General features: G+C 70.3%; 111 protein-coding genes, 1 tRNA gene and 2 pseudogenes. 63 read left to right on the top strand and 51 right to left on the bottom strand.

Going from position 1 to position 110480, the window contains the following annotated elements; all coding sequences use genetic code 11:
- Positions 1-10 precede the first annotated feature (10 nt).
- The gene (gene glpX, locus ASG59_RS13510; RefSeq protein WP_055888086.1) at positions 11-994 is read right to left on the bottom strand and encodes a class II fructose-bisphosphatase; all 984 of its coding nucleotides are present in this window, start codon (positions 992-994) and stop codon (positions 11-13) included.
- Positions 995-1111: 117 nt separating this feature from the next.
- Positions 1112-2434 carry a homoserine dehydrogenase gene (locus ASG59_RS13505; protein ID WP_056409327.1) on the bottom strand — a complete coding sequence of 441 codons (1323 nt, stop codon included), beginning with the start codon at positions 2432-2434 and terminating at the stop codon, positions 1112-1114.
- Between the two features lie 242 nt (positions 2435-2676).
- On the opposite strand from ASG59_RS13505, the gene ASG59_RS13500 reads away from it, so the two are divergent.
- From ASG59_RS13500 to ASG59_RS13480, 6 genes and pseudogenes are all read left to right on the top strand, one after another.
- Positions 2677-3726 carry a metalloregulator ArsR/SmtB family transcription factor gene (locus ASG59_RS13500; protein ID WP_056282930.1) on the top strand — a complete coding sequence of 350 codons (1050 nt, stop codon included), beginning with the start codon at positions 2677-2679 and terminating at the stop codon, positions 3724-3726.
- Between the two features lie 55 nt (positions 3727-3781).
- Positions 3782-4705: a methylenetetrahydrofolate reductase [NAD(P)H] gene (gene metF, locus ASG59_RS13495; RefSeq protein ID WP_055887715.1), complete on the top strand. Its 924-nt coding sequence runs from the start codon at positions 3782-3784 to the stop codon at positions 4703-4705.
- A gap of 86 nt (positions 4706-4791) precedes the next feature.
- Complete coding sequence (gene metH / locus ASG59_RS13490; protein ID WP_056409325.1) at positions 4792-8544, top strand: methionine synthase; 3753 nt, start codon at positions 4792-4794, stop codon at positions 8542-8544.
- Between the two features lie 59 nt (positions 8545-8603).
- Positions 8604-8723, top strand: a pseudogene (locus ASG59_RS20655) (AbrB/MazE/SpoVT family DNA-binding domain-containing protein); the annotation flags it as partial.
- 52 nt (positions 8724-8775) lie between these two features.
- Entirely contained in the window at positions 8776-9252 is a 477-nt protein-coding gene (locus tag ASG59_RS20010; protein WP_244475705.1) for a PIN domain-containing protein, read from the top strand.
- 64 nt (positions 9253-9316) lie between these two features.
- Positions 9317-9766 (top strand): hypothetical protein, encoded by a 450-nt coding sequence (locus tag ASG59_RS13480; RefSeq protein WP_055887722.1) that lies wholly within the window; start codon positions 9317-9319, stop codon positions 9764-9766.
- Between the two features lie 6 nt (positions 9767-9772).
- On the opposite strand, the gene ASG59_RS13475 is transcribed toward ASG59_RS13480, so the two are convergent.
- Positions 9773-9991, bottom strand: coding sequence for a hypothetical protein (locus tag ASG59_RS13475; RefSeq protein WP_055887732.1), 219 nt, complete (start codon positions 9989-9991; stop codon positions 9773-9775).
- Between the two features lie 171 nt (positions 9992-10162).
- Here ASG59_RS13475 and fae point away from each other — a divergent pair, with 171 nt between their 5' ends.
- Entirely contained in the window at positions 10163-10702 is a 540-nt protein-coding gene (gene fae, locus ASG59_RS13470; protein ID WP_055887735.1) for a formaldehyde-activating enzyme, read from the top strand.
- Positions 10703-10862: 160 nt separating this feature from the next.
- On the opposite strand, the gene ASG59_RS13465 is transcribed toward fae, so the two are convergent.
- Positions 10863-11234: a hypothetical protein gene (locus tag ASG59_RS13465; RefSeq protein WP_056282917.1), complete on the bottom strand. Its 372-nt coding sequence runs from the start codon at positions 11232-11234 to the stop codon at positions 10863-10865.
- A 453-nt stretch (positions 11235-11687) separates the two neighbouring features.
- On the opposite strand from ASG59_RS13465, the gene ASG59_RS13460 reads away from it, so the two are divergent.
- Positions 11688-12668: a TorF family putative porin gene (locus ASG59_RS13460; RefSeq protein WP_082528751.1), complete on the top strand. Its 981-nt coding sequence runs from the start codon at positions 11688-11690 to the stop codon at positions 12666-12668.
- Between the two features lie 97 nt (positions 12669-12765).
- Here ASG59_RS13460 and ASG59_RS13455 read toward each other — a convergent pair whose 3' ends face one another.
- Positions 12766-13470 (bottom strand): DUF429 domain-containing protein, encoded by a 705-nt coding sequence (locus ASG59_RS13455; protein WP_056409323.1) that lies wholly within the window; start codon positions 13468-13470, stop codon positions 12766-12768.
- Between the two features lie 3 nt (positions 13471-13473).
- Positions 13474-14634, bottom strand: a complete 1161-nt coding sequence (locus ASG59_RS13450) for an aminotransferase class I/II-fold pyridoxal phosphate-dependent enzyme (protein WP_056409321.1) — start codon at positions 14632-14634, stop codon at positions 13474-13476.
- Between the two features lie 200 nt (positions 14635-14834).
- On the opposite strand from ASG59_RS13450, the gene ASG59_RS13445 reads away from it, so the two are divergent.
- The 6 genes from ASG59_RS13445 to ASG59_RS13420 all read left to right on the top strand — a co-directional run bounded on the left by ASG59_RS13445 (position 14835) and on the right by ASG59_RS13420 (position 19093).
- Positions 14835-15626: a DsbA family protein gene (locus tag ASG59_RS13445; RefSeq protein ID WP_055887746.1), complete on the top strand. Its 792-nt coding sequence runs from the start codon at positions 14835-14837 to the stop codon at positions 15624-15626.
- 118 nt (positions 15627-15744) lie between these two features.
- Positions 15745-16209: a type II 3-dehydroquinate dehydratase gene (gene aroQ / locus ASG59_RS13440; protein ID WP_055887748.1), complete on the top strand. Its 465-nt coding sequence runs from the start codon at positions 15745-15747 to the stop codon at positions 16207-16209.
- A 16-nt stretch (positions 16210-16225) separates the two neighbouring features.
- Positions 16226-16699, top strand: coding sequence for an acetyl-CoA carboxylase biotin carboxyl carrier protein (accB, locus tag ASG59_RS13435; protein WP_056409319.1), 474 nt, complete (start codon positions 16226-16228; stop codon positions 16697-16699).
- Between the two features lie 11 nt (positions 16700-16710).
- Entirely contained in the window at positions 16711-18075 is a 1365-nt protein-coding gene (gene accC / locus ASG59_RS13430) for an acetyl-CoA carboxylase biotin carboxylase subunit (protein ID WP_056409318.1), read from the top strand.
- Between the two features lie 272 nt (positions 18076-18347).
- Positions 18348-18647 (top strand): hypothetical protein, encoded by a 300-nt coding sequence (locus tag ASG59_RS13425; protein WP_055887757.1) that lies wholly within the window; start codon positions 18348-18350, stop codon positions 18645-18647.
- 227 nt (positions 18648-18874) lie between these two features.
- Positions 18875-19093 carry a hypothetical protein gene (locus ASG59_RS13420; RefSeq protein ID WP_056409316.1) on the top strand — a complete coding sequence of 73 codons (219 nt, stop codon included), beginning with the start codon at positions 18875-18877 and terminating at the stop codon, positions 19091-19093.
- Between the two features lie 7 nt (positions 19094-19100).
- On the opposite strand, the gene ASG59_RS13415 is transcribed toward ASG59_RS13420, so the two are convergent.
- Positions 19101-19490: a hypothetical protein gene (locus ASG59_RS13415; protein ID WP_055887760.1), complete on the bottom strand. Its 390-nt coding sequence runs from the start codon at positions 19488-19490 to the stop codon at positions 19101-19103.
- Positions 19491-19779: 289 nt separating this feature from the next.
- On the opposite strand from ASG59_RS13415, the gene ASG59_RS13410 reads away from it, so the two are divergent.
- Positions 19780-19989 (top strand): cold-shock protein, encoded by a 210-nt coding sequence (locus ASG59_RS13410; protein ID WP_055887763.1) that lies wholly within the window; start codon positions 19780-19782, stop codon positions 19987-19989.
- A 194-nt stretch (positions 19990-20183) separates the two neighbouring features.
- On the top strand, positions 20184-20435 hold the full coding sequence (locus ASG59_RS13405; protein ID WP_055887766.1) for a hypothetical protein: 252 nt from the start codon (positions 20184-20186) through the stop codon (positions 20433-20435).
- Positions 20436-20574: 139 nt separating this feature from the next.
- On the opposite strand, the gene ASG59_RS13400 is transcribed toward ASG59_RS13405, so the two are convergent.
- Positions 20575-21405, bottom strand: coding sequence for a 3'(2'),5'-bisphosphate nucleotidase CysQ (locus tag ASG59_RS13400; protein WP_082524105.1), 831 nt, complete (start codon positions 21403-21405; stop codon positions 20575-20577).
- Between the two features lie 416 nt (positions 21406-21821).
- Between ASG59_RS13400 and ASG59_RS13395 the strand changes: the two genes are divergently transcribed.
- Positions 21822-22235, top strand: a complete 414-nt coding sequence (locus tag ASG59_RS13395) for a DUF6101 family protein (RefSeq protein ID WP_156387765.1) — start codon at positions 21822-21824, stop codon at positions 22233-22235.
- A 13-nt stretch (positions 22236-22248) separates the two neighbouring features.
- On the opposite strand, the gene ubiA is transcribed toward ASG59_RS13395, so the two are convergent.
- Together ubiA and ASG59_RS13385 are read right to left on the bottom strand one after the other, a co-directional pair.
- A complete protein-coding gene (gene ubiA, locus ASG59_RS13390; RefSeq protein WP_056409314.1) occupies positions 22249-23196 on the bottom strand; it encodes a 4-hydroxybenzoate octaprenyltransferase in 948 nt (315 codons plus the stop codon).
- A 10-nt stretch (positions 23197-23206) separates the two neighbouring features.
- Positions 23207-23665 carry a hypothetical protein gene (locus tag ASG59_RS13385; protein ID WP_244472354.1) on the bottom strand — a complete coding sequence of 153 codons (459 nt, stop codon included), beginning with the start codon at positions 23663-23665 and terminating at the stop codon, positions 23207-23209.
- A 297-nt stretch (positions 23666-23962) separates the two neighbouring features.
- Between ASG59_RS13385 and ASG59_RS13380 the strand changes: the two genes are divergently transcribed.
- From ASG59_RS13380 to ASG59_RS13360, 5 genes are all read left to right on the top strand, one after another.
- Positions 23963-24715, top strand: coding sequence for a 16S rRNA (uracil(1498)-N(3))-methyltransferase (locus ASG59_RS13380; RefSeq protein WP_056409312.1), 753 nt, complete (start codon positions 23963-23965; stop codon positions 24713-24715).
- A gap of 143 nt (positions 24716-24858) precedes the next feature.
- Positions 24859-26226, top strand: coding sequence for a glutamate--cysteine ligase (locus ASG59_RS13375; protein ID WP_056409310.1), 1368 nt, complete (start codon positions 24859-24861; stop codon positions 26224-26226).
- Positions 26227-26415: 189 nt separating this feature from the next.
- A complete protein-coding gene (locus tag ASG59_RS13370) occupies positions 26416-26850 on the top strand; it encodes a hypothetical protein (protein ID WP_056283504.1) in 435 nt (144 codons plus the stop codon).
- An 86-nt stretch (positions 26851-26936) separates the two neighbouring features.
- Positions 26937-27188, top strand: a complete 252-nt coding sequence (locus ASG59_RS13365) for a sulfurtransferase TusA family protein (RefSeq protein ID WP_055887781.1) — start codon at positions 26937-26939, stop codon at positions 27186-27188.
- A 132-nt stretch (positions 27189-27320) separates the two neighbouring features.
- Entirely contained in the window at positions 27321-27890 is a 570-nt protein-coding gene (locus ASG59_RS13360; RefSeq protein WP_055887784.1) for an NUDIX hydrolase, read from the top strand.
- Between the two features lie 12 nt (positions 27891-27902).
- Here ASG59_RS13360 and ASG59_RS13355 read toward each other — a convergent pair whose 3' ends face one another.
- From ASG59_RS13355 to ASG59_RS13295, 13 genes are all read right to left on the bottom strand, one after another.
- Positions 27903-28700 carry a WecB/TagA/CpsF family glycosyltransferase gene (locus ASG59_RS13355; protein ID WP_082528750.1) on the bottom strand — a complete coding sequence of 266 codons (798 nt, stop codon included), beginning with the start codon at positions 28698-28700 and terminating at the stop codon, positions 27903-27905.
- A gap of 164 nt (positions 28701-28864) precedes the next feature.
- The gene (locus tag ASG59_RS13350) at positions 28865-30334 is read right to left on the bottom strand and encodes a GumC family protein (protein ID WP_055887787.1); all 1470 of its coding nucleotides are present in this window, start codon (positions 30332-30334) and stop codon (positions 28865-28867) included.
- Between the two features lie 280 nt (positions 30335-30614).
- On the bottom strand, positions 30615-31703 hold the full coding sequence (locus ASG59_RS13345; protein ID WP_055887789.1) for a glycosyltransferase: 1089 nt from the start codon (positions 31701-31703) through the stop codon (positions 30615-30617).
- Positions 31700-33763: a glycosyltransferase gene (locus tag ASG59_RS13340; protein ID WP_244475704.1), complete on the bottom strand. Its 2064-nt coding sequence runs from the start codon at positions 33761-33763 to the stop codon at positions 31700-31702. Before ASG59_RS13340 ends, ASG59_RS13345 begins: the two co-directional genes overlap by 4 nt.
- 87 nt (positions 33764-33850) lie before the next feature.
- Positions 33851-33927 (bottom strand) — tRNA-Pro (locus ASG59_RS13335).
- A gap of 97 nt (positions 33928-34024) precedes the next feature.
- Positions 34025-34732 carry a 4'-phosphopantetheinyl transferase superfamily protein gene (locus ASG59_RS13330; RefSeq protein WP_244475703.1) on the bottom strand — a complete coding sequence of 236 codons (708 nt, stop codon included), beginning with the start codon at positions 34730-34732 and terminating at the stop codon, positions 34025-34027.
- A 497-nt stretch (positions 34733-35229) separates the two neighbouring features.
- Positions 35230-36102 carry an RNA polymerase factor sigma-32 gene (locus tag ASG59_RS13325; RefSeq protein WP_055887801.1) on the bottom strand — a complete coding sequence of 291 codons (873 nt, stop codon included), beginning with the start codon at positions 36100-36102 and terminating at the stop codon, positions 35230-35232.
- A 281-nt stretch (positions 36103-36383) separates the two neighbouring features.
- Positions 36384-36959, bottom strand: coding sequence for a CarD family transcriptional regulator (locus ASG59_RS13320; RefSeq protein WP_055887804.1), 576 nt, complete (start codon positions 36957-36959; stop codon positions 36384-36386).
- A 495-nt stretch (positions 36960-37454) separates the two neighbouring features.
- The gene (fdxA, locus tag ASG59_RS13315; RefSeq protein WP_055887807.1) at positions 37455-37793 is read right to left on the bottom strand and encodes a ferredoxin FdxA; all 339 of its coding nucleotides are present in this window, start codon (positions 37791-37793) and stop codon (positions 37455-37457) included.
- Positions 37794-38017: 224 nt separating this feature from the next.
- Positions 38018-38311 (bottom strand): RNA-binding S4 domain-containing protein, encoded by a 294-nt coding sequence (locus tag ASG59_RS13310; RefSeq protein ID WP_055887810.1) that lies wholly within the window; start codon positions 38309-38311, stop codon positions 38018-38020.
- Between the two features lie 17 nt (positions 38312-38328).
- Positions 38329-41760, bottom strand: coding sequence for a helicase-related protein (locus ASG59_RS13305; protein ID WP_056409308.1), 3432 nt, complete (start codon positions 41758-41760; stop codon positions 38329-38331).
- Positions 41761-41836: 76 nt separating this feature from the next.
- The gene (locus ASG59_RS13300) at positions 41837-42217 is read right to left on the bottom strand and encodes a hypothetical protein (protein ID WP_056409306.1); all 381 of its coding nucleotides are present in this window, start codon (positions 42215-42217) and stop codon (positions 41837-41839) included.
- A 5-nt stretch (positions 42218-42222) separates the two neighbouring features.
- Complete coding sequence (locus ASG59_RS13295; protein ID WP_056282883.1) at positions 42223-43086, bottom strand: DUF3108 domain-containing protein; 864 nt, start codon at positions 43084-43086, stop codon at positions 42223-42225.
- A 505-nt stretch (positions 43087-43591) separates the two neighbouring features.
- Here ASG59_RS13295 and rpmB point away from each other — a divergent pair.
- Both rpmB and ASG59_RS13285 read left to right on the top strand, forming a co-directional pair.
- Entirely contained in the window at positions 43592-43897 is a 306-nt protein-coding gene (gene rpmB, locus ASG59_RS13290; protein WP_056282880.1) for a 50S ribosomal protein L28, read from the top strand.
- Positions 43898-44047: 150 nt separating this feature from the next.
- Entirely contained in the window at positions 44048-44980 is a 933-nt protein-coding gene (locus ASG59_RS13285; RefSeq protein WP_055887825.1) for an AEC family transporter, read from the top strand.
- Between the two features lie 5 nt (positions 44981-44985).
- On the opposite strand, the gene cobT is transcribed toward ASG59_RS13285, so the two are convergent.
- From cobT to ASG59_RS13265, 4 genes are all read right to left on the bottom strand, one after another.
- Complete coding sequence (gene cobT, locus ASG59_RS13280) at positions 44986-46887, bottom strand: cobaltochelatase subunit CobT (RefSeq protein WP_056409304.1); 1902 nt, start codon at positions 46885-46887, stop codon at positions 44986-44988.
- A 27-nt stretch (positions 46888-46914) separates the two neighbouring features.
- On the bottom strand, positions 46915-47409 hold the full coding sequence (locus ASG59_RS13275) for a DUF29 domain-containing protein (RefSeq protein WP_056409302.1): 495 nt from the start codon (positions 47407-47409) through the stop codon (positions 46915-46917).
- 18 nt (positions 47410-47427) lie between these two features.
- A complete protein-coding gene (gene cobS, locus ASG59_RS13270; protein ID WP_055887835.1) occupies positions 47428-48411 on the bottom strand; it encodes a cobaltochelatase subunit CobS in 984 nt (327 codons plus the stop codon).
- A 239-nt stretch (positions 48412-48650) separates the two neighbouring features.
- Positions 48651-49277 (bottom strand): DnaJ domain-containing protein, encoded by a 627-nt coding sequence (locus tag ASG59_RS13265; protein ID WP_056409301.1) that lies wholly within the window; start codon positions 49275-49277, stop codon positions 48651-48653.
- Between the two features lie 117 nt (positions 49278-49394).
- Here ASG59_RS13265 and ASG59_RS13260 point away from each other — a divergent pair, with 117 nt between their 5' ends.
- On the top strand, positions 49395-49679 hold the full coding sequence (locus tag ASG59_RS13260) for a BolA family protein (RefSeq protein WP_055887842.1): 285 nt from the start codon (positions 49395-49397) through the stop codon (positions 49677-49679).
- 18 nt (positions 49680-49697) lie between these two features.
- Complete coding sequence (gene arfB / locus ASG59_RS13255; RefSeq protein WP_055887845.1) at positions 49698-50120, top strand: alternative ribosome rescue aminoacyl-tRNA hydrolase ArfB; 423 nt, start codon at positions 49698-49700, stop codon at positions 50118-50120.
- Between the two features lie 8 nt (positions 50121-50128).
- Here the strand turns inward: arfB and ASG59_RS13250 are convergent, their stop codons facing one another.
- Positions 50129-50929, bottom strand: a complete 801-nt coding sequence (locus tag ASG59_RS13250; RefSeq protein WP_156387759.1) for a YoaK family protein — start codon at positions 50927-50929, stop codon at positions 50129-50131.
- A gap of 548 nt (positions 50930-51477) precedes the next feature.
- Between ASG59_RS13250 and ASG59_RS13245 the strand changes: the two genes are divergently transcribed.
- The gene (locus tag ASG59_RS13245; RefSeq protein ID WP_162245455.1) at positions 51478-54798 is read left to right on the top strand and encodes a PAS domain S-box protein; all 3321 of its coding nucleotides are present in this window, start codon (positions 51478-51480) and stop codon (positions 54796-54798) included.
- Here ASG59_RS13245 and ASG59_RS13240 read toward each other — a convergent pair.
- Entirely contained in the window at positions 54787-55746 is a 960-nt protein-coding gene (locus ASG59_RS13240) for a methyltransferase domain-containing protein (protein WP_056409297.1), read from the bottom strand. The genes ASG59_RS13245 and ASG59_RS13240 overlap by 12 nt on opposite strands.
- A gap of 63 nt (positions 55747-55809) precedes the next feature.
- Here ASG59_RS13240 and ASG59_RS13235 point away from each other — a divergent pair, with 63 nt between their 5' ends.
- Genes ASG59_RS13235 through ASG59_RS13225 form a run of 3 tightly spaced genes read left to right on the top strand, consistent with a single transcriptional unit; the run spans position 55810 to position 59128 of the window.
- Complete coding sequence (locus ASG59_RS13235; RefSeq protein WP_056409296.1) at positions 55810-56847, top strand: ligase-associated DNA damage response exonuclease; 1038 nt, start codon at positions 55810-55812, stop codon at positions 56845-56847.
- On the top strand, positions 56844-58661 hold the full coding sequence (locus ASG59_RS13230) for a cisplatin damage response ATP-dependent DNA ligase (protein ID WP_056282856.1): 1818 nt from the start codon (positions 56844-56846) through the stop codon (positions 58659-58661). The genes ASG59_RS13235 and ASG59_RS13230 overlap by 4 nt, the downstream gene beginning before the upstream one ends.
- A complete protein-coding gene (locus ASG59_RS13225; RefSeq protein ID WP_056409294.1) occupies positions 58658-59128 on the top strand; it encodes a secondary thiamine-phosphate synthase enzyme YjbQ in 471 nt (156 codons plus the stop codon). Before ASG59_RS13230 ends, ASG59_RS13225 begins: the two co-directional genes overlap by 4 nt.
- A 10-nt stretch (positions 59129-59138) precedes the next feature.
- Here ASG59_RS13225 and queC read toward each other — a convergent pair whose 3' ends face one another.
- Genes queC through queE form a run of 3 tightly spaced genes read right to left on the bottom strand, consistent with a single transcriptional unit; the run spans position 59139 to position 60887 of the window.
- Entirely contained in the window at positions 59139-59843 is a 705-nt protein-coding gene (gene queC / locus ASG59_RS13220) for a 7-cyano-7-deazaguanine synthase QueC (protein WP_056409292.1), read from the bottom strand.
- Positions 59844-59847: 4 nt separating this feature from the next.
- Positions 59848-60204: a 6-carboxytetrahydropterin synthase QueD gene (gene queD / locus ASG59_RS13215; protein WP_055887867.1), complete on the bottom strand. Its 357-nt coding sequence runs from the start codon at positions 60202-60204 to the stop codon at positions 59848-59850.
- 50 nt (positions 60205-60254) lie between these two features.
- On the bottom strand, positions 60255-60887 hold the full coding sequence (gene queE, locus ASG59_RS13210; RefSeq protein WP_056409289.1) for a 7-carboxy-7-deazaguanine synthase: 633 nt from the start codon (positions 60885-60887) through the stop codon (positions 60255-60257).
- Between the two features lie 299 nt (positions 60888-61186).
- On the opposite strand from queE, the gene ASG59_RS13205 reads away from it, so the two are divergent.
- From ASG59_RS13205 to ASG59_RS13195, 3 genes are all read left to right on the top strand, one after another.
- Positions 61187-62701: a D-alanyl-D-alanine carboxypeptidase family protein gene (locus tag ASG59_RS13205; RefSeq protein ID WP_056409287.1), complete on the top strand. Its 1515-nt coding sequence runs from the start codon at positions 61187-61189 to the stop codon at positions 62699-62701.
- 51 nt (positions 62702-62752) lie between these two features.
- Positions 62753-63838 carry a GTP-binding protein gene (locus ASG59_RS13200; RefSeq protein ID WP_056409285.1) on the top strand — a complete coding sequence of 362 codons (1086 nt, stop codon included), beginning with the start codon at positions 62753-62755 and terminating at the stop codon, positions 63836-63838.
- 262 nt (positions 63839-64100) lie between these two features.
- Entirely contained in the window at positions 64101-64907 is an 807-nt protein-coding gene (locus ASG59_RS13195; RefSeq protein WP_156399235.1) for a hypothetical protein, read from the top strand.
- A gap of 14 nt (positions 64908-64921) precedes the next feature.
- On the opposite strand, the gene ASG59_RS13190 is transcribed toward ASG59_RS13195, so the two are convergent.
- The 5 genes from ASG59_RS13190 to ASG59_RS13170 form a co-directional block, all read right to left on the bottom strand.
- Positions 64922-65245, bottom strand: a complete 324-nt coding sequence (locus tag ASG59_RS13190; protein WP_055887880.1) for an HPr family phosphocarrier protein — start codon at positions 65243-65245, stop codon at positions 64922-64924.
- A gap of 94 nt (positions 65246-65339) precedes the next feature.
- Positions 65340-65741 (bottom strand): PTS sugar transporter subunit IIA, encoded by a 402-nt coding sequence (locus ASG59_RS13185; protein ID WP_055887883.1) that lies wholly within the window; start codon positions 65739-65741, stop codon positions 65340-65342.
- A gap of 125 nt (positions 65742-65866) precedes the next feature.
- Complete coding sequence (locus ASG59_RS13180; RefSeq protein WP_056409280.1) at positions 65867-66391, bottom strand: hypothetical protein; 525 nt, start codon at positions 66389-66391, stop codon at positions 65867-65869.
- A 9-nt stretch (positions 66392-66400) separates the two neighbouring features.
- Positions 66401-68161, bottom strand: coding sequence for a sensor histidine kinase (locus ASG59_RS13175; RefSeq protein WP_055888099.1), 1761 nt, complete (start codon positions 68159-68161; stop codon positions 66401-66403).
- 39 nt (positions 68162-68200) lie between these two features.
- Positions 68201-68911, bottom strand: a complete 711-nt coding sequence (locus tag ASG59_RS13170) for a response regulator transcription factor (protein ID WP_055887887.1) — start codon at positions 68909-68911, stop codon at positions 68201-68203.
- Positions 68912-69239: 328 nt separating this feature from the next.
- On the opposite strand from ASG59_RS13170, the gene ASG59_RS13165 reads away from it, so the two are divergent.
- The 4 genes from ASG59_RS13165 to ASG59_RS13150 all read left to right on the top strand — a co-directional run bounded on the left by ASG59_RS13165 (position 69240) and on the right by ASG59_RS13150 (position 75835).
- Positions 69240-70031 (top strand): DUF2470 domain-containing protein, encoded by a 792-nt coding sequence (locus ASG59_RS13165; protein ID WP_056409278.1) that lies wholly within the window; start codon positions 69240-69242, stop codon positions 70029-70031.
- A gap of 106 nt (positions 70032-70137) precedes the next feature.
- The gene (locus ASG59_RS13160; RefSeq protein WP_056409276.1) at positions 70138-72237 is read left to right on the top strand and encodes a PAS domain-containing hybrid sensor histidine kinase/response regulator; all 2100 of its coding nucleotides are present in this window, start codon (positions 70138-70140) and stop codon (positions 72235-72237) included.
- A 138-nt stretch (positions 72238-72375) separates the two neighbouring features.
- Positions 72376-74181 carry a translation elongation factor 4 gene (lepA, locus tag ASG59_RS13155; RefSeq protein WP_055887894.1) on the top strand — a complete coding sequence of 602 codons (1806 nt, stop codon included), beginning with the start codon at positions 72376-72378 and terminating at the stop codon, positions 74179-74181.
- Positions 74182-74359: 178 nt separating this feature from the next.
- The gene (locus ASG59_RS13150; RefSeq protein ID WP_055887896.1) at positions 74360-75835 is read left to right on the top strand and encodes a PAS domain-containing methyl-accepting chemotaxis protein; all 1476 of its coding nucleotides are present in this window, start codon (positions 74360-74362) and stop codon (positions 75833-75835) included.
- Positions 75836-76002: 167 nt separating this feature from the next.
- On the opposite strand, the gene ASG59_RS13145 is transcribed toward ASG59_RS13150, so the two are convergent.
- The 4 genes from ASG59_RS13145 to ASG59_RS13130 all read right to left on the bottom strand — a co-directional run bounded on the left by ASG59_RS13145 (position 76003) and on the right by ASG59_RS13130 (position 79769).
- Positions 76003-76431 carry a hypothetical protein gene (locus ASG59_RS13145; protein WP_055887899.1) on the bottom strand — a complete coding sequence of 143 codons (429 nt, stop codon included), beginning with the start codon at positions 76429-76431 and terminating at the stop codon, positions 76003-76005.
- Between the two features lie 133 nt (positions 76432-76564).
- Positions 76565-76945, bottom strand: a complete 381-nt coding sequence (locus ASG59_RS13140) for a hypothetical protein (RefSeq protein ID WP_055888101.1) — start codon at positions 76943-76945, stop codon at positions 76565-76567.
- Positions 76946-77017: 72 nt separating this feature from the next.
- Complete coding sequence (locus ASG59_RS13135; RefSeq protein WP_056409274.1) at positions 77018-78850, bottom strand: methylmalonyl-CoA mutase subunit beta; 1833 nt, start codon at positions 78848-78850, stop codon at positions 77018-77020.
- A 115-nt stretch (positions 78851-78965) separates the two neighbouring features.
- The gene (locus tag ASG59_RS13130; RefSeq protein WP_056283492.1) at positions 78966-79769 is read right to left on the bottom strand and encodes an undecaprenyl-diphosphate phosphatase; all 804 of its coding nucleotides are present in this window, start codon (positions 79767-79769) and stop codon (positions 78966-78968) included.
- A 230-nt stretch (positions 79770-79999) separates the two neighbouring features.
- On the opposite strand from ASG59_RS13130, the gene ASG59_RS13125 reads away from it, so the two are divergent.
- The 3 genes from ASG59_RS13125 (at position 80000) to ASG59_RS13115 (ending at position 82855) form a co-directional block, all read left to right on the top strand.
- Positions 80000-80692, top strand: coding sequence for a glutathione S-transferase family protein (locus ASG59_RS13125; RefSeq protein ID WP_055887906.1), 693 nt, complete (start codon positions 80000-80002; stop codon positions 80690-80692).
- 103 nt (positions 80693-80795) lie between these two features.
- Complete coding sequence (gene queG, locus ASG59_RS13120) at positions 80796-81968, top strand: tRNA epoxyqueuosine(34) reductase QueG (protein ID WP_082528763.1); 1173 nt, start codon at positions 80796-80798, stop codon at positions 81966-81968.
- 17 nt (positions 81969-81985) lie between these two features.
- Positions 81986-82855, top strand: a complete 870-nt coding sequence (locus tag ASG59_RS13115) for an SDR family oxidoreductase (protein WP_056409389.1) — start codon at positions 81986-81988, stop codon at positions 82853-82855.
- On the opposite strand, the gene ASG59_RS13110 is transcribed toward ASG59_RS13115, so the two are convergent.
- The 4 genes from ASG59_RS13110 to ASG59_RS13095 form a co-directional block, all read right to left on the bottom strand.
- Positions 82810-83958 carry an acyltransferase gene (locus ASG59_RS13110; protein WP_056409272.1) on the bottom strand — a complete coding sequence of 383 codons (1149 nt, stop codon included), beginning with the start codon at positions 83956-83958 and terminating at the stop codon, positions 82810-82812. The two genes, ASG59_RS13115 and ASG59_RS13110, sit on opposite strands and share 46 nt — an antisense overlap.
- Positions 83959-84076: 118 nt before the next feature.
- The gene (locus ASG59_RS13105; protein ID WP_056409270.1) at positions 84077-85096 is read right to left on the bottom strand and encodes a GNAT family N-acetyltransferase; all 1020 of its coding nucleotides are present in this window, start codon (positions 85094-85096) and stop codon (positions 84077-84079) included.
- A 197-nt stretch (positions 85097-85293) separates the two neighbouring features.
- Entirely contained in the window at positions 85294-85683 is a 390-nt protein-coding gene (locus ASG59_RS13100; protein ID WP_056282816.1) for a hypothetical protein, read from the bottom strand.
- 181 nt (positions 85684-85864) lie between these two features.
- The gene (locus ASG59_RS13095; RefSeq protein ID WP_200938188.1) at positions 85865-86227 is read right to left on the bottom strand and encodes a hypothetical protein; all 363 of its coding nucleotides are present in this window, start codon (positions 86225-86227) and stop codon (positions 85865-85867) included.
- Between the two features lie 227 nt (positions 86228-86454).
- On the opposite strand from ASG59_RS13095, the gene ASG59_RS13090 reads away from it, so the two are divergent.
- The 16 genes and pseudogenes from ASG59_RS13090 to ASG59_RS13015 all read left to right on the top strand — a co-directional run bounded on the left by ASG59_RS13090 (position 86455) and on the right by ASG59_RS13015 (position 100654).
- Positions 86455-88005: a helicase HerA-like domain-containing protein gene (locus tag ASG59_RS13090; RefSeq protein ID WP_056409268.1), complete on the top strand. Its 1551-nt coding sequence runs from the start codon at positions 86455-86457 to the stop codon at positions 88003-88005.
- A gap of 491 nt (positions 88006-88496) precedes the next feature.
- Positions 88497-88808, top strand: a pseudogene (rplU, locus tag ASG59_RS13085) (50S ribosomal protein L21); the annotation flags it as partial.
- 126 nt (positions 88809-88934) lie between these two features.
- Positions 88935-89201: a 50S ribosomal protein L27 gene (gene rpmA / locus ASG59_RS13080; RefSeq protein WP_055887924.1), complete on the top strand. Its 267-nt coding sequence runs from the start codon at positions 88935-88937 to the stop codon at positions 89199-89201.
- Between the two features lie 150 nt (positions 89202-89351).
- Complete coding sequence (gene obgE, locus ASG59_RS13075; protein WP_055887928.1) at positions 89352-90386, top strand: GTPase ObgE; 1035 nt, start codon at positions 89352-89354, stop codon at positions 90384-90386.
- 62 nt (positions 90387-90448) lie between these two features.
- A complete protein-coding gene (locus ASG59_RS13070) occupies positions 90449-90712 on the top strand; it encodes a type II toxin-antitoxin system VapB family antitoxin (protein WP_056409266.1) in 264 nt (87 codons plus the stop codon).
- Positions 90709-91113, top strand: coding sequence for a type II toxin-antitoxin system VapC family toxin (locus tag ASG59_RS13065; RefSeq protein ID WP_056409264.1), 405 nt, complete (start codon positions 90709-90711; stop codon positions 91111-91113). Before ASG59_RS13070 ends, ASG59_RS13065 begins: the two co-directional genes overlap by 4 nt.
- On the top strand, positions 91110-92231 hold the full coding sequence (proB, locus tag ASG59_RS13060; RefSeq protein ID WP_056409263.1) for a glutamate 5-kinase: 1122 nt from the start codon (positions 91110-91112) through the stop codon (positions 92229-92231). The genes ASG59_RS13065 and proB overlap by 4 nt, the downstream gene beginning before the upstream one ends.
- A gap of 91 nt (positions 92232-92322) precedes the next feature.
- On the top strand, positions 92323-93621 hold the full coding sequence (locus ASG59_RS13055) for a glutamate-5-semialdehyde dehydrogenase (RefSeq protein ID WP_056283483.1): 1299 nt from the start codon (positions 92323-92325) through the stop codon (positions 93619-93621).
- A gap of 105 nt (positions 93622-93726) precedes the next feature.
- Entirely contained in the window at positions 93727-94347 is a 621-nt protein-coding gene (locus tag ASG59_RS13050; RefSeq protein ID WP_082494480.1) for a nicotinate-nucleotide adenylyltransferase, read from the top strand.
- Between the two features lie 2 nt (positions 94348-94349).
- Complete coding sequence (gene rsfS, locus ASG59_RS13045) at positions 94350-94787, top strand: ribosome silencing factor (RefSeq protein ID WP_082494447.1); 438 nt, start codon at positions 94350-94352, stop codon at positions 94785-94787.
- Positions 94788-94826: 39 nt separating this feature from the next.
- Complete coding sequence (gene rlmH, locus ASG59_RS13040; protein WP_056409261.1) at positions 94827-95327, top strand: 23S rRNA (pseudouridine(1915)-N(3))-methyltransferase RlmH; 501 nt, start codon at positions 94827-94829, stop codon at positions 95325-95327.
- A 62-nt stretch (positions 95328-95389) separates the two neighbouring features.
- A complete protein-coding gene (locus ASG59_RS13035) occupies positions 95390-96700 on the top strand; it encodes a peptidoglycan DD-metalloendopeptidase family protein (RefSeq protein WP_244472324.1) in 1311 nt (436 codons plus the stop codon).
- Positions 96700-98022: a S41 family peptidase gene (locus tag ASG59_RS13030; protein ID WP_055887946.1), complete on the top strand. Its 1323-nt coding sequence runs from the start codon at positions 96700-96702 to the stop codon at positions 98020-98022. Before ASG59_RS13035 ends, ASG59_RS13030 begins: the two co-directional genes overlap by 1 nt.
- A 148-nt stretch (positions 98023-98170) precedes the next feature.
- Positions 98171-99376, top strand: coding sequence for a divergent polysaccharide deacetylase family protein (locus ASG59_RS13025; protein WP_055887949.1), 1206 nt, complete (start codon positions 98171-98173; stop codon positions 99374-99376).
- Positions 99377-99431: 55 nt separating this feature from the next.
- Complete coding sequence (locus ASG59_RS13020) at positions 99432-99986, top strand: RNA pyrophosphohydrolase (RefSeq protein ID WP_056409258.1); 555 nt, start codon at positions 99432-99434, stop codon at positions 99984-99986.
- A gap of 23 nt (positions 99987-100009) precedes the next feature.
- Positions 100010-100654 carry a DUF2939 domain-containing protein gene (locus ASG59_RS13015; RefSeq protein WP_056409256.1) on the top strand — a complete coding sequence of 215 codons (645 nt, stop codon included), beginning with the start codon at positions 100010-100012 and terminating at the stop codon, positions 100652-100654.
- 46 nt (positions 100655-100700) lie between these two features.
- On the opposite strand, the gene ASG59_RS13010 is transcribed toward ASG59_RS13015, so the two are convergent.
- The 3 genes from ASG59_RS13010 to ASG59_RS13000 all read right to left on the bottom strand — a co-directional run bounded on the left by ASG59_RS13010 (position 100701) and on the right by ASG59_RS13000 (position 102837).
- The gene (locus ASG59_RS13010; RefSeq protein ID WP_055887959.1) at positions 100701-101780 is read right to left on the bottom strand and encodes an ROK family protein; all 1080 of its coding nucleotides are present in this window, start codon (positions 101778-101780) and stop codon (positions 100701-100703) included.
- A gap of 100 nt (positions 101781-101880) precedes the next feature.
- Positions 101881-102258 carry a hypothetical protein gene (locus tag ASG59_RS13005; RefSeq protein ID WP_055888113.1) on the bottom strand — a complete coding sequence of 126 codons (378 nt, stop codon included), beginning with the start codon at positions 102256-102258 and terminating at the stop codon, positions 101881-101883.
- 153 nt (positions 102259-102411) lie between these two features.
- On the bottom strand, positions 102412-102837 hold the full coding sequence (locus ASG59_RS13000; protein WP_056409254.1) for a response regulator: 426 nt from the start codon (positions 102835-102837) through the stop codon (positions 102412-102414).
- Between the two features lie 159 nt (positions 102838-102996).
- Between ASG59_RS13000 and ASG59_RS12995 the strand changes: the two genes are divergently transcribed.
- The 5 genes from ASG59_RS12995 (at position 102997) to ASG59_RS12975 (ending at position 106950) form a co-directional block, all read left to right on the top strand.
- Positions 102997-103683 (top strand): YoaK family protein, encoded by a 687-nt coding sequence (locus ASG59_RS12995; RefSeq protein WP_056409252.1) that lies wholly within the window; start codon positions 102997-102999, stop codon positions 103681-103683.
- Positions 103680-104687: a WD40 repeat domain-containing protein gene (locus ASG59_RS12990; protein WP_056282797.1), complete on the top strand. Its 1008-nt coding sequence runs from the start codon at positions 103680-103682 to the stop codon at positions 104685-104687. Before ASG59_RS12995 ends, ASG59_RS12990 begins: the two co-directional genes overlap by 4 nt.
- A gap of 5 nt (positions 104688-104692) precedes the next feature.
- Positions 104693-104962, top strand: coding sequence for a hypothetical protein (locus ASG59_RS12985; RefSeq protein WP_056282794.1), 270 nt, complete (start codon positions 104693-104695; stop codon positions 104960-104962).
- Positions 104963-105030: 68 nt separating this feature from the next.
- Positions 105031-105552, top strand: a complete 522-nt coding sequence (locus tag ASG59_RS12980) for a DUF2937 family protein (protein ID WP_056409250.1) — start codon at positions 105031-105033, stop codon at positions 105550-105552.
- A gap of 156 nt (positions 105553-105708) precedes the next feature.
- On the top strand, positions 105709-106950 hold the full coding sequence (locus tag ASG59_RS12975) for a hypothetical protein (RefSeq protein ID WP_056282787.1): 1242 nt from the start codon (positions 105709-105711) through the stop codon (positions 106948-106950).
- Positions 106951-106976: 26 nt separating this feature from the next.
- Here ASG59_RS12975 and ASG59_RS12970 read toward each other — a convergent pair whose 3' ends face one another.
- Both ASG59_RS12970 and argB read right to left on the bottom strand, forming a co-directional pair.
- Entirely contained in the window at positions 106977-107708 is a 732-nt protein-coding gene (locus ASG59_RS12970; protein WP_055887980.1) for a pyrimidine 5'-nucleotidase, read from the bottom strand.
- Between the two features lie 139 nt (positions 107709-107847).
- Positions 107848-108744: an acetylglutamate kinase gene (gene argB / locus ASG59_RS12965; RefSeq protein ID WP_055887982.1), complete on the bottom strand. Its 897-nt coding sequence runs from the start codon at positions 108742-108744 to the stop codon at positions 107848-107850.
- A 151-nt stretch (positions 108745-108895) separates the two neighbouring features.
- On the opposite strand from argB, the gene ASG59_RS12960 reads away from it, so the two are divergent.
- Both ASG59_RS12960 and ASG59_RS12955 read left to right on the top strand, forming a co-directional pair.
- Positions 108896-109105, top strand: a complete 210-nt coding sequence (locus tag ASG59_RS12960) for a hypothetical protein (protein ID WP_055887985.1) — start codon at positions 108896-108898, stop codon at positions 109103-109105.
- Between the two features lie 265 nt (positions 109106-109370).
- Positions 109371-109646, top strand: coding sequence for a hypothetical protein (locus ASG59_RS12955; protein WP_055887987.1), 276 nt, complete (start codon positions 109371-109373; stop codon positions 109644-109646).
- Between the two features lie 30 nt (positions 109647-109676).
- Here the strand turns inward: ASG59_RS12955 and ASG59_RS12950 are convergent, their stop codons facing one another.
- Entirely contained in the window at positions 109677-110465 is a 789-nt protein-coding gene (locus tag ASG59_RS12950) for an MOSC N-terminal beta barrel domain-containing protein (protein ID WP_056409249.1), read from the bottom strand.
- Positions 110466-110480 lie beyond the last annotated feature (15 nt).

Below are 110480 nucleotides of genomic sequence, written 5' to 3'. Positions count from 1 at the left end.
CATTGGTCTCCTAACCCCTGGCCGGCGGCCTGCGGTGGCCGCACAGGATGCGGCGTACGGTGCCGGTGGCCGAGCGGTAGACCACGGTCTCGGTCTCGATCAGCCCCGGCTTGAAGCGCACGCCCTTGAGGAGCGCCCCGTCGGTGACGCCGGTGGCCGCCACGATGACGTCGCCCCGGGCCATGTCGACGAGCTCGTACTTCCGGTTGGGGTCGGTGATGCCCATCGCGGCGGCGCGCTCGCGCTTGTCGTGGCTGTCGAGGATCAGCCGCCCCTGCATGTGGCCGCCGATGCAGCGCAGGGCGCCGGCCGCGATGACGCCCTCGGGTGCGGCGCCGGTGCCGAGGTAGATGTCGACGCCGGTCTCCTCCGGGCTCGTCGTGAAGATGATGCCGGCGATGTCGCCGTCCGAGATCAGGCGGATGCCGGCTCCGGTCTCGCGGACCGCGGCGACCAGGGCGGCGTGGCGCGGCCGGTCGAGGATGATCGCCGTGATCTGCGAGGGATCGACGCCCTTGGCTCTGGCCAGGGCCGCGATGTTGTCGGCGGGCGAGGCGTCGAGGTCGACGGTGCCGGCCGGATAGCCGGGGCCGATGGCGATCTTCTGCATGTAGACGTCGGGGGCGGCCAGCAGCGACCCCGCCTCGGCCATGGCCATCACGGCGATGGCGCCGGGCATGTCCTTGGCGCACAGGGTCGTGCCCTCGAGGGGGTCGACCGCGATGTCGACCTTCGGCCCGACGCCGGTCCCGAGGCGCTCGCCGATGAACAGCATCGGGGCCTCGTCGCGCTCGCCCTCGCCGATCACCACGGTGCCGTCGATGGGCAGGGCGTTGAGCTCGTCGCGCATGGCGTCGACGGCGGCCTGGTCGGCCTCCTTCTCCTTGCCCTGGCCGCGCAAACGGGCGGCCGCGATGGCGGCCCGCTCGGTCACGCGGGCGAGTTCGAGGGTCAGGGTGCGCGCCACCGGCATGGCTGCCGTCGCGTCGTTCATCGTGGTCATGGCAGCTCGTGCCCCTCGCTCGCCGGGACAGGGCCCGGGCGCTCCGTCGCGGAGCCCTATAGCTGCGCTATCCTGCAGGGCGCCATAGCATCCGGCAAAATAATGGATCTATTCCCGCTCGATCCGGATCAACTGCGGCGTCTCCGCCAGGAGACCGTCGGCGGCGATGGCATCCAGCGCCGCGCGGATGGTGCCCTCGGTGGCCGCGTAGGTGATCAGCACCAGCGGCACCGGCTGGCCCGAGCGCCCGTGCGGGTCGGTGAGCGCCGCGCTCGGCGAGCGCCGCTGCAGGATGCTCTCGATCGAGATGTCGCGCTCGGCCATCCGGGTGGCGACGCCCGCGGCCACGCCGGGGCGGTCGTGGACCGTGAGCCGGATGTAGTAGCCGCCCTCGTGGCGCTGCATCGCCACCCGCGGCGAGGCCGGCAGCGTTGTGGCGGCCCGCCCGAAGGTGGGGCGGCGGGTGCCCGCGGCGATGTCGGCGATGTCGGCGACGACCGCCGAGGCGGTGGCCTCGCCGCCGGCGCCGGGACCGATCAGGGTGAGTTCGCCCACCGCGTCCGCGTCGATGGTGACGGCGTTGGTGACGCCCATGACCTGCGCGATGGCGGAGGACTTCGGCACCATGGTCGGATGGACCCGCTGCTCGATGCCGCCGTCCGCGGCCTGCGCGACGCCCAGGAGCTTGATGCGGTAGCCGAGTTCCTCGGCCATGCGCAGGTCGAGGGGCTGGATCGCCGAGATGCCTTCCACCGACACGGCGTCCGCGTCGATCTCGATGCCGAAGGCGAGGCTGGCGAGGATGGCGAGCTTGTGGGCGGTGTCGAAGCCCTCGACGTCGAAGGTCGGGTCGGCCTCGGCGTAACCGAGCGCCTGGGCGTCGGCGAGGCAGGCGTCGAAGGTCAGCCCCTCCCGTTCCATCCGGGTGAGGATGTAGTTGCAGGTGCCGTTCATGATTCCGTACAGGCGGCTGACCCGGTTGCCGGCCAGGCCCTCGCGCAGGGCCTTGATCACCGGGATGCCGCCGGCCACCGACGCCTCGTAGGCCAGCACCACGCCCTTGGCCTCCGCCGCCTTGGCCAGCGCCGCGCCGTGGCGGGCCAGCAGCGCCTTGTTGGCGGTGACGACGTCGTGACCGGCCGCGATGGCCGCCTCGACGGTGGCCCGGGCCGGCCCCTCGGCGCCGCCGATGAGTTCGACCACGCAATCGACCGCGTCGGATTGCGCAAGATGCACCGGATCGTCGAACCAGGTCACCCCGGACAGGTCGAGGCCGCGGTCGCGGGCCCGGTCGCGGGAGGAGACGGCGGTGACGCGGATGCTGCGGCCGGTGGCGGCCTCCAGCGCCTCGGCCCGGCGCGAGACCATGCGGACCACCGCGGCACCGACCGTGCCGAGACCGGCGACGCCGAGGCGAAGGCTCTGAGACATGGTGGCAATCCTGGGGCTCGATCGGTGGGACTCGTTTGCGCGAGACCCGGCCCGGCAGGCGGGCGATCCGTCGTGCGTGACGACGCTGCTCTCGGCGCCCGGGTCTTCTGCAACGAAACGCGGGGGTCCGCAAGAAACGCGGGGCGCCGGGGAAAACGAACGGGGTGCCCGAGAAAACCACCCCGCCGACGATCCTCGGAACGCCCTTGCACCCGGCTCATAACTAACATAAAGATATCTTTATGTCTGATGAGAGCCCGAGCATGGCCGGAACGATCCGGTTCGCCGATGCCCTCGGCGCCCTCCGGGCGGCCGCGGAGGAAACGCGGCTGCGCATCGTCGCCCTGCTGACCGGGGGGGAGCTTTCAGTGACGGATCTCACCGACATCCTCGGCCAGTCGCAGCCGCGGATCTCGCGCCATCTCAAGCTCCTGGTGGAATCCGGCCTCGTCGAGCGCCACAAGGAGGGGGCCTGGGCGTTCTTTCGTCTGGCCGAGGACCGTGCCGGCCTGATCGAGCCGTTGATCTCCGGCCTCGACCGGGCGAGCCCGCCGCTGTCGGAGGACAAGGCGCGCCTCGATGCGGTGCGCGCCCAGCGCGCCGAGGCCGCCCAGAGCTTCTTCGCCCGCCTCGCGCCCAAATGGGACCGCCTGCGCTCGCTCCATGTGGCGGAAGCGGTGGTGGAGGCAGCCGTCCTCGATGTGCTGGGGCCGCGTCCGATCCACAGCCTCATCGACCTCGGCACCGGCACGGGCCGCATGCTGTCGCTGCTGGGGGCGCGCGCCAAGCGCGCCACGGGCCTCGATTCCAGCCATGCCATGCTGTCCGTCGCCCGCGCCAACCTCGAGCGTGCCGGCCTGTCGCGGGTCGACCTGCGTCAGGGCGACATCCACGCCCCGCCCTTCGGCCGCGGTAGCTTCGACCTCGTGCTGGTGCATCAGGTGTTGCACTACCTCGACGACCCGACCCGCGCCCTGCGCGAGGCGGCACGGCTGGTGGCGCCGGGGGGGCGCCTCCTCGTGGTGGACTTCGCGTCCCACGACCACGAGTTCCTGCGCGAGACGCAGGCCCACCGCCGCCTCGGTTTTGCCGCCGAACAGGTATCGGGTTGGCTGGCCGACGCCGGGCTCGGATCGGTGGCGATTCGCCACCTCGTTCCCTCGGGTGAGGCCGGCGATCTCCTGACGGTGACCCTCTGGCTGGCCGCCGAGTCCCGATCCGCCATTTCGCCCGACGACATCTTGGCCAAAGACATTCTGCCCGAAGACCAGCTGGCCCTGACCGCGGCCTGATTTTTTCAAGCGACGCCGACGGCCCCGACCGACGATCGACGAAGAGGACGAACCGATGCCCAACGCCTCACAGCACCGCGCCAGCCGCGACGGCTACCTGCCGATCCGCGTCTCGATCGAGTTCTTCCCCCCGAAGACCGACGAGATGGAGAAGATCCTGTGGTCGTCGATCGAGCGCCTCGCTCCGCTGCAGCCGAAGTTCGTCTCGGTGACCTACGGCGCGGGCGGCTCCACCCGTGAGCGCACCCACAACACGGTGGCGCGCATGGTGAAGGAGACGGGCCTGAAGCCCGCCGCCCATCTCACCTGCGTCGACGCCAGCCGCGAGGAGATCGACGCCGTCGTGCAATCCTATTGGGATGCCGGCGTGCGCCACATCGTGGCCCTGCGCGGCGACCCGCAGGACGGCATCGGCACCGCCTACCGGCCGCATCCGGGCGGCTATGCGCAGACCTCCGACCTCGTCGCCGGCATCAAGCGCATCGGCGACTTCAAGGTCTCGGTCTCGGCCTACCCCGAGAAGCACCCCGAGGCTTCGTCGCTGGACGCCGACATCGACGCGTTGAAGGCCAAGGTCGATGCCGGCGCCGACCAGGCGATCACCCAGTTCTTCTTCGAGAACGACATCTACCTGCGCTATGTCGACAAGGTGCGCGCGGCCGGCATCGACATCCCGATCATCCCCGGCATCCTGCCGGTGCAGAATTTCAAGCAGTCGGCCAACTTCGCCCGCCGCACCGGCGCCTCGGTGCCGTATTGGCTGGCGGCCCGCTTCGAGGGCCTGGAGGACGACGTCGAGACGCGCCGCCTCGTGGCGGCCGCGGTGGCGGCCGAGCAGGTGCTCGACCTCGTCGACCGCGGCGTGAGCGACTTCCACTTCTATTCGATGAACCGTTCCGACCTCGTCTACGCCATCTGCCACCTGCTCGGCCTGCGTTCGCAGGGACCGAAGGTGGCGGTGCAGAAGGCGGCCGCCTAAAGTCGCGTGAGACCCGAGTTCGACGAACAAGGCGCATCTCCTCCCCACACGGGGGAGGGGAGATCCCACGACATCCGAGAGACCCCATGACCGATCTGCGCCCCGTCGACGGCACCGAAATCGAAGCGGCCCTGCGCCAGCGGGCGGCCGAGAAGATCCTCGTCCTCGACGGGGCGATGGGCACCGTGATCCAGCGTCTCGGCTACGGCGAGGCGGATTTTCGCGGGTCGCGCTTCCTCGACCATTCCCACGACCAGAAGGGCAACAACGACCTCCTGATCCTGACACAGCCCGACGCGATCCGGCAGATCCACCTCGATTACTTCCTCGCCGGCGCCGACATGTGCGAGACGAACACGTTCTCGGGCACCACCATCGCCCAGGCCGACTACGGCATGGAATCGATCGTCCACGAGCTGAACCGGGACGGCGCGCGCCTCGCCCGCGAGGCCGCGGCCTTGGCCGAAGCTCAGGACGGCCGCCGCCGCTTCGTGGCCGGCGCCATCGGCCCGACCAACCGCACCCTGTCGATCTCGCCGGACGTGAACAATCCCGGCTACCGGGCCGTGACCTTCGACGAGGTCAAGACCGCCTATGCCGAACAGGTCCGCGGCCTGATCGAGGGCGGCGCCGAGCTCATCCTGATCGAGACGATCTTCGACACCCTCAACGCCAAGGCCGCCGTGGCGGCCACCTGGCAGGTGTTCGACGAACTCGGGCTCAAGCTCCCGATCATGATCTCGGGGACGATCACCGATCTTTCCGGCCGCACCCTGTCAGGCCAGACGCCGGAGGCGTTCTGGAACGCCCTGCGCCACTCGGCTCCGCTCACCATCGGCCTCAACTGCGCCCTCGGCGCGCGCGAGATGCGCGGCCACATCAGCGAATTGTCGCGCATCGCCGACACGCTGGTCTGCGCCTATCCGAACGCCGGCCTGCCCAACGAGTTCGGCCTCTACGACGAGAGCCCGGAGGCGATGGCCAAGCTCGTGGCCGAGTTCGCCGAGGGCGGCATCGTCAACATGGTCGGCGGCTGCTGCGGCACCACGCCGGACCACATCCGCGCCATCGCCCAGGCCGTGGCCGACAAGGCCCCGCGCAAGATCCCGCAGATCGCGCCGCTGATGCGCCTGTCGGGCCTGGAGCCGTTCACGCTGACGAAGGAGATCCCCTTCGTGAACGTCGGCGAGCGCACCAACGTCACCGGCTCGGCCAAGTTCAGGAAGCTCGTCACCGCCGGCGACTACGCCGCGGCGCTCGATGTCGCCCGCGACCAGGTGGCGGCGGGGGCCAGCATCATCGACATCAACATGGACGAGGGCCTGCTCGACTCCGAGAAGGCGATGGTCGAGTTCCTCAACCTCGTGGCGGCCGAGCCCGACATCGCCCGCGTGCCGGTGATGATCGATTCCTCGAAGTTCAACGTCATCGAAGCCGGGCTCAAGTGCGTCCAGGGCAAGGCGATCGTAAACTCGATCTCCATGAAGGAGGGGATCGAGAAGTTCGTCGCCGACGCCAAGATCTGCCGTTCCTACGGCGCGGCGGTCGTGGTGATGGCCTTCGACGAGCAGGGCCAGGCCGATACGCTGGAGCGCAAGGTCGAGATCTGCACCAAGGCCTACAAGGTGCTGACCGAGGAGATCGGCTTCCCGCCGGAAGACATCATCTTCGATCCCAACGTGTTCGCGGTCGCCACCGGCATCGAGGAGCACAACGGCTACGGCGTCGCCTTCATCGAGGCGACCCGGATCATCCGCCAGACGTTGCCCCACGCCCATATCTCGGGCGGCATCTCGAACCTGTCCTTCGCCTTCCGCGGCAACGAGCCCGTGCGCGAGGCGATGCACGCGGTGTTCCTCTACCACGCCATCCAGGCCGGCATGGACATGGGCATCGTGAACGCGGGCCAGCTCGCGATCTACGACGAGCTGCCGGCCGAACTGCGCGAGCTCTGCGAGGACGTGGTCCTCGACCGCCGTGACGATTCGACCGACCGCCTGCTCGATGCGGCGGCGCGCTTCAAGTCCGGCGGCGGCGTCCAGGCGAAGACCGCCGACCTGTCGTGGCGCGAGGCGCCGGTGGAGAAGCGGCTGGAGCACGCGCTGGTCAACGGCATCACCGAATACGTGGTCGCCGATACGGAAGAAGCGCGGCTCGGCGTGGCGCGCCCGCTCCACGTCATCGAGGGCCCGCTCATGGCCGGCATGAACGTGGTCGGCGACCTGTTCGGGTCCGGCAAGATGTTCCTGCCGCAGGTGGTGAAGTCCGCCCGTGTGATGAAGCAGGCCGTGGCCTATCTCGAACCGTTCATGGAGGCGGAGAAGCTCGCCAACGGCGGTGACGGCAAGCGCCAGGCCGCCGGCAAGATCCTGATGGCGACGGTGAAGGGCGACGTCCACGACATCGGCAAGAACATCGTCGGCGTCGTGCTCGCCTGCAACAACTACGAGATCATCGATCTCGGCGTGATGGTGCCGGCGGCCAAGATCCTCGACGTCGCCCGTAAGGAGAACGTCGACATCATCGGTTTGTCGGGCCTGATCACGCCTTCGCTCGACGAGATGGTGCATGTGGCCGCCGAGATGGAGCGCGAGGGCTTCGACGTGCCGCTCCTCATCGGCGGGGCCACCACCAGCCGCGTCCATACCGCGGTGAAGATCCACCCGTCCTACGCCCGCGGCCAGACCGTCTACGTCACCGACGCCAGCCGCGCCGTCGGCGTGGTGTCGAGCCTGCTGTCGAAGGAGACACGGGACGCCACCATCGAGAAGACCCGGGCCGAGTACAAGAAGGTCGCCGACGCCCACGCGCGCTCCGAGCTCGACAAGCAGCGCCTGTCGCTCGCCAAGGCCCGCGCCAACCCGTTCAAGATCGACTGGTCCGGCTACGCGCCGGTGCGCCCGAGCTTTACCGGCACGCGGGTGTTCCGCACCTACGAGGTCGCCGACCTCGTACCCTACATCGACTGGACGCCGTTCCTGCAGACCTACGAGTTCAAGGGCCGCTATCCGGCGATCTTCGAGGACCCGAACCAGGGCCCGGCCGCCAAGGCCCTGTTCGACGACGCTCAAGGCATGCTCAAGCAGATCGTCGCGGAGCGCTGGTTCAACCCGAAGGCGATCCTCGGCTTCTGGCCGGCGAATGCCGTCGGTGACGACATCAGGCTCTACACCGGCGACAGCCGCAGCGAGACGCTCGCCACCTTCCACGGCCTTCGCCAGCAGCTGTCGAAGCGCGACGGGCGCGCCAACACCTGCCTCTCGGATTTCGTCGCGCCGCAGGGCTCGGGCGTGGCCGACTACGTCGGTGGCTTCGTCGTCACCGCCGGTCTCGAGGAGGTCCGCATCGCGGAGCGGTTCGAGCGGGCCAACGACGATTACCGCTCGATCCTGGTGAAGGCGCTCGCCGACCGCATCGCCGAGGCGCTCGCCGAGCGCATGCACGAACGGGTGCGCAAGGAGTTCTGGGGCTACGCGCCGCACGAAGCCTATGCGCCGGAAGACCTCTCGAAGGAGGAATACGACGGCATCCGCCCGGCGCCCGGCTATCCCTCGCAGCCCGACCATACGGAGAAGGTCACCCTGTTCGACCTCCTGCAGGCCGAGCCGCGTATCGGCGTAAAGCTCACCGAGAGCTACGCCATGTGGCCGGGCTCGTCGGTGTCGGGCCTCTACATCGCGCATCCGGAGGCGCATTACTTCGGCGTCGCCAAGGTCGAGCGCGACCAGGTCGAGGATTACGCGGCCCGCAAGGGCATGGACCTCGTCGCTGTGGAGCGCTGGCTCGGCCCGATCCTCAACTACGATCCGGCGCGCTACCTCGCCGTCGCCGCCGAGTAGGGCGGGACGGCCCGAGCCTCTCCTGCCATGTCTCTGGCGAGACATGGCAGGAGGCGCCCATGGGCGATATCGCGAAGGTCTTCTGGTCCGGCCGCTCCCAGGCGGTGCGGCTGCCCAAGGAATTCCGCTTCGACGCCGCCGCGGTGCGGATTCGGCGCGAGGGCGACGCCGTCATCCTCTAGCCGCTCGTCGAGGACGAATGGGCGTGGTTGAAAACCATCGGGCCGATCGATGACGATGTCATTGCGGCGATCGAGGAAGCCGTCCCGCAACAGGAGCGCCCGGAACTCGACACGGCGTTCGAGTGTAGGACCTCGTCGACACCAATGTCGTCATCGCTCTCCTGAAACCGCATCCGCGCGTCTCCGAGACGGTCCGGGGGATCGATCCCCGCGCGACATCTGTCTATCGGTCATCGTCGCGCATGAGCTTTTCTATGGGGCCTATCGCGCCGTCCGTACCGAGCGGGCGATCGAGCAGTTCGAACGCCTTCGCTTTCCGATCCTGGACCTCACGTCGGCCGACGCCAAGCGAGCCGCGGAAATCCGCGCCGCGCTCGCCGCCTCCGGGACGCCCATCGGCCCTTGCGAGGTCCTGATCGCCGGCCAGGCCCTGCAGCGTGGCTTGGTGGTGGTCACGCGCAACACCCGCGAATTCTCGCGCGTCCCGGATCTTCCGGTGGAGAATTGCGAAGACGAAGCGGGGTAAGGTCCACCCGCTCGGGCTTGACCGGGGAAGCACGGCCGTTCCAATGCGGCGGGGATCGCGTGTGATGAGGCGGGTGTCGGTGATGGGGAAGCGGCTGGCGGTTCCGCTCGTCCTGGTGCTCGGTTCGGCGGTGAGCGGCTGCACCGGCTTCGCCTACATCTCGAAGACCTACGTCAGCCTGACGCCGCAGGTGGTGACGATCGGCTGCAACGACCCCTACGAGGTCTACGACCAGCGCCGGGCCCGGCGCATGCTGATCGTCTCCAACGGGCCGCGCGAGATCGCCGGCTGCGGCCTCGACGGCGAGTCGCCGGAGGCGAGCCGTCCCAAGCGGTTCCGGGCGGCGGCGCGGGCCTACCTCGACGAGACCGTGCGCGAGCAGTGCCGCATCACCGGCGAAATCGTCTTCACCGACCTCCAGACCGAGTTCGCCTACGCCTGCGCCGAGCCGATCGAGCCGCGCGGCACCACCGTGCCGCGCCTGCCCGGCCGCAGCCAGGTCGGCGTCCGGTAGCGGCGCTCAGTCCATCGTCGGCGGGCGGGGAAACGTCCGTTCCGCGGCGTCGCCGGCCGCGGCGAGGAGGGCGCGGGCGAGGTGGCGGGCCTCGACGGGGTCGAGCGACAGGATCGCCGTGAACGGCTGGCCGCCGAGATCCTTCAGGTCGAGGGCCAGTCGCACCCCATCCGCCGACGGCGCCACCGACAGGCTCCAGTCGCGTTCCGTCTGTGGCCCGGTCATGACGCCTCCCGCCCCGGCTCATCCCGCCCGAAGCCGGACCTGAATGGACGATCCGGGCGGTTCTGTCGATCATCGCCCTTGCACGGTCCCTGCGCGATTGACCTCGGGTGCGTCGGCGGTGTTTGTGCGCCCGCGCGTGCCGCCGTCGCGGACGTTGAGGAGTGGCTGACGATGTCCGAGATCTGGTTCCGCACCGGCGAGGCGACGGTGCTCGCCGCCGAGGGTCAATTCACCGACGCGATGCCGGAGGTGCTGATCGGCTCCACCCGCGGGCCCGTCGGACACGCCTTCGCCGGCATGCTCGGACAGGTCCAGGGCCACACCCGCATGTTCGTGGTGCGCGACCTCAACCAGCTCGTGCGCCCGTCCACGATGATGACCACCAAGGTCACGATCCACACCGCCGAATACGCCGAGCTTCTCGGCGGCGTGGTTCAGGCGGCCACGGGCGACGCGATCGTCGACTGCGTGATCGAGGGCGTCCTGCCCAAGGACGGCCTCGACGAGTTGTGCATGATCATCACGATCTGGCTCGACGAGCGTTGCGGCAGCGACGAGAACCTCGACCGCAAGGATCTCTATCGCACCAACTACGAGGCGACGAAGCTCGCCATCGCCCGGGCGATGAAGGGCGAGCCGACGATCGACGAGCTGATCGCCAACCGCAAGACCGTGAAGCACTACGCCCTGGAAGACGTGATCGAGTACTGATCGCTCCGTCCCGCCCCGGCACCCTCGCGACGGTCCGTTTCGGGTCGGGGAGCGAAGCCGAGCCGGTGTCGCAAGAGTGGTCGTCGGTTTTGCGTCGACGACCCGCGACAGACCATGGACCCGAGCAGGGTGAAGCGTTGGCCTGCCAGCCCGAACCGGCTCAGTTCGCCGGTGCGAGACGCTGGCCGGCCGTGCCGTAGCCTGCCGCCGCCGCCTTGCGGTTGACGACGCCCCGGCTCAGCGTCACCCGCTCGAGACTGTCGATGGCATCCAGGAGCTTGCGCAGCATCGGGTGCATCTCGTCGCCGTCCTCCGGATCCGACTCGGCGAGGTCGACGGCGGCGACGAGCACGCCGTCCCGCTCGTCCTCGATCCCCGGATCGCGCTCGACATGGCCGCGCACGCTGTCGTCGAAGGCTTTCGTCACCGCCCAGGGGAGGTCGTCCCCGCTGGTCGATCCGGGAAAGCCCATGGCCCGTCGGCGCGCATCCGCCGCCGCCTGCCTGACCATCCGCGCGAGTTCAGCCTCCATCCCGGTCCCGTCCCTGTTGCCGGCCGTGCCCACGCACGCTCCGGGCGTCCAACGCGTCGGATGCGACGCGCGATCCGCCGATGTCCATTCGGCCTGTCGTCCCTCGGACCCGTCCGCGCCCAGAATCGGCTAGCGGTGCCCGAATCACGAACATCGACGAGTTCGCCTAGACCTCCTGCCACCCTGGAGGCACGACGATCGATGCGGCATTGCGGCAACAGTGCTTTTCATTCTCTGGCCGGCGGAACGACTTGGCGGTTTGCTGGGCGGATTGCATTGAATTTCACCAGATGTGTCCGCCCGTCGGGTTTGTCGCTTAAGAACCCACGGATACGCTGATCCCTCATCAGGAGATCGCACGACATCGCGTTCCGGCTTCGGCGGGTTCGCGGGAGACGGCGACGCCCTGCCGACAACGGCCCGGCGACCAACGCGGGCGAGGGGATCTTGGGTATGCGCACCGTCACGAAACTGTCCCTGGCCGCCCTCTGCGGGCTCGGCCTTTCGCTCCCGGCGGTGGCCGCCGATCTCGCCGCCCCCAAGGTGATGCCGGTGGAGGCCAAGGCGCCCGACCCGCTGATCGGCTTCTCGTTCGGCTCGCGCTACCAGACCGACTATAATTTCCGCGGCGTGTCGCAGTCGAACCTGCAGGGCAGCTACCAGACCTTCTTCGAGGCGCAGTTCCTCAACAACTTCGCCTACGCCGGTTTCGCCACCTACCAGACCCGCCTGCCGACCAGGCCGGACATGGAGTTCGATCTCGTCGCCGGTATTCGGCCGACGTTCGGCAAGCTCGCCTTCGATCTCGGTATCCTGTATTACTTCTATCCGAACGAGACGCGCCTGTTCAACGCCGACGGGATCACGCCGTTCACCACCGCGAACACCGATTATTACGAGGCCGCCGGCAAGGTGCTCTACACGGCCACGGATGCGTTGACGCTGGGCGCCAACGTGTTCTTTTCGCCCAACTTCCTCGGCACCCACGCCAACAGCACCTACGCCTCCGGCACCGCCGCCTACCTGCTGCCGGCCACCCTGTTCCCGTTCCTGCCCGAGGCCTATGCCGGCGGCTTCTCGCTCTCCAGCGAAGTCGGCTATTTCTTCCTCGGCAGCGCCAAGAGTTCCGCCACCGGTGCCTTCGGCAGCACCGCGCCGGGCCGTTTCCCGTCGTTCAACCTGCCGAGCTACCTCTACGGCAACGTCGGCCTGTCCTACACCTACAAGAACATCACCCTCGACGTGCGCTACCACGACACCGACCTCGACAAGCGCCAGTGCGCGGCGCTCACGGGCGACTTCCGCCAGTTGACCAACGGCGGCACCTCGAAGTGGTGCGGCGAGGCGGTGATCGGCTCGATCACCTTCCAGACCTCCACCGCCGCGCCCGGCATCTACGCCGAGCCCGGCGGCCTTCTGAACCTGTTCCGGTAAGCCGATCGCATCGGACCGGAAGGTGGTTGCCGGCTTTCGCAGACATCCGATGCGCGAAGGAAGGGGTCGGCGGATCGCGTGAGCGGACGCCGGCTCTTCAGAACCAGATCGCCTGATCGAGACCGCGCGCGTCGCGGTCCTCCGCCGCCGGCAGGCGTTCGGCGCTGCCGGCGGCGATCCGGCGGCCGCTCCACAGGGCGGCACAGGCATCCAGGAAATCGTCCGGGCCGATGCGTGGCCTCGCGCTGGGCGCACGACGCACGAAGGCTTCGGGAAAGCCCGATGCTCCGAGCGCATCCGTCCGTGCGAGGGCGCCTGCCGCCGACTTCTTGCCGTCAGCCATCGGCGTGCGACCGTTCATCGCCCAGAACGAGAGTTCGGGATGGACCTCCCGGACCGTGTCCTGGCGTTCCGGCGTCATCGCCGCATCGGCCTGCCTGAGCTTGTCGGCGAGGCCCCAGGCCTGGGCGCCGACGCCGATCCCACCGTGCGCCCGGTTCAAGGCATCGGCCCCGGCCCGGTTCGCGCCCGCCAGGGCGATGCGTCCGACAGCGGAGAACACGCTGGCGCCTCTGCGGCCGAGCAGCCGCCGCGCGGCCGCATCGCAGGCCCGGCCGCCGGCAAGCGTGACCTCCGGCAGGCCGATGGGGATATCGACGGCGACGACCGAGGGGCGCTCGGCCAGATCGAGCAAGCCGGCGAAGGTCGGCACGATACGGACGCGCAGTTCACCGGTGTCGAGATCCTGCAGCACCACGCACCACCGGCTCTTGAACCCGTCCGCGCCCGCGATCCACGCCATCGTTCAGGCCAGCCAGGCCCGCAGCCGGCGCACCGCTTCCTCGCAATCGTCCCGCGACCCGGCGAACGAGAAGCGGACGTGATGCCCGCCCTCGACGGGGTCGAAATCGAGGCCCGGCGTCGCCGCCACGCCGGCCTCCGCCAGCATGCGCCGGCAGAAGGCGGAGGCGTCGTCGGCCAGCGGCGACACGTCGGCGTACAGGTAGAAGGCGCCGTCGGCCGGATGGATGCGGCCGAGGCCGAGCCCCGGCAGGGCGTCGAGGAGCAGGCTGCGGTTGGCCGCGTAGCCGGCCCGGGTCGCCTCGACCTCCTCGTGCGCGTCGAAGGCGGCCGTTGCCGCCACCTGCGACAGGTAGGGCGGCGAGATGAAGAGGTTCTGCGCCAGACGCTCGACCGGCCGGACCAGCGCCTCGGGCACCACCATCCAGCCGATGCGCCAGCCGGTCATCGACCAGGTCTTCGAGAACGAGTTGATGATCACCGCGTCCGGTTCGCTCCGCAGCGCGGTGTCGGTGGGAAGGCCGTAGGACAGGCCGTGGTAGATCTCGTCGGAGATGAAGGGGATGCCGAGGTCCCGCGCGGTCCGGCCGAGTTCGGCCAGCCTGTCGGGGGCGATCACCGTGCCGGTCGGGTTGGCCGGGCTCATCACCAGGAGTCCCGAGAGCACGCCCGTCGCGTGGAACGCGCGCACGTCGGCACCGGTGGGCGCGAAGCGGTTCTCGGCGCGCAGGCGCAACGGCACCGGGTCGATGTCCAGCGCGCGCAGGATGTTGCGATAGGCCGGATAGCCGGGCTCGGGCACCGCCACCCGTGCGCCGGCGTCGAACAGGGCGAGAAAGGCGAGGACGAAGCCCGCCGAGGATCCCGTCGTCACTACGACGCGCCCGGGCGCCACCGTCACGCCGTGGGTGTCGCGGTAATGCCGGGCGATGCGCTCGCGCAGGGCCGGCAGGCCGAGGGCCTCGGTGTAGGGCAGTTGCCCCCTCTCGAGGGCCCCGCGGGCGGCGGCGATCACCGCCCGCGGGGCCGGTCCCGAGGGCTGGCCGACCTCCATGTGGACGACGTGCGCGCCCGACCGTTCCCGTGCGGCGGCGGCGCTCATGACGTCCATGGCGAGGAACGGCGCCACGGTGGCGGCGCGGCGGGAGAGGTGGGATACCGTCATCGCGCAGCTATCGCGCCATTCGCGCGACGATCCAAGCACCCGTGGTGCATCCCGCGCCTTTCGCGCGGACCTGCGATGGCCGGTCGCGCGGACGGTAAGGTGATTTGACCGGGCGCCGCGAAAACGCCTAACCCCGGCACTACCGACGCATCCAAAGGCGGGGCGCCACGCCACCTGCCGCGACCAGAAGCCGAGGACACATGACGCTGCCCCGTTCCCTCATCGCCGCCTTCGTCGCCGGCCCGCTCGTCCTCGCCGCCTCCGCGGCATCGGCCCAGACGACGCCGCAGGCCGGGACGAGCGTCTTCAACGACGGCCAGCGCCAGGCCATCGAGGCGATCATCAAGGACTACCTCGTCAAGAATCCGGACGTGCTGCAGGAGGCCATCGCCGAGGGCGAGCGTCGCGCCCAGGAGACCCAGAAGCTCGCGCAGGGCGCGGCTCTCAAGGAGTCCCGCGAAGCCCTCGTCAATTCTCCCCACAGCGTCGTGGCCGGCAATCCCAACGGCGACGTCACCCTGGTGGAGTTCTTCGACTACAACTGCGGCTATTGCCGCAAGGCGCTGACCGACATCCAGGCGCTGATCAAGTCGGACCCCAAGCTGCGCGTCGTCCTCAAGGACTTCCCCGTGCTTGGCGCCGAATCGCTGGAGGCGAGCAAGATCTCGCTGGCCGCCAAGCAGCAGCTGAAGGGCGACAAGCTGTTCGAGTTCCACACCAAGCTCCTGGAGAGCAAGGGCCGGGTGACCGCCGAGAAAGCGATGGCGGTGGCCAAGGAGATGGGCCTCGACGTCGCCCGTCTCGCGAAGGACGCGCAAGGGGCCGAGGTGAAGGCCGCGCTCGCCGAGAACGTGGGCCTGGGCGACAAGCTCGGCCTCTCGGGCACGCCCGCCTTCGTCATCGGCGACGAGATCATCCCCGGCGCCGTCGGCATCGAGCCGATCCGCAAGACCATCGCCGACGTGCGCCAGTGCGGCCACGCGAGCTGCTGATCCCCGCTCGCTCCGCGGCGGGGCCGGCCTTTCCGGCCCGCGCCCGCCTCACCGATCCACGCCGGGACCGCCCGGCGTGGCGGCGCCAGTCCGCCCGACCGCTCCTGGACGCGACGTCATGATCCCGATCCACGTCCTCAACGGACCCAACCTCAACCTGCTCGGCACGCGCGAGCCCGGGATCTACGGCAGCGCTACCCTCGCCGACATCGAGCGCGACCTGCGCCTGCGCGCCGACGCGCTCGGGGTCGCGCTCGGCTTCCACCAGACCAACTGCGAGGGCGATCTCGTCGGCCTGGTCCAGGCCGCCGGCCGGGCCGGCGCCGGGGTTCTCATCAACGCGGCCGCCTACACCCACACGTCGATCGCCCTTCGCGACGCCATCGCCGGCAGCGGCGTCGTCGCCGTCGAGGTGCATCTCTCCAACGTCCACGCCCGCGAGGCCTTCCGGCACGTCTCGCTGATCGCCCCCGTCTGCGCCGGGGTGATCTGCGGGTTCGGCCCCCATAGCTATGCGCTGGGCCTCGACGCCCTGGCGCACATCATCGCGGCGCGCGCCGCCGCCTCCCCCACTCTCGCCTGAGTCCAAGACCGACCCGATGTCCAAGAACGATCCCTTCGACCCCGAGCTCGTGCGCGTGCTCGCCCATCTCGTCACCGAGACCGACCTCACCGAGATCGAGATCGAGAAAGGCGACCTGCGCATCCGCGTGGTCCGCCGGATCGAGCCGGTCCAGGTCCAGGTCGCCGCGCCGGCACCCGTGGCCCTCGCCCCCGCACCGCCCCCGCCGCCCCTGGCGGGTCCGGGTGCCGAGCGCTCCAAGCCGGCGGCCGTGCATCCGGGTGCGCTCCCGTCGCCGATGGTCGGCACCGCCTATCGGCGGCCGTCGCCGGACGCCAAGGCCTTCGTCGACGTCGGCTCGGTGGTCGCCGCGGGCGAGAAGCTGCTGCTCATCGAAGCGATGAAGACCTTCAACGAGATCGTCGCGCCGCGCGCCGGCACCGTCACCGCGATCTTCGTCGAGGACGGCCAGCCGGTCGAGTTCGGCGAGCCGCTCCTCGTGATCGAGTGACGGGCGCCCACATGTTCGAGAAAATCCTGATCGCCAACCGGGGCGAGATCGCCCTGCGGATCCTGAGGGCGGCCAAGGAGCTCGGTATCGCCACGGTGGCCGTGCATTCCACCGCCGATGCCGATGCCATGCATGTGCGCCTGGCCGACGAGAGCGTCTGCATCGGGCCGCCGTCCGCCCGCGACAGCTACCTCAACATCCCCTCCATCATCGCGGCCTGCGAGATCACCGGGGCGGACGCGGTCCATCCGGGCTACGGCTTCCTCTCCGAGAACGCGCGCTTCGCCGAGGTGCTGGCCCACCACGGCATCGGCTTCATCGGGCCGAAGGCCGAGCATATCCGCATCATGGGTGACAAGATCGAGGCCAAGCGCACGGCCAAGCGCCTCGGCATCCCCTGCGTGCCGGGTTCCGAGGGCGGTATCACCGACACCGACGAGGCCAAGCGTGTCGCCGCCGAGATCGGCTATCCCGTCCTCGTCAAGGCGGCCTCCGGCGGCGGCGGTCGCGGCATGAAGGTGGCGCAATCGGAGGCCGAACTCGAGGAGGCCCTGAACCTCGCCCGCACCGAGGCCAAGGCCGCCTTCGGCGACGACGCGGTCTACCTCGAGAAGTATCTGACGACGCCGCGCCACATCGAGGTGCAGGTGCTGGGCGACGGGCAGGGCAATGCCGTGCATCTGGCCGAGCGCGACTGCTCCTTGCAGCGCCGCCATCAGAAGGTCTGGGAGGAGGGCGGCTCGCCCGTGATCGACGCGGGCGTGCGCAAAGAGATCGGCGGCATCTGCGCCCGCGCGATGCAGGAACTGCGCTACCTCGGCGCCGGCACCGTCGAGTTCCTCTACGAGGACGGGCGCTTCTACTTCATCGAGATGAACACCCGCATCCAGGTCGAGCATCCGGTGACCGAGATGATCACCGGCATCGATCTCGTCAACGAACAGATCCGGGTGGCGGCCGGCCTGCCGCTCTCGGTGACGCAGGACGACATCTCGGTCTCCGGCCACGCCATCGAATGCCGGATCAACGCCGAGCACCCGGCCACCTTCCGGCCCTCGCCCGGCCTGATCACCTATTTCCATCCTCCGGGCGGCCTCGGGGTCAGGGTCGATTCGGCGGTGTTCCAGGGCTACCGCATCCCACCGCACTACGATTCGCTCATCGGCAAGCTCATCGTCCATGGGCGGAACCGCAACGAGTGCCTGATGCGCCTGCGCCGGGCGCTGGACGAGTTCGTGGTGGACGGGGTCGATACCACGCTGCCCCTGTTCCGCACCCTCGTGCGCAATGCCGAGGTGCAGGCCGGGGCCTACGACATCCACTGGCTCGAGCGTTTCCTGGAAGAAGGCGGCCTCGACGCGCAGACGGCCGGCTGATCGGCTCGGGGCGCGGCCGATCCAAGGTCAGGCCCCTGGGTCGTCAAGGCTTTCCGTGCCCGGGAACTCCACGCGGGACGATGCAATCAGGTCTCCGGCGAGTTTCGCACTTCGTGGGGTCTTTCAGGCGGAGCGCGATCTTGACGCCGACGCCCGATGTTCTGTCACGGGGGGAACAACGGCCCTGCCGGGATCGTTCTTGCCGCGATGCCACAGGGGAAACGCTGTCGTGCGTTTCAGGGTGGCCCGTTCGACCGTTAAGGACCCTACCGATGCGTCTGACTTCTTTCGTGATCGCTTCTGCCCTCGTTGCGGCGACCCCGGTCCTCGCCCAGTCGCCCTCGGGCAACGTGAGCCAGCCTGAGCGGGCGGTTCCGCAGGCCGGCAGCACCACCCGCGGTCCGATCGACAATCCCTCGACCCGTGGCATGGCCCCCAATCCGGACGCGGCGCCTGTCGCTCCCGGTGCGGCAGGCATGGGTGCCGCCGATTCCGCCAAGGGCGGCAACGCCGACCAGAACAACCGCACCGTCCCCAACACCGGCAACACCTCGGGCGGCCCGGCTCGCTGAGCCGAATCGCTCTCGATCATCGACGGGTGAAGGGCCGGCTCCGAGAGGGGCCGGCCCTTTCGCGTTCCGGCGTCTGGTGCAGACCGAGCCCTGGTCCGGAGCCCGATCCGCGGTCGGGCGAGGAGACTGGCGGGTCGGGGCGCCGGCGCTCGCGAGCCGCGAATCGGGAACCCCTGCGGCGGGCATCGGTTGACCCCGCACAACCCCGGATCGAGAGGAGGTAATCCATGGCCAACCCAGGCCTACCGATCCCAGAGCCCCTGCCCGGCGGCATCCCCGGCGACCTGCCGATGCCACCGCCCCCCGACCAGGACCCCGACATCGGGCCGACCGGCCCCCGGTCTCCCTACCCGGTGGACGACCCCGGCATCGGCGAACCCGGCGGCCCCGGTTCCGAGCCGGACTACCTGCCCGGCGGTCCGACAGATCCCGGCGTGAGAATGTAGGCGCCCGTCAATGGTCCCCGTGCGAGGCGCGAACGTCGCGCGGGGCACTCAGAATTTCCGAGAGGCTCGTCGCGACGTGACGGGCCTCTTCGTCCGTCAGGCGCAGTTGAAAAGGCGGCAGCGCACCCGCCTGCAGGGCGACGACGGCTTGGCCCTTGTCGTCGGTCCCCACCTCGATCACCGACGAGGTCACCTCGAGCATGGCGATGTCCTCGTCGCTCAGGTCCTCGATCGTGTCGGCGTCGTCCGGTTCGTCGATGGCGGTGAGGAGATGGCCGACCGCCCGCACCAGGGCGCGGGCCGCCCGCGCGTCCATCACGACGGCGGTCGATTGCTCGTCCTTCTGGAAGGAGAGCTGGATGTTCGCGCCTTCGAGGGAAACCGAAATACCCGCCATGGATCGCCTAACTGCCTGGGGCCGAACTCTTATATGCACAGCCGGGTGCGAAGAACACAGGGGCCGGTTGCGGGGTTTCAGGGGGCTGCGGCAGCGGATGCAGGCGAAACGCCTTGTTGCCGCCGCATCCTCAGCCTAAGTAGTGGGTAGCGGGCCGAGGTCGAGCGGTCGCCTGTCTCAGCCGGCGTGCGAGACCTTAGCTGTACCCGCAGGACTGAAAATACCCTGGCGTGCGACGCTCAGCGATGAGCCACCACGGTGGGGACGTGAACGATACGAGGTTTTATTCGTGAATACCGGCACTGTTAAGTGGTTCAACGAGACCAAGGGCTACGGCTTCATTCAGCCGGATGACGGCGGCAAGGATGTGTTCGTTCACATCTCCGCAGTCGAGCGGGCTGGCATGCGCAACCTCGTCGAGGGCCAGAAGATCTCCTACGAGATCCAGACGGACAAGCGCAGCGGCAAGGATTCGGCTGGAAACCTCCAGGCGGCCTGAGGCCCCTCTGACGTCGTGCCCATCGGGCTGGCGTCACCACGCCGGATGATAAGACCGGTCTCCGCTTTCCGACGACCTTCTCCCGTGGGAGATCGTTGCCGGATGGCACATACGACAGACTATATCCAAGCAAATCTGGAGCGAGTCGCCCGAGGGCGACCTCCTAGGACACCTGAAAGCCAACACACAACAACATGCTGTTCGAATACACCCGCCAGCGCGGAGCGCGTTCGCCCGTGACCGATGCGGTTACCTTCAAAGTGGCCCGCCTGAAACAGGCGCGGACCGGTGACGTGAAAAGCCTGAACGATGGCGCCGTCGACCTCACCGATCGGATCGATCGGTCCTACAACTATCATTCGCCTCGTGAACTGCGGTGGCATCTGGCCGAGCGTTTCGGGCTCGCCCCTTCCGCGATCGCCCTGCGCGAAAGCGTCCGGGCCTGATCGACGGGACGCCCGACGGACGGTGATGTCACCGTCCGTGCAGGCTCGGCCCTAAAAGCCTAGCCCGACGCGTAGCGACCGATCCTTCACGATACGATAGCAACGACCATCGCCGCCGCACCGCAAAGTGTGGCGGTTTTCATATGCGCCGGCCGAAGGCGTCAACCACGGCGTGACGCAGGCCGCCGCAGACCGCGACCAGCTCGCCGTGGACGGGATCCGGGCGGTTGTAGGCGGTCGGGGTGCCGCCGGGGTCCGTGACAGCGCCACCCGCCTCGGTGAGAAGCAGATCGGCGGCCGCCAGGTCCCAATCACGGGCATCCGACGAGACAAGCCCGACGTCGATCGAGCCTTCCGCGACCCGCGCGATGCGCAGCGCCAGCGACGGCACGCGGTCGACCTGCACCATCGGCGGCTTCACGCCGTCCCGTGTCCCGCCCCGTGCCAGCCGCTCGATCATCGGCTTGGGTCCGGTGACCCGGGCGCCGGCGAGGTCCGCCTGCGCCGAGGCCGCGATCGGAGTGCCGTTGCAGGTGGCGCCACCCCCCGCCACCGCTTCGTAGAACCGGTCCGGTACCGGCGCGTGGACGAAGCCCAGCACCGGTACGCCGCCGGCCAGGAGCGCCACGGCGATCGACCAGTCGGGATGGCCGGACAGGAAGGCCCGGGTGCCGTCGATGGGATCGACAATCCAGACCAGATCGCTGCCGAGGCGCACGGCATCGTCGGCGGTCTCCTCGGAAAGCCAGGCCGCCTCCGGCAGCAGGCCGCTCAGCCTGATCTTGAGGAAGGTGTCCACGGCGACATCGGCCTCCGTCACCGGCGATCCCCCGGCTTTCGACCAGATCCGTGCCCGTGTCTGGCCGCCCGCCTGGAAGAACGGCAGGGCGAGATCGGCTGCCTCGCGGATCGTCTCGCGCAGCGCCGGCAGCAAGGCCCGAGCGGCGTCGGGGGACATCGAGGCGGACATGCGGCTCCGGGGACTGATCGGGGTGGGGCTGAAGGGCTTTTCGTGAACGGCCGAAGACCGGTCACGACGTGACTCGGGGCGGCTACCGTCGCGTTGTAGGGCGGCGCCAGGGACGCCACAAGGATCGCAGGCGCCGCGGGTGCCTTCCCGTTTCGCGGATCGAGGCAAGGAACCGTTGAGCATTCCGGCCGCTTTCACCCCGGCCACGATCGCTTAACCGTCGCTCTTAAGGAGGACAGAGGAGTTGCGAGGCCAATGTTCTTGTCATGACGCACAGCCCGACTGTGCCCGGCACGAGCTAGAAGGCAATACTCGCGATGAAGACTTTCGCAACCATCTCCGCCGGCGCCCAGGCCGGAATCGTCCAGGACGATGTGGCGCCGCTCGCCCACGATGCGGTGGTCTCGCGGCTGCCGATGTTCGGGCGGATCTGCGGTGGCGCCACGCCCGCCGGCATCGCCCTCAGCTTCGCCGCGGGCGATGCCGAGACCTGCGGCGAGGATCGCTTCGCCCTGCTGATCGTCGATGCCGCCGGCGCCACTCTCAGCCGCCTCGGCCCGTTCGACGAGGACGACGTGGTGGCGCTGTGGCGCGACGTGTCGGCGAAATCGGGCCTGCCGCGGATGATCGTCCGCGAGGACGGCGAACTCGCCACGGTGTCGCGCCAGATCGGCCCGGTCGCCCTCGGGGCCACCAAGGCGCGTCGCCGCCACGGGTTCCTCACCAACCGGCGCCCCCGCTTCCTCGTGCGGCGCAAGACCGGCCAGCTTCCCGTGCGCCCGCTCATCCACCGCGGCGAATCGGAGATCGTCGGCGGCGCGCTGTCTTGAGGTCGGGTGAAGGTTAGAGAAGACCCTGCCAGGCCGCATCGGCGGCGAGGCCGGCAAACAGGATCAGGCCGGCATCGCGGTTGGATCGGAAGAGGCCCAGGGCTCCGTGCCCGTCGCGTGCGCGCAGACGCCGGACCTGCCATCCGAGATGGGCGGCGAACAGGCCGACGCCCAGCGCCCCGACCATGCCCATGCCCGCCTGCCAGCCGGCGGCGAAGACGAGGGCCGCAGCCGCGCCGTAGCACAGGCCCACGGCCAGCCTGACCCGCTCGCCGAAGAACCGCGCCGAAGACCGGATGCCGGCGATCTCGTCGTCCTCGATGTCCTGCAGGGCGTAGATCGTGTCGTAGCCGATCACCCAGGCGACGGTGCCGCCGTAGAGCAGGAGCGCGGGGGCCTGGAGCCCACCGAACAGGGCGACCCAGCCCATCAGCGCGCCCCAGGAGAACGCCAGCCCGAGGACGAGCTGCGGCATCGGCATGACGCGCTTCATGAACGGATAGATCGCCACCGGGACCAGCGAGGCCACGCCCACCGCGATGGCGACGGCGTTGAACTGCACCAGCACGGCGAGGCCGACGAGGGCCTGCACCACCAGGAAGACGGCGGCCTGTCGCGCCCGGACCTGCCCGGAGGGGAGAGGGCGGTTGCGGGTGCGCGCAACCTGCGCGTCGAGGTCGCGGTCGGCGATGTCGTTGTAGGTGGATCCGGCCCCGCGCATGGCGATGGCACCCACGAGGAACAGGACAAGGTGCCAGGGATCGGGCAGGGCACGCCCCGCTGCGATCGCCGCGAGCGCCGAGGACCACCAGCACGGCAGCAGCAGCAGCCACCAGCCGATCGGCCGGTCGATCCGCGCCAGGCGCAGGTAGGGCCGCGCCGGGCGTGGTGCCCGGCGATCGACCCAATGCCCGCTCACCGCATCGGCGACGCGGTCTTCGACGACCGGCGGGGCTGTCACGCCGGCAGGCTCAGAGGGCGCCCTGCGGCATCTTGAGGCTGCCGGTGAGGCCGGGGCCGCCGAGCAGGCCGCCACCGCCGCCGCCGTTCTGGGCCTGGGCGCGGGCCTGGGCCTCCATCTTGGTGGCCTGGGCGGCGACGTTGCACACCTTGGTGCGGATGCCGACGACCTTGGTGTGGTCGGCCTTGAAGCCCTCGGCGAACGAATCGGGGATCGAGCACCACTCCTTGTTGGCGGAGATCCACTTCAGGCCCTCGGTGCCGTTGGACTGGAGCTTGCCGAACAGGGCGCAGGCGGCCTGCGGCGTCATCTTCACCTTGGCCGACGAGGCCACGTTGGCCTTGGCCACGAGGTCCTTGCGGGCCTGCAGCGTCTTCTGGATCTCGCCGCACTCGGCGCTCTGGGCCAGGGCGGGACCGGCGGCCGCGAGACCGCCGAGCAGTGCCGTCATCGCCACGGCGATACGCATGAAAGACATTTCAAGACCTCCCTCTCCTCGCCCGGCTCGAGGGCGACATGCCCGAGCCCGAGCGACCTCGCCGTCGCGACACCATGGGTCGCGGGCGGCTCGTCCGCTGCGACGACCTCGATCGGCAGCCGTTTCCGCATAGGAATGTGGCGTCTTTCGAGCCGCAAACGATCGCAGCGTCCGACGTGTGGGCAAAGACGCGAAAACCGGTTGGTGTTGTATTTATGCAATGCCGCGTCCTGCGCCGCGCCGCACGGCCGTTGACAGCGCTCGGGCAACCGCGCGACCAAGCGCGCCATGGCCGCCTACGACTTCACCGCGCCCCGCCTCTACATCGACCGGCCGCTGTCGGCGGATGCGGTTCTGCCCCTGGACAGGGCGCAGGCGAACTATCTCCTCACCGTCATGCGCCGGGTGCCGACGGACCCGGTGCTGGTGTTCAACGGCCGCGACGGCGAGTGGCGCGCCGAGATCGCACAGACCGGCCGCAAGAGCGCCGACCTGCACCTGCGCGAGCGGTTGCGGCCGCAGCCGGCGGCCGCGGACCTGCATTACCTGTTCGCGCCCCTCAAGACGGCGAGGCTCGACTACCTCGCCCAGAAGGCCGTGGAGATGGGGGCCGGCACCATCCGCCCGGTCTTCACCCGCCATACCCAGGGCGAGACCATCAACGCCGACCGCCTGCGCGCCAACGCCATCGAGGCCGCCGAGCAATGCGGCATCCTCGCCATTCCCGACCTGCCGCCGGCGGTGCGCCTGCCCGCGGCCCTCGCCGACCTCGCCCCGGACCGGCTCCTGGTGTTCTGCGACGAGGACGCGCCGGTCGCCGATCCCATCGCCGCCCTGAGGGCGGCGGCCGATCCCGCCGCGCCGCCGCCGCTGGCGGTGCTGATCGGCCCCGAGGGCGGCTTCTCGCGGGAGGAGCGCGACCTCGTCTCGGCGCGGCCCAACACCGTGGCCCTGTCACTGGGGCCGCGTATCCTGCGGGCCGATACCGCCGCCGTGGTGGCACTCGCGCTGGTGCAGTCGGTGCTCGGCGACACACGCTGATGCCACGGCGCGTTGTCCGCCCTTGCCCGCTGGACTAAGGAGCCCACATCGGCCGTGGCGGTTCCGCCCCGATCCGGCGCGCCTTCCTGCAAGGGGACGGTCCGTCCTCTTTTTTCCGCCGTACTTTTTTCGTGAGGCAGCGCATGGCGCGCGATACGTCCGACACCACGCCGCTCACCACGCGTGACGAACTCGTCGCGTGGTTTGCGGCCGGCGAGAAGCCGCGTTCGCAGTTCGCCATCGGCACCGAACACGAGAAGATCCCCTTCTACCGCGCCCACAACCGCCCGGTGCCCTACGAGGGGACACGCGGCATCCGCGCCCTCCTCGAGGGCGTCGCCCGTCGCACGGGCTGGGAGGCGATCGAGGATGCCGGCCATCTCATCGGCCTGGCCGGCGCGGAGGGCGGCGCGATCTCGCTGGAGCCCGGCGGCCAGTTCGAGCTGTCGGGCGCACCGCTGCCCGACGTTCACGGCACCATGGCCGAACTCGGCGCCCATCTCGACGCCGTGGCCGCGGTGGCCGAGCCCATGGGAATCGGCTTCCTCGACCTCGGCATGAGCCCGAAGTGGACGCGGGCCGAGACGCCGGTGATGCCCAAGAGCCGCTACCGCATCATGGCCGCCTACATGCCCAAGGTCGGCACGCTCGGCCTCGACATGATGCTGCGCACCGCCACCGTGCAGGTGAACCTCGATTTCTCGTCCGAGGCCGACATGGCCACCAAGATGCGGGTAGCCCTCGCCCTGCAGCCAGTGGCGACGGCGCTGTTTGCCAATTCACCGTTCGCCGACGGGCGGCCCAACGGTTTCCTCTCCCGCCGCTCCGAGATCTGGCGCCATACCGATGGCGACCGCACCGGCATGCTGCCGCGCGCCTTCGAGGCGGGCTTCGGTTACGACGCCTACGTCGAGTGGTTGCTCGACATGCCGATGTATTTCGTCAAGCGCGGCGAGACCTATCACGACGTCTCGGGCGCCTCCTTCCGCGACCTGATGGCGGGGCGGCTCGCCACCCTTCCGGGCGAATACGCCACGGTATCGGACTGGGCCAACCACGCCTCCACGGCCTTCCCGGAGGTGCGGCTGAAGCGCTTCATCGAGATGCGCGGGGCGGACGTCGGCGGTCCGGCGATGATCGCCGCGCAGGCGGCCTTCTGGGCCGGTCTGCTCTACGACGCCGACGCCCTCGCCGACGCATGGGAGCTGGTGCGGGAGTGGACGTCGGCGGAGCGCGATTCCCTGCGCGCCACCGTGCCGCGCCTCGGGCTCGCGGCCACCGTGGGCGGCCGCAGCGTCGGTGCGGTCGCCGCCGAAGCGCTGGCCATCGCACGGCGCGGGCTGTCGGCGCGCGGTCGCCGCGACGGTACCGGCCGCGACGAGTGCGTCTATCTGCGCCCCCTGGAGGAGATCGTCGCAGCCGGGCGATCCCTCGCCGAAGAGCGCCTGGCCCTCTTCGAGGGCGAATGGCAGCGGTCCGTCGAACCCGCCTTCCGAACCTGCACGTTCTGAGCGCCGCCTGCCCGGGGCCTCCCGGGCAAGCCGCGCGCATTTCTCGGGCGAGCCGCGCGCGTTTCTCGGGCAAGCCGCGCGCATCCGATGACGGCGTGTCCACACGCACGCATGGAACTCATCCGTTCGGCTATGGTTCATCTTGCCTGTTGCAGAAACAGCATACTTCAAGAGATGGAGATTTTCCGCATGTCGCGCATCATGTCTCTCGCCCTCGCCGGAACGACCGCCGTCGCCATGACCGCCGGGTCCTTCACCCCGTCGCAGGCCGCGCCGTTGGCCGCAGTGAACGCCAACCAGATCGCCGGTCAGCCGGCCCATGTGGAGGAGGTCCGCTATCGCGGCGGCGGCTACTACGGCGGTGGCTACGGTCGCGGGTACGGCCGTCGCGGTGTCGGCGTCGGCGGTGCCCTGGCGGCCGGTGCCGCCCTCGGCATCATCGGTGGCGCCCTCGCCGCCAGCGCCGCTCCCCGTTACGGCTACTACGACCGCGGTTACGGCTACGGCGGTGGTTACGGTGGCGGCTACGGCTACGGCGGTGGTTACGGCTATGCCCGCCCGGTCTACGGCTACGGCTACGCCCGTCCGGTCTACGGCTACCCGGCCTACGGCTACGGCTACTGACCGTAACGACCGACCCTCGAGACAAGCCCCGCCGGCGCGACCGCCCGGCGGGGCTTTTTCATGAGATGACCAGTGTTCGGGTGACAATGTCGGACGATCTCGTCGAACTCGATCTCACCGGCCTGAAGTGCCCGCTGCCGGTGCTCCAGACCCGCCGTGCCCTGCGCCGGCTGTCCCCCGGACGAACCCTCGCCGTCGTCTGCACCGATCCGCTGGCGGCGATCGATATTCCCCACCTCGTGCGGGAGGAGGGTGACGTCCTCGAAGGTCAGGGCCGGCACGGCGAGGCCATCCGCTTCACGATCCGCCGGGGAACGCGGGTTTTCGCGCCCGAGTGACGGCCGTTCGCCCTACGCCGGTGCACCGAACCGGTACGCCTGCCTCAATCGTGCTCCATCTCGTCTGGTACCCGGCCTTTGGAGCCGGGAGCGTCGCCGCGGGCGACGGTCGTCCGGCCGGGAAAGGACAGCATGGCACCGGTGATCCGCGGCACCCGTATTCTGCACGATGGCTGGAGCCGGTTCCTCGTGGCCGAGATCACCCTCGAGGACGGAAGCCGGATCAAGCGCGAGATCGAAGACCACGGTCGTGCCGTCGCCGTGCTGCCCTACGATCCGGTGCGCCGGGTCGCCCTGCTCGCGGAACAGTTCAGGCCGGCCGCCTTCTTCGCCGCCGGAATTCCCTCCCTCCTCGAGGTGCCCGCCGGTCTCCTCGACGAGCCCGACCCGGAGGAGGGCGCGCGGCGGGAGGCGAGCGAGGAGGTCGGCGTCACGCTGCGCGACCTCGAGCACGTCACCTGCGGCTGGAGCATGCCGGGGATCTCCACCGAACAGATGGACTTCTACCTCGCTCCCTACGGTGCCGCCGACCGGCACGGGGAGGGCGGCGGCCTCTCCGAGGAGCAGGAGACGATCACCGTCCACGAGATCGCCCTGTCGACCCTGGCGGCGATGAGCGACCGGGGCGAACTCACCGACCTCAAGACCCTGATGCTGGTCCTGACCCTGCGGGTACGCCATCCCGACCTGTTCGCCGCCTGACGCGGGCCGCGATCACAGGTTCGAGGAGACGCGGTCCGCCTTGGGTCGCATCGGTCCCGGAGGATCGCTTCGTCCGTCGGAGAACTCCGTTCCGATCAGCGCCAGGAAACGCCAGGAGCGGACGAAGTACCGGTGGAACAGGCGCCGGGGATCGTGGGCGAACCGGTACAGCCATTCGAGCCCGTTGCGCTGCATGAAGACCGGCGCCCGGGTCTGCAGCCCCGCCGCGACGCTCAAGGCGTCGCCCACCGCGACGACCAGGGGAGCCCCGAGCGCCGTCCCGTGCTGGTCGACCCAGATCTCGGAACGCGGCGCGCCCACCGCCATCACGAGGAGCGTGGTGCCATGGGCCTTCACGCGCTGGGCGAGATCGGCTCCGTAGACGGCGTCCCGCTCGAAGCCGGTCGGCGGGACCGCCACGGCCACGGCGTCCGGCGTGCCGCCATCCCTCAGGATCCTGGCCCTGGCGGCGTCGGCCACCCGCTCGCTGGCACAGACGACGAAGACCCGGCGCTGCGGCGTCCAGGGTTCGCCCAGGGCCTCGGCGAGGATGTCGTGGCCGGTGACGCGGCGGGCGTCTCGCTGCCCCCGCAGGAGCGCCAGCCAAACGAGCGGCATCCCGTCGAGGGTCCGCGCCGCGGCGCCGTCATAGGCGCGGCGGAAGGCGGCGTTCTCGGACAAGCTGATGATGTGGTCCATGTTGGCGGTCACGACGAGGCGCGGCCGGCCGTGGTCGGCAGCCGCGGCGGCGGCGAGCACCTCCCGCGCGCTCCCCTTCGTGAAGTCGAGACCGAACAGTTTCAGGCCCATTCATTCGATCCTACCGCGCCGCACGCATCCGCCGTCGACGTTGCGGGGCGCGCGCCCAGCCATACCGACTTCCATCCAGGGCCCCAACACCATCGACGCCGCCGGGAATACGGAATGCCCGTTGCGAACATCGGGCCACTGCGGCGCGTCGCCCCGGCCACGGGTCAGGCGTCGACGGCGCGAAAGCTACGGCCCGGGATCACCACGTCCGGTTCCCGGCGCTTGCGGTCGCGACCCGCGCCCAGGAACAGCGCGATGAGGGCGCCGAGCAACACGCCGACCCCGAGGGCGAGGGGCAGGACCACCTTGGGGGAGGGCGGCCAGCTGCGCACCCGCGCCGGCGTCGCCGACGAGATGATGCGCACGTTCGCGTTGTTGAGCCGCTCCTGTTCGTTGGTCTCGCGCGAGCGCCGCAGGAAGGTTTCGTAGACCGCCTTGCGCGCGTCGAGCTCACGCTCCAGTTCGCGCAGGCCCACGTTGGCGCGGTCGTTGGCGGCGGTCTCGGCCTTGGCGCCCTCCAGGCTCTTGCGGATGGCGGCCTCGCTCGCCGCGGAGCGGTCGTAGTCCTTCTTGGACGTGTCGATGATCCGTTCCTTCTCGCGCTGGATCAGGCGCTGGAGGTCGCGCTGCTGGGCGTATTGCTCGGCCATGGCCGGGTGGCGCTCGCCGAGTCGGGTCGCGAGCTCGGCGGTGGTGCGCGAGAGCGTCGCGTATTGCTGGCGCAGGTTCTGCATTTCGGTGGATTGCAGCATCTCGGGCAGGGCGGTCCCGGCCTCGCCAGCCCGCATCCGCTTGGCCTGGTCAAGGCGCTCGCGGGCCTCGGCGGTGCGGATCGAGGCGGTGACGAGCTGCTGGTTGAGGTCGCCGAGCTGCTGGTCGCTCAGCAGCCGGCCGCTGGTGCTGACGAGCTTGTTGTCCTGGCGATAGCGCACGACCTTGCGCTCGGCCTCCTCCACCGCCTGGCGCAGGGCGGCGAGCCGGCCGGTGAGCGATTCCGAGGCGCGCCGGGCGATGTCGGTGCGCGCGGCGGCTTCCTCCGCGAAGAAGGCGTCGCCCATGGCGTTGGCGATCCGGGCAGACTTTTCGGGCTCCTGCGTCTCGACGATGACGTCGATGACGAAGGTCCGTTCGGGCCGGCGCACGGTGGTCTTCAGCCGAAGGGAATCGAGGGCGATGTTGACCGGATCGCTGCCGCCCGGCGGCGGCTCCATGCCGAGCACCTGCTTGACGCTGTTGACCAGCGGGCTGGTGGAGGGCGGCCGTAGGAACTCGTCGTCGGAGGCCAGGTCGAGCTTGCGCACGACGCGCAGCAGGACGTTGTCCGACTGGATCACCCGCACCTGACTCTCGGCGAGCGAGACGCCGCTGTCGGCCTGTGGCGTGCGGTTGCTGATGTCGTTGTCGAGCACCCGCAGGTCCGCGGGGTCCACCAGGATCTGGATGCCGGAGGCGTAGCGGGGCGCCAGCATCGTCAGGGCGGCCACCGCCACGGCGACCATGAACAAGGCCGTCAGCACGATGAAGCCGAAACCCTGGCGCAGGCGCCGCAGGATCGCCCGGCCGTCGAGGCCGGGCTCGGCCGGCGCCGCCATGGTCACCGGTTCGCCCCTGACGTCGTTTCCGAAATCGAACATCTGCCGTGGTCCCCGAACGCTACGCCGCCACTCTCCACAAGACGCAGGATCGTGCCGTTTCGGCACGATCGGCCCTGCCGACGCCAGTTGCACACGAAAATTCGCATCGGGCGTGCCATGGTTTTCGTGCCGGCCTTCCGCTCTCGCCCCGTCGGACAGGAGCGGCGACAATCGCCGGCCGGTCAACGCGTGCGTCTACCGAGATCGCGATCCCCGGTGCATGACCGGCGGCGGACCCGCCGCAGGGCCGTCGCGGGATGCGGCTGCGGCCTTTTCACGATCAGGGCCCGACCACCGCCTCCGGATCGTCCGCGTAGGCCTCGACGCCGCGAACCAGGAAGGCCCGGAAGCGTTCGGCGTCGGCGCCGGCTAGGGCGTTCCAGCGGGCGACGTTGGGTCTGGCGCGGGCCGCCAGCTCGCCGAGCCGCCCTGTCCGGACCGCCTCGATCAGGGTCGCGGCCGCCTTGCCCGGATCGTCCGGAGCGATGAAGAGGCCGGAGGAACCCAGCACCTCGGCGAAGACCTCGCCCTCGGGCGCCACCACCGGCATGCCGCCATGCTGGAGTTCGAGCAGCGGCAGGCCGAGACCTTCGGCGCGTGACGTCGAGATCAGGAGGTGGCAGCGCCCGGCCAGCGCCTTCAACCCGGCATCGTCGAGATAGCCGTGCAGGGTGAGGAAGGGAGGCGGATCGGCGAGGAAGGCATGCTGCCCCCAACCGGTCCGGCCGACGACGTGAAGCTCGGCCGGCATGCCGGCGGCGTTGAGGGCGGCGACGATGGCGATGGCCGCCGGGTAGTCCTTGCGTGGTTCGATGGTTCCCACCGCCAGCAGGCGCAGGGGATCACCGGGCCGATGGACCGCCGGGCCGCTCATGTCGGCGAGGCCGAAGACATCGCGCACCGGCGGCCGCAGCAGGGCGACCAGGGCATCGTCCCGGCAGAAGGCGCGCAGGGCGGCGCCGGTGGTACGCGAGATGACGAGGAACCGCTGCCCGAAGCGCGCCGCGAAGCGGAAGCTCGGCGCCATGTAGACGCGGCTCTTCCAGTTCAATTCCTGCGGCCGCGTGATGAGAAAGGTGTCGTAGACGTAGGTGATGCACCGTTCGCCGAGGAGCACGCTGAGGGGGCCGGGCGGGAAGCCGGGGAAGACGAAGAGCGCCGACCGGTCGGCGAGGCCCAGGGCCGGCAGCCCGACCTGCTGCCAGGCGACGAGGCTGGCGAGCCCGCTGCTCCTGATCTCGCGCACCTCGTGCGGCGCCAGGGTCTGCGAGGACACGAGCTCCATCGCCACCCGCTCGATGCCGGTGACGTGGCCGCGCAGGTGGGTCTGGTCGACATAGATCCGCCTGCGATCGGATGCGCTGGTCATCGGGACGTCCCGTTCAGGCGGCGCCGGGCGAGGCTGGCCAGGTGGAGGAAGCGCCGGAGCCACGGCGGCATTCCCCGCCCCAATACGGCGTGCTTGGCCCGGCGCAGGTATCGCGTGGCAGCACCCCTGTCGGCGGGCACCGTTCCCGTCTCCCCCGGATGGCGGCGCGCGGCGAAGGCGTAATACCCCAGGAGATCAGGCGACAGCCGGACGCGGCCGCCGAGGGCGCTCGAGGCCGCGAAACCCTCCCGGCGGGTCACGTCGTCGAAGCGCAGGGCCGCCGCCGCGTAGCTGTTGCGGTTCTCCAGCGCGATGCGGCCCCAGGCGCCGAGATCGCGGCGCAGGCCGGCATCGTCGATCAGCCGCGCGAGCAGGGCCGCGAGCGCCATCGGGTCGGTGGGGGCGAGGAGGCCCGAGACGCCGTCGATGACGGCGGTGGTGAGGCCGCAGGAGCGGTAGGCGACCGTCGGCGTTCCGCACAGCCCGGCTTCGATCGGCGTCTGGCCGAGGGTCTCGGTCTGGCTGGCGGTGAGGTAGACGTCGCAGGCGCGGTACCAATCGGCCAGCACCGCCTCGTCGCCGATCGGCCCGGTGCTGATGAGATCGGGCAGGCCGAACACGGACGGATCGTCGAGCCGCCCGGCCGCCACGAAGCGGATGCCCGGCCTCGCCACGCGACGGAAAATCGCCACCAGATCGGCAAAGCCCTTGCCCGGTGCATCCACGATCACCGCCCCGAACATCACGATGACGTCGTCCGGCGGCAGGCCGAGCCGGCGCCGCAGGTCGGCGCGGTCGCCGGGGCGAAAGACGCCCGTGGGGAAGGCGAGGTCGATCTGGGCGATCCGTGTCGAGGCCGGCGCGAGATCGCGCGCCGCCTCTCGCGTCCAGGCGGAATTGGCCAGGAGCAGGGGCGCGCCGGCCTCCACCAGCACGTCACGCTTGTCGCCATGCGCACGCGCGATCCGGCTCGGGGCCAACTGGGGATAATAGTCCGGTGACGGGCAGGCGGCGCTGCAGCCGTTCGCGATGATCGCGCACCCCTTGGGGAAGGCGCAGCGGCCGGTGAGTGGAAACAGGTCGTGCAGGACGGCGACGACCGGCAGGTGCTTCCCCAGGCGGGCGAGGACGCGGGTGCTGCGGGTGGTGCCGTGGAGGTTGCCGGCGAGGACGAGGTCGTGGCCGCCCGCGAGGATCGCTTGTTCCGAGCGTGGAAAGGCGTCCGTCCATTCGGCGGCGGCCGGCGGCGATTCGTCGGCTAGCCTGACGTGGGCGATGCGGTGGCCCGCCAGGCCCAGCGCCTCCGCGAGGCGGCGATGTGCGATGCCGGCGCCGGCCGTGTAGCCGATGTCGGTGAGCGAGACGATCGACAGGCCGGCGGCCGGCGGGTGCGCCCCATGGGCCTCGGTGTCGACCCGCTGCAGCACCACCGGCCTGCCGACCCGCGCGAGGCGGGCGCCGTTAGCAGCCATGCGCCGCCAGAGGTCCGTCATCGGCTGCGTGCCGGACAGGTCGAGGCCGCCGGCTCGTTCAATGGCGCGCCGGTCGAGGAGCCATTCTCCGAAGCCGGGTGGGGCGGCGTCCTGTATCGCCAGGGCGGTCGCGCCGATTCGGCCGGGGGGATGGGCGACGACGTCGATGGCGAGGACCGCACGGTCGTAAAGGACCCGCAGGCCGGTCACCACCTGCGCACCCGTCATGGCCGCTTCGAACGCCATCGCCGCCACGGCATCCGGTGCGAGGAGGTCGCCCGCGCGCAGCACGATCACCGCATCGGCATCACGGCCCGCGACCGAGCGTTCGAATGTCGAAGGGCTCGCCGCGGCGATCCGATGGTCGAGTGCCGGGTAGGTCTGGCGGTGGATCGCGGCCAGTGTCGCCGCAAGGCCGGTGGCGTCGCCCCCTTCCAGGACGATGACCGTGACCGAAGGCCAGGGACTACCGTCGGGAAGGGCAAGGGGCAGAGGCGGGGAGGGTTCGGCGTCGAACGGCCACCCGGCGACGCCGTGCGCCGCCTCACCGAACCGCGCCGTTCCAGGGTCCGGGACCGTCGCCAGCACGTATCCCGCCAAACGGCCGATTGCCTCAGAACCGTGTCCGGCTCGCCCAAGGCATTCGGCGACGATGGAAACGGTATGCGGGAAAATTGGTCGGAGTGATAGGATTCGAACCTACGACCCCCACGTCCCGAACGTGGTGCGCTACCAGACTGCGCTACACTCCGACAGCCGGCGTTGCCGCCGACGCCCGGAGCTATAGCGACCCCGGTCGGTCGCCGCAAGCGGATCGTTGCGGTCGTCCCGACTGTCGTCGCCGCGGCCTCACCAGCGCGCCCGCGCCCAACCGGGCTCCAGATGCAGCACCTCGCAGGCGGTATCGGGCGCCGCGATGGCGACGGCGCCGACATGGCCGGGAGCCGGTGCGAGGCGGTGCAGGCTCCAGGTCCGCCCCGCCGTCGCATCCCCATCGATGGAGACGACCCGTGCCGGTGCGGGAGGGATCGTCACGGCGAACCGGTCGAGTCGCATCGACAGACCGGCGCCGGTGGCCTTCACGAAGGCTTCCTTGCACGTCCAGCATGCGAAGAAGGCGCCGGGAAGGGCCTCCGATGTGCAGCCTTCGAGGGTCTGGATTTCGCTCGGCGCGAAATGAGCGTGCGCGACGCGCAAGGTGTCCGCGATCGGGCGTGCGACTTCGACGTCGACGCCGATGGCGCCCTGGCGCGAGACGCCGATCAGCGCAAAATCGCCGGAGTGCGACAGGTTAAAGTCGAGCCGGTCCCGTCCACAGGGCTTCAGCTCCGGCTTTCCGTTCGGCCCGGCCGCGAAGTCCAGGTCAGCGGGATCGATGCCCAGGGCGCGCCCGAGAACGAGCCGCACCGCGAGATGACTGCCGAGGAAGCGGCGGCGGTCGGCCGGCCTCAGGAAGCGGTCGGCCCGCGCGATCTCGTCCGGCGACAGGATGGCGTTGACGGCCGCAGGCCCCAGGTGCTCACGGGCGAGGTCGACGACCCAGACGCCGCTTGCCACGTCGTCCGCCGTCTTCGCGACCCGCATCTCAGGGCAAGGCCGGACCTGCCGAGGTCCCGACCTTCCGGTGGCCACGATCGAATGGCGCGGGCGCCCGGTCCGGTCGCCGTCGCATCAAGTGTGCGTGTGCCAATCCGATTGCCGCCAAGCCGCTTGCGCCGACGACGACCGTCCGAGGAAGAGCCACGCCAGATACGCGCATTCGGATGCTGCCACGACGCCGTAAACCAAGCCGCAGAAAGCCGGCCACCCCATGTCGCAAGGGACCGACACGGCGACGACCATGGGGGCCAGGACGGTGCCGACGATCAAGAGGATCGGCGTCCAGGAAGGGGAGTGATCGGTCATGGCGAACCCGCGTCGAAGGGCCCCCAGGTTTCACGGGTCCGTCGCAGGCGTACACCCCACGGCGTCCGCTAAATTCGATTTTCATGAAACGCGGACGGCGCTGTCATAAAATTGCAACGCGGCGTTCCGGTGTAGAGCGCTGCCCGACGTCAGCCGTAGACGTTGCCGCCCGTCTGCGGAAAACGCTCCGCTAGAGCGCGGCGCAGCTTCTCCAACGCGCGGTTCTCGATCTGCCGAACCCGCTCCTTGGAGATGCCGAGGCGCTGGCCCAGGGCCTCGAGCGTCGCCTGGTCTTCCGCGAGCCGGCGCTCCCGAAGGATGCGCAGTTCGCGCTCCGACAGGACGGCGAGGGCTTCGTTCAGCCACGTCAGGCGCCGTTCGCCGTCGACGGATTCGGAGACGGTCTGGTCGGGCAAGTCGGCCCCGTCGACGAGGAAGTCCATCCGTTCGGAGGAGGTCTCACCCTCGTCGCCGATGGGGGCGTTCAACGACATGTCAGGACCGGACAGCCTCGCGTCCATCAGGGCCACGTCCTCGCGGGACACGCCGATGGCGGTGGCGATGCGCCGGTGGATCTCGTCGCCCACATGCTCCTCGGTGGACTGCATGAGACGGGCACGCAGGCGTCGCAGGTTGAAGAACAGGGCCTTCTGCGCCGAACTCGTGCCGCCGCGGACGATCGACCAGTTGCGCAGGATGTAATCCTGGATCGATGCACGGATCCACCATGTGGCATAGGTGGAGAACCGTACCTCGCGCTCCGGCTCGAACCGGGCGGCGGCCTCCATCAACCCAACATGACCTTCCTGGACGAGGTCGGCCATCGGCAATCCGTAGTGGCGGAAGCGGCCGGCGATGGCGATGACGAGCCGCATGTGGGCGGAGATGAGGCGGTGCAGGGCCTGTTCGTTGCGGCTGTCCTTCCACGCGACGGCGAGGCCGCGTTCCTCGTCGCGGGCGAGGAAGGGGGCCTCCATCGCGGTACGAATGAACTGCCGACGTATCCCAGCGATATCCGCCATGCCCGCCTCCGCGTTTCCTGCATCGAGCGCGTCTGTCGCGGCCACCGGGGTTTCCCGGGCGAACAGACGACGACCTTCAGACCTTTGTCAGGCCTGCGACAACCTAGGGCGGGAGCCATGGTTCCGGGCGTCTCGCCGACGGGGCATGATGACGCGGGACCGTGCGATGAAAAAAGCCCGATGCTCGCGCACCGGGCTGTGTCGAATTCGAACCGTCGGACGACGGGGGGATGCCGGGATTTCCAGACCCGTCGTTCACCCGGTGCTCGCCGGGGGGACCCTCAGGCGGCTTCTTCCTGGACGTCTTCCTCGGGCTCGGCCTCACCCTTGGCGCGACGGGGTGATTTCGCCAGGCTTTGCTCGATCAGCTTGAGGGCCTCGGTCTCGGTGACCCGGTTCACGGCCGAAATCTCCCGCACGATCCGGTCGAGGGCCGCCTCGTAGAGCTGCCTCTCGCTGTAGGATTGCTCGGGCTGAGCCTCGGACCGGAACAGGTCGCGCACGACCTCGGTCACCGACAGGAGATCGCCGGAATTGATCTTGGCCTCGTACTCCTGGGCGCGGCGCGACCACATCGTCCGCTTGATCCGGGCGCGGCCCGTCAGCACGTCGAGGGCCTTCTTCACCAGTTCCGGCTCGGCCAGCTTGCGCATGCCGACGCTGTTGGCCTTGGCGGTGGGGACGCGCAGGACCATCTTGTCCTTCTCGAAGGAGACCACGAACAGCTCGAGCTTGTATCCGGCGATCTCCTGCTCCTCGATCGCCGTGATGCGACCGACACCGTGAGCCGGATAAACCACCGCTTCTCCCGTCTTGAAGCCTTGGCGGCCAGCCGTCGTCTTCTTAGCTGTGGTCATGCGAGAAGCGCCTCCAGAACATCACGCGGTATGAAAAACCCGCGCTGCAACGTGTCGCCCGGGGTGGGTCACCCGGTCTGAGCCCCTACCCGCCGGCCCTCTGCGAGTCTCGCAGGAGGCCACCGGGTTTCCCTGGGCTTGCCGTCGATCGGACTTCACGAATGAAGGACCGTGAGAGGCGCCGGGGCGATCCTCACAGTCGATCGCATGCGATATCCGTTTCCCAACACGACGTTGGAAGCCACCAGGAGCGGTCGGAGAAAGCACGTCAGGCGCGAACGACGGCAGGCACACCGTGTACCACAAACGGCATGGCAAATCAAAGGATTGCCGGAGCGTGTTCAGGCGGGGCGGTGGGAAACGGGCAGGATTTCGCGCTTCGGTCCTGCACGCACCCGCAGCATCACCGGCCGCCATCCGCGAGCGCGCGAGGGCCGGCAGCGCGGTCGACGGATCGTCATCGCGGTCGCCAACAGGGCGAGCGCGAGGGTTGCCTCAATCGCCCGTGCCGGGATTGGCGGAGAAATGCGCGTCGAACTTGCCGGCGATGCCGTCCCACTCCTTGGCGTCGCCCGGAGCGTCCTTCTTCTGGGTGATGTTGGGCCAGCTCTTGGCGTAGTCGGCGTTGACCTTCAGCCAACTCTCAAGGCTCGGTTCCGTGTCGGGCTTGATCGCCTCGGCGGGACATTCCGGCTCGCAGACGCCGCAATCGATGCATTCGTCCGGATGAATGACGAGCATGTTCTCGCCTTCATAGAAGCAATCGACCGGACAGACCTCGACGCAGTCCATGTACTTGCACTTGATGCAGTTCTCGGTGACGACGTAGGTCATTGAGCCTTCAGTCCTCGATCCGGTGGCCCGGAGCCCTCAAGTCGCCTCGGACTTGGTCACGGGATGGTGCGTCAGCGATCTTGCATGACGGTTAACGGGTTCGGCCGAGGGATGCCCGTTTTCGGCTTTCCTTCGGCAGCCAGGGCTCTAGACGCTGCCAAACGACGTGACAAGCGCCGGGTCGGCGCAGGTCCCGGTCCGTACGCTCCCTCGGTACTCCCACATCACGCGTTGGTCGCCGGATCGGAGGCGCCTGCGGACAGGTCGTCGTAGAGGAGGCGCGCCTCCGGGGCCGGCCCGCGCCGGTCCCCGAGATCGCGGATCCTGACCGTCGCGGTGGCATGGGCGGCCGCCACGGTGAGGACGTCGCCACAAGCCACGGCCCGCGACGTGCTCTGCGCCCGTACGCCGTTGACCCGGACGAAGCCGTCGGTGACGAGGCGTGCGGCCAAGGCGCGGGACTTGGCGAACCGCGCGAACCAGAGCCACTTGTCGAGCCGCTGCCGGTCGGCCTTCATCGCCCGCCGCGATCGCCCTAACGCTTGCCGCCGTCTCCCGCCTCAAGCTGCGCCTTGAGGGCGGCGAGCTTGGCGAAGGGCGAATCCGGGTCCGGGGCCCGCTCGCGCCGGGCCGGCCGCTGGTCCTCGCGCGGGGGTGCGTTTCGCGGCTCGTCGCGGCGCTCGGGGCGGGTGCGGCCCGGCTCGAAACGCTCGCGGCGCTGCGGCCGGCCGCCCTCGGGCCGGGCTTCGCGGCCTTCCGCGCCGGGGCGGGGTGCCTCGCCCGAGCGGTTGCGCCGGTTGTCGGGAGCGCCGGCCGCGCCGGGGCGGCGATCCTGCTGGCCGCGGTCGTCCTGACGGCCAGCCCCTGGGCCGCGACCGGCCGAGGCCGGCGCATCGCGTCCGCCACGGGGCCGGTTCTGGCGCGGGTTGGGATTGCGCTGCTGGCGCTGGAGACGCCAGACCTCGGTCACCACGCCTTCCGCAGCGGGCTCTTCCGCTTCGGCGGGAGCCTCGACCGATTCCGACGAGGCATCCCCGGCGACCACGTCGACATCGCCGGCAATCGCAGCCGCATCGGCTACCGGCTCGGGCGTCTCCTGCTCGGCCGCCGCATCGTCCGATGCGACTTCGGCGCTTGTCTCGGCGACGGCCTCTTCGACCGCGGCCGGCGTCTCGTCGGGCAGGACGGAATCGGGAGTCGAGCCCGGAACGACCTGCGAGCCGGCCTCGGCGATCTCTTCTGGCGCGGTGGTTACTTCAGGCGCGAAGGTTTCTTCGGCCTCGGCGATCGCTTCGGGCGCGGCGACCGCATCCGGCTCCACCGGCATCTCCTCGACGGTCGCGCCCGCTTCCGCGTCGGGTGCGGTCGGCTCGGGGGCGCTCTCGGCGTCCTGTGCCGCCGCAGCGATATCGCCATCGCGGGGCTCGTCGCCGGCTTCGGCCGCGGCGGCCGGCGAGATCGGCTTGGTGGCCGCCGCCGGGATCAGCGGCACGGTGATCGCCGTACCCGGTCGGGTTTCGGGCGCGTAGCCCAGCGACTTCAGGATCGACGCGAAATCCTCGCCCGAGCAGCCGACCAGGGAGGTCATGCCCACCGTCGGCACGAAGGTATCCTCGTCGGCCGCTCCCGCCGGCGCGTCGCCCGCCGTGGTGCCGGGCCGGTAGGCGATGGCCGGGCGGATCAGGTCGGCCAAGCGCTCGAGGATGTCGACGCGCACGGCCCGTTCGCCGCACACCCGGAAGCCGGCGGCGCGGTAGAGCCCCTTGGCGATCTCGGGGTCGACCTTGATCGAGGTGCGGCCGGAGCCGGCCAGATGCGCGATCTCGTCGAGGCCGCGCTGGTCGAGGCCGCCGTTCTTGAGGGCCCAGAGCTGGGCCGCGAGGGTGCGCGGCGCCGGCTTGAGGAGGGCCGGCAGGAAGATGTGGTAGGCGCCGAACCGGACGCCATGACGGCGCAGGGCGCCGCGGCCGTCCTGGTCGAGGCTGCGCATCTCGTGCATCACCTTCGACCGCTCGAGGACGCCGAGCGCCTCGACCACCTGGTAGCCGATGCCCTTGGACAGGCCGACGAGGTCGGCCGCGGTCTCGATCTCCATCAGCGGCCCGAGCAGGCGCACGACATGCGCCTTGAGCCAGGCGGTGAGCCGCGCCTCGACCTTGTCGCGGGCGGGACCGGTGAGCTGCTCGTCGGCCAGGAGGCGGATGTGCGGCTCGAACAGCTTGTCGCCGGGCGTCAGCTTGGCGACGGGGTCGCCGGTCCAGCGGATCACGCCGTCGTGCGACAGCACGACGACGGAATCGGCCGCCGCCGAGAACCGCTCGGCCCGCGCCTCGATCTCGCCGGCCAGGGCCTTCTCGGCGGCACTGCGCAAGGTCTTGGCCTCATGGCCCTCCGCGCCCGGATCGGGCACGAACTGGAAGCCATGCAGGTGGCCGACATGCTGCCCCTCGACGGTGACATCGCCGCCGGCGGTGATCTCAGCTTCCAACATCGTCTTCTCTCTGAGGCGCCGCATCAGGACGCTGGTGCGCCTGTCGACGAAACGGCTCGCAAGGCGCTCGTGCAGGGCATCGGACAGCCTGTCCTCTACCCGACGCGTCTCGCCCTGCCAATGCAGGGGATCGCGAAGCCAGTCGGGGCGATTCGCGACGAAGGTCCAGGTCCTCCCCTGCGCGATCCGCTGGGACAGCGCGTCGATGTCGCCGTCGATGCGGTCGATCATGGCGACGTGCTTGGCGAACCAGTCGTCAGGGATGCGCCCGGCCATCCCCCGCATGAGGAAGCGGTAGAGCTGGGCCACGAGGTCGGCGTGGGTCTGGGGATGGACCTTGCGGTAGTCGGGCACGCCGCAGGTGTCCCACAGCCGCTGCACCGCCGCCCGTCCCTGCGCTAGGTCGCGGATGTCGTCCTCGCGCATCAGGATTTCCAGGGCCGACTGGTCCTCGCCCATGGGCGCGCGGGTCAGGCCCTTTTCGTGCGGATGCTCGTCGAGGCTTTCCTGCAGGGCCTTGAGAGAATCGAAGGCGAGGTCCGGGTTGCGCCATTGCAGGACGCGCAGGGGCTCGAAGCTGTGGCTCTCCAGGGCCTCGACCATCTCGGGCTCGAAACCCGGGCAGCGGCCGGTGGACCCGAAGGTGCCGTCCGACAGGTGGCGCCCGGCCCGTCCGGCGATCTGGCCCATCTCGGGGGGCGTCAGCTTGCGGAAGCGGGTGCCGTCGTACTTCCAATTGGCGGCGAAGGCGACGTGGTCGACATCGAGGTTGAGGCCCATGCCGACCGCGTCGGTGGCCACGAGGTAGTCCACGTCGCCGGACTGGTAGAGCTCCACCTGGCTGTTGCGGGTGCGCGGCGACAGGGCGCCGAGCACCACCGCCGCCCCGCCGCGCTGGCGCCGGATCAGCTCGGCGATGGCGTAGACCTCCTCGGCCGAGAAGGCGACGATGGCGGTGCGTCGTGGCAGGCGCGAGAGCTTCTTGTCGCCCGCGAAGGTGAGTTTCGACAGGCGCGGCCGGGTCGTGGTCTCGATGCCGGGGATCAGCGACTGCACCAGCGGCAGCATGGTGGACGAGCCGATCAGCAGGGTCTCGTCGCGGCCGCGCTGGTGCAGCAGGCGGTCGGTGAAGACGTGGCCGCGGTCCATGTCGGCGGCGAGCTGGATCTCGTCGATGGCGACGAAGGCGAGGTCGAGGTCGCGCGGCATCGCCTCGATGGTGCAGATCCAGTAGCGCGGCCGGTCCGGCTTGATCTTCTCCTCGCCGGTGACGAGGGCGACCTTGTCGACCCCCACCCGAGCCACGACGCGCAGGTACACCTCCCGCGCCAGCAGCCGCAGCGGCAGGCCGATCATGCCGGTCTGATGCGCCAGCATCCGCTCGATGGCCAGATGCGTCTTGCCGGTATTGGTCGGCCCGAGCACCGCCGTGACGCCGCGCGAGCGGGCCTGCGGGGGGAGGGAACGGCGGGTCATCGTGAGGGAGCGGTCCCTTGGGGCGAAGAGGCCGTCGGCGCGGGAGATCGAGGATCGCGCGAGGAAACGACGAGGGTCAGTCGCTCCGATACCGTGGCGCGGAACGCCGCGCCGGAGCGCGATCCCCTTCATATGGGGCGCGACCCCGCCCGGCGCCAACCATGCCGTCGTCGCGGCCGGGGTCGCCCAGGCCCGGCACGTCCCCCAGGCCCGGTACGCCGTAGATCTCGATCCGGGTCGAGCCGGCGCGGGGCGCTACGTCGGCGCAGAGGGTGTCGGGGACGCTGGTGAGCGGCCCGCGCCGCGGCGGCCGGCCCTCGATCACCTGCGCGGAGGAATAGGCGTCCCCGCCACAGGAGGATCCGGACTCGAGCACCTCCGCCAGGGCCGGCCCGGTCAGGAGCGTGGCCAGGATCGCCGGGAGCGCCAGAATTGCCGGGGACGCGATGCCGCGCATCCGCCCTATCGTCCGTCGAGGCTCGCGACCGCGCCCGAGCCCGGAGTGGCGGCGGTGGTGGCGCCGCCGCTGCGCACCCAGCGGGTCGCCTCGATGATGTTGGTGCCGATGGTGGTGCGCACCGCGATACGCACCGGCAGCAGCACGCGGGTGCCGTCCACGGGCGCCAGCCACACCGACATGTCGCGGTTGTCCTCCATGAACTTCACGCCCGGCCGGTCGGGCCGATGGCCGGCGATGGGCTGGTAGCGGGCGTTGCAGACCAGCACCGGGCCGGAATAGCCGGGCTTTTCGACCATGCGGGTCTCGCCGTAGCTGAGGGTCACGTTGAAGCGGGTGGCACCGTCGAACACCGGCAGGGTGCGGTTGCAGTTCTCGGGGTCGGTGAGGGCGCCCTTGCCGATGGCCGGCATCATCAGGGCGCTGGCGGGGTCGATCACGCCCTTGCGGTTGGCGGCGGTGATCGGCACGCGGTCGCCGAGGTCGACGAGCGGCGGCGTGATCTCGGCCTGGGTGACGTTGCCGCCGGCCAGCGCCATCCGTACGGCGATGCCGGCGTTCGACGTCTTGGTGGCGATGGCGAAGGTGCTCGGCTGAGGTGCGGCGGTGATGAGGCCGCTGGCGCGGGCCGAACCCATGCCGCCGGTGACCGCGCCGACGAGGCCGGTGAGACGCGCCGACACGTCCATCCGGTAGCGGGTGCCCTCGAACGAGCCGGAGACCTGCGCGGTCCCGATCGGGATGCCCGCGAGGTTGACGCCGTACTCGACGGTGACGAGGGCGGGGCTGGCCTTCGGCTTCGCGTGGGCGGGGACGGCAGCGACCGTCGTGAGTGCGAAGGCGATGACGAGAAGGCGCGTGGCGCTCATGGGCTCAGGAACTCGGGTTCTCGCGAGGCCGCGCGACGTCGCATGCGTGCCGCCGGACGGGCCGACCTGACCCGACGCTCGCATCGTCGCCCGTTGATGGTTAACACATCGTTCGAGCGTGTCGCCACGGCCGGGCGCCGCCCGCAGGAGAATGGGGTGAAAGCCGATCGTCGATGACACGGGTCGCGAAGAGCGCCCCGCGCAGCGGGCTTGTGGAGGACATCGCTCCTGCAAGGCGTCGAGCGAAGCGAATGCCCGGGCCGCGGATGCGGCCGCGGGCGCCTGAGGCCTCCCCGACGATCACGGGGCACCGGGGTCACCCGATGGCCCTGATCGACCCATCGTCAGCCTTGACGGATACCCTCCCCAGCCCCTATAGCCTCGCGCCTCCAATGACAGCGCCGGTCGATCGGATCGGGCGTGCGTGAGGCTTTCGTTCGCGGTGCGGGGACAGCCTCCCGCCGAGCCGGCCGGCCTTCGCGAAACGAAAACGGGATTTTTGACCATGTCGCGCCGTTGCGAACTCACGGGCAAAGCCGTGCAGACCGGCCACCTCGTGAGCCACTCGAACCGCAAGACCAAGTGCCGGTTCCTGCCGAACCTGTGCCAGGTCACGCTGCAGTCGGACGCCCTCAAGCGCCGGGTGCGCCTGCGCGTCACGGCCCACGCCCTGCGCTCGGTGGAGCACCGCGGCGGCCTCGACGCCTTCCTCATCAAGGCCCGCGAGATCGAGCTGTCGCAGGCCGCCCGCCTCATCAAGCGCGAGCTGCACAAGAAGCTCGCCGAGGTCGAGACCCCGGTCGCCGCCTGACCGGCGACGCGTCGGCACGTCGAAGCGCGTGCCGGCCCCAAGGATCGGATCCCAAGGATCGGATCGAGGTCGTGTCCATCGAAAAGACCGCTTCGCGCCTGACGCGCAGCGGTCTTTTCGCGTTTTCCCTCCGGCGTCAGCGAGTGACACCTGACCGGCATCGTCGCCCTCATCGTGCCGATCTTCGGGATCGTGCTCCTCGGCTGGGCGGCGGCCCTGGCCGGGGTCCTGTCCGAACGGGTGAGCGACGGACTCTCGGAATACGTCTTCGCCCTCGCGGTGCCCGCCCTGATCCTCGATACCCTGACGCGGCCGGGGCTCTCGGGGGAGATCACCCCGAGCTACTGGATCAGCTACTTCGGCGGGGCGGCGGTGGCCTGGGCGATCGGCTCGCTGATCGCACGGCGACGCGGGGGCATCGACCGGCGCGGCGCCGTCCTGCACGGCTTCGCCTCCAGCCAGTCGAACACGGTCTTCGTCGGCGTGCCGATGATCCTGCAGGCCTACGGCGAGGCCGGAGCCTTCCCGCTGTTCATGCTGCTCGCCGTGCATCTGCCGCTGATGATGGGTGCCGCGACCTTCCTCATCGAGGCTGACGGGGACAAGTCGTTCCTGGCGCGCCTGCGCGGGCTGGCGTGGGTGCTGGTGCGCAACCCGATCATCGTCGCCCTGGTGCTCGGGCTCACCTTGCGCCAGTTCGCGATCGTCCCGTCCGGGCCGGCCAAGCAACTCATCGACGCCGTGGCCGGCACGGCGTCGGTCTGCGCCCTCATCGCGCTCGGCGCGGGCCTGCGCCGTTACCGCCTCGTCCACGACCTGCCCGGCGCCCTGTCGATCGCGACGCTCAAGCTCGGCATCCATCCCTTGGTGGTCTGGGTGCTCGCCTTCCACGTCTTCACCATGCCGCCGGCCTATGCCGGCGTGGCGGTGCTGTTCGCGGCGATGCCGGTGGGCATCAACGCCTACCTGCTGGCCAACCGCTACGACACCGAGAAGGGTCCCATCGCCGCCGCGATCCTCGCCTCGACCCTGCTGGCGATCCTCTCGACCGCCGGCTGGCTGTGGGTGCTGGGACGGGTGTAGGCCCGTCAGCGACGGCCGCCGCCCTTCCGGACGGGACGGCCGGTATCCTTGGCATCCTCCTCGAACAATTCCGCCAGCTTTTCGGTCATGGCGCCGCCGAGGTCCTCCGCATCGATGATCGTCACGGCGCGGCGATAGTAGCGCGTCACGTCGTGGCCGATGCCGATGGCCAGGAGCTCCACCGGCGAGCGGGTCTCGATGTCCTCGATCATCCAGCGCAGGTGGCGTTCGAGGTAGTTGCCGGGGTTCACCGACAGGGTCGAATCGTCGACCGGGGCGCCGTCGGAGATCACCATCAGGATCTTGCGCTGTTCGGTGCGGGCGAGCAGCCGCTTGTGCGCCCAGTCCAGCGCCTCGCCGTCGATGTTCTCCTTCAGCAGGCCCTCGCGCATCATCAGGCCGAGGTTCTTTCGCGCGCGGCGCCAGGGGGCGTCCGCCGACTTGTAGACGATGTGGCGCAGGTCGTTGAGGCGGCCGGGCGTGTTGGGCTTGCCGGCCGAGAGCCACGCCTCGCGCGACTGCCCACCCTTCCAGGCGCGGGTGGTGAAGCCCAGGATCTCGACCTTGACGCCGCAGCGCTCCAGCGTGCGGGCCAGGATGTCGGCGCAGGTCGCCGCCACGGTGATCGGGCGCCCGCGCATCGAACCGGAATTGTCGAGGAGCAGCGTGACGACCGTGTCGCGAAAGTTGGTGTCCTTCTCCTGCTTGAAGGAGAGCGGCTGGAACGGGTCGGTGACCACACGCACGAGGCGGGCCGGGTCGAGCTGGCCCTCTTCGAGGTCGAAGTCCCAGGCGCGGTTCTGCTGCGCGAGCAGCCGGCGCTGCAGGCGGTTGGCGAGGCGCCCGACGACGCCCTGGAGATGGGCGAGCTGTTTGTCGAGGTAGCTGCGCAGGCGCGCCAGCTCCTCGCCGTCGCAGAGATCCTCGGCGTGGATGATCTCGTCGAAGCGGGGGTTGAACACCTTGTAATCGGGGCCGCGGGCCTCGTTCACCTTGGTGGGCGGCGGCCGCCATGACTCGGAGGCTTCCTCCGATTCCGCGTCCTCGGCCTCGTCGGGCAGTTCGCCCGATGGCGCGTCGGCGGATTCGGTGGCGCCCTCCTGGAGGTCGTCGGCGGCCTCCTCGGAAGAATCCATCTCGGCCTTGTCGCCCTGCGACTGCTCCTCGGCGTCGCCGTCGCTGGGCTGCTGCTCGTCGTCCTGCGAATCGTTGTCGTCGTCGTTGTCGTCGTCGTCCGGATCGAGGGGGGTCTCGTCGGCTAGGTCGAGGGAGGACAGCAGTTCGCGCACGGTGCGGGCGAAATGGCGCTGGTTCTCGATCGACCCGAGCAGGCCGTCGAGGTTCGTGCCGGCCTTGCCCTCGATGTGCTCGCGCCAGAGCTCGACGATCTTGCGCGCGGCGAGGGGCGGCGCCTGTCCGGTGAGGCGTTCGCGCACCATCAGGGCGACGGCGTCCTCCATCGGTGCGTCGGCGCGGTCGGTGATGTCCTCGTATTTGCCGCCGCGGTGATAGCGGTCCTCCAGCATCGCCGAGATGTTGCTGGCGACCCCCGACATCCGCCGCGAGCCGATCGCCTCGACGCGGGCCTGCTCGACCGCATCGTAGACCGCCCGCGCCGCCGCGTTCTCGGGAGCGAGACGGCGATGGACGCCGACGTCGTGGCAGCCGAGCCGGAGCGCCATGGAATCGGCGTTGCCGCGCAGGATCGCCACGTCCCCGGGCGTCAGTTTTCGCGGAGGCTCGGGCAGGCGGGCCTTGTCGCCGGTGAGCGCCGGCCGGTCGCTGGCATAGGTCACCTCGACCTCGGCGCGCTTGGCGATGGCGCGCAAGCAGCCGGCCACCGAACGCTTCAGGGGCTCGGAGACGGGCTCGCGTCGGTCACCGGTCTTGCGGTTGGAGATGGACATTCTTCAGGGTGATTCCGGTTCGAGCGCCTATGCCTCGGCCAAAGAGAATGGCCGCGAGGTGATCGCGTCCCAGTCGTAGGGGCACGGATCGGGAAGGGTATCCAAATCGCGTTTCATCTCGCGAGCCGCGCGCACCCGGCTGAGGTCGAAACCATCCTCGACCGCTTCGGCGATGCGGGGCCTCAACCCGGGATTCTTGCGAAGAACCTTGTCGACGCGCTTGCGCTGCTCGACGATCGTGAGGACCCAGCTCCGACTGCGCCGTTCCGGCTGATGGTCCCATTTCAGCATGTGCATCAAGAGGACTTCGAGGGCGCTTTCGAGACGATCGTATTGCTCGGCACCCACGTCGTTGAGCTCCTCCGCAATGTTCGCGACGTCGATCGTCTCGACCGCACCGGCCCGGAGCAGGGCGACCTGCTCCTGAACCCAGGTAAAGAGGTCGTCCTCGTGGCGCGTCCGCCCTCCGGAGGGGCTCGCTCCATCGGTAAGCGGCGCGCCTTTCAGAGCCGGCTCACCCATCGCGTCCTCCTATCGTCGTCAGCTCAAGGCCACGTTCGCCGCGCTCTCGGGCAATTCCTTGCCGAAGGCGCGCTGGTAGAACTCCGCCACCAGGGTGCGCTCGAGCTCGTCGCACTTGTTGAGGAAGGTGACGCGGAAAGCGAACCCGACATCGGCGAAGATCTCGGCGTTCTCGGCCCAGGTGATCACGGTGCGCGGGCTCATGACGGTGGACAGGTCGCCGTTCATGAAGGCGTTGCGGGTGAGGTCGGCGACGCGCACCATGCGGTTGACGATGTCGCGGCCGCCGTCGCGCTGGTAGTGCTGTGCCTTCGACAGGACGATGTCGACCTCGCGGTCGTGGGCGAGATAGTTCAGCGTCGTGACGATCGACCAGCGGTCCATCTGGCCCTGGTTGATCTGCTGCGTGCCGTGATAGAGGCCGGAGGTGTCGCCCAGGCCCACCGTGTTGGCGGTGGCGAACAGCCGGAAGGCCGGATGAGGGCGGATGACCCGCTTCTGGTCGAGCAGCGTCAGGCGGCCCGAGACCTCGAGCACCCGCTGGATCACGAACATCACGTCGGGCCGGCCGGCGTCGTACTCGTCGAACACCAGCGCGACGTTGTTCTGCAACGCCCAGGGCAGGATGCCGTCCTGGAAGGCGGTGATCTGCTTGCCCTCCTTCACGACGATGGCGTCCTTGCCGACGAGGTCGATGCGGGAGACGTGGCTGTCGAGGTTGATCCGGATGCAGGGCCAGTTCAGGCGCGCGGCCACCTGCTCGATGTGGGTCGACTTGCCGGTGCCGTGATAGCCGGTGACCATGACGCGGCGGTTGCGCGCGAAGCCCGCCAGGATCGCCAGGGTGGTCTCGCGGTCAAACAGGTAGTCCGGGTCGAGGTCGGGCACGTGCTCGTCGGTCTGCGAGAAGGCCGGGACCTTGAGGTCGATGTCGATGCCGAACACGTCGCGGACCGAGACGGTCCGGTCGGGGAGCGAGGCGGGCGTGTCGTCAGAGAGCATACGTGACCTCGTCGGGGCGGGGCCGGCCCTCGGGCTCGGTCCTCGCAGGGTGTGTCTCGGGCGGGGTGCCGCATCCGCGGATGAGCGGCGCTGCATGTCCCTTCACCACGGCCGGCGTCTGACGCCAAGACTGCGAACGAAGGGATCGTTCATCGCATATAGGGCCCGTCGGGCAAATTACCGTACCCGGCCCGGAAAACGGCGGGCGTGCATCGATCGTGCCGGGACGGTCCGACCGGTCAGCACAGGCCGGCCGCGCGCAGGGTGTCGTGCGCCTTGATGATGTCGCGCAGCCTCTCCTCGAACGACCGGTCGCCGCCGTTGGCGTCCGGGTGGAAGCGCTTCACCAGCACCTTGTACTGCGCCTTGATGGCGGCGGTATCGGCTCCCTCGTCGAGCCCGAGCACGTCGAGGGCGCGCAGGACCTTGGCGGAATGGCGCGGTCGCATCGGTTCGGGCGCGGCGCGCCGGGTCTTGGCGCCGACGCCTTCCGACCGCAGGACCCCGAGGGGATCGACGTAGGCCCAATCGCGGTTCGCCTCGGGCGCGTCGATCTTGCCGGCGCGGGTGGCGGGGTTGACCCCCATCGCCCAGGTCGGGCGGTGGCCGATGACCGCGTCCTTCTGATAGGCCTGGACCGCGGCGTCGTTCATGCCGTCGAAATAATTGTACGTCGCGTTGTAGGCGCGCACGTGGTCGATGCAGAAGCGCCAGTACTGGCCTTCCGCCTTGCGCCCCTTGGGGGCGCGATAGAGCCCGGCGTTCTGGCAGCCGGGCGTTTCGCACGACCCGGCGGCGGCCGCCTTGGGCTCGTCGCAGGTCGGCTTGATGCGGATACGGTCGAACAGGCGCGAGTTGAGATCCATGACAAGGCGATTATGAGGGGGGCGCCCAGGGACACAAGGGCGCCGGGCCTGATGACGCATGCCGACATCGGGGGTTGACGCCGGTAAGCCGGTGCGGGGACCGAAAAGAGGGTGACGATGGCCGAGACAGAAACGCTGAAGGCGTGGATCGCCCGGACGCTGGAGGCGTCGCTGACGCCGGTGAGCCTCGACGTCGTCGACGAATCCCATCTCCACGCCGGCCACGGCGGCTGGCGGGAGGCGGGTGAGACACACTTCCGGCTCGACGTGGTCTCCGCGGCCTTCGAGGGCAAGAGCCGGGTCGAGCGTCATCGCCTCGTCAACGCCCTCCTGGAGCCCGCCTTCCAGCGCGGGCTGCACGCCCTGGCCGTGCGCGCCCGCACGCCGGCCGACGCCGCCTGAACCGGCGGGGGAGTGCCGATGGTCCTGCAATGCACCCCCCACATCGCCATCGACGAGGCGGAGCTGGAGGAGACCTTCGTCCGCGCCTCCGGCCCCGGCGGCCAGAACGTCAACAAGCTCTCCACGGCCGTGCAACTGCGCTTCGATGCCCGCCGCTCGAGCTCCCTGCCGGACGCGGTGGCCGTGCGCCTGATGCGGCTGGCCGGGCGGCGCCTGACGGTGGACGGCGTCATCGTCATCAGCGCCCAAAGGTTCCGGACGCAGGACCGCAACCGCGCCGACGCCCGCGAGCGCCTCGCCGAACTCGTGGCCGAGGCGGCGGTACCGCCGACGCCGCGCCGGGCCACCCGCCCCACGCTGGCGTCGAAGAAGCGCCGCCTCGACGACAAGTCGAAGCGCAGCGCCACCAAACGCCTGCGCGGCGAGGCCGGCGGCGACTGAGGCTCCGATCAGGGGCGGCGTCCCGGCGAGCCGTGGACTTCGACGTCGTAGGGCTTGTCGAGGGCGGGGGCGCCGACCGGCGGAGCGCTGGCCGGGGCATCCGGCGCGGGGGCCGAGGCGCTCGTCACGTACGCGCTGCCGGGCTTTGCCAGCGTCATGACCAGGGCGATGACGGCCAGCACGCCCGCCAGGGCGGCCGGGACCAGGAAGGCGTCCTCGCCGTAGCGGTTCTGCAGCACGCCACCGACCACCGCGCCGGCGCTCAGGGCACCCCACAACGGCGCCTGGATCCAGAACGAGGGGGCCGGCTTGTGCAGGAGCAGGTTGGCGAGCCCCGTCCCGAACCGCACCACCGCGCCGGTGACGTAGGTGAGGGCCAGGCTGCGGCCGGCCTCGTCCTGCAGGGTCGCGTTCTGGAGGCCGAGCGCCAGGACGATCGGGTAGGCGTGCAGCGGCCAGGCGAAGGTGCCGTAGGGCATCACGAGGCCCGCGGTGAGCAGAAGGGCCTGCAGCGACAGGAGCACCGCCAGGCGCCATTGGCCGACCCAGGCCGCGATCAGGGTCCCGGCGAAGGCCCCGAAGCAGAAGATCAGGATCACGGACGCGACGCGGGCGGTGCTCTCCCAGTCGCCGAGGCTGACCGACACCCCGAACCGGGTGGTGTTGCCGCTCATGAACGACATGAAGAGCTGCGAGTATTCGAGGAACCCGATGGAGTCGGCGCAGCCCGCCAGGCCCGAGAGGGCGAGCGCGAGGGGAATCCGCGTCTTGCCGCTGGCGGGAAACGACTTGTTGTTCTGGTCTGCCATCCGGTGCTCCAAAAATGTCCCGGGGTGCCGCCGGCCCCGGATCCGCTCGATCGACAACGGCAGGGGCCGAAAGGCCGTATGGCCGTCCTGCCCCCTTCCCCGGCGACGAACCGGGCTGCGAGCGGGGGAGGCATCGGCCGGCCGACGCGGGCCAGCTTAGCAACAGAGATACCGCAAACCGGTTGCATCACGCAGGGCGCGGACCGTCGCGAGCGGGGGGGAGCGAACTCCGCGTCCCCACGCCCTCGGCCGATCGGGTTAGGCCGCATGCCGAGCGACCGCGGGAGCGAGCGCCCGTCAACGGTCTGGTAGGGATCGTCGTACCTGCTAGAGCGAAGGCACCGAGGGTTGCACGGCAAGGCGCTGGCCGACCCTCATCCGAGACATCGTCCTGCGCGTACGGCCGCGCGGCACTTTCCCGGCACGACGAGGCCGTCCGGGCACCGGGGAACGACAGTGACATGAAAGCCGCCGGGCATTCTGCGGCATCCGCCGACGCCGTGCCGAGCCGGACGCCCCTGTCCGCCCGGTTCGGGATCCGGACGCGGTTGGCTCTCTTGGTAGCCGCCACGCTCGTGCCGCTGTCGGCCGTCCAGCTCAACGACCTGTACCAGCAGCGCCGGCAACGCATCGCCGCGGCGGTCGACCGGGTCCACGAGGCGGCCCAGGACGGAGTCGAGCGCTACCGCGACACCATCGACGAGGCGCGGACCACCCTCGGCCTGCTGTCGCGGGTGCCGGCGGTGGTCGAACGGGATGCGGCCACCTGCAAGACCTTCCTCGATCGGGTCCGCCTCGATCGACCGTGGGCCTCGGCCTTCTTCCTCGTCGACTCCGCAGGGCGCATCACCTGTTCGACGGTGGAAGGAACGCTGGGCCTCGATGTGTCGCAGCGCGCCTGGTACCTCAAGACGATGGCCGCGGGCGCCTTCAGCGTCAGCGACTTCTACGTCACCCTCTCCCGCAAGGCTCCCACCGTGGCTGCGGCCCTGCCGGTCGCCGCCGCTGTCGCCGGGGAGAGACCGCGGACGGTCATGGCCACGCTGGACCTGAACTGGTTCGACGACCTGGCCAAGGCGGTGGGCCAGAAGAACGACGCCACCGTCCTCCTGGTGGACGGCAGCGGACGCGGCCTCGCCCGCTACCCCTCGCTGCCCGGGATCGTCGGCCAGGACCTGTCCGGCTTCGACAACGTCAGGGCGGCCCTCGCCGTCGAGAACGGCCGTTACGAAGGGCGCGACATCCGCGGGACCGAACGCGTCTTCGGCCACAGCCGCCTGCCGGGAACCGACGCCCGCCTGATGGTCGGGCTCAGCCGGGCGACGGTCCTGGCGCCGATCGACGCGCAGCTCGTGCGCGGCGGCCTGCTGCTGCTGGCGATCTCCACCATCCTCGCAGGGGTGATCTGGCTCGCCGGCAAACGCATCTTCGTGGCGCCCCTCGTGCAGGCCTCGCAGGCCCTCAAGGACAGCGAAGCGTTCCTGCGCGGCGTCATCGATGGCTCCGGCGACTGCATCGAGGTGATCGACGCCGACGGCAACCTGGAGTTCGTCAGTCGCAACGGCCTGCGCGTCATGGAGGTCGACGATCCCGCCGCGATCCTGTGCAAGCCGTACCTCGACCTGTGGCCGGAGGCGATGCACGACGCGGTCCGGGCCAAGCTCGCAGAGGCGCGCGCCACCGGGTCGGCACGGATCGAGGGCGAGACCGTGACGGCCAAGGGCAATCCGCTCCACGTGGAGGTGCTGATCACTCCGATCGTCGATGGGAACCGCCCCACCGATCGCCTCGTGGCGATCGCCCGCGACATCACCCATCTCAAGGCGGCCGAGCGGACCGCGCGGGAGGCCGAGCGCGCCGTCCGCGAGAGCAAGGCACGCTATCGGCTGCTGGCCGACCACAGCACCGACATGATCACCCATATGGACCTGACGGGGCGGCGCCTGTTCGTCTCGCCGGGCTCGCGCGATCTCCTGGGCTACGAACCCGACGACCTCGTCGGCACGAGCCCGCAGCAGATGGTCCATCCCGACGATGTCGAGGGGCTGTCGGGCGTCTTCGCCGAACTGGCCTCCGGTGCCAGGGACCGGGTGGTGAACACCAACCGCCTCCGCCACCGGTCGGGCGAATGGGTCTGGGTCGAGGCCTCGATCAAGCTTTTGCGTAACGAGGCCGGAGCGCCGGCCGGTCTCATCGCTTCGGTCCGCAACATCATGGACCGCAAGCGCAGCGACGACGCCCTGCGCGAGAGCGAGGGGCGCTACCGCTTGCTCGCCGAGACGACGAGCGACGTGATCACCCGGATCGACGGCGATCTCCGGCGTCAATACATCTCGCCGTCGTGCGTCGCGCTGTTCGGCTGCGGCGCCGACGAACTGACCGGCGTCGACGTTCTGGAGGGCATCCACCCCGACGATCGCCAGGCGGTGCGCGACGGCGCCGGGCGCCTGTTCGCCGGAGCCGTGCCGGAAGACCGCGACGCGATCACCTATCGCATCCGGCACAAGGACGGGCACTGGGTCTGGGTCGAGAACCTCGTCAAGCTCGTGCGGGACGAGGCGACAGGGGCGCCGCAGGGCCTGGTCTGCTCCCTGCGCGACGTCTCCGACCGGCACAGGCAGGGCGAGGAACTGCGCCTCGCCAAGGAGATGGCGGAGCTCGCGCGCGCGCACGCCGATACCGCCAACGAGGCCAAGACCGACTTCCTGGCCTCGATGAGCCACGAGATCCGCACGCCGCTCAACGCGATCATCGGCTTCAGCGGTCTCATCCTCGACAAGCGCGAGTCCCTGCCCGACGACGTCCGCCGCCATGCCGAACTGGTGCAATCCTCGGGCGCGGCCCTGTTGACCGTGGTCAACGACATCCTCGACTTCTCGAAGGTCGAGGCCGGGGCGGTCGAGCTCGATCCCCGGCCGTTTCCCCTGCGCGCCCTCGTCGACAATTGCCTGTCGATCACCCGGGGCGCCCGGCGCGGTGGCGACGTCGAGATCACGGTCGACCTCGATCGGGGCCTGCCGCGCGTCCTGGTGGGCGACGAGGCCCGCCTGCGCCAGATCCTGCTCAACCTCCTCAACAACGCCCTGAAGTTCACGAAGGAGGGCTATGTCGCCCTCGTGGTTCGGCACGAGGCGAGTCTGGCCACCGGCGAGCGCCTGCGCTTTGCCGTCACCGATACCGGCATCGGCATCCCCAGGGACAAGCAGGCGCGGCTGTTCAAGCGCTTCAGCCAGGCCGACAGTTCGATCAAGCGCGACTTCGGCGGCACCGGCCTCGGCCTCGCCATCTGCCGGCGCCTCGTGGAGCTGATGGGCGGCGAGATCGGGGTGTTCTCGCAGGAGGGGCGGGGCTCGACCTTCTGGTTCACGGTGACGCTGCCGCGCGGGCGCCTCGACCTCGGCGCGGGCCCGACCGCGGGCGAGGCCGCCGCGCCGCCGCGCAGGACCGGACGCCTCCTTCTGGTCGAGGACGTGGAGATCAACCAGGAGCTCGCCCGGGTGATCATCGAGGCGGCCGGCCATACCCTCGACGTGGTCGGCGACGGTGCCGCCGCCCTCGTCGCGGTGCAGGACAACGACTACGACCTCGTGCTGATGGACGTGCAGATGCCGGGCATGGACGGCATGACGGCGACCAAGCTCATCCGCCGGATGGCCGGGCCCGGGCCGAGGCTGCCGATCGTGGCGATGACCGCCAACGTGCTGCCCGAGCAGATCCGTCGCTTCCGCGAGGCCGGGATGGACGACCACGTCGGCAAGCCGTTCAGGCGCGACGACCTCTACGCCACCATCGACCGCTGGCTGCGCGATCGCGAGCCCGGCGGCGGTCCGGGTCCCGCCGTGCCCGTCGCGAGCGCCTCACGGGCGTGAGGCCGCGCCGGGATCGGGGCGCCGGAGCACGACGACGCGGCCGGGCACGTCGGCGTCGCTTTCGCGCCGTATCGCGGCCTCCTCCGCGAGGCGCAGATCGAGACCGGCCGCCGCGATGGCCTGCGACAGCGCGCCCTCGCCGTGGGCGTAGCGCCCATCCTGCCCCAGCTCGACACCCGGGCCGGGGGGCGACTGGACGGTGAAGGCGGCGTAGCCCCCCACCCGCAGGACGCGGGCGATGGCGCAGAGGACCGCTGCCAGATCGCCGACGTAGATGAAGACGTCCGCCGATACGACGAGGTCGAAGGCACCCGCCGGTTCGGTGGCGAGAAAGCTGCGCAGGTCCCCGGCCACCAGCCGGCGATAGCGCCCGGCGCGCTCGGCGTGTGCCAGCATCCCCGGCGAGAGGTCGACGCCGGTGAGATGCGCGACCCGGCCGCCGAGGGCCTCGCCCACCAGCCCGGTGCCGCAGCCGAGGTCGAGCGCGACCGCGAACGGGGCCGCCGCCCCGGCGGCGCGGTCCAGGGCCGCCACCAGCATGGACGGACCCCGGTAGTGGAGGTCGTCCACGAGGTGGCGCTCGAACCGCGGCGCGTAGCCGTCGAACAGGGCGCGGACGTAGGCCGGGGTGATCGCCTCCATCACCGCGCCCTCGCCCATCCGCGCGAGGTGGAGGCGGGCGCCCTGCCCATCCTCCGGGTCGAGATCGAGGGCGTTGGCGTAGGCGCGCAGCGCCGCATGGAACGCGCCCTCGTCACCACCCGCCCGATGCTGCGCCTCCCTGGCACGGCCGAGCAGGAACCAGGCAGGCGCAAAGCGCGGCGCCCGTTCCAATGTCTGCTCGGCCATCTCGGCGGCGGTCGCGACGTCGCCCTCCGCGAGGCAGGCGGCACCGTAGCCGTAGCGGCGGTCGGCCAGGAGATCGCCGGACGAGGTCTGTGGGGTCATCGTGCTGGGGTCATGGGTGGGAGGGTCGCGGCCTGTTCCGGATCGCCCTACATAGCCGCGACCATGACCCCAAGCGCCAGCGATCTCCTCACCCTGACCCGCGAGGGCCTGTACTGCCCGGGCGGCGATTTTCACATCGACCCGACCTGGCCGGTGCCGCGGGCGCTCATCACCCACGGTCATGCCGACCACGCCCGGTCCGGCCACGGCCGGGTGCTGGCGACGGGGGAGACCCTGCGCATCATGGCGGTGCGCTACGGCGAAGCGTTCTGCGACACGCGCCAGGAGGCGCAGCTCGGCCAGCCGATCCGCATCGGCGACGTCACCGTGCGCTTCGTGCCCGCCGGCCACGTCCTCGGCTCCGCCCAGATCGCGGTGGAATCGGGTAACCTGCGCGTCGTCGTGTCGGGCGACTACAAGCGTGCGCCCGATCCCACCTGCCTGCCGTTCGAGGTGGTGCCCTGCGATGTCTTCATCACCGAGGCGACCTTCGGCCTGCCGGTGTTCCGGATGCCGGACACCAGGGGCGAGGTCGACAGGCTCCTGGCCTCCGTCGCGCTGTTTCCCGAGCGCGCCCACATCGTCGGGGCCTATGCGCTGGGCAAGGCGCAACGGGTGATGGCGCTGCTTCGGCAGGCCGGCTACGACGGGCCGATCCATCTCCACGGCGCCATGGAGAAGCTGACGGATCTCTACAAGCGCGAGGGCATCCCGCTGGGCGATACGCCCAAGGTGGTGGCGGCCGACCGGGCAAAGCTCCAGGGCGCCATCGTGCTGTGCCCGCCGTCCGCGATCCAGGACGTGTGGTCGCGAAAGTTTCCCGATCCGGTGACCTCCTTCGCCTCTGGCTGGATGCGGGTGAGGGCCCGCGCCCGGCAGAAGGGCGCCGAACTGCCCCTCGTGATCTCCGATCACGCCGACTGGCCCGACCTGTGCCGCACCATCACCGAGACGGGTGCGGGCGAGGTCTGGGTGACGCACGGCCAGGAGGACGCCCTGGTGCATTGGTGCGGGACGCAGGGCATCGCGGCCAAGCCCCTCCACATGCTCGGCTACGGCGACGAGGGCGAAGCCGAGCCGGCGGCCGAGGTCGCGGCATGAACGACTTCGCCCATCTCCTCGACCGGCTCGCCTACGAGCCGCGCCGCAACGCCAAGCTGCGCCTGCTGCAGGATTATTTCGCCCATGCCCCCGATCCCGAGCGGGGCTACGCGCTGGCCGCGATGACCGGCGGGCTGACCTTCCGCGAGGCCAAGGCGGGGATGATCCGCGGGCTGGTGGAGGCGCGGATCGACCCGGTGCTGTTCCGCCTGTCGTACAACTACGTCGGCGATCTCGCCGAGACCACGGCGCTGATCTGGCCGGGACCCTCGGCGGCCTCTCCTCCCCCTCGTGGGGAGACGGTGGAGGTGGGTGTGGTTCCGCTCGGCGCAGCCCGGGGGCGCTCGGCTACCCCGATCCCTCTCCACGAGGGAGAGGGGAGTCCCCCCCCGATCGGCCACAACGACCCGCCGCCCCACATCCCCACCCTCGGGGAGGTCGTCGACACCCTCGCCACGACGAAGAAGTCCGATCTCCCCGGCCACATCGCCGACTGGCTCGATGCCCTCGACGAGACCGGGCGGTGGGCGCTGCTGAAGCTCATCACCGGGTCGCTGCGGGTCGGCGTCTCGGCGCGGCTCGCCAAGACCGCGGTGGGGGCGCTCGGCGGGCACGAGGCCGATGCGGTCGAGGAGGTCTGGCACGGGCTCGAGCCCCCCTACGCGACCCTGTTCGCCTGGGTGGAGGGCAGGGGGGAACGGCCCCAGACCCTCAACCCGGCGCCGTTCCGGCCGCCGATGCTGTCGCACCCGATCGAGGAGGAGACCGATTTCGACAAGCTCGACCCGGCCGATTTCTCCGGCGAGTGGAAGTGGGACGGCATCCGCGTCCAGCTTGCGGGCGGGCGCGACGCCGAAGGCACACAGGTGGCACGCATCTACTCGCGCACCGGCGAGGACATCTCCGGTGCCTTTCCGGACCTCGCCGAGGCCATCGCCTTCGAGGGCACCCTCGACGGCGAATTGCTGATCCTGCGTGACGAGCGCGTCCAGAGTTTCAACGTCCTGCAGCAGCGGCTCAACCGCAAGTCGGTGACGGGGAAGCTGCTGGAGGAGTTTCCCGCCCACGTGCGGGCCTACGACCTTCTCACGGCCGATGGCGAGGACCTGCGCGAGATGCCCTTCACCGAGCGGCGCGCCCGGCTCGAGGCCTTCGTCGGCGGCCTCGACCACGCCCGCATCGACCTGTCGCCGCTGGTGCCCTTCGCGACCTGGGAGGACCTGGCCGCGGCGCGCGCCGATCCGGCGTCGGCCGGGGCCGGGGCGGATGCCGACGCCATCGAGGGCGTGATGCTGAAGCGGCGCACCAGCCCCTACCTGCCCGGCCGGCCCAAGGGGCCCTGGTGGAAGTGGAAGCGCGAACCGCACGTGGTCGATGCGGTGATGATGTACGCCCAGCGCGGGCACGGGAAACGCTCGTCGTTCTACTCGGACTACACCTTCGGCTGCTGGCGCACGGTGGAGGGCGGCGGCGAGGAACTGGTGCCGGTGGGCAAGGCCTACCACGGCTTCACCGACGCCGAACTGGCCAAGCTCGACCGCTACGTCCGCAACAACACGACGAAGCGCTTCGGCCCGGTGCGCGAGGTCGCCTACGGGCCGGAGACCGGGCTGGTGCTGGAGATCGCCTTCGAGGGCGTGCAGCGCTCCACCCGGCACAAGTCGGGGGTGGCCATGCGCTTTCCACGCGTCAGCCGCATCCGCTGGGACAAGCCCTCGGCGGAGGCCGACCGGATCGACGTGCTGGAGCGCATCCTGGCGCGGGGCGAGCGTGAGATCGCGCCGGGTGCCGCCATGAGCGAGGAGACGCGATGACGGGCGAGGGCAGGATCGGAGACATCACCGACTTTTCGGACGGAGCGGTCTCGCGGCAGGCGAGCGCCCGCATCGCCGTCGCGACGCCCGGTCCGGGGTTCACGGAGATCACCGAGGTGGTCGCGGCCTTCCTGGCCCGCAGCGGCATCACGCAGGGTCTGCTGACGGTGTTCTGCCGGCACACCTCTGCCTCCCTCACCATCCAGGAGAACGCCGATCCCGACGTGCGCACCGACCTGATGACGGCGCTGGACGGGCTGGCGCCACGCCACGGTGCCTATGTCCACGGGAGCGAGGGGCCGGACGACATGCCGGCCCACATCCGCACCATGGTGACCGACGCGGGCCTCGCCGTGCCGGTCGTCGGCGGCCGGATCGGTCTCGGGACGTGGCAGGGGATCTACCTGATCGAGCACCGGGATCGACCGCATCGGCGTGAGGTTCTGTTGCACGTGGCGGGTCAATGATGCCCCGGCCTCAGCCCCCGTCCGCCACGAACGTCGCATACCCCTTCGCCCGCAGCTCGCAGGCCGGGCACGTGCCGCAGCCGTAGCCCCAGTCGTGCCGGTCGCCGCGCTGCCCGAGGTAGCAGGTGTGGGTGTCCTCGACGATCAGCTCTACCAGGCCCTGGCCGCCGGTGGCCTTCGCCAGCGCCCAGGTTGCGGCCTTGTCGATCCACATCAACGGGGTCTCGAGGACGAAGCGGCGGTCCATGCCGAGGTTGAGCGCCACCTGCAGCGCCTTGATCGCGTCGTCGCGGCAATCGGGATAGCCGGAGAAATCGGTCTCGCACATGCCGCCGACGATGCGGCGCAGGTCGCGGCGATAGGCCAGGGCCGCGGCGAAGGTCAGGAAGACGATATTGCGGCCCGGCACGAAGGTGTTGGGCAACCCGTCCGCCGCCATGGCGATGGCGGTGTCGCGGGTGAGCGCCGTCTCCGAGATGGCGCCCAGCGCATCGAGGACGACCACGTGGTCGTCGCCGAGCCGCGCCGCCCAGGCCGGATCGAGGGCGGCGATGCCGGTCCGCAGCCGGGCGCGGCAGTCCATCTCGATGCGGTGGCGCTGGCCGTACTCGAAGCCCAGGGTCTCGACGCGTGGGTAGCGCGCCAGCGCCCAGGTGAGGCAGGTGGTGGAATCCTGTCCCCCCGAGAACAGGACCAGGGCGCCCTCGTCGGTCATGGCGCTAGTCGCCCTCGTATTCGGCCCAGGACATTGGCGTCTCGAACACCCGCACCGACGACAGCACCGGCAGGGACGGCTTGGTGCGATGCCAGATCCAGGCCGCGATGTGCTCGGCGGTGGGGTTCTCCAGCCCCTCGACCTCGTTGAGGCAGTAGTGGTCGAGCCGGGCCAGGATCGGCGCGAAGGCGGTCTCGACGTCGAAGAAGTCGACGACCCAGCCGGTATGGGGATCGACCGGCGCGGTCAGGGTCAGCTCGACCCGGTAGGAGTGGCCGTGCATGCGGTGGCAGCGGTGGCTCTCGGGCACGTTCGGCAGGCGGTGGGCCGCCTCGAAGGTGAAGGCTTGGGTGATCTTCATGACACGCACTCTACCTGATTCGGACGACCTGTTTCCGACCCGCCGGCCCGCTACGGAATGCCGATGATCTTGTGCGTCTGCAGCGACAGCCGCCAGCGGGCGTCGCCGCGGCAGGCCTCCACCGCCGCCCGCGTATGGGCGATGCGGTCGGGCCCGTCCATCGGCTGGAGCCAGTGATGGCGGAAGGGGAGGGCGGCGAGCGCCGCCAGATCGAACCCGGCCTGCGGATAGACCAGCTTCAGTTCGTGCCCGCTCGCCTGTACCAGCGGGTTACCGGCCTTGGGGCTGACGCAGATCCAGTCGATCCCCGCCGGCGCCGCCAGGGTGCCGTTGGTCTCCACAGCGATCTCGAAGCCGGCGGCATGGACCGCGTCGATCAGGGCGGCATCGAGTTGCAGCAGCGGCTCGCCGCCGGTGAAGACCACGTAGCGGTGGTGGTCGCCGCCGCCCCAGGTCGCGGCGATGGCCCGGGCCAGCGCGTCGGCGTCGGCGAAACGCCCGCCGCCGTCGCCGTCCATGCCGATGAAGTCGGTGTCGCAGAAGCGGCAGGCGGCATCCGCGCGATCCTCCTCCCGGCCGGACCACAGGTTGCAGCCCGAGAACCGGCAGAACACGGCGGCGCGCCCGGCCTGTGCGCCCTCGCCCTGGAGCGTGTGGAAGAGTTCCTTGACGGCGTAGGACATCGCGTTCCCGTAGAACGGTCGATATAGCCGGCCGACGTGGCCGGTCGAGTGCGAGCCCATAGACCCCGCGCGGGGCCGACGCCACCACACCCGCGCTGTGCATGGCCGCGCGGGGCGGCCATCTTCGCCATGCTCTCGCCACGGAACACGGGTTGGAGTGGCCTCGTGGCGAGTGCGGCGGACCCGTCATCGCCCCTGCGGTCACGTCCGGACGACCGGGCGGGCACGCCGCCCCATCCGAAGACCGCACGCCGCGACGGGACCGCCCCGTCGCGATCGTCCCCGTCGAGACAGGCCTGATGTCGAACCGATTCTTGAGGCGCTTCGTCCTTGGGCTCACCGCTGGGGCGGGCCTGTTCGCGCCGTGTGCGGCGCAGGCGGTCACCGCACCGATGCTGGTGGTGGACGTCGATTCGGGCAAGGTGATCCATGCCCAGGGCGCCACCGACCCGTGGTTCCCGGCTTCCGTCACCAAGCTGATGACCGCCTATGTCGCCCTCGACATGGTCCGCCAGGGCAAGGTCAGCCTCGATTCGCTGATCACCATCTCGCCCCAGGCGGCGGCCGAGCCGCCCTCGAAGATGGGCTTCAAGCCGGGCACCCAGCTCACCCTCGACAACGCCCTCAAGATCATCATGGTCAAGTCGGCCAACGACGTGGCCTACGCGATCGGCGAGAACCTCGGCGGCTCGGTCGAGGGCTTCGCCGCCGCCATGAACGAGACGGCCCAGCGGATCGGGATGCGCGAGAGCCGCTGGACCAACCCGCACGGACTGCCCGACCCACGCCAGTGGACGACGGCGCGGGACATGGCCGTGCTCGGGCGCGCCCTGATCCGGGACTTCCCCGATTCCCGCCCGCTCTTCTCCATCAGCGCCATCCAGTTCGGCCGCTCCGTCATGGCCAACCACAACGGCCTGCTCGGGCGCTACGCCGGCACCGACGGCATGAAGACCGGCTTCATCTGCTCGGGCGGCTTCAACGTGGTGGCGAGCGCCACCCGCAACGGCCGGCGCATCATCACCGTGGTGATGGGCCAGCCGAGCGCGCGCGAGCGCGACATCAAGGCGGCGGACCTGTTCGACTACGGCTTCACCCAATCGCCCGGCTGGGGGGCCGCGACCCTCGAGACGCTGCCGACCTCCGCGATCTCCGAGCCGCCGGACATGCGCCCCTACATCTGCGACCGCCGCAAGCCGATGCCGGTGGACTCCGGCCAGGCCGCCGTGGTCGCCGGCGGCGCCGCCGACCAGGCCAACACCCAGTTGATGGCCTCGGTCTCGCCGCTCCCGGCCGCCCTCGCCTTCGCCACCATGAACAGTGCCGCCCTGCGCAACCGCGCGCTGCCCCCGCGCGCGCCCCTGCAGCCGATCCTGGTCTGGATCGGCCGCGATCCCGCCGAGGGCGCCATCGCCCTCAGCCAGCAGGAGGACGCGGACAAGGCGGAGAAGGCCGCCGCCCGCACCGCCAAGCTGGAGGAGGCCAAGGCCAAGCGCGAGGCGGCCCGCGAGGCCAAGCAGGCGAAGACCCGGGCGACCCAGGACAAGCCCGCTTCGAGCACGGCGAAGGCGACCGTCAAGACACGGCCCGGAACGCCCGCGTCCGCCAGCGCCTACACCGCGGTGGAGACCACGCCCGTCCTGGCGGGCGGCGCGAAGGTGAAGGCAGAGGCCGTCAAGCCGGCCAAACCGAATGCGGCCAAGGCGACCCCGGCCAAGGCGACCCCGGCCAAGCCGGCTGCCAAGGCCGGCGACAAGAAGCCCGAGAAACCGGGGACGACCAAGGCCGCCGCCGGGCGCGGCGCGCGCGACTGAGCGCCCGGGCGCGGGTGACGGGGGCGGGAAAACCAGCGTAAGGCGATCCGCATGACAGACGCGCGCCGCCCGGACCCGATCCCGCTCACCGTCCTCACCGGCTTCCTCGGAGCCGGCAAGACGACCCTCCTGAACCGCCTGCTGCGCGACCCGGCGCTGGCGGACACGGTGGTCATCGTCAACGAGTTCGGCGAGATCGGGCTCGACCACCTCCTGATCGAATCGGTCGACCAGGACATGATCCTGCTCGGCGCCGGCTGCCTGTGCTGCACCGTGCGCGGCGACCTCATCGCCACCCTCGAGGACCTTCTGCGCAAGCGCGACAACGGCCGCGTCACGCCGTTCCGCCGGGTCGTCATCGAGACGACGGGGCTGGCCGACCCCGCGCCGATCCTGCACGCACTGATCTACCACCCCTATCTGGTGATGCGGTACCGGCTGCAGGGCGTCGTCACCGTGGTCGATGCCGTCAACGGCGAGGCCACCCTCGACGCCCATCCCGAGGCCCTGCGCCAGGCGGCGGTGGCCGACCGGATCGTCGTGGCCAAGGCCGATCTCGCCCGCGATGGCGGGGCGGCCCTGCGCGGGCGGCTCGCCGCCCTCAACCCCGGCGCCGGCATCCACGGGGGCGACGTCGCCGCGGCCGATCTTCTCGGAGGGCTGTTCGGCGTCGAGGGCAAGAGCGCGGACGTGCGCGCCTGGCTCGGTGCGGAGGCGGTGGACCACCACCACCACCATCATGGGCACCACCACGACGTGAACCGCCACGACGCGGCGATCCGTGCCTTCACGCTGACGAGCGAGACACCGGTGCCGCGCCTGGCGTTCGAGATGTTCCTCGACCTGCTGCGCTCGGCCCACGGCCCCAAGCTGCTACGCCTGAAGGGATTGGTCGGACTCGCCGATTCGCCCGATCGCCCCGTCGTCGTCCACGGCGTCCAGCACATCATCCATACCCCCGTGGTCCTCGAGGCCTGGCCGGATGCCGACCGCCGCTCCCGTCTCGTCCTGATCGTGCGCGACCTCGACGCCGCCTTCGTCCAAAGTCTGTGGGACGCCTTCCTCGGCCGTCCGCGCCTCGACGCGCCGGACGTGGCGGCGCTCACCGCCAACCCCCTGGCGATCCCGGGCGGCTGAAACGGCCTTCGGCGGTCCCGGTCCCGGTCGGCGGCAAGCCGGCATCGATCTTGGTACGCGGGTGGTGACGGACGCGCCGTGACGGCGGTGGCGTCCCGGATCGAGACATCCCGCCCGGGATCAGGACGAGTGCATGCGACACAGGTTCAGGGTGATCCAAGGCGGCATCAGGCAAGGTGGCCTCGGGCAAGGCGGCACCGGATCGCCGCGGCCGGAGGCGGAGCCCGTCAGGCCCGGGCCGGACACCTGGTCGGTTGAGATCGTGAAGGCGTCGGCGGTCACCGACGAGCGGGTGGTGGCCTGGCGCGACCTGCTCGCGCGCATGGGCGTGCCCACGCCGGTCTTCGCCGATCCCGACTACCTGCTGGCGGCGGCGCAGCATCAGGAGCGCGGCGTCGAGCCGGCGTTCGCCTTCGCTCTCGCCGGGTCGGCCGGACGGACCCGCATCGAGGGCGTCGTCGGCCTCGTCATGCCGTCGGCCGTGTGGGGGCGTGGCCGTGTCCGGCCGTGGCAGCCGCCGGGCCTGACCCTCGCCCCGACCGTCCATCCTGCCCATGCCGCCGCCGTCGCGCAGGCCCTCGACGAGGGCCTCGTCGCCCTCGGAATGCGCCTCGACCGCTCCGGTGCCGAGATCGAGCCGGCCGCGTCGCTGCTTGAACGAACGATGGCACCGTTGCGCGCGGCCGTGAGCGCCCGCCGCGATATCCCGGCGGGAAATCTCCTTGGTATCCGGCCCCCGAATGCCATCGGCCGCGACCGGTCGGAGATCGAGCGGGTGGTCGAACCCGGCCGCATCCGCGATGCCGTCGAAGACTTCCTCGGCCTCGACGCCCGCGTGTCGGCGCGACCGATCCTCGACGATCCCTCGCAGGCGATCATGGTGCGTGTGGTGACCCGCCGCTTCGGTCGGCGCGGCGAGGCCTGCGTCGACCTGGTGAGACGGTCGGGACGCCTCGTCGCGGGCCGCATCCACTTGGGAACCGGCGCCGGCGCGGTGCTGTGGAAACAGGCGGAGGATCGGCGCAGCGTCGTCGCCGCGGTGCCGAAGGACGACCGTATCCGCGGCTGAGCCGCGGGGCGGGGCTACTCGTCCTCGCCGAACCGGTTGGCGAGGAGGGCGACGATCGCGTCCATGCAGGCGCGGGCGTCCGGCCCCACCGAGGTCACCGCGATGGTCGTCCCCTGGGCCGCGCCGAGGGTGAGAAGGCCCATGATCGAGCGACCGCCCACGGTCTCGCCGGACCGCGTGACCGTGACCTGGGCGTCGTAGCGCTCGACGGTCTGGACGAACTTAGCGGAGGCGCGCGCGTGCAGCCCACGTCGGTTGATGACAGGAACGACCTCCAGCAGTCCGCCCTCGGGCACCGGTGGGAGATCGTCGTCCTCGGCCTCGAAGGTCTCGCTCATCGGGTGCGGGCCGCTTCCTCGGTTCGGCGCGGTCGCTTCGGCCACGCTCTCATGATGGAACCGTGGTTAAGCCCTTCCCGCGTCCGGCGAAAGCTCATTTTCCCGCAAGGACCCGCGAGGCGACGTTGATGTACTTGCGCCCCGCCTCCTGGGCGTGGAGCACCGCGTCCCCGAGGGTCTCCTCGTCGCGGACGCTGGCGAGCTTGATCAGCATGGGAAGGTTGATGCCGGCGACCACCTCGACGCAGCCGCCGCTCATACAGGACAGGGCGAGGTTCGACGGCGTGCCGCCGAACATGTCGGTGAGCACGACGACGCCGTTGCCGGTGTTGACCCGGCCCACCGCCGACATGATGTCGAGGCGGCGGGTTTCCATGTCGTCCTCGGGGCCGATCGTGATCGTCTCGATCTGCTTTTGAGGACCCACGACGTGCTCGAGCGCGGCTTTGAACTCCGTCGCGAGCAGCCCGTGGGTGACGAGCACCATTCCAATCATCGACGCATGTTCCAGCGCTCTCGAGAAGCCGCTGCCATTTTGTGCAGCGCAATGTCGTGCGCAAGACGGTCGCGACGTTTTGTACGGCACAACGTCACGATCATGCCATGGTGGATGTGCCGAGGCTACGGGTCGCCGTCATGCCACGCTGCGAGAATCGGCAGGTGCGTCTGCGCCGCAACGCACACGGCCTGCGTGTCGAGGGCGTCGAAGACCAGCCGGACCCCGAGACCGCTCCGCAGGAGCCCCGGTCCGAGGGTGAGACGGGGCAGGGCGACGTCGAGGAGGGTGACGCGATCCGCGCCGTGCTCGGGCAGGCGTTCGTCATCGCGTCCCAGATCGACCACGAGGCGCACAACCGCCGCGTCGTGCGTCGCAGCGAGGCGCCGGATGCCGTGGCCGCGAACCTCGGCGAGCCCCGCCAGATCCGGATGCGGACCGGCGACGAGGCGCCCATGGTGTCGTTCGAGCCGGATGCGGTCGTCGCCCACGAGACCGGCATGGATGCCGCCCATCGCCGCCCGATCGATGAGCGCCAGGGCGAGGGCGGTCTTGCCCGTCCCCGATTGGCCCCTGATCAGAACGCCGGCCTCGCGGATCGCCACGGCCGTCGCATGCACGGTCTCACGAAGGGGCGAGGCGACCGGCATCGGCCGCGATCAGCGCAGCGACGGCAGGCGCACGATGAAGCGGGCGCCGCGGATCGTGGGCTCGCCGTCCTCGTCGGCGGGGCCGGGCCGGTTCTCGGCGCGGATGGTGCCGCGATGGGCCTGGACAATCTGGCGGGAGATCGACAGCCCGAGGCCGGAGTTCTGGCCGAATCCCTGCTCGGGGCGGTCGGTGTAGAACCGCTCGAAGATCCGCTCCAGCGCGTCCTGGGGAATACCCGGGCCCTCGTCCTCGACGATCATCTCGACCTCGCCCTTCACGCGGCGCAGGGCGACCCGGACCTTGGCGTCGGGGGGGGAGAACGAGCGGGCGTTGTCGAGGAGGTTGTTGATCACCTGCCCGAGCCGGCTGTCGTGGCCGAAGATCATGAACGGCGCCTCGACGTCGCCGGGCGGCGCGTCGACGTCGAACTGGATGAAGGCGTCCTTGGCGCGCTTGCGCTCGTTGGCCACCGAGACGACGGTGGTGAGGAGCTTGCGCAGGTCGACCCGTCGCGCCTCGGCCCGCGCCAGTTCGGCATCGAGGCGTGAGGCGTCGGAGATGTCGCTGATCAGGCGGTCGAGGCGCTTCACGTCGTGCTGGATGATCGCCAGGAGCCGCCCGCGCGACTCGTCGCTGCGTGCCAGCGGCAGGGTCTCGACGGCGCTGCGCAGGGAGGTGAGCGGGTTCTTGAGCTCGTGGCTGACGTCGGCGGCGAAACTCTCGATGGCGTCGATACGGCGGTAGAGGGCCTGGGTCATGTCGCGCAGGGCGCCCGAGAGGTGGCCGATCTCGTCGGTGCGGCCGGTGAAGTCCGGGATCTCCTCGCGCGACTTGATCCCCAGGCGCACCTTCTCGGCCGCGTCGGCCAGGCGCCGGACCGGGCCGGCGATGGCACCGGCGAGCAGGATCGAGAGCACCAGCATCACCAGGGCGGCGATGAGGAAGACCTGCAGCAGGCCGAACCGCTCGGAGGCGATCACCCGGTCGATGTCGCCCCCTTGCGTCGAGAGCATCAGGGCGCCGCGCACGACGCCGCCGCGCTGGATCGGCACCGCCACCGAAACGATGGTCTCCGTCGCCCGGTTGCGGCGGACCACGGTGCCGCGCGACCCTGCAAGGGCGACCTGGACCTCCTTGAGGGATTGGCCATTGGTCGGCCCGGCCTCGTCGGGCTGCGCCGGGGGGTCTCCCAGGACCGCGCCGAAGATCTTCGCCTGGACGAAGTCGTAGGCCTGTTCGAGCACGTTGCGGCGATGCCGCGGCAGGCCGTCGGCGCGCCCGATCTCGCCGCGGGCCGACAGCGTGCGGGTGTCGAACAGGAGGCCGCCGTCCTGGTCGTAGACGCGGGCGCGGTTTCCGGTGGGCGTCACCAGGCGGCGCAGCAGCGGCGCCACCCGTTCCGGGTTGAGGGAGAAGGTCAGCGGCGAGGGGTTCTCCTCGCGCAAGGATCCGGGCTCGCCCGCCTGGAGCTGCAGGAGCTTGTCGGGATCGATCCGGATGGCGTCCGTCTCCACGGAGGCCGAGGAGGCGATCGCGCCGGCGATGATCTCGCCCTGGATCAGCAGGCTCTGGACCCTGGCCTGGATCAGGCCCTGTCGGAACTGGTTGAGATAGAGGAAGCCGAACAGGAGGGCGAAGAGCCCCACGAGATTGAGGACGACGATGCGCCGCGTCAGGCTCGAGGAGGCCCTCTGCCCGATCCCGCGCCACAGCAGGCGCGGCCACGCCAGCAGGCCGCGCGGGGGGATGTTCTCGTCGGAGGGAGCCACGGTGGTCCGGGTCGGCACGAATCGAAGGGGCGGCGCGCCTCAGCTTTCCTTGAAGCGGTAGCCAACGCCGTAGAGGGTTTCGATCATGTCGAAGTTGGTGTCCACCACCTTGAACTTCTTGCGCAGCCGCTTGATGTGGCTGTCGATGGTGCGGTCGTCGACGTAGACCTGGTCGTCGTAGGCGGCGTCCATCAGGGCGTTGCGGCTCTTCACGACGCCGGGGCGATGCGCCAGGGCCTGCAGGATCAGGAACTCGGTGACCGTGAGGGTCACGGGCTCGCCCTTCCAGGTGCAGGTGTGGCGCTCGGGGTCCATCATCAGGAGGCCGCGCTCCAGGGAGCGGGCGGCGGCATCGGCCTCGCGGGCGGCCGCACCCGGGCCGTCCTTGGGCGCGAACCGGCGCAGGACCGCCTTGACGCGCTCCACCAGCAGGCGCTGCGAGAACGGCTTATGGATGAAGTCGTCCGCGCCCATCTTGAGGCCGAACAACTCGTCGATCTCCTCGTCCTTCGAGGTGAGGAAGATGACCGGCAGGTCGGATTTCTGCCGCAGGCGGCGCAGCAGTTCCATGCCGTCCATGCGCGGCATCTTGATGTCGAAGATCGCGAGGTCCGGGGGCGAGTGCTTGAGCCCGTCGAGGGCCGAGGCGCCGTCCGTATAGGTCTGGATGCGGTAGCCTTCCGTCTCCAGCGCGATCGAGACGGAGGTGAGGATGTTGCGGTCGTCGTCGACGAGGGCAATGGTCGGCATGGCGTTCCCTATTGCTCGGATGCGGCCCACGGGCCCGTCACGAGCCAGCGCCTCCGCATCCGGCCCTGGCGAAAGGGTCCGGCAAAACGCGGTCGCGGCCGTGTCCGAGACGGGCCGCATTCGCGCGGAGAGTCATCCCCTGTAGCCGGTGCGATCTAAAAAAGCGAGCGGTCGTGGTAGCTTGACCGTAAGGGGCGGGATATTCCGCAGGCGGCCACCCCGTGCCGCGAGCCCTCCGGCGAAGAGGTCGCGGGGCGTGACCCCGTGACGTGGGAGCCGCCCGGGCTATGCTCACCTTACCCGCCGCACTCGAGGAATTCGATCCGCCATGGCCAGCGACGAGACCCCACCGCCCCTCTCCGAGCCGCGCCGCGGCCCCGCGCAACCGCTTCCGGCCTCGGAGGCGCCGTTCGACGCCATCGGGCTCGCCCGGCATCTCCTGCGGACCGTCCGCTCGGGCGCGCTCGCCACCCTCGATCCGGATGACGGCACCCCCTTCGCCTCGCTGGTGACGATGGCCACCGACGTCGACGGGACGCCTCTGATGCTGCTCTCGCGCCTGTCCGGCCACACCCGCAACCTGCTCAAAGACCCGCGCGCCTCGCTCCTGTTCAGCGCCGGCGGCAAGGGCGACCCCCTGGCCCATCCGCGCCTGACGGTGACCGGCCTCGTGCGCCGGACGGAGGAGGCGCGGGCGCGGGAGCGCTTCCTGATGCGCCACCCCAAGGCCAAGCTCTACGCCGATTTTCCCGACTTCGCGTTCTTCGCCCTGGAGCCCACCGCCGGCCACCTCAACGGGGGATTCGCCAAGGCCGCGACCCTGACCAAGGCCGAACTCCTCCTCGACCTCTCGGGGTGCGAGGCGATCGTCGCCGGCGAGGCGGGCGCCGTCTCCCATATGAACGCCGACCACGCCGATGCCCTGGCGGCCTATGCGGGCGACGCCACGGCGAACTGGCGGCTGACCGGGATCGACCCGGAGGGAATGGACCTGCTGGCCGGCGACCGCACCGCCCGCATCCCCTATCCGAGCCCGGTGCGGGACATGGGCAGCCTGCGCAAGGTCCTGGTGGAGATGGCCGCCTCCGCCCGTGCCGGGGCCGGCGGGCCGGCCGCCTGACAGCACGACCAGCGGCCGGCGCCGCTACGCATTCGAAACGACTGAGCCGCTAGGATCGGGCCGCGGGCCCGATCGCCCGCGGTCGGTTCCATGCGTGCGGATTGTCATGAGTCGGTTGCGTGAAGGCGGTTCGCCCGGAACCCTCCTGCGGTCCGTCAAGATCGGGTTCGCCCGCGCCTGGAGCCGGGCCGTCGCCCGGATCCTGCCGGGGAGCGCCGCCGACCCGAGCTCGGCCGAGGAAGCGCGCCTGCGCCTCTCGACCATCGTCGCCATCGCCGCCGCCGAACGAGGCCGGTCGGCCCCGGACGGGGACGGCCCCCGGCTGCAGGTGGCGCCGGAGCGGGTCGTCGCCCAGGGCATGACCGACGTCGTCCTGCTGCGCCGTTCCGGCGAGCCCGCCACCTACGCGACCCCCTCGTTCGCGCGCCTGTTCGGTGCCGGCAGCGACGCCACCGTCCTGCGCGCGCGCGTCCACCCGGAGGACCTCGCGGCCTTCGACGCGGCGGACGCGGCCGTCGAGGCGACCGGCCGCAGCGTGGTCCTCGCGGTGCGCATGCGCCATGCCGACGGCCACTGGATCTGGGTCGAGGCCGTCAACGACCCCGTGGCCGATGGCGTGGCCGAGGGCGGCCCCACCATCCTGTCGTGCCTGCGCGACGTCACCGAGCGGCGCAACCAGTCCGACGAGTGGCGCATGGCCCGCGATGCGGCCGAGCTCGGCCGGGCCAGGGCCGAGAACACCACCCGCGCGAAATCCGAGTTCATCGGCCTGATGAGCCACGAGATCCGCACGCCGCTCACTGCCATCCGCGGCTTCATCGACCTCCTCACCGACGGCGGCCCGCTCGAACCGCAGCAGCGCCGCCACCTCGCCCTCGTCGAGGCCGCCACCGAGACCCTGCTCGTGGCGGTGGACGACATCCTCGACTACGCGAAATCCGAGACCGGCGACCTGCGGATCGAACGGCGCAGCTTCGCCCCGGTGGCCGTGATCGCCGGCGTCGTCGACCTCGTCCGCCCGGCCGCCGAGGGCAAGGGCCTGATCCTCGACACCAGCTTCGGCCACGACCTGCCCGCGCAGGTGACGGGCGACGAGCGCCGCCTGCGCCAGATCCTCCTGAACCTCCTCAACGACGCGGTCGGCGTGGCCCAGGCCGGAACGATCCGCCTCTCGGTCCTCGGCCCCCGCCTCGGGCAGGGGGCGGACGTGCTGCGCATCGCCATCGTCGCGACGGTCCCCGACCAGAGCAACGTCACGGTGCTGCCACGGGCGGCCCTCATCGACGGCGGCGGCCTCGGCCTCGCCATGGCCCAGCGCTTGATCGGGCTGATGGGAGGGCGCCTCGACCGGACGACCCGGCCCGGCGAGGCGGCCGCCTACCGGTTCTCCGTGGTGCTGCCGGCATCCCTCGAAGCCGAGCCCGCCCCGGCGGCGATGGACGTGGCCTTGACGCGCCCCACCCGCGTGCTCCTGGCCGAGGACGGCGCCATCGACCAGGAGGTGGTGCGGGCGATGCTCGAACGGTCCGGCTGCGTCGTCGACGTCGTCGGCGATGGCCTGGCCGCCGTGGAGGCGGTCCAGGCCCGGACCTACGATCTCGTGCTGATGGACATGGTGATGCCGGTGATGGACGGCTTGACCGCCGCCCGCCGCATCCGCGCCCTGCAGCATCCCTCTCGCCGCGTGCCGATCCTCGCCCTGACCGCCGACGTGATGCCCCAGCGGGTGCGCGCCTTCACGGAGGCGGGAATCAACGACCACCTCGCCAAGCCGTTCGACCGCGCCTCCCTCGCCGAGGCGGTGGCGCGGCAGCTCTCCGCCTTTGTCCTCCTGGATGCCGGTGAAGGCGGTCAGCGCCCGAGCCGGCCGGCGGTGTTCGAGCGGGCCTGCTACGATAGCCTGCGGTCCGAACTCGGCCTCGCCGCCGCCCAGGGCACCCTGCGCGCCTTCATGTCGCTCCTGGAGACCGCAGGCGATGCCGCGAGCTCGGCCCGGGAAGCGCAGACCATCGCTGTGGCCGCCGCCCGCCTCGGCTTCCTCGACCTCGCCAACGCCTACGGACGGCTCGCCGCCGCGGCCGAGGGGCCTGAGTCGACGGCGGCGCAGCGGCGCTGCTCCATCGCCCGCGATCTGGCCAGGCGCACCTTCGGCGAACTCACGTCCCTGCAGAGCCCCGACGTCTCCTCCACCGTCGCGCTGCTCTGACCGGCGCGACGCCACGCTCGCTTGGCGCTGGCGGGCGGCACTGCTATCTCGCGGGTCCGTTCCTAGAAGCCGACAGACCGTGCGCCGGGCCCTCGCCTCAAGCCGACGGGCCGCGCCGCGCCGGAGAGCCAATTCTCGATGACGACATCCCCCATCGACAACATCCGCAACTTCTCCATCGTCGCCCATATCGACCACGGTAAATCGACCCTGGCCGACCGGCTGATCCAGACCACCGGTACCGTGGCCCTGCGCGACATGAGCGAGCAGATGCTCGACTCGATGGACATCGAGAAGGAGCGCGGCATCACCATCAAGGCGCAGACCGTGCGCCTCGAATACAAGGCCGAGGACGGCAAGGACTACATCCTCAACCTGATGGACACCCCCGGCCACGTCGACTTCGCCTACGAGGTCTCGCGGTCGCTGGCCGCCTGCGAGGGCTCGCTGCTGGTGGTGGACGCCTCCCAGGGCGTCGAGGCGCAGACGCTGGCCAACGTCTACCAGGCGCTCGACGCCAACCACGAGATCGTGCCCGTCCTCAACAAGATCGACCTGCCCGCCGCCGAGCCCGAGCGCATCCGCGCCCAGATCGAGGAGGTCATCGGCATCGACGCTTCCGAGGCCGTGGCGATCTCTGCGAAGAGCGGGCTCAACATCGAGGCGGTGCTGGAGGCCATCGTCAAGCGCCTGCCGCCGCCCAAGGGCGACCGCGACGCGCCCCTCAAGGCCCTACTGGTGGACAGCTGGTACGACGTCTATCTCGGCGTCGTGGTGCTGGTCCGCATCGTCGACGGCGTGCTCAAGAAGGGCATGAACATCCGCATGATGCGGGCCGACGCCGTGCACGGCGTCGACAAGATCGGCGTGTTCCGGCCGAAGATGGCGGACATCGCCGAACTCGGCCCCGGCGAGGTCGGCTTCTTCACCGGCTCGATCAAGGAGGTCGCCGACACCCGCGTCGGCGACACCCTCACCGAGGACAAGCGCCCCTGCAAGGAGATGCTGCCGGGCTTCAAGGACGTGCAGTCGGTCGTCTTCTGCGGCCTGTTCCCCGTGGATGCCGCCGAGTTCGAGACCCTGCGCAGCGCCATGAGCAAGCTGCGCCTGAACGATGCGTCGTTCTCCTACGAGATGGAGACCTCGGCGGCGCTCGGCTTCGGCTTCCGCTGCGGCTTCCTCGGGCTGCTGCACCTGGAGATCATCCAGGAACGGCTGGAGCGCGAGTTCAACCTCGACCTCATCTCGACGGCGCCCTCCGTCGTCTACCGCCTGCAGATGACCGACGGCACGGTCAAGGAACTCCACAACCCGGCCGACATGCCGGACGTGATGAAGATCACGGCCATCGAGGAGCCGTGGATCCGCGCCACGATCCTCACGCCCGACGAGTATCTCGGCGGCGTGCTCAAGCTGTGCCAGGACCGGCGCGGCACCCAGGTCGACCTCAACTACGTCGGCAAGCGCGCCATGGTCGTCTACGACCTGCCGCTCAACGAAGTGGTGTTCGATTTCTACGATCGCCTGAAGTCGATCTCGAAAGGCTACGCGAGCTTCGACTATCACATCTCCGATTACCGCGAGGGCGACCTCGTGAAGATGTCGATCCTCGTCAATGCCGAGCCGGTGGACGCCCTCTCGATGCTGGTCCACCGCACCCGCGCCGAGCATCGCGGCCGGGCGATGTGCGAGAAGCTGAAGGACCTCATCCCACGCCACCTGTTCCAGATCCCGGTCCAGGCGGCGCTCGGCGGCAAGATCATCGCCCGCGAGACCATCAAGGCCCTGTCCAAGGACGTCACCGCCAAGTGCTACGGCGGCGACATCTCGCGCAAGCGCAAACTCCTGGACAAGCAGAAGGAGGGCAAGAAGAAGATGCGCCAGTTCGGCCGTGTGGAAATTCCGCAGGAGGCCTTCATTGCGGCGCTGAAGATGGACGATTAGCCAGCGTCATATATCGATTGTATATTTTATACTTTAGGCTGTACAAATCCGATATAGAACTCTCGAATTGTTCATCGACGCGGACAAATTGGTTATATCTTTCGAAAAGCGGCAATTTTAATCGAATTTTATCAATGACGAGATAGGATTGCCCAGTGCCGCTCCTGGGTTGTCCAACATGTCGCTCAATATCCTGTCCGATTCCGCGGTTCTGCGTGCGCTCGACAAGTCGCTCGGGCGGATCGAATTTTCGCTCGACGGGCGCATCCTGCGGGCCAACCAGCCCTTCCTCGACGTGATCGGCTATCGCCTCGACGAGATTGAGGGGCGGCCGCACGCCATGCTGGTCCCCGAGGCCGAGCGGGACAGCGCCGAGTACCGGGCCTTCTGGGAGCAGCTTCGCCAGGGCCAGTTCCAGTCGCGCGAGTTCAAGCGGGTCGGCAAGGGCGGGCGGACGATCTACATCCAGGCGTCCTACAACCCGGTGCTCGATCGCCGCGGGCGTCCGGTCAAGATCGTGAAGTTCGCCACCGACATCACCGCCCAGAAGGCCCGCGACGCCGTCTATCAGGGGCAGATCGCGGCGCTCGACCGGTCCCAGGCGGTCATCCATTTCACCCTCGACGGCACCATCACCGACGCCAACGAGAACTTCCTGTCCACCATGGGCTACCGGATCGAGGAAGTCCGCGGCCGTCACCACAGCCTTTTCGTCAGCGAAGCCGAGCGCGATAGCCCCGCCTACGCGGCCTTCTGGGCGGCGCTCGCCGAGGGCCGCTATCAAGCCGGCGAGTTCCAGCGCCAGGCCAAGGACGGCCGCGTCGTGTGGATCATGGGTGCCTACAACCCGATCCTCGACGCGGAGGGCCGGCCTTCCTCGGTCGTCAAGTTCGCGACGGACGTGACGCAGCAGGTGAACGACCGCATGCGCCGGATCGCCGGCCAGAAGGTCATCGACGGCGACATCGAGGCGATCACCCACGCGATGTCCGACGTGGCCGTCCGCGCCCAGAAGACGACGGACAGCGCCGTCGAGACCTCCGGCAACGTCCAGGCCATCGCCGCGGGGGCCGAGGAGTTCGCCGCCTCCATCGAGGAATTGAGCCGGCACGCCACGGAGGCGAGGACCGCGGCGGACGATGCCGTCGTGCGCGCCCGCGAAGCCAATGGCATCATCTCGGGCCTGACGACGGCCGCCGACAGGATCGGCGAGGCCGTGAGCCTGATCCGCTCCATCGCCGACCAGACCAACCTCCTGGCACTCAACGCCACCATCGAGGCGGCGCGGGCCGGCGAAGCGGGACGGGGCTTTGCCGTGGTCGCCACGGAGGTGAAGGCGCTCGCCGCCCAATCGTCGCGGGCGACCCAGGAGATCGGCACCCAGATCGGCGCCGTGCAGGCGGCCACGGACCAGGCCGTCGACGCGATCACGGCGATCACCGCGACCATCGCGCATCTGAGCGAGATCTCGCTGAGCGTGTCCTCGGCGGTGACCGAGCAATCCGCCGTCACCCGCGACATGTCCCTGAACATGCAGAACGCGGCAAAGAGCGTACAGCTCGTACGCGAGAGCATGGAGGGCATCTCGCAGACCGCCGGAGAGATCGACGCCTCGGTTCGCCGGGTCGCCGTCTCGGCGAGGGCCCTGGCCTGAGACGGTTCCCGCTCGAATCGAGCCGGAACCGCATCGCCGAGCCCGCACGGCCCGTGAGCGAAGCCCGTTTCCGCACCACGACGTGATCGACAGGACACCGTACGACGCGGCTCGCGGTCTACCCGACCCCCGGGCCGCTCCCGCCGCGTCGCGGATCGCTTCCCGCTCTACTCGTCGGTGCCCTTGCCGCTCGCATCGGAGGCGGCGCCATCGCGTGGTTCGGCGTTGGCGACCGCCGTGCGTTCGAGGAACGGCTTGAGCCGGTCGGCCAGCTGCTGCCCGAGGTGCCTGGCGTAGGCGTTCTTGAAGAAGCGGTTGCCGGTGCCGCGCCCGTAGAGCCGGTCGTGCGCGCCGACCATGGCGTCGACCTCCGGACGGCACAGGAAGCCGGTGACGCTGGCCGCCTCGTACCAGCGTCCGGCCCGCGCGAAGGCCATGCTGCGCGGGTTGGCCGCCACGGTCTCGGCGAAACAGGCGGTGGCCGCCTGCTCCAGGGGAAGCAGCATCTCGTGCGCGCTACCGGGAACCCGAGGCCCCGCCTGCACCGGCGGCGTGAGAGCGACGACGGTCACAAGGCTGAGCAGCACGGCTTTCATCGGGGAAGGCCTCAGGCATGGCTAAGATCGGTGCCACCCGAGTATTCACCAGGGAATCCGGCCGGAACAGGGCCGAACGACGAGATCGTGATGCCGGGTCGCGCCTGTGACGCCGGGGGCACAGATCGCGGGGCTAGCCCCGGCGTTCGGCGTTCCAGCGACCCGTGCAACGGACTGGTCCGTTTGTGGTCCAGGTGCCGTTGCCCAAGCCCTCACGTCCGAGGCGGCCGACGACGCTGGCGCTGTCCGACCCGCGCGCGATCACCGCCTTGACGCTGCCGTTGCCGGAGACGCGTCCGCGCACGTCGAAGTCGTCGCCCGCATAGCTCGCCTGCCCGCGATCGATCTTCACGCCGTAGCGATAGGCGCGGTCGCAGGGGCCATCCTCGGTGATGACCTCGATGCTCCAGCTGCCGTCGTAGCGGTCGGGGACGGCAACCTTCTTGGCGGCCACCGGCCCCGTTGCGGCGACCGCGATGGCGGAGGTCAGGGCTGCAAGGCTCAGGAGACGCATCGTCATGTCCTCGATCCGTGTTGGTGGACCCGGGAAACCGCCAAGCGCCCACAACGGTTGCGGGCTGGGCGCTCAGGCCGCGGCCGCCGTGGCCAGCGCCGCCCCCAGCAGCGCGAGGAGGTCGCCGCCGGCATGGAGGTAACCGGTGACGCCGGCCTGCCTGAGCGCCGCGTCGAGGTCGCCCGGCTTGCCGGCCAGATAGATCTCGCGGGCGCCCGCCGCCTTCAGGGCCTCGGCAGCCGCCACCGCATGGGTGGCGTAGAGCGCATCGGACGAGCACAGGCAGGCGATGGCCGCGCCGGATGCGGTGAAGGTCTCGGCCAAGGCTGCGGGCTCGACGAAGCCGTCGTTGCCCAGGGCCTCGATGCCGCCCGCCGCAAAGGCGTTGGCCGCGAAGGTCGAGCGCGCGTTGAAGACCGCCACCGGGCCGAGGTTGGCCAGGAACACCGCCGGGCGCTTGCCCGAGGATGCCAGATGCGCATCCGACGTGTCGCGCAGCGCCTCGTAGGGCTCGGCGAGGCGGTGCGAGGGCAGGGCGGCCTCGCCCGCCGGCATGGGAGCGGCGGCCGGCACGTCGAGGACGGTGACGGGCTTTTCGTAGAGGTTCGGGAATTCGCTGGCGCCGGTGAGCGCCTCGCGGCGTGTCGCCACCGCCTTGGTGCGGGTCGCCCGCATCGCCGCGATCCGACCCTGGAGGTGTCCCGCCCGGAGGCTGGCGAGGATGCCGCCCTCGCGCTCGATCTCCTGGAAGCCGGCCCAGGCGGTCTCGGCCAGCGATTGCGTCAGGGTCTCGAAGCTGCCCGCGCCGGCGGCCGGGTCGGCGACCCTGGCGAGGTTGGATTCCTCGATCAGCACGATCTGGCTGTTGCGTGCCACCCGCCGGGCGAAACCGTCTGAGAGGCCGAGTGCCAGGGTGTAGGGCAGGGCGGTGACCGCATCGGCGCCGCCCAGGCCCGCGGAGGCGGTGGCGAGCGTCGTGCGCAGGATGTTGGTGAAGGGCTCGCGCCGGGTCATCATCCGCCAGGCGGTCTCGGCATGCAGGCGCAGGGGCTTCGGGTCGAGCCCGCAGGCGGCCTCCACCCGCGCCCACAGCCGGCGCATGGCGCGGAACTTGGCGATGGTCAGGAACTCGTCGGCATCTGCCACCAGCAGCACGGCGATCGCGTCGCGCGCCCGTGCCAGGTCGTGGCCGGAGGCCTCGAGGCCGCGCAGGTAGGCCACGGCGGTGGCGAGCACGGCGGCGAGTTCCGCCCCCTCGCTGGCGCCGGCCTCGTGATAGGGGCGCCCGTCGGCGAGCATGGCGCGGCCGGTGAAGCCGGCCGCATCGAACGTCGCCAGCAGCGCGGCGGCCTGCGACAGACCCTCGTCCGCCTCGGCGCCCGTGGCCGCCAGGGTGCCGATCGGATCGAGACCGAGATCGAGGTCGAGGGCGCCGAGCGCCTCGCCGCGGGCCTCGGCCAGGGCCTTGACGAGTTCCGCGGCTTCGATGCCACGGACGCCGGCGTCGAGGCGCAAGCCGATGAGCGGCAGCATCACGCCCGACAGGGCGGTCTCGAGGGCGGTGACGTCGTGGGCTTCGAGCCCGTAGCCGCGGGCGGACGGCGCGCCGGCAAAGACCAGGGTAAGCGCGTCGGCGCCGCCTTCGAGGTCGGCCAGGGCGAGCGCGTTGGCGGCGGCCGGATCGGGATGGTCGAGGCGCTGGGAGATCCGCCACGGGCCGGGCGCCCGCATCGGCTGGGCCACCGGCTCGGCCGCCTCGTAGAGCGGTTCGATCCGGATGCCGTCGGCGCTGCGCGAGACCAGCCGCTTCTCGAAATCGCCGCCCTTGAGCACGCCTTCCACCAGGCCGAGCCAGCGCTCGCGGGTGGCCGGCGGAAACAGGTCGGCGAAGGGGCGGTCTTCCATCGTCAGGGTCTCGCGAGCGATGCGCCGGCCGAGCGTGGCCGGACACGGTTTCGCTGCAAGCCCTCGCATGACGGGCCGCGTGGAGGCAATCGCCTTGTGGCTGTGCCCGCGACGCCTATCCGAACACGATCAGGCCCGCGAACCCGAGCGACCCGACGATGATCCGCCACCAGGCGAACAACCGGAAGCCGTGGGCCGAGACGTAGTCGAGCACCGTGCGCACCACGATCAGGGCGGAGATGAAGGCGGTGATGAAGCCGATGACGATGAGGCCGGTGTCGTCCACCGTGAGGTTCTTGTAGTTGTCGAGCAGGTCCTTGGCGAAGGCGCCGGCCATCGTCGGCATCGCGAGGTAGAACGAGAACTCGGTGGCCGAGCGCTTGTCGGCCCCCATCAGCATCGCGCCGACGATGGTGGCGCCCGAGCGCGACACGCCGGGGATCATGGCCAGGCACTGGAACAGGCCGATCTTGAGGTCCATCACCAGGGGGAAGTCGAACACGTCGCGTTTCTCGACCTCGAGGTCGGTCTCGTCGATGACGAGCAGGACGAGGCCGCCGGCCACCAGGGTCGCGCAGACGATCCACGGGTTGAACAAGTAGTACTTGATGTATTTCGACAGGAGGCCGCCGATGATCGCCGCCGGCAGGAAGGCGATCAGGATGCCGAAGACGAAGCGGCGCGCCCGCGGATCGTTGGGGAAGGCCAGCGCCACGCCCAGCAGGCGGCGGAAGTAGACCGTCAGGATCGCCAGGATGGCGCCGAGCTGGATCAGCACCTCGAAGGTGTTGTTGGGCGACTTGAAGCCGATGAAGTGCCCGACCAGGAGCTGGTGTCCGGTGGAGGACACTGGGATGAACTCGGTGGCGCCTTCCACCACGCCGAGCACGACCGCCTTCGCGATGCCGACCGCATCCATCATCTGATCGCCCCGATATCGTGGTGGTTGGGTGTCGCGTTCATCGCGCCGTCGAGCGGGCCGCGGGGCAGGCTTGTCCGATCGCGGTTGACGGACGGTTACCGTGAAAGGTCGAGCGTGTTAATGAGGCGGCAACGATTGAGCAATAAGTCTCAACCGCGGCCCGTTCACGAGGGGCTTCGACACGGCCCGTCGGCCCGACGCGCCGAAACCCGTCCGAAACGGCCTCGATGGCGACGCTGCACCATTCCCCCTTCTGTCCGCACTCACGTTTCGTGCGCCTGGTCCTGGCCGAGATGGGCATGGAGCCGGCCCTCGTCGAAGAAAAGCCGTGGGAGCGTCGCGACGCCTTCCTTCTCCTCAATCCCGCCGGCACCACGCCGGTCCTCGTCGAGGAGACGGGGCTGGCCGTGCCGGGGCCCGGCATCATCGCGGAATATCTCGACGAGACCCGCGGGCTCGGCCTCAGTGGCCGGCGCCTGCTGCCGGAGGTCACCGCCGACCGGGTCGAGGTCCGCCGGCTGCTCGACTGGTTCCTCGTCAAGTTCGACGCGGAGGTGACCGGCTACCTGGTGCTGGAGAAGATCCACAAGCGGTTCATGACGAGCGCGGTGGGCGGCGGCCCGCCGGACATGCACGCGATCCGCGCCGCGCGCACCAACGTGCGCTACCACCTCAAATACATCGGCTACCTGATGGGGCGGCGGCGCTGGCTGTCGGGCGACCATCTCACCTATGCCGATCTCGCGGCGGCGGCCCATCTCTCCTGCGTGGATTACCTCGGCGACGTGCCATGGGACGAGGACGAGACCGCCAAGGACTGGTACGCGCGGGTGAAGTCGCGCCCGTCCTTCCGCACCCTGCTCGCCGACCGTGTGCCCGGCATGGCCCCGGCCGACCATTACGCGGACCTCGATTTCTGACGTCCTTCGCGCGGCTCCCGATCCGGCACGGACGCCGTTTCCCGGGCGGGCGCGGAGCCCGTTCCGGGAAACGCCGATGCGTGACGAGCCGGCCTCCGCCGGCATGAAACAGCCCCGAAAGATCCTCGCCGGCGGCGAACTCCGGGACGCCCTCGAGACCCGCGCCCGCCGTCTCGGCTTCGACCTCGTCCGGGTGACGACGCCCGACGCCGTGCCGGGCCTCCCCGAAGACCTCGCGGGCTGGCTCGCCGCCGATTTCCACGGCGGGATGGCGTGGATGCAGGACCGCGCCGACCAGCGCGCCGACCCGGCCGTGCTGTGGCCGCAGGTCCGGTCGGTCGTCATGCTCGGGATGAACTACGGTCCCGAGACCGATCCGTTGTCGCTCCTCGAACGGCGGGACCGCGGCGCCATCGCGGCCTACGCCCAGCGGCGCGACTACCACGAGGTGCTGAAGGGCAAGCTGAAGGAACTCGGCGGCTACCTCTCGGCCAAGGGCGACGTCCGCGTGAAGGTGTTCGTGGACACCGCCCCCGTGATGGAGAAGCCGCTGGCGGCCGCCGCCGGCCTGGGCTGGCAGGGCAAGCACACGGTGCTGCTGTCGCGGGCGTTCGGGAACTGGCTGCTCTTGGGCGCCATCTACACCTCGGCCGCGTTCGAGCCGGATGCGCCCGAGGCCGACCATTGCGGCGGCTGCCGGCGCTGCCTCGACATCTGCCCGACGGGCGCGCTGCCGGCGCCCTACCGGCTCGATGCGCGGCGCTGCATCTCCTACCTCACCATCGAGCACGAGGGGCCGATCGCGCCGGAGTTCCGCGCGGCCATCGGCAACCGCATCTTCGGCTGCGACGATTGTCTCGCCGTCTGCCCTTGGAACAAGTTCGCCAGGGCGGCGGGCGAATCGCGGCTGGCGGCACGCGACGACCTCCTCGCGCCGCCGCTGGCCGACCTCGCCCGCCTCGACGAGGCGGCGTTCCGGGTCCGCTTCGCCGGCACGCCGATCAAGCGGACCGGGCGCGACCGCTTCCTGCGCAACGTTCTCATCGCCATCGGCAATTCGCGGGACGAGACCTTGGCGCAGGGCGCCCTCGACAACCTGCGCGATCCGTCCGCCCTGGTGCGCGGCATGGCGGTGTGGGCGGCCGCCCGACTCCTCGATCCGGCGCGCTTCGCGATCCTCGCCGACGACCACGCGGGCCGAGAAACCGACGCCGACGTGCTGGCGGAATGGGACGCCGCGCGCGATATGGCCCCGGTGCGCCCCAGCGCGACCTGACGACGGAGACCAGCCCCGTGAACCTGTTCGTCTTCGGCCTCGGCTTCACCGCCCGCCATTTCGCCGAACGCGAGGGCGCCCAATTCGCCGCCGTGCGGGCCACCGTCACCGACGGGGCCCGTACCGACGCCATCGCCCGCGAGACGACGTTCGCCATGCGCACCTTCGGGCCGGAATCCGACGACCCGCGCATCGCGGCCGATCTCGCCGAGACCGACGCGCTCCTCGTCTCGGCGCCACCGGACCGCGACGGCGACACGGTGCTGCGTCGCTACGGCGCCGCGATCCGCGACAGCCGCATCGGCTGGATCGGCTACCTCTCCACCATCGGCGTCTACGGCGACCACGACGGCGCCTGGATCGACGAGGACACCCTACCCATCCCCAAGAGCGCGCGCTCGCGCGGCCGCCTCGCGGTGGAGGAGGCCTGGCTCGATCTCGGCCGGCAGACCGGCAAGGCGGTGCAGGTGTTCCGCCTGTCGGGCATCTACGGCCCGGGCCGCAACCCGCTGGTGAAACTGCGCGAGGGCAAGTCGCAGCGGATCATCAAGGCCGGCCAGGTCTTCAACCGCATCCATGTGGACGACATCGCCACGACGCTGATGGCCTCGATCCGCCGGCCGCGGCCGGGGGCGACCTACAACGTCACCGACGACGAACCGACGCCGCCGCAGGTGGTCACCGAATACGCCGCCGCCCTCGCCGGACTGCCGCTGCCGCCGGAGGTGGATTTCGAGACCGCTGATCTCAGCCCGATGGCCCGCAGCTTCTACGGTGAGAACAAGCGCGTGCGGAACCGGCTGATCCGCGAGGAACTCGGGGTCGACCTCGCCTACCCGACCTACCGGGAGGGCTTGGCCGCCCTGGTGGGCGACGCCTCGGCCTGAGCCGGGCGGGGCGCATGCCCGACCACCCCCAGGGCGCGAAAGATCAGCGCCCGGACCTGGCGCGGACGCTCCACGAACCGGGCCGCCACGTAGGACAGGCCTTGCGCCACCGCGAGGGCGACGAGGAGGGTCAGCACCGTCCCGAACGCCCCGGGCACCCAGCCCTGGTGGGCCCGGAGCGAGAACACCAGCGTCATGACCGGCACGTGGATGACGTAGAGCGTGTAGGAGAACGCCGCCGCCCCGCGCCAGGCCGTGAACAGGCGGGTGGCGCGGCCGTCCCGCGTCGCGAGGTTCAAGAGGCACAGCGCCAGCGGCAGGCCGAGGGCGGCCTGGTAGGCGAGCAGGCCGCGGTGGTCGCTCAAGGCGTCGACGTAGCCCGGGTCGCTCACCGTCGCGAGGGGGAGCACCAGAAGCAGGGCGGTCGCCGGCCACAGCAGGCCCGAGTCCGCCCAGGCCCCCAGGCGGTGGCCGAACAGCGCGGCACCGGCCCCGGCGGCGAACAGGGCGAGGGATTGCGGGTAGAAGAATCGGTCGGCGGTGATGGCGATCATCCCGACCACCACCGTCCCTGCCACGAGGCGCACGAGCCCGGTCCGGACCAGGGCCAGGGCGGCGAAGGCCGCGACACCGTAGAGGTAGACCTCCTGGCGCAGGGACCACAGCGCCCGGTCGATGACGAAGGTGGCGTCCCCCGGCCCGAAGGTCAGCGTGATGCCGCGCAGGAACGCGATGAGGTCGAGGCGGTAGGGGTCGCCGGTGCGGGTCAGCAGCGGCAGCCCGGCATGGCCGATGGCGCCCACCGCGAAGGTGACGACGATGGCCAGGATCAGGGGCGGCCAGATCCGGGCGATGCGGTGGACGGCGTAGGGCAGCACGAACCGGTCGCGGTCCTGCGCGATCAGGCGCGACAGGCTCGTGGCGATCACGAAGCCGCTCAGGGAAAAGAACACCATCACCGAGAGGCGCCCGACCCACTCGACGACACCGGCCACCGGTGCCTCGAGGTGCGGATAGGCCATCCCGAGGGCATGGCTCACCAGCACCGCCTGCGCCGCGATCCCGCGCACCCCGTCGAGGGCCTCGTACCGATAGCCGCGCATGGGCGCCCCGTTTCTCCACGCCTCGGCGGAAGGGGCGTCGAGGCCCCGTCCGCCCCGCGGGTTTAGTCGTGGCGCGGCGGGGTGAGCAAGCCTGTCCCGTCGGGTCGGGCCGCCCGGGTCAGGCGGCCCTGCGGTTCGCGGCCGGACCGAAGTGGTCGATGTAGCGGGCGGCGATGGCCGAGACCGGCAGCACCACGAAGACGTCGGTGGTGCCGAACTGGTGATCGACCACGGCGCCGTCGCCGAAGGTGGCGCCGACCCGCAGGTAGCCCTTGATCAGCGGCGGCAGTGCCTGCAGCGCCGCCTTCGGGTCGATCGCCTCGCGGGCGAGGCGGTCCATCGCCACGTAGCGGCCGGGCAGCGCGCGCGCGCGCCAGGCGTCGGGCGCCCGGGCGTGGTGGTGGAGGAAGCTCAAGGGCACGGCCAGCCGATCGGGGTCGGTGCCCTCCAGGCTGGCGCAGCCGAGCATCGCGTCGATGCGGTGATGCTGGACATAGGCCCAGATGCCGGCCCACAGCAGCTCCACCGTGCGCTTGGTCCGATAGGGCTTGAGGACGCACGAGCGGCCGAGTTCGAGAAACCTCTTGCCGGGGTTGGCCGCGAGCAGGGGCGCGATGTCGTACTCGCCGGCGGTGTAGAAGCCGAAGTTGCGGTCGGCGGCGTCCTGGCGCAGCAGGCGGTAGGTGCCCACCACCTTCGGGCGCGGCTTGCGGAAGGGCTTGGCCTCGGTGGCGGCGTGGTCGATGACGAGGAGGTGGTCGCAGACCGTGTCGTAATCGTCGATGTCGCGGCGCGCGAGCAGGGTCATCCCGGTGGGGATCGCCGACATCTCCTCGTAGAACACCCGGTAGCGCAGGCGCTGCGCCCGGCGGATGTCGGGCACGGATGTGGCCAGACGCACTTCGAGGTTGCCGATCCGGCCGAGGCTCGGGTCGAGGCCCGGCGCCGCCAGCGGCCTCTTGAGGCGCGGCTTGAACTTGATCGGGACACCGCCGGGCGGCAGGAAGCCGAGGCCCGGAAACGCGGCGAGGCCCGCGTCGACCCGCTTCTGCCGGAACCGGGCGAGGGGGGCGTGCACATGCGCCTCCCAGCCGTTGAGCCACGCCGCCGAGGCGTCACGCGCGAAATTCGGGACCATCGGATCCGCCCTGCGAGGCGCCTGGGCTGGCTCCCGGTGGAGCCGTCGGCCTCGTGCCTCGACCGCTTCCATCAATCACGAAGCGGGAACGCTTTTATGACAGATCTTCGCGTGACGACAGAGGAGCTTAAGGCGTAGGTGGACCCGCTCCGGCGACCTCCCGCGAAGGGTAGCCGCCGAAGCACCGCGCGGTCCGGTCAGACGAACTGGTTGAGGCCGGGGATGGAGCCGACGATGGGGCCCATCACGTCCTCGCCGGCCTTTTCGCGGCCATAGGCGAACAATTCACGCCCGAGGGGCTGCATCTGACCCATCGGCACGCCTGCCGCCATCAGCTTCTGGCCGAGCGCCATGACGCCGCCGCCCATCATCCCGCCGAGCATGCCCATCAGGCCGCCGCCGCCGCCCTCGCCCGCGTTGGAATCGGCGATGAGGGCTTCCGATCCCGGCATCGCCGCAAGCAGCTGCGCGACCTCGGTGGCCGGCCCTTCCTTCTGCAGGAAGGCCAGGATGTGGCCGAGGGCCGTCTGCGCCGTCGCCGCATCGAGGCCGGTCACGCTCGTGACGCGGGTGATCAGTTCGTCCATGTCCAAGGCTCCGCCGAAAAGGAAGCTCGTCCTTCGAGCCTCGCCGCCGTGAAATCAAGGGCGGCCGGGCGAGGGAGCCCCGATGGACCGGGATATTCGGACAGGGCGACGCAACGGGCTTCGCTCGGACCTCGACATCCGGTCGGGCGCCCCGCGAGTCCGCGGCGCGCCCGTGTTCCGATCAGAAGCCGCGGCCGATGTAGCCGGGGCCGCCGCCGAGGATGTTGCCCGGGCCGATGCCAATGCGGGCGGGGCCGCGGCCATAGCCACCCCGGCCATAGCCACCGTAACCGCCACGACCGTAGCCGCGACCGCCGTAACCGCCACGACCGTAGCCACGATTGCCGTAGCCGCCACGACCGTAACCGCCACGACCGTAACCGCCGCCATAACCGCGGCGGCCGTAACCGTACTGGACGGTATCCGTCGCCAGGGGTGCCACGTCGGCGGTCGGGACGGGCATGGGGGCCGCCGACACCGCTGCGGGCGCGAAGAAAAGGCCGGCGGCGATGAGGCCGGCGGCCAGGGTGATCGATTGTTTCACGCGGTATCCTCCGTGAGATGCGCCGTGTCCGAACCGGAGGCAGGCGATCTCGTGGGGAGGTAACGCACGCCGGAGGTGTTTCGGCACGCGGCGGCACGAAACATCGTTTACGCCACGCTTCGACGTACGCCGTCCCGATGCGGTCGGCCTGGAAAAGACGGCCGGCGACCGCCATAACCGCAGGCGCCGCGCCTTTGCGCACGGCACGAGGTTTGGAGCGGACGATCATGCAGGGCGACAGCCAGGATCTCGACGGCAAAATCCTCGACGGCAAGATCCTCGTGGGCAAGAGCGGCGCCAAGCCGGAGGCCCTGACCCTCAGGCTCGCCAACCGCCACGGCCTCGTGGCCGGCGCCACCGGCACGGGCAAGACCGTGACCCTCCAGGTGATGGTGGAAGGATTCTCCAACGCCGGCGTCCCGGTCTTCGCCGCCGACATCAAGGGCGACCTCTCGGGGCTGGCCGCCGACGGAGAAGCCAAGCCCGTCTTCGTCAAGCGGGCGCAGGAACTCGGCATCACCTACGAGCCCGACCGGTTTCCCACGGTGTTCTGGGACCTGTTCGGGGACCAGGGCCATCCGATCCGCGCCACGGTCATCGAGATGGGGCCGCTGCTGCTGGCGCGGCTCCTCGAACTCAACGACACCCAGGAGGGCGTTCTCAACATCGCCTTCCGGATCGCCGACGACAACCAGTGGCCGGTGCTCGACCTCAAGGACCTGCGGGCGCTGCTGCTCTACCTCACCGAGAACCTGAAGGAGATTTCGGGGACGTACGGCAACGTCTCGGCCGCATCGGTCGGCGCGATCCAGCGCCAGCTCCTGATGCTGGAGAACCAGGGGGCCGACCGGTTCTTCGGCGAACCGGCGCTCGACCTCAACGACTTCATGAAGCGCGACCGCGACGGGCGCGGCATCGTCAATATCCTGGCCGCCGACAAGCTGATGCAGCGGCCCAGGCTCTACGCCTCGTTCCTGCTGTGGATGCTCTCCGAGCTGTTCGAGCAGCTTCCCGAAGTGGGCGATCTCGACAAGCCCAAGCTGGTGTTCTTCTTCGACGAGGCGCACCTGCTGTTCGACGACGCGCCCAAAGCCTTGCTCGACGCCGTGGAACAGGTGGTGCGCCTGATCCGCTCCAAGGGAGTCGGCGTCTACTTCGTGACGCAGAACCCGCTCGACGTGCCCGAGACCGTGCTCGGCCAGCTCGGCAACCGGGTACAGCACGCGCTGCGCGCCTTCACCCCGCGCGACCAGCGCGCCGTGAAGGCCGCCGCCGAGACGTTTCGCCAGAACCCCGGTTTCGACGTGGCGAAAGCCATCACCGAACTCGGCGTCGGCGAAGCGCTGGTCAGCTTTCTGGAGGCCAAGGGCACGCCCTCCGTGGTGGAGCGCGCGCTGATCGCGGCCCCCCAGGGCCGGGTCGGGCCGCTGACGCCGGCCGAGCGCGCCGACCTCATCGCCAAGAGCCCGCTGCGGGGGAAGTACGATCAGGCGATCGACAACGAGAGCGCCTACGAGATCCTGGCCAAGCGCAAGGGGCTCGATGCGGGCGGCGCCGAGGCGGCGCAGGAGTCGGAGGGTGGCCTGACGGGCATGCTCGGCGGCCTCGTCGGCGGAATGTTCGGTGGCAAGCCGGCGACGGGAAAAGGCCGCCGCCCGCCCCAGAGCCTCGCCGAACAGGTGATCGGCAACGCCGCCCGCTCGATGGCGCGGACGGTAGGGACGCAGGTGGGGAACGCGATCCTGCGCAACGTGCTGGGTGGGTTGATGAAGCGGTGAGGCCCACTGCGTGACGCTCCGGCGAAATTTTCGCGCCGCTTTTACCCCTTGCTGGGAGGCGGCGGCGTTTTCGCTGGTCTGACGCGGAGGGTTGCCCAGCCGCCTCCATCCTTGGTCCCTCCCCCGAAGGTAGAGAGGAAAGCTCCTTCAGCTTGGTCGATCCGAAGCGCGCGACCTGATACGAGACGGCTGAGAACCGGGGCCAGTTCTGAACGAACTCGGTGCACAAGCTTGAATTCTGCTGGCCATCATCGTGCGCGGTCCGTCGATCGCGGAAGCTGTCCGCGCGGACGAACAGCCGGCGACCACCAGTTTGCCGTCCTTGACAAATCACGTCGATCGAGCCTAACGAACCGGAGCAACGCGCGGCTTCCTCGCAGAAGTCCGCGCGTTTCGCGTTCGCGCATCGCTCGACCGGTGCCGCGGATGACCTGAACAAGAAGACGGCCCAGGCGCCAGCCGGAGGCCGGCAGAGAACACGAGAGAGAACGATGTTCGCAGTCATCAAGACGGGCGGCAAGCAGTATCGCGTTGCCGCCAACGACACCATCACCATCGCCACGCTCGAGGGCGAAGAGGGCTCGGCCGTCACCTTCGGCGAGGTGCTGCTGTTCGCCGACGGCGAAGGCGCCACCGAGGTCGGTGCCCCCATGCTGAGCGGCATCAGCGTCGTCGGCGAGATCGTCAGCCACGGCCGCGACAAGAAGGTCATCGCCTTCAAGAAACGCCGCCGGCAGAACTCGCGGCGCAAGCGCGGCCACCGCCAGCACCACACCGTGGTGCGGATCATGGAGATCAGCGCCGGCGGCAAGTCGTCGAAGGCGCCCGAGCGCAGGGCCAAGACCGTGAAGAGCTCCGAGGGCGAATTCGCCTCCGCCGAAGCCTGATCACCGCCCCAGCGACGCAACACCAATTCGGAGCACATCCAGATGGCCCACAAGAAAGCAGGCGGCTCGTCCCGCAACGGCCGCGATTCCGCCGGCCAGCGCCTCGGCGTCAAGAAATTCGGCTCGGAGGCCGTGATTGCCGGCAACATCATCGTTCGCCAGCGCGGCACCAAGTTCCACCCCGGCGTCAACGTCGGCATCGGCACCGATCACACCCTGTTCGCCAAGGCTGATGGCCGGGTCGAGTTCCAGGTCAAGCGCGGTCGCGCCTTCGTGGCGGTGATCCCGATGCAGGAAGCCGCCGAGTAGGCATCCGCATCGTCACGGGCGATCCTGTCCGAAGGATCGTCCGACGCGCAACGAGACCCCGGGGGAGATGGGAAACCGTCTTCCCCGTTGTCGTTTGTCTCAAGGGTCGGCGAGGGATCGCCGACCCGAACCCGTGAAACGAGTCCGGCCGTGAAATTCCTCGACGAAGCCAAGGTCTATGTCCGCTCCGGAGACGGCGGCGCCGGCTGCGTCGCGTTCCGGCGCGAAAAGTTCATCGAGTTCGGCGGCCCCAACGGCGGCGACGGCGGGCGCGGCGGCGACGTCTGGGTCGAATGCGTCGACGGGCTCAACACCTTGATCGACTACCGCTACCAGCAGCACTTCAAGGCCAAGAAGGGCGAGCACGGCATGGGCTCGAACCGCCACGGCGCCAATGGCGCCGACGTGGTGCTGAAGGTGCCCGCCGGGACCGAGATCATCGCCGAGGACGGCGAGACGCTGATCGCCGACATGACCCACGTCGGCCAGCGCGTGCGGCTGGCCAAGGGCGGCAACGGCGGCTTCGGCAACGCCTATTTCACCACCTCCACCAACCGGGCGCCCAAGCACGCCAATCCCGGTTTGGAGGGGCACGAGCAGTGGATCTGGCTGCGCCTGAAGCTCATCGCGGATGCCGGTCTCGTCGGCCTGCCCAACGCCGGCAAGTCGACCTTCCTCGCCACGGTGACGGCGGCCAAGCCCAAGATCGCGGATTATCCCTTCACCACGCTGCACCCGGGCCTCGGCGTGGTGCGCTCGGACGAGCGCGAGTTCGTGCTGGCCGACATCCCAGGCCTGATCGAGGGCGCGCACGAGGGCGTCGGGCTCGGCGACAAGTTCCTCGCCCACGTGGAGCGGTGCCGTGCGCTCCTCCACCTCGTGGACGCCACCTGCGAGCACGCCGGCAAGACCTACAAGCTGGTGCGCAAGGAGCTGGACGCCTACGGCCACGGCCTCACCGACAAGCCCGAGATCGTCGCCCTCTCCAAGGCGGACACGGTCGATCCCGACACCCTCAAGGAGCAGGTGGCGCGCCTGAAGCGGGCGGCCAAGGTCAAGCCGCTGATCCTGTCCTCGGCCACGGGCCTCGGCGTGCAGGACGCCCTGCGGGCGATCACGCGGGAGATGCAGGAGGCCAAGGCCGCGGAGGCCGAGCGCCAGCCGGCGGAGGCGTGGCAACCGTGAGTGACGGCTGCGGGACACGCCGTTAGCATGCCCGCCATCATGCTTCTGATGGGAGGCGGGCGATGAACAAGCGGCTGACCATGCGCGAGGAGGATGTCACCATCGCGCACACCATTGCCGACAGGCTGGGAACGAGCGTCGACGAGGCCGTTGCGACGGCACTTCGAGAACTCGAGCAACGGATCCGACAACCGGTGTTGAGCGCTGCGCAGCAGGCCGATCTCGATGCGATTCGCGCCCTCGTCGAGGAGGCGCAGAAGCATCGTCTGCCCGGCGCCATCAATGATCATGGCTACCTCTACGATTGGAACGGCCTGCCGGCATGATCGTCGTCGACACCTCCGCGATCGTGGCGATCGCTCTCGAGGAGCCGGAGGGACGGATCTTCGACGAACTGATGGTCGGGCGTGGAGCGATCATCGGAACGACCACGCTCTTCGAAGCACGGATGGTCCTCAGTTCGTTCATGCCGACATTCGCCGACACGTTCCTTGACGGATTAACCGCGCGTTCGAGCGTGTCCGTCTCCAGCTTCACCCTGGAGATGTATCGGGCCGCGACCGACGCTTTCACGCGCTACGGCCGAGGTCGCGGGCATCCGGCGTGCCTGAATTTCGGCGACTGCCTCACCTACGCTGTCGCCAGGGTCCATGGGCTACCCTTGCTGTTCAAGGGCAACGACTTCGTGCACACGGACATCGAGCCCGCGTACCGACCTGCCCCATGACCCCCTCCCTCCAGGATTTCCGCCGCGTCGTCATCAAGGTCGGGTCGGCGCTTCTCGTCGATCGCGGTCGCGGGCGCCTGCGCCACGCCTGGCTGGCGGCGCTGGCCGAGGACGTGGCCGACCTGCATGCGCGGGGCGTCGACGTCCTCGTGGTCTCGTCGGGCTCCATCGCGCTCGGCCGGACGGTGCTGGGCTATGCGCCGGGCGTCCTGCGCCTCGAGGAGAGCCAGGCGGCGGCGGCCGTCGGCCAGATCGCCCTGGCGCGCTACTGGTCCGAAGCGCTCGGGCACCACGGCATCGTCGCGGGCCAGATCCTGGTGACGCCGCAGGATACCGAGGAGCGCCGGCGCTACCTCAACGCCCGCGCCACCGTGCTCAAGCTCCTCGAAGTGCGCGCCGTGCCCGTCGTCAACGAGAACGACACGGTGGCCACCAGCGAGATCCGCTACGGCGACAACGACCGGCTCGCCGCCCGGGTCGCCACCATGATCGGCGCCGACGTGCTGGTGCTGTTCTCGGACATCGACGGCCTCTACACCGCCCCTCCGGCGAGCGATCCCGATGCCCGCCACCTGCCGCTCATCGAGCGCATCACGCCGGCCATCGAGGCGATGGCGGGCGGCCCGGCTTCGGAACTGTCGCGGGGCGGCATGCGCACCAAGGTCGAGGCGGCCAAGATCGCCACGGGTGGGGGCACCCACATGGTCATCGCCGACGGACGCGAGAAGAATCCCCTACGCAGCATCCTCCAGGGCGGGCGCTGCACGTGGTTCCTGTCGGGCTCCAACCCGGTGGCCGCCCGCAAGACCTGGATCGCCGGCTCCCTCGAACCGCGCGGCATCCTCGTCATCGACGACGGCGCCGCCCGGGCGCTGCAGGGCGGGGCCAGCCTGCTGCCGGTGGGCGTCACGAGGATCGAGGGCAGCTTCGGGCGCGGCGACGCGGTCATCATCCGCGACGTGTCCGGCCGCACCCTCGGGCGTGGGCTCGTCGCCTACGACAGCGCCCAGGCCGCCCGTATCATCGGCCGTCCCAGCCGCGAGATCGCCGACCTCCTCACCCATCCCGGGCGGGCGGAAATGGTGCATCGCGACGACATGGCGATGGTGGGCGAGTGAAGCACGCCGTGCTTGTTTTGCCCCATACCGGGTGGCATGACGGGCCGGCAGCGCGGGACCCGTCGCGGGGGACGCTGCCAGGAATACGATGGTGCCCATTGCGAATCTGAGATCCGACCCTTCCGTCGCGACCGACCTCACCGACGCGATGCACGGCATCGGCCGGCGCGCCCGCGCCGCCGCCCGCCTGATGGCGCTGGCCTCCGCCCAGACCAAGGACGTCGCCCTGCGGCTCGTGGCCGAACACCTGCGCGCGGCCGGCGACACGATCCTCGCCGAGAACGCCCACGACGTCGCCGCCGCCAGGGCCGCCGGCCAGACTCATGCGCTGATCGATCGCCTGACCCTCGATCCCGTGCGCCTCGCCGGCATCGCCGAGGCCGTCGAGAAGATCGGCGCGCTGCCCGATCCGGTCGGTCGCCAGGTCGCCGCCTTCGAACGGCCCAACGGACTCCTGATCGAGCGCATCGCCGTGCCGCTCGGGGTCATCGGCGTGATCTTCGAGAGCCGGCCCAACGTCACCGCGGACGCCGGCGCCCTCTGCCTCAAGGCCGGGAACGCGGCGATCCTGCGCGCCGGCTCGGACAGCCACCGCACGTCGCTGGCCATCGCCACCGTCATGCGCGCGGGCCTGGAGGCCGCCGGCCTTCCCGCCGACGCCGTGCAGATCGTGCCCACCCGCGACCGCGCGGCGGTGGGCGCGATGCTTTCGGGGCTCGACGGTTGCATCGACGTCCTGGTGCCCCGCGGCGGACGCGGGCTCGTCGAGCGGGTCCACGCCGAGGCACGGGTGCCGGTGTTCGCGCATCTCGACGGCATCTGCCACGTCTACGTCGCGGCTGAGGCCGATCTCGACATGGCCCGCACCATCGTCCTCAACAGCAAGATGCGCCGCACCGGCATCTGCGGCGCCGCCGAGACGCTGCTGGTGGACCGGGCCTGCGCCGGCACCCATCTGCGCCCCCTCGTGGAGGCGCTGATCGACGCCGGATGCGCCGTGCGCGGCGACGAGGCGGTGCAGGCCGTCGATGCGCGGGTGAGCGCGGCGACGCAGGCCGATTGGCGCACCGAATACCTCGACGCCGTCATCGCGGTGCGCGTGGTCGACGGGCTCGGCGCCGCCATCGACCACATCGAGACCTACGGATCGCACCATACCGACGCCATCGTCACCGAGGACGGCGGCGAGGCGACGCGGTTCCTGGCCGAGGTCGATTCGGCCATCGTCGTCCACAACGCCTCGACCCAGTTCGCCGACGGCGGCGAGTTCGGCTTCGGGGCCGAGATCGGCATCGCCACCGGCCGGATGCACGCCCGCGGCCCGGTCGGCGTCGAGCAGCTCACCACCTTCAAGTACCGCGTCCACGGGAGCGGGCAGACCCGCCCGTGACGCGCGCGCGTCCGTTGCGTGTCAGCTCCTGGGCCCGGGTCGATGCCCTTTCCGCGCCGGCTTGACTTCGTCCTGCCGGCACCGCTCCCGCCGGCCTTTCCCGGCATGCGGATCGGCCTCTACGGCGGATCGTTCGATCCGGCCCATTCCGGCCACCGCCACGTGAGCCTCGTCGCGCTGCGTCGCCTCGCCCTCGACCGGGTCTGGTGGATGGTGAGCCCGGGCAACCCGCTCAAGGACCGCGGTCGTCTCGCGCCGGCCGCCGCCAGGGTCGCGGCCGCGGCCCGCATCGCCGCCCATCCGCGGATCGCGGTGACGGATTTCGAGAGCCGGATCGGCGCCCGCTACACCCGCCAGAGCCTGCGCCACCTGGTTGCGCGCCTGCCCCAGGTCCGCTTCGTGTGGATCATGGGGGCCGACAGTCTCGCGAACTTCCACCGCTGGCAGGGATTCGCCGAGATCGCCGCGCTGATGCCGATCGCGGTGATCGACCGGCCCGGCTTCACGTTGTCGGCGCCCAGCGGGCGGGCCGCGCAGGTGCTCGACCGCTGGCGCCTGCCCGAGCGGGATGCCTCGACCCTCGCCGCGCGGACGCCGCCGGCCTGGGTGTTCCTGCACGGGCCGCGCTCGACGCTGTCGTCGACGCTGATCCGTCGGCAGGCGGAGATGCAGGACGAAGGATTGAAAATGCGGCGGGATGATATCAATCTCCCGCAAACAGGCTAAAGATGAGTGCGACGCCACCATCATTTCGAGGAACCGAGACTCTGTCCGACCCGACCCAAGAAGGAACCCCGGGTTCCGACGCCGCCACCGACCGGAAGATCGGCGATCTGCGCGCGCTCGCCCTCGATTGTATCGAGGACATGAAGGCCGAAGATACGATCGAGATCGACCTCGCCGGCAAGACCTCGCTGGCCGATGCGATGATCATCACCTCCGGGCGCTCGCAGCGTCATGTCGGTGCCATCGCCGATCGCATCCTTCAGGACATGAAGTCGAAGGGCTTCGGTGGTGCCCGCGTCGAGGGACTGCCCGCCTGCGACTGGGTGCTGATCGATGCCGGCGACATCATCGTCCACATCTTCCGGCCCGAGGTGCGGGGCTTCTACAACCTCGAGAAGATGTGGGGCGTCGACCGCCCCCTGGGCCTGCTGGCAGGCTAAGAGCGCCCCGTCCCCGCGCCTGCACACCGGGAGACTGCCTTGCGCCTCCTCGTGGCCGCCGTCGGACGCCTCAAGGCCGGACCGGAGCGCGACCTTGCCGCACGCTACCGCGATCGTGCGATCCCGATCGCGCGCGGGCTCGGCTTTTCCGCCTGCGACGTGGTCGAGATCGCGGAGAGCAGGGCACGGCGGGCGCCCGACCGTTGTGCCGAGGAAGGCACGGCGATCCTCGCGCAATGCCCCGCGGCCGGCGTGCTTCTCGCCTACGACGAGCGCGGACGCAGCGATCTGCCGAGCCCCACCCTCGCCGGGCGCATCGCCGACTGGCGCGACGGGCAGCGTCCCGTCCTGGTCATCGCGATCGGCGGGGCCGACGGCCTCGACCCCGAGGTGCGCCGCCGCGCCGACCTGACCCTCTCGTTCGGGGCCGCCACGCTGCCGCATGGGCTTGTGCGGGTGCTCGTCCTGGAGCAAGTCTACCGCACGCTGACCATCCTCTCCGGCCACCCCTATCACCGCGGCAACCCCGACGAAGCATGATCGGCACGCGGCGTCGAAACTGGATCGGTCGGGACGGCGCGCGCAGTGGGATCGCCGGCCTGTTGTGCCTTCTCACGGCCCCGGCCGTCGCGCAGGGACCGTCGCCCGAAAAACCGCCCGAGAAACCGCCCGAGGCCGTCGAGGCGATCCAGCGCAGCCTCGACGAGAAGGCGCGCCGGGCCGAGAACCTCAAGCGCGTCGAGGAGGCCCTGGCCGCCTCCAACACCGCCAGGGCGCAGCTCGAAGCGGAGGTCGCGGCGATCGGCGGGGATCGCGCCAAGCTGAACGCCGCCCTCCTCGACGCCGCCCGGCAGTCCCAGGCCACCGAAGACCGGATGACGCGCCTCGAAGAGCGCCTCAAGACGCTCGGCGCCAGCGAGGAGGCGATCCGGCGCTCCCTGGAGGCGCGCCGCGGCGTCATCGCCGAGATCCTCGCCGCCCTGCAGCGCATGGGCCGCCGCCCGCCTCCCGCCGTCCTGGTGCAGCCCGAGGACGTCCTCGTGGTCATCCGCACATCGATGCTGCTCGGCGCCATCGTGCCCGAACTGCGCGGCGAGGCCGAGACCCTGGCCGCGGACCTCGGCGAGATGGTCCGCCTGCGCGGGCAGATCGCCTCGGACCGCGAGGCTCTGACCAACGACCTCGCCGGCTGGGCGAAGGAGCAGCAGCGCCTCAACGCCCTCGTGACCGCCCGGCGCGCCCGCCTCGCCGAGGTCGAGGGCGGGCTCGCCGCCGAGCGGACGCGCATCGCCGCGCTGGCGGTCCAGGCGCGCAGCTTCAAGGATCTGCTCGACCGCATGGAGTCCGAGGTCGCCTCCGCCCGCAAGGCGGCGGAGGAGGCCCGCGCCGCCGAGACGCGCGAAGCCCGCGCCACCCAGGAGCGTTTTGCCGCAGCCGGCCTGCGCGATCCCGCACGTCTCTCGCCGAAAATCCGGTTCGCGGACGCCCGCGGCGACCTGCCACGCCCGGTCAGCGGGACCCTGGTGCGGACCTTCAACCAGCCCGACGGCACCGGCGGCAGCACCCGCGGCATCTCCCTGGCGACCCGTCCCAAGGCGGTGGTGTCCTCGCCCGCCGACGGTTGGGTCTCCTTCGCCGGACAATTTCGCTCATACGGGCGACTCTTGATCATCAACGCCGGCGATGGCTACTATCTCGTGTTGGCGGGCATGGATCAGATCAACGTCGACGTCGGGCAGTTCGTGCTGGCCGGGGAGCCTGTGGCGGTGATGGGGGAAGGCGGCCCCGGTCCCCAATCGCCGGGCGGCGAGCGTAACGATCCGACGCTCTACGTCGAGTTCAAGAAGGACGGGGGCTCCATCGATCCGGAGCCTTGGTGGGCGAAAAGCCCCAGCGAGAAGGTTCGCGGATAATGCGCAAGATTTCCCTGGTTCTGGTCGGCGCGTTCCTGGGCGCCGGTACATCCATCGTCGCGACCCAGACGCACCTGCTCTCCGGAACCAGCGCGGTGGCGGCCTCCGCGGAGACCTATCGCCAGCTCAGCCTGTTCGGCGACGTGTTCGAGAAGGTCCGCACCGACTACGTCGAGAAGCCCGACGAGGCCAAGCTGATCGAGGCGGCCGTCAACGGCATGCTGACCTCCCTCGACCCGCATTCGAGCTACATGGATTCCAAGAGCTTCCGCGACATGCAGGTGCAGACGCGCGGCGAGTTCGGCGGCCTCGGCATCGAGGTCACGATGGAGGACGGCCTCATCAAGGTCGTGACACCGATCGACGACACCCCCGCCTCCAAGGCCGGCATCCTCACCAACGACATCATCACCCAGATCGACGACGATCAGGTCCAGGGGCTCACCCTGAACCAGGCGGTCGACAAGATGCGCGGCCCGGTCAACTCGCCGGTCAAGCTCAAGATCAGCCGCAAGGAGGCCAAGGAGCCCCTGCTGGTCACGCTCAACCGCGATGTCATCAAGATCAAGCCGGTCCGGTCGCGGATCGAGGGCGGCGACGTCGGCTACATCCGCCTGACCCAGTTCAACGAGCAGACCTTCGACGGCCTTCGCACGGCGATCGACAAGGTCACCGCCGAGATCGGTCCGGAGAAGCTCAAGGGCTACGTGCTCGACCTGCGCAACAACCCCGGCGGCCTCCTTGACCAGGCGGTGCTGGTCTCCGACGCCTTCCTCGACCGCGGCGAGATCGTCTCCACCCGCGGCCGCAACGCCGACGAGACCCAGCGCTTCTCAGCCAAGGGCGGCGACTACACCAAGGGCCGGCCGGTGGTCGTCCTCGTCAACGGCGGCTCGGCATCGGCGTCCGAGATCGTCGCCGGCGCCCTGCAGGACCACAAGCGCGCGACGGTGCTCGGCACCCGCTCGTTCGGCAAGGGCTCGGTGCAGTCGATCATCCCGCTCGGCGGCAGCGGCGCTCTGCGCCTGACCACGGCGCGCTACTACACGCCGTCGGGCCGCTCGATCCAGGCCAAGGGCATCGAGCCGGACGTCGAGGTCACGCAGGAGATCCCCGACGAGCTGAAGGGCAAGGACGAGACCAAGGGCGAGGCCGGCCTCAAGGGCCACCTGAAGCAGAAGGACACCGAGGAGCGCGGCGGTTCCTCGGCCTATGTCCCGCCGGATCCGGCCAAGGACAAGCAGCTGATCGCGGCCACTGACCTCCTGCGCGGTGTCCAGAAGGGTGCCGCCAACACCCCGAAGGCAGCCGTTCCCAACTAGCCCCGAGGGCGGCCCTCGCGGGTCTTAGCCGGACGTTAACCATGGCGGCCTCCAATGTCGGTGCGGACCGACGCTGGAGGCCGCCTCGTTCGTTGATGGACGGGGATGACGGCCGGCGTGCGCTCCACGGCCGAGGAAGCAGGCAGGCGTGGCCTCCGACGACATCCTGACCCGTCCCCTCGGACAGCCCGTGTCGAAGGCCGAGCGGTTGCGCGCGTTGCTGCGGCAGCGCCCCTCCCGCGCGACGGCGTTCGGGGCGCTCGCGGCCGCGGTCGTGATCGGCGGCAGCGTTCTGGCCGTCACAGGCGATCCCCAGGGCGGCGAGCCACGGGCGCACGCCGTCATCAGCCTGCGCGAGCCCGAAGCGGCCACGGTTCCGGCGCCGCCCCCCGAGCGGGTCGCCTCCGGTCCCAGTTCCGCCAGCGACGTCGAAGGCGCCTCGGGCGTCAACGTCGTGCGTCCCCTCGGCACCGCCGCTCCCACCGATGCGGTCATCATCCGCGTTCCGAACGAGGCGGGCGTGACGCTCGCCGCCGCGCCCGATCCGCGGCTGGTGGAGCGCAGCCGCCACGGATCGGTGCCCAAGATCGGGGAGGGCCGTCGCCGTCCCCTCGACGTCTACGCCCGGCCCCTCGCCGGCGTGACCGGCGGCCCGCGCATCGCCCTCGTCGTCACCGGCCTCGGCGTCGGCCAGGCGGCCACGGCCAGCGCCGTCGCCAAGCTGCCCGCTGCCGTCAGCCTCGCCTATTCGCCCTATGGCACCGAGCTCGAACGTTCCGTCGCGAGGGCGCGGGAGGCCGGGCACGAAGTGCTTCTGCACGCGCCGATGGAGCCGTTCGACTATCCCGACAGCGATCCCGGCCCGCAGACGCTGCTGACCACCTCGCGGCCCGCCGAGACGCTGGATCGCCTCGCCTGGGCGATGAGCCGGTTCAGCGGCTTCATCGGCGTCGTCAACTTCATGGGCGCCAAGTTCACCGCGGATGCCGCCGCCCTCGAGCCGGTGATGCGCGACCTCGGCCAGCGCGGTCTGGGCTTCCTCGACGACGGCGCCTCGCCGCGCAGCCAGGCCCTGACGGTGGCGGCCAAGACCAAGACGCCGGTGGCGCGTGCCGAGATCGTGGTCGATGCGGTGCCGCGTCCGGAGGCGATCGACCGCGAACTCGCCCGGCTCGAGACCGAGGCCAAGGCCAAGGGGTTCGTCCTGGCCTCGGCCGGGGGCATGCCGATGACGATCGAGCGTATCGCCCGCTGGTCGCGCGATCTCGAAGCGCGCGGCGTGCGCCTCGTTCCGGTGAGCGCGGCACTGCGAGGCCCGGCGGCCGGCGCCCGCCTCACCAGCGCGGCCCCGTGACGGATCGAGGCCGCGCGTTGCGGTCCGGGCGCCGGCTGCCCTATGGTCCCGCGCGATGACGACAGATTCAGACACGACCCGCGGCGCCGGCGCCGATCTTCCCTATCGCGCCTGCGTCGGAATCGCGCTGCTCGATGCCAAGGGGCGGGTGTTCGTCGGCCGGCGCCGGGCCGACGCCGGCCCCGAGCACGTCGCCGACGGCCGTGCCTGGCAGATGCCCCAGGGCGGCATCGACGAGGGCGAGGACCCCAAGGCCGCCGCCCTTCGCGAGCTCTACGAGGAAACCAACGTGTCCCCCGACCGCGTCGTGCTGCTGGCGGAGGCGCCCGGCTGGCTGTCCTACGACCTGCCCCCCGACGTGCTCAGGCAGGTCTGGAAGGGGCGGTATCGCGGGCAGTCGCAGAAGTGGTTCGCGTTCGGCCACCTCGGCACCGATGCGGACATCGACGTCCTGCATCCGGGCGGCGGCGCCCATCCGTCCGAGTTCGACGCCTGGCGTTGGGAGGCGATGGCGGCGTTGCCGGACCTGATCGTTCCGTTCAAGCGGCCGGTCTACGAGGGCGTGGTCGCCGCCTTCTCGGGGCTCGCCGGCTGGCGGGACCGGTCGTGAGCGGCCGGAGCTGAGGGCGCGCCATGCGCTGGTGGTCGCTCCCGATCGGTCTGGCGCTCGGCTGGTTCCTCTTCACGCTCACGCCGCTCTGGGCGCTCTACGACCTCGCCAGGGCCGTCCAGGCGGGCGACGAGGCCTACGTCGAGCGGCACGTGAACTTCCGCACCCTGCGGTTGTCCCTCGTGCGCCAGGCCACCGCGGCGGCACGGGCGAGCACCGAGGCCGCCGAGCCGCGCGAGCGCATCGTCGATACGGCGATGGTGCTGGCCGTCCCCCTGGTGGAAACCTTGGTGACGCCGCGCACCGTCATCGACTTCCTCGACGACGGTCGGCCGCAATCGGTCGAATCGGCGGACGAAGCGGCCGGGCCGGCCCCGTCCCGATCCGGCGGCCTGCGCGTCGACGGCTTCGGCAAGCTCGTCGCGTTCTACCTGACCTCCGAGATGCGGGGCTTTCGCACCGTGGTGCTGAGGGTTCCCCCCGGTCACGGCGAGCCGCGGCAATTCAGGATCCGCCTTCGCCTGCGCGGCTGGACCTGGCGCCTCGTGGACATCGACCTGCCCGAGGACATGCGCCAGCGCCTGGCAAAGACACTCGCGCAGGCCACGGCGCCGCGGTCGCGCAACGGTAAGCCATCGGAGACGAAGCCGTCGGACGTGAAACCCTGACGAACGCATCGGGCGTGATCGTCCGGGATGCGAGCCCGGGAGGCGATCAGGCGTCCTCGGGCAGCGCCTGTCGGCTCGTGAAGCGGGCGTTGCCGAGGCCCGTCCCGATGGTGAGGACACCCCACCTGGCGACATCGTGCATGTGCGGGACCTCGCTGAGGCCCTGCACCACGGCGTCGTTGTGCATGACCACCATGGTGTCGTGGTCGCCGATCCGCGGGATCGCCGCGAGGATGCGGCCGGGCAGGTTGAAGCCTTCGCCCTCCCAGTCCCCCGGCAGGTTCTGGCCGCCCCGGGCGATGGTGCCGTCGGGCTCGATCCGGCCGGGGCACCCGATCCCGATGAAGGGCGCCAGCGCCAGGTCGGCCCGCTCGGCGCGCCGGATCAGGTCGGTGAGCATGGCGATGAGCCGGTCGACGGCCTCGTCGCGGCTCGGGCTCGGCTCGTCGTCCACATGGCGCCAGATCTCGGACCGGAACACCGCCACCCGCGACAGGTCCGGCGCCTTCTTCAGGTGGGTCTCGATGACGCCCGCCCGGATGTTGCTGCCGCCGATGTCGACGGCCAGCAGGCTGTCGTAGCCCGCGAAGATCCAGGCCGGAGCGAGGTGGACGGCGCCGATCAGCCCGGCGTCGTCGGGATGGTTGCGGATCGGCTCCATGACGATGTCGAGCCCGCCCCCGCGCAGGATCGCCGCCGCCCTGGCGATCGCCAGGCGACCGACGAGGCTGTCGCGCAGGCCTCCGCCCACCACGATGTGCGAGGTGTCGCGCCAGCCCTTCTGGCGCAGGAAGCGGCGCACCAGCCGTGCCAAGCCCTGGGCGAACTCCTCCACGGCGCTGAACACCACTCCCGCGGCGAGCGGCGCGTCGCCGGTGAGGGCCTCGTCGAGGCGCTTCTTGCTGATCGTCTCGCTCGGCCGGTCGGCAAGGGGGTCGGGCCCGAGCTCGCGCATCCTGCCGCGCCACTCCTCGACGAGGGCGCGGAACGCCTTCTTCGAGACCTGGTCGCCGACGAAGCCCTCGTCGTCCTTCAGTTCGATGTTGGTGGAATCCACCACCACGGCGGGCAGGTCGAGCGATCCGTGGAAGAGTGCCGATCGTCCCGACTTGCTGCCGCTCGCCATCGTGTCGCTCACCGTTTCGATTGGTTCGACCGAACACCGCCGGCCCCGCCCGACAACGCGTCAGGCGCGATCGGGCTACGGGGCTGGCCGTCGCCGCGTGTCAGCGCTTGGCGGGGGCCGGCTCGATGCCCGGCACGACCTTGGGCTTGCGGGCTTCCGCGATGCCCTCGGCCTTGTCCTCGTCGGTATCGCCGCCGCGCTCGATGGTGGTTTCCGGGTCGGCGGCGAGCTTGGCGACGATCTTCATCAGCGCCTCGCATTCGGCGGCGTACTTGTAGGTGTCCAGCACGATGGCCGCGTCGCGCAGGGTGCGCAGGTCGCGCACGGTCTGCTTGTTGGCGGCTTCGCGCAATTCGCTCTTGTCGGCGATCGCCTCCTCGAGCTTGGCGCTCTTCACGTCGCAGGCCGCCGCCGGGTGGGCGTAGGCGAACAGGAGGGCGATGGCGATCAGCAGCGTGCGGGCATAGACGGGTCGCATGGGGATCTCCAAGGGTGGCGCTCGAAACGGGCGCGCCAGGCGTCGGCGCGCGACCCGGGGGCGCGGTTCGCTGGGAAACGGATGCCGGGGTCGTAAGGCTCCCGGCACGCCGTCGTGGGAAAGATGAGGGTCGTCGTCTAGCACGCCGCCCGTTCAGAAGAGATGGAGGCCGCGCAGGAGGCCGTTGGCCACCGCCACGAGCTGGCTCGGCCGGTACGGCTTGGGCACGAACACCGAGGCGGCCACGGCATCGGCCTGGGACAGGCTCGCCCGTCCGCCGGAGGTGTAGATGACCGGGAGCCCTGGGCGCTGACGCCGGGCCCGGCGGGCCAGGACGATGCCGTTCGTGTTGCGGGCCAGATCGATATCGGTGAAGAGCAGATCGACGCTCTCCCGCTCGAGGATGGTCTGCGCCTCGTCGGCATCCTCCGCCGTGAGCACGCGATAGCCTTCGTCCAGGAGGGCCTCGGCGGCGAGCTCGCACACCATGGCCTCATCCTCGACCACGAGAACCGTTTCGTTGATGCCGACCGGCCGGATGGCCGGCCAGGGCAGGGCAGCACAGGCGAAAGGGACCATGACGCAACTCCAACGCACCCGGCTGAGGACGAGACCCCCGAGACCGGATCGCTGGACCAACGGCTCCGTTCGCCCCGACGTTCACCCCGGTTCGGTCAAATTGCGCGGGTTTGGTGAGCAAAGGCTTAACCCTGCGGGCATGGCGGGCAGGGCGTCCGCTTGACCCGCCCGTGGCACCTCGGCTTCGGCCTCGTGATGACCGCGCTCGCGGGCTACGTCGACGCGCTGGGTTTCATCCGGCTGGGCGGGCTCTACACCTCGTTCATGAGCGGCAACACCACGCAGTTCGCGGTCCACCTCGGGCACGGAGAGCCCGGCGGCGCCCTGCTTCCGGCCCTGCTCATCGCCGCCTTCCTCCTCGGTGGGATCTGCGGCGGCGGGTTCTCCGCTCTGCTGCCCCCGCGCTGGGGGACGCCGGCGATCCTCGCCTTCGAGACGGTGGTGGTCGCCGCCGCCTTTTCCGCCGCGGTGACCACGCCCACCGATCACGTCGCCTCGCTCCTCCTCGCCCTGGCGATGGGCGCGCAGAACGCCGTGCTCGCCCATGTGCAGGGGTTCCGGGCGGGAACCACCTTCGTCACCGGCGCCCTGTTCGGCTTCGGCCAGAAGCTCGCCCTCGCCCTGGCCGGCCGCGGGCCGCGCTTCGCCTGGATGGGCGACGGCTTCGTCTGGCTGTCCCTGCTGGTGGGTTCGCTGACGGGCACCATCGCCTATGCCGAGCTGTCGTTGTATGCGCTGGCGATCCCCGCCGGACTCGCCGGATGCCTCGCCGTGATGGCGACGGTGCTGACGATGCTCCACGAGCCCGGCGCTGCCCAACGCTGGCCAAGGACGCCCGACGCATGAGCCTGAGCGAACCCTCCCTCGCCGACCACGTGGCGCCGCTGAAGGCCGGCGCGCACGTCACCGTCGCGGCCTGGATGAAGGACACCCTCGCCCTGGCGCTGGGGGACGGCCGCGTCGTGCTCGTCGCCGAGGGCGTCGAGCGGGAGGTGGAGGCCCATCCCGGCGGCGGCATCCTCGTGGGAGCCGGCGACGGGCGGCGCCTCGTCACGGGCGGCGACGACGGGCGCGTGGTGGAGATCCGCGCCGACGGCGCAACGTCCGAACTCGGTGCCGGCGCGAAGGGCGCCTGGATCGACGCCCTGGCGCTCCATCCCGACGGTGCCGTGGCCTATGCCGCCGGCCGCGCCGTCGTCGCCCGCGACGCCAAGGGCCGGGAGAAGGCGTTCACCGCTCCCACCACCGCCCGCGGGCTCGCCTTCGCACCCAAGGGCTACCGCCTCGCGATCTCGCACTACAACGGCGCCACCCTCTGGTACCCGAACCTCTCCGCCGAGCCGGAGGCCGTGGCCTGGAAGGGCTCGCACATCGACGTCACCTGGTCGCCGGACGGACGCTTCGTCGTCACGACGATGCAGGAGAACGCCCTGCACGGCTGGCGCCTGCAGCCGGACAAGGGCCACATGCGGATGTCGGGCTATCCGGGCAAGGTCCGCTCCACGAGCTGGTCGGGGGACGGCGACTGGCTCGCCACCAGCGGCGCCGAGGCGGCCATCGTGTGGCCGTTCGATTCGAAGGAAGGCCCCACCGGCAAGGCGCCGCGCGAATGCGGCGTGCGCCCGGCCCGGGTCTCCCGCGTCGCCTTCCACCCCAAGGCCCTGGTGCTGGCGATCGGCTACGAGGACGGCTGCATCCTGCTCGTGCGCTTCGTCGACGCCTCGGAACTGCTGGTGCGCCCGGCCGTGAAGGGCAGCGGCATCTCCGCGCTCGCCTGGGACGCCAGGGGAGGGCGCCTCGCTTTCGGTTGCGCCGACGGCCAGGCCGGCCTCCTGACCCTTCCGGGCTGAGCGCGATGGCCCTGTTCGGTCTCGGCCGCTCCGCCCGCCCGCCCGCCGACGACGGCCCCCGCCGCCGGGTCGAGGCCTGGGTCCGTCCCGCCGCGGGGCTGGACGCGGCGGATGTCGTCAAGGTCAACGAGATCCTGTGTCCCGACCCCGCCTGCCCGGGCTTCGAGACCGTGATCCTGATCATGCGGCCGGGCGAGCGCACCCGGGCGCTCAAGGTGCCGAAACCCATCGCGGCGGTGACGCAGGCCGACGTGGCCGACGCCCTGACCGGCTGACCGGCGCTCGACGCGGAACCCCGGCCAGGGTCCCGCCCTTGTCCAGACGTCGCCGTGAGGAAACCGCCGTGTTTCGTGTCCTACGTACCCTCGGCCTCGCCCTCGGCCTGTTCGGCGGCGCCGTCGCCGCCCAGGGGCCGGAATTCGCCCAGCAGTACACCCAGCGCCTCGGCGGGACCGTGGACGAGCTGCGCCGGGTGGTCTCCACCTTCGAGAAGGACGCCGCCGACACCGGCAACAGCCGCGACGGCGCCGTCGAGCGGCTGCGCAAGAACCAGGATGCGCTGGTGGCCAGGCGCGGCGAGGCCGCCCGCTACGACATCGAGCGCCTGGCCGACCTCGACGCGCAGCAGCAGGCCCTGGCCCGGGCCGGCGGCCCCCTCGGCCGGCTGGCGACCCTCGTTCGCTCGCCCGACCTGCCGCTGGTCCGCGCCACCTACCAGGATTACCAGCCGGCCGTGCCGACCACCGCCGACGGCCTGATCGCCGGCTGCCTCGGCTTTCTCGCCACCTGGGCCGGCTGGCGGCTGCTCAGCGACCTCGTCCGGCGCCTGACCCCGCGGCGGCGCCCGGCGGCCACCCCCGCCTGACGGATCGGTCTTGCGAGCCGGGACGCGCCTTCGCCGTTGCGGGGAAGGCACAGGTGTTGCGGTCGATCTACAGCCGGCCCGTCCGCGATGCCTTACGACTGCGCCGGTAGCGCGCGGGCTCCCTCGTGGCGCCGGCTCACGGCTGACCTCTCGCACATGGCGCGCGCACCGACCTCCTCGTCCATCGATCCGGCCCTCGACGCGGCCGCCCTGCTGCGGCGCGTCGGTTTCTTCGGGCTGTTCGTCGTGGTGCCGATCGCGGCCCAGGTGGCGCGTCGCGCGGCCGTCATCCTGGTCCCGATCTGCATCGTCCTGCTGATCCTGGCGAGCGCCATCGACGGCAAGAACCGCCCGGTCCGGCCCGTGGCGACGGCGCTCCTGCGCTCGCCCGCCTTCCACGCCGGTCTGCTCGTGCTGGGCTGGGCCGCCCTCTCGCTGGTCTGGACCCCGTTCCTCGACCCGGCCACGGAGCGGCTCCTCAACCTCGTCGCGACGATCCTCCTGACCCTCGTCGGCTACCTCGCGCTGCCGGACCGGATGCGCTCGGCCAACCTCTACCTCCTGCCGGTGGGCGTGACCGCCGCCGCGATCCTGTCGATCGGGATCGGCCTGTTCGGCGACAGCGTGATGCGCAGCAGCGCCGACGACGACGGCGCCCTGAACCGCGGCTTGATCCTCCTCGCCCTCCTCGTCTGGCCGGCGATGGCGTGGCTGCGCTCGCGCGGACGCGACATTGAGGCGCTGGTCACCCTCGTGCTGGTGGCCTGCGCCCTCGTGGCGGTGCCCAATGTGACGCAATGGACGGCGCTCGCCGTCGGTGCCGTCGTCTTCGCTCTCGCCAGCGTTCGCATGAGCCTCACGACGCGCCTGGTGGCCGTCCTCGGCGCCGGCCTCCTCGTGGCGGCCCCGCTGCTGCCCTTCGTGGCGCGGCCCCTCGGGATCGCCGTGGCGGGGCCGGTGGCGCCCGCCGTTCTCAGCATAAAGGCCTGGCAGAAGGTGGTCACCACCGAGCCCGTCCGCCTCATCACCGGCCACGGGCTCGAGAGCGCCCGCCGCGGCCGCGTCGTCGGGCTCGTGCCCGCCAACGCGCCGACCACGGTGCTGTTCGAGCTCTGGTACGAACTCGGGCTCGTCGGCGCCCTGGCCGCCGCCTTCGCCCTCCACGGCGCCATCCGGCGCAGCGAGCGGGTGGCGGCGGTGCTGGTCCCCGGTGCGCTCGCCGCCTTCGCGGCCGCCTTCGCCGTCGCCTGCATCGGCGTCGGCCTCACCGTGATGTGGTGGATCACCACCCTCTCGGTGGTGGTGCTGGTGTTCATCGCGGTCGAGCGCGGCCAGTTCCGCACGCGCCGGCCCAAGGTCGGGCTCTTGCGCAACGCCCAGGCCGCAAACGACGCCTGAACGCTTGGACTCTCAGGTTTGGGCTCTCAGGACCCGGCGACCGGCAGGACCCGTTCGCTCAGGAAGCCGGCGAGATCGTTGGTGATGTGGTCGATGTGCGTTTCCTGCACCGCCTCCTGCTCGAAGGCTTCGCGGAACGGGTCGAGGGTGCGGGGCACCACCAGCACGGTCGCCATGCCGATCTCGTGGGGCACGACGAGGTTGCGGGCGATGTCCTCGAACAGGGCCGAGCGGCGCGGATCGACGCCGTGGCGTGCGAGGAAGCGCTCGTAGGTAGACCGCTCGGGCTTCGGGATGAAGTCGGCGGCCGCGATGTCGAACACGTCCTCGAAGTGATCGAGGATGCCGAGCTTGCGCGCGACGTCCTCGGCGTGCCGCCGCGAGCCGTTGGTGAGGATGAGCTTGCGCCCCGGCAGCCGCTCGATCGCATCGCCAAGCGCCGGGTCGAGGCTGATGGTCGAATGGTCGATGTCGTGGGCGAAATCGAGGAAGTCGTGCGGGTCGATCGCGTCCTCGATCATCAACGCCTTCAGCGTCGTGCCGTAGCGATGGTAGAAATACTTCTGCAGCGCGCGGGCGGAGAGGCCGTCGAGGCCGTAGAGGCGCATGACGTAGAGCGTGATGCGCTCGTCGACCTGTGGCCAGACCATCGCGTCGCTCGGATAGAGCGTGTTGTCGAGATCGAACACCCAGGTGTCGACATCGGAGAATCCGCGGGACGCGGCGGCGGTGAAATGGCTCTCGCCTGGAAGAAACAAGGTGGTTCGCGGGGTTCGCGGGAGGACGGCCGGCTTCGGGCACCGACGATAGCGTGACTGTTGGTAGTGACCAAATCGGTCATGCGCAATGCATCGCGCTCCGGCTCGCCGCTCGGGGCGGGAGCCGGTGCGCGTGCGGTCAGCTGCGTCGGATCAGGGTGCCGGCACCGTAGTCGGTGAAGAGCTCGAGCAGCACCGCGTGTCCGACCTTGCCGTCGAGGATGACCACGGCCTCGACCCCCTGCTCGATGGCGTAGATGCAGGTCTCGATCTTGGGGATCATGCCGCCGGTGATCGTCCCGTCCGCCACCAGCCGCCGGCAATCCTCCACCGAGAGCTCCGGGATCAGCTTGCCCTCCTTGTCGAGGACGCCGGGCACGTCGGTGAGCAGCAGGAGGCGCTTGGCCCGCAGCGATCCGGCGATGGCGCCCGCGAAGGTGTCGGCGTTGACGTTGTAGGTCTGGCCGTCCGCCCCGAACGCGACCGGGGCCAGCACCGGGATCAGCTCGGCCTTGAGCACCGCGTCGAGGACGCCGCGTTCGACGTGCTCGGGCTCTCCGACGAGGCCGAGGTCCACCGATTGCTCGGTCCGGCTGTCGGGGTCGATGATGGTGCGCATCGCCTTCCTGGCGCGCACCATGTTGCCGTCCTTGCCGCACAGGCCGATGGCCCGCCCGCCCTCGGCCGAGATCCAGCCGACGATCTGTTTGTTGATCGAGCCGGCCAGCACCATCTCGACCACCTCCACGGTGGCCTCGTCGGTGACGCGCAGCCCGCCCTTGAACTCGGACTGGATGCCCAGGCGACCGAGCATGCGGCCGATCTGCGGGCCGCCGCCGTGCACCACGATCGGCTTCAGGCCCGACTGCTCGAGGAGCACGATGTCCTCGGCGAAATCCTCCGCCGCCGCGGCATCGCCCATGGCATGGCCGCCGTACTTGATGACCACGATCTCCTGGTCGTAGCGCTGCATGTGCGGCAGTGCCTGCACCAGGACTTCCGCCCGGACGTGGACGTTCGGCAGGGGTTCTTTCATCGCGGCGACTCGGGGTCTGCGTGACGGCGGGAGGGGGTCTAGCGCAGCGCACGCGCCCTGCGAACCCGTCCGCCCCCGAAAACTATGCCGGTAACCGACGATTAACCGTGCGGGCACACTCTCAGGTCGTGTCTGACAGGATCACGAGCCGATGCTGAACCCCGATCTCACCCACGCTCGCCCGGTTCTCACGGCGACCTCGGTCCTGGCCACCGCGCTCGGCGACATCGCCGGCCTCGCCCAGACCAAGGCCGACGTCTGGCGTCTGCTCACGGAACGCTACGTCGTCGATCTCGACGCCGTCGCGGCCCTGCTGCCCCGCGACCTGCCCGAGCCGGTCTGGCTCTCGCCGCGCGGCTGACCGAGAGGGACGCCCGCGCGGGCGTCCCCATCGCCGGCACCCTGCAACCTGTGCATGGGCCGCCTGCCACCACCAAGAACGGCCACCACCAAGAACGACCCTGGCACACGCCATGCAAGATGCGGGTTCGACCGGAACGTACGGTCGACCGACAAGAAGCAGGGTCACCACGAGGGGAACGACCAAGGCAACGATCACGCGGCCGCTCGGACGCCAGAGCAAAACCCGCGGACCTTATTCGCCACTTTCGAAAAAGGGGTCCGTCATGCCTGAACTGTTATCCGTTGCCCTCGTCTGTGCCGGTACGCTGCTGGCCCGCGACTGCTCCCGCGACACCGCCCTCGACGTCATCGTCTCGCCGGTCCGCACGCCGATCGAATGCCTGATGCAGGGCCAGACGGTGGCCGCCTCCACGGGCATGACGGGCGGCGAATCGCGCTACCTCAAGATCACCTGCGAGCGCCGGCACTCGGATCTGCGCCACCTGCGCCGAGCCGGCTATGCCGCGGCCATCGTCCTGGTGCATCGCGACGGCATCTGATCGACTTCGGCGATCCGGGCCGTCACGCGGTCAGGCGTCGGCGAGGACGACATCGTCGCCGGCGGCGATGCGTCCACCCGCCAGGACCTCGGCATAGACCCCGCAATCGGTGTGCCCGAGGTTCCGGTCGAGGGTGCGCGGGATCGTGAGGTCTCGGATACCGGTGGCCGGATCGACGTTGGTCGCGGCGCATCGCTCCGTCCGCTTGATCACCCGCAGGACCACGCCGTCCGGACCGTTCAAGACACGGCCGACGAGATCGAGTTCTGCCCACGGCGCGAGACCGGTCAGGTGCAGGTTGGCGCGGAAGCGCAGCGGATCGACCGGCACTCCGGTCATGTCCTCCAGGGCCGCCACGCTCGCCAGGTTGAGCAGCGAGACGTAGCCGCGCGGGGAGTCGGTGAACCGGAACCCCTCGGGCGCCGCCAGCAGGCGCGGCTCGCCCCGCAGGGCGTCGGGCAGGTAGCCCGCCATGAAGGCCTCGACGGCCCGGCGCCCCTCCGGGGCGGCGAGGTCCGCCTCCACGGCGACGCGCCCCTCCTGGGCGATGGTGAGGACGCCGGTGGCCGGCTCGTACCGGGTCGCCAGGCGCGCCAGGGCCTCGTGGCGCATCAGCATCAGGAACTTGATCTTGGGCTCGTGGGCCGGGCGTCCGGGATCGAAGCCCGACGGTCCGTTCTCGATGGCGAACAGGCGGTCATGGGGAAAGTACCCGTCCCGCTCCAGGACGGCCTCGTGCCGCGACTCCGGGCTCAAGCCCTTGACGGGATAGCGATACAGGCTGGCGATCGTGACGGTTTTGGACGTCGATGGGGTCATGGCGCGCACCTGATG

The sequence above is a fragment of the Methylobacterium sp. Leaf466 genome, assembly GCF_001425565.1.
Classification (GTDB): Bacteria; Pseudomonadota; Alphaproteobacteria; order Rhizobiales; family Beijerinckiaceae; genus Methylobacterium.
This window is presented reverse-complemented; position numbering and strand designations above follow the sequence as displayed.

Coding starts and splice junctions, on each gene's coding strand:
- glpX (WP_055888086.1), bottom strand. CDS start 994: ATGAACGACGCGACGGCAGCCATGCCGGTGGCGCGCACCCTGACCCTC.
- ASG59_RS13505 (WP_056409327.1), bottom strand. CDS start 2,434: ATGTCTCAGAGCCTTCGCCTCGGCGTCGCCGGTCTCGGCACGGTCGGT.
- ASG59_RS13500 (WP_056282930.1), top strand. CDS start 2,677: ATGTCTGATGAGAGCCCGAGCATGGCCGGAACGATCCGGTTCGCCGAT.
- metF (WP_055887715.1), top strand. CDS start 3,782: ATGCCCAACGCCTCACAGCACCGCGCCAGCCGCGACGGCTACCTGCCG.
- metH (WP_056409325.1), top strand. CDS start 4,792: ATGACCGATCTGCGCCCCGTCGACGGCACCGAAATCGAAGCGGCCCTG.
- ASG59_RS20010 (WP_244475705.1), top strand. CDS start 8,776: ATGACGATGTCATTGCGGCGATCGAGGAAGCCGTCCCGCAACAGGAGC.
- ASG59_RS13480 (WP_055887722.1), top strand. CDS start 9,317: ATGAGGCGGGTGTCGGTGATGGGGAAGCGGCTGGCGGTTCCGCTCGTC.
- ASG59_RS13475 (WP_055887732.1), bottom strand. CDS start 9,991: ATGACCGGGCCACAGACGGAACGCGACTGGAGCCTGTCGGTGGCGCCG.
- fae (WP_055887735.1), top strand. CDS start 10,163: ATGTCCGAGATCTGGTTCCGCACCGGCGAGGCGACGGTGCTCGCCGCC.
- ASG59_RS13465 (WP_056282917.1), bottom strand. CDS start 11,234: ATGGAGGCTGAACTCGCGCGGATGGTCAGGCAGGCGGCGGCGGATGCG.
- ASG59_RS13460 (WP_082528751.1), top strand. CDS start 11,688: ATGCGCACCGTCACGAAACTGTCCCTGGCCGCCCTCTGCGGGCTCGGC.
- ASG59_RS13455 (WP_056409323.1), bottom strand. CDS start 13,470: ATGGCGTGGATCGCGGGCGCGGACGGGTTCAAGAGCCGGTGGTGCGTG.
- ASG59_RS13450 (WP_056409321.1), bottom strand. CDS start 14,634: ATGACGGTATCCCACCTCTCCCGCCGCGCCGCCACCGTGGCGCCGTTC.
- ASG59_RS13445 (WP_055887746.1), top strand. CDS start 14,835: ATGACGCTGCCCCGTTCCCTCATCGCCGCCTTCGTCGCCGGCCCGCTC.
- aroQ (WP_055887748.1), top strand. CDS start 15,745: ATGATCCCGATCCACGTCCTCAACGGACCCAACCTCAACCTGCTCGGC.
- accB (WP_056409319.1), top strand. CDS start 16,226: ATGTCCAAGAACGATCCCTTCGACCCCGAGCTCGTGCGCGTGCTCGCC.
- accC (WP_056409318.1), top strand. CDS start 16,711: ATGTTCGAGAAAATCCTGATCGCCAACCGGGGCGAGATCGCCCTGCGG.
- ASG59_RS13425 (WP_055887757.1), top strand. CDS start 18,348: ATGCGTCTGACTTCTTTCGTGATCGCTTCTGCCCTCGTTGCGGCGACC.
- ASG59_RS13420 (WP_056409316.1), top strand. CDS start 18,875: ATGGCCAACCCAGGCCTACCGATCCCAGAGCCCCTGCCCGGCGGCATC.
- ASG59_RS13415 (WP_055887760.1), bottom strand. CDS start 19,490: ATGGCGGGTATTTCGGTTTCCCTCGAAGGCGCGAACATCCAGCTCTCC.
- ASG59_RS13405 (WP_055887766.1), top strand. CDS start 20,184: ATGCTGTTCGAATACACCCGCCAGCGCGGAGCGCGTTCGCCCGTGACC.
- ASG59_RS13400 (WP_082524105.1), bottom strand. CDS start 21,405: ATGTCCGCCTCGATGTCCCCCGACGCCGCTCGGGCCTTGCTGCCGGCG.
- ASG59_RS13395 (WP_156387765.1), top strand. CDS start 21,822: ATGTTCGGGCGGATCTGCGGTGGCGCCACGCCCGCCGGCATCGCCCTC.
- ASG59_RS13385 (WP_244472354.1), bottom strand. CDS start 23,665: ATGCGTATCGCCGTGGCGATGACGGCACTGCTCGGCGGTCTCGCGGCC.
- ASG59_RS13380 (WP_056409312.1), top strand. CDS start 23,963: ATGGCCGCCTACGACTTCACCGCGCCCCGCCTCTACATCGACCGGCCG.
- ASG59_RS13375 (WP_056409310.1), top strand. CDS start 24,859: ATGGCGCGCGATACGTCCGACACCACGCCGCTCACCACGCGTGACGAA.
- ASG59_RS13370 (WP_056283504.1), top strand. CDS start 26,416: ATGTCGCGCATCATGTCTCTCGCCCTCGCCGGAACGACCGCCGTCGCC.
- ASG59_RS13365 (WP_055887781.1), top strand. CDS start 26,937: ATGTCGGACGATCTCGTCGAACTCGATCTCACCGGCCTGAAGTGCCCG.
- ASG59_RS13360 (WP_055887784.1), top strand. CDS start 27,321: ATGGCACCGGTGATCCGCGGCACCCGTATTCTGCACGATGGCTGGAGC.
- ASG59_RS13355 (WP_082528750.1), bottom strand. CDS start 28,700: ATGGGCCTGAAACTGTTCGGTCTCGACTTCACGAAGGGGAGCGCGCGG.
- ASG59_RS13350 (WP_055887787.1), bottom strand. CDS start 30,334: ATGTTCGATTTCGGAAACGACGTCAGGGGCGAACCGGTGACCATGGCG.
- ASG59_RS13345 (WP_055887789.1), bottom strand. CDS start 31,703: ATGACCAGCGCATCCGATCGCAGGCGGATCTATGTCGACCAGACCCAC.
- ASG59_RS13325 (WP_055887801.1), bottom strand. CDS start 36,102: ATGGCGGATATCGCTGGGATACGTCGGCAGTTCATTCGTACCGCGATG.
- ASG59_RS13320 (WP_055887804.1), bottom strand. CDS start 36,959: ATGACCACAGCTAAGAAGACGACGGCTGGCCGCCAAGGCTTCAAGACG.
- fdxA (WP_055887807.1), bottom strand. CDS start 37,793: ATGACCTACGTCGTCACCGAGAACTGCATCAAGTGCAAGTACATGGAC.
- ASG59_RS13310 (WP_055887810.1), bottom strand. CDS start 38,311: ATGAAGGCCGACCGGCAGCGGCTCGACAAGTGGCTCTGGTTCGCGCGG.
- ASG59_RS13305 (WP_056409308.1), bottom strand. CDS start 41,760: ATGACCCGCCGTTCCCTCCCCCCGCAGGCCCGCTCGCGCGGCGTCACG.
- ASG59_RS13300 (WP_056409306.1), bottom strand. CDS start 42,217: ATGCGCGGCATCGCGTCCCCGGCAATTCTGGCGCTCCCGGCGATCCTG.
- ASG59_RS13295 (WP_056282883.1), bottom strand. CDS start 43,086: ATGAGCGCCACGCGCCTTCTCGTCATCGCCTTCGCACTCACGACGGTC.
- rpmB (WP_056282880.1), top strand. CDS start 43,592: ATGTCGCGCCGTTGCGAACTCACGGGCAAAGCCGTGCAGACCGGCCAC.
- cobT (WP_056409304.1), bottom strand. CDS start 46,887: ATGTCCATCTCCAACCGCAAGACCGGTGACCGACGCGAGCCCGTCTCC.
- ASG59_RS13275 (WP_056409302.1), bottom strand. CDS start 47,409: ATGGGTGAGCCGGCTCTGAAAGGCGCGCCGCTTACCGATGGAGCGAGC.
- cobS (WP_055887835.1), bottom strand. CDS start 48,411: ATGCTCTCTGACGACACGCCCGCCTCGCTCCCCGACCGGACCGTCTCG.
- ASG59_RS13265 (WP_056409301.1), bottom strand. CDS start 49,277: ATGGATCTCAACTCGCGCCTGTTCGACCGTATCCGCATCAAGCCGACC.
- ASG59_RS13260 (WP_055887842.1), top strand. CDS start 49,395: ATGGCCGAGACAGAAACGCTGAAGGCGTGGATCGCCCGGACGCTGGAG.
- arfB (WP_055887845.1), top strand. CDS start 49,698: ATGGTCCTGCAATGCACCCCCCACATCGCCATCGACGAGGCGGAGCTG.
- ASG59_RS13250 (WP_156387759.1), bottom strand. CDS start 50,929: ATGGCAGACCAGAACAACAAGTCGTTTCCCGCCAGCGGCAAGACGCGG.
- ASG59_RS13240 (WP_056409297.1), bottom strand. CDS start 55,746: ATGACCCCACAGACCTCGTCCGGCGATCTCCTGGCCGACCGCCGCTAC.
- ASG59_RS13235 (WP_056409296.1), top strand. CDS start 55,810: ATGACCCCAAGCGCCAGCGATCTCCTCACCCTGACCCGCGAGGGCCTG.
- ASG59_RS13230 (WP_056282856.1), top strand. CDS start 56,844: ATGAACGACTTCGCCCATCTCCTCGACCGGCTCGCCTACGAGCCGCGC.
- ASG59_RS13225 (WP_056409294.1), top strand. CDS start 58,658: ATGACGGGCGAGGGCAGGATCGGAGACATCACCGACTTTTCGGACGGA.
- queC (WP_056409292.1), bottom strand. CDS start 59,843: ATGACCGACGAGGGCGCCCTGGTCCTGTTCTCGGGGGGACAGGATTCC.
- queD (WP_055887867.1), bottom strand. CDS start 60,204: ATGAAGATCACCCAAGCCTTCACCTTCGAGGCGGCCCACCGCCTGCCG.
- queE (WP_056409289.1), bottom strand. CDS start 60,887: ATGTCCTACGCCGTCAAGGAACTCTTCCACACGCTCCAGGGCGAGGGC.
- ASG59_RS13205 (WP_056409287.1), top strand. CDS start 61,187: ATGTCGAACCGATTCTTGAGGCGCTTCGTCCTTGGGCTCACCGCTGGG.
- ASG59_RS13200 (WP_056409285.1), top strand. CDS start 62,753: ATGACAGACGCGCGCCGCCCGGACCCGATCCCGCTCACCGTCCTCACC.
- ASG59_RS13190 (WP_055887880.1), bottom strand. CDS start 65,245: ATGAGCGAGACCTTCGAGGCCGAGGACGACGATCTCCCACCGGTGCCC.
- ASG59_RS13185 (WP_055887883.1), bottom strand. CDS start 65,741: ATGATTGGAATGGTGCTCGTCACCCACGGGCTGCTCGCGACGGAGTTC.
- ASG59_RS13180 (WP_056409280.1), bottom strand. CDS start 66,391: ATGCCGGTCGCCTCGCCCCTTCGTGAGACCGTGCATGCGACGGCCGTG.
- ASG59_RS13170 (WP_055887887.1), bottom strand. CDS start 68,911: ATGCCGACCATTGCCCTCGTCGACGACGACCGCAACATCCTCACCTCC.
- ASG59_RS13165 (WP_056409278.1), top strand. CDS start 69,240: ATGGCCAGCGACGAGACCCCACCGCCCCTCTCCGAGCCGCGCCGCGGC.
- ASG59_RS13160 (WP_056409276.1), top strand. CDS start 70,138: ATGAGTCGGTTGCGTGAAGGCGGTTCGCCCGGAACCCTCCTGCGGTCC.
- lepA (WP_055887894.1), top strand. CDS start 72,376: ATGACGACATCCCCCATCGACAACATCCGCAACTTCTCCATCGTCGCC.
- ASG59_RS13150 (WP_055887896.1), top strand. CDS start 74,360: ATGTCGCTCAATATCCTGTCCGATTCCGCGGTTCTGCGTGCGCTCGAC.
- ASG59_RS13145 (WP_055887899.1), bottom strand. CDS start 76,431: ATGAAAGCCGTGCTGCTCAGCCTTGTGACCGTCGTCGCTCTCACGCCG.
- ASG59_RS13140 (WP_055888101.1), bottom strand. CDS start 76,945: ATGCGTCTCCTGAGCCTTGCAGCCCTGACCTCCGCCATCGCGGTCGCC.
- ASG59_RS13135 (WP_056409274.1), bottom strand. CDS start 78,850: ATGGAAGACCGCCCCTTCGCCGACCTGTTTCCGCCGGCCACCCGCGAG.
- ASG59_RS13130 (WP_056283492.1), bottom strand. CDS start 79,769: ATGGATGCGGTCGGCATCGCGAAGGCGGTCGTGCTCGGCGTGGTGGAA.
- ASG59_RS13125 (WP_055887906.1), top strand. CDS start 80,000: ATGGCGACGCTGCACCATTCCCCCTTCTGTCCGCACTCACGTTTCGTG.
- queG (WP_082528763.1), top strand. CDS start 80,796: ATGAAACAGCCCCGAAAGATCCTCGCCGGCGGCGAACTCCGGGACGCC.
- ASG59_RS13110 (WP_056409272.1), bottom strand. CDS start 83,958: ATGCGCGGCTATCGGTACGAGGCCCTCGACGGGGTGCGCGGGATCGCG.
- ASG59_RS13105 (WP_056409270.1), bottom strand. CDS start 85,096: ATGGTCCCGAATTTCGCGCGTGACGCCTCGGCGGCGTGGCTCAACGGC.
- ASG59_RS13100 (WP_056282816.1), bottom strand. CDS start 85,683: ATGGACGAACTGATCACCCGCGTCACGAGCGTGACCGGCCTCGATGCG.
- ASG59_RS13090 (WP_056409268.1), top strand. CDS start 86,455: ATGCAGGGCGACAGCCAGGATCTCGACGGCAAAATCCTCGACGGCAAG.
- rpmA (WP_055887924.1), top strand. CDS start 88,935: ATGGCCCACAAGAAAGCAGGCGGCTCGTCCCGCAACGGCCGCGATTCC.
- ASG59_RS13070 (WP_056409266.1), top strand. CDS start 90,449: ATGAACAAGCGGCTGACCATGCGCGAGGAGGATGTCACCATCGCGCAC.
- ASG59_RS13065 (WP_056409264.1), top strand. CDS start 90,709: ATGATCGTCGTCGACACCTCCGCGATCGTGGCGATCGCTCTCGAGGAG.
- proB (WP_056409263.1), top strand. CDS start 91,110: ATGACCCCCTCCCTCCAGGATTTCCGCCGCGTCGTCATCAAGGTCGGG.
- ASG59_RS13050 (WP_082494480.1), top strand. CDS start 93,727: ATGCGGATCGGCCTCTACGGCGGATCGTTCGATCCGGCCCATTCCGGC.
- rsfS (WP_082494447.1), top strand. CDS start 94,350: ATGAGTGCGACGCCACCATCATTTCGAGGAACCGAGACTCTGTCCGAC.
- ASG59_RS13030 (WP_055887946.1), top strand. CDS start 96,700: ATGCGCAAGATTTCCCTGGTTCTGGTCGGCGCGTTCCTGGGCGCCGGT.
- ASG59_RS13020 (WP_056409258.1), top strand. CDS start 99,432: ATGACGACAGATTCAGACACGACCCGCGGCGCCGGCGCCGATCTTCCC.
- ASG59_RS13015 (WP_056409256.1), top strand. CDS start 100,010: ATGCGCTGGTGGTCGCTCCCGATCGGTCTGGCGCTCGGCTGGTTCCTC.
- ASG59_RS13010 (WP_055887959.1), bottom strand. CDS start 101,780: ATGGCGAGCGGCAGCAAGTCGGGACGATCGGCACTCTTCCACGGATCG.
- ASG59_RS13005 (WP_055888113.1), bottom strand. CDS start 102,258: ATGCGACCCGTCTATGCCCGCACGCTGCTGATCGCCATCGCCCTCCTG.
- ASG59_RS13000 (WP_056409254.1), bottom strand. CDS start 102,837: ATGGTCCCTTTCGCCTGTGCTGCCCTGCCCTGGCCGGCCATCCGGCCG.
- ASG59_RS12990 (WP_056282797.1), top strand. CDS start 103,680: ATGAGCCTGAGCGAACCCTCCCTCGCCGACCACGTGGCGCCGCTGAAG.
- ASG59_RS12985 (WP_056282794.1), top strand. CDS start 104,693: ATGGCCCTGTTCGGTCTCGGCCGCTCCGCCCGCCCGCCCGCCGACGAC.
- ASG59_RS12975 (WP_056282787.1), top strand. CDS start 105,709: ATGGCGCGCGCACCGACCTCCTCGTCCATCGATCCGGCCCTCGACGCG.
- argB (WP_055887982.1), bottom strand. CDS start 108,744: ATGAAAGAACCCCTGCCGAACGTCCACGTCCGGGCGGAAGTCCTGGTG.
- ASG59_RS12960 (WP_055887985.1), top strand. CDS start 108,896: ATGCTGAACCCCGATCTCACCCACGCTCGCCCGGTTCTCACGGCGACC.
- ASG59_RS12955 (WP_055887987.1), top strand. CDS start 109,371: ATGCCTGAACTGTTATCCGTTGCCCTCGTCTGTGCCGGTACGCTGCTG.
- ASG59_RS12950 (WP_056409249.1), bottom strand. CDS start 110,465: ATGACCCCATCGACGTCCAAAACCGTCACGATCGCCAGCCTGTATCGC.